The organism is Bacteroides sp. 1001302B_160321_D4, assembly GCF_015667765.1.
GTDB lineage: Bacteria > Bacteroidota > Bacteroidia > Bacteroidales > Bacteroidaceae > Bacteroides > Bacteroides xylanisolvens.
The window spans coordinates 1-115343 of sequence record NZ_JADPLO010000011.1 but is presented as its reverse complement, the minus strand read 5'-3'; the positions used below and the strand labels follow the sequence as shown (position 1 = coordinate 115343).

The window sequence follows — 115343 nt, the reverse complement described above, 5'->3', positions numbered from 1 at the left end:
TCCGATATGATAATTCATCTTCAGCGTCCCATTCCAGTTTCTATTTTTAGATTCACTGTTCTGGTAAGACTGTTCTCCCCGGCTACCTTTTTCATAAAAATCTCCACGCCAGTTGTAAGCCCGCGAAGCGGTATCGACATTGTTGGTGATATTATGATTGTAATTGGCAGTCAACAGCAGATCCAGGTTTTTCACCAATAAGTTCTTTTTGTAATATTCTAAAGAAGGGACCAACGAATGTCCTTTGCGGAATTTTTCACCGAACACGACATCTTGATAAACGCCTGTTTGTATCTCTTTATAGAAATGGGAATAATTGAAACTCAACGCCAAACGGTCTGCCCATTTCTTTCCTACCAGGCCGATTTTTCCAATCACGGCTTCATTATGATACTGGTCATTAAAACGTTTCAGATGATAAATCTTATTTTTATCAAGTGGCGGAAAACGTACGCTTCCATCTTCTTTAATCTCAAATTCGCGTACGTAAGTGTCTACATAATAATCATTATCCGAAAAGTTTTGAAAAGCATTGACCTCATACATAAAACCATTCTTGAACGTTTGTCCGAAGCGCACGTATGATTTATGAGTATTAAATGACCCGTAAGAATAGGAAGCGTCCATAAACCACTTTCCGGGTTGCTTGTTGGTGACAATATTAACCACTCCCCCAATAGCATCGGTTCCGAATCCTACAGGAACCACTCCTTTATAGACTTCTATACGGTCGGCAAAATTAATAGGAACATTGTTCAAATCGAATGCGGCACCGGCTCCCTCCTGTGGTATGCCGTCAATGAAGATTTTCACATGTTTCCCGCTAAAGCCATCGATATACAATTGCATATCCGATCCCACTCCACCTGATTCGCGGAGTTTTACACCGGGCACTTTAGTCAGTGCACCCGCCAAAGTCTGCGTACTGTTATGCAATTTCTTCGCATCAATGGCTACCGCATTAAAAGCAGATTGATTCACACGACCGACTCCGGATGTCGTGACCAGCACCTCTCCCAGTTCTTTTACCGCCGGTGCGATAGTGACGTTTACTTTTATTCTTTCTCCCTTGGCTAATTTAACTTTCTTTTCTACCGTTTGATAACCGATAGCCGAAACGACAAGTGTATATTCACCTGCTGTAGTTTTCAAATGATATATACCTTTTTCATCTGTATAGCATCCTTGGTTGGTTCCTTTCAGATAAACTGTCGCAAAATCCACCACTTCTTTCTCTGTAGACATCACTCTGCCCGAAATTAAACTACTACGGTGACGCCCATGTTGTGAATATACGGATACGGAAAACAAGAATGCCAGAAAAACCAAAAAATATTTATTGCTCATCTCCTTTTTACCTTTTTACTTTATACCTTTTCATTGCTCTAAAAGCGATGCAAAGGTAAGCAGAAAGAGGGATGCCAAACAATCCCTATCTATTGGTAAAAATAAGACAACAAAAATGAGGTATATAGATATGTACAATACCTATATATAAGTAAATACTGGATAATTTAAATAAAAAAAGAAAAGAAAACCTACTTCAGCCAACTCGCCAACGCACGTTCCGTTACCTCCCACAACTGCTCTTTTTGCACATGATTCGTGTATTTATCAGACAAGTTTTTCCGGTGGTTATTGACATACAGTTGTCCTGTCACACCGGCTTCCTTCTCGTCCAACAGTAAACCGATTGCCGTAGAAGCCCCTTTCTTGGGTTTACGGATAAAAGGACGGAAAAAAATATCCGTCAACGGATCGAACCACTTGTGCATAGTGATGATATCAGTAGAAACAATTCCCGGATCGGCAGCATTGACGGTAATCCCCTTCTCTCGAAGTTGTTCGGAAAGCTCGAAAGTAAACAATAATAAAGCCAGCTTCGTGTTACTGTAAACAGGAATCCTCCAAAACGTTCCCGTTTTCCCTCTATGAAAGAAATCTGGGAAGTCGAGCTTGCCGATTGCGTATGTACAGGAAACCATATTTACGATACGCGCTCCACGCACCATCAACGGAATTAATTTCCGGGTAAGCAGATAAGGTCCCATGTAGTTCACACTTACCGTTCGTTCGAATCCTTCGGAAGTAGTATGAAAACCTGTCTCCATCGTTCCGGCATTATTCATCAACAAAGAGATGGGAAGATTCCTTTCTAAGATCTGACTGGCAAAAGCAACTACGGATTGCATAGAAGATAAATCGATAGCTATTACTTCCAAATCCGGGTTTCCGGTTTCCTTGCTCAAACGTTCACGAACAACCTCCGCTTTCTGCGGATGATAACAAGCCATAATGATTCGATAACCGGCTTTGGCTACGGCACGTGTTATTTCTGTTCCCATTCCTCCGTCCGCACCGGTGATGATTGCCCATTTCATTTCACTCATTTTTTCTCCAGTTTATCAATCTCTTTTTGTAAAGAGGAAGGTAATTGTTCTTTCAAATGTTGATGACAAGCCATTTCTATCGTATACATACGTCCTATGCAATAATTACTGTGTCCACAGTTGCAGCGTGCTTGTTCCTCCTGTTTCATCCGGTTCACGAATCCCGGTTCGTTGAGTAATGCTCTCGCCATCTGCACGGCATCAAAACCGGAATCGAGCACTTCATCTATTTTCTGACGGGAAACAAGACCACCGACATAAATCAACGGCGCATCCGGAAGAGCCGCACGGAATTTCAGTGCATCTTCAAGGAAATAGGCCTCTTTGAAGGGTACAGAGGGTATCATCCATTTGCCAAACATACGGACTCCGTATTTCAGCCACCAACAATTCATATAGTAAGACATCGAACGAATCGGCATGGCACCTCTCATCACATACATCGGCGCTTTGCTGACAAAACCACCACTCAACACCAATCCATGAGCGCCAAGTTCCAACAGACGTTTGGCCACTTGTATGGATTCGTCAATCTCCATTCCTCCTTTGAAGCCGTCGCGCATATTCATTTTTACAAAAACTGCCATATCATTGCCCGCCGCTTTCATCACTTCTTCCATCACCATATCCATAAAACGCATCCGGTTTTCGAGCGAACCGCCATATTCATCTTTCCGATGATTGGTGTAGGGAGACAGGAATTGACTAATCAAATAGCCGTGCCCCGCATGTACTTCAACGGCGTCAAACCCGGCTTTCCTCGCCAGATTGACTGCATTTCCATACGCTTTCGCCATTTCCGGAAGCTCCTCTTTTTCCATTCCACGCACAAACGTAGGAGAATAGAGGTTGAAGCCTGAAGATGCGGATATAGGAGTGACACCACATATATTTTTATGGGACATATTTCCACAATGCCCGATTTGTATACCTACTGCGGCACCTTCATCGTGCACGGCTTTTGTCAGTTCGTGTAAACGGGGAATAATAGACGGACGCAACCACAACTGACGGTCGAAAGAAAGTCCGCTTTGTGTCACGGCAGCATAAGCCACTGTTGTCATACCTACTCCCCCCGCAGCTACCGACCGATGGTAATCCAGCAACATTTGCGTGGGAGTATTCTCCGGACACATGCTCTCAAAAGCTGCCGAACGGATCGTTCGATTCCGCAGCGTCAAAGGACCAAAGGTGACCGGGCTAAAAAGTTTAGATTCCATAGTAGTTGATATTTTATTTAAGTCATACGTAAGTCATGATAAAAAGCGCCCCTAATAAAGGAAAGGGAACACTCGTTTCCGTTCTCCCACTGCGTCTCCGAATTCTTCGCGGTAACGGCACCAAATAGCGTTGGCACGGGGAACAAGGTTAGCAATCGTCCACCAAAGGAAGACCAGGCCGGAAAGTGAACAAGTGAGTATCGCCCAACCTGCCCATTCTACTATCTCACCGAAATAGTTGGCGGAAGTGACATAACGGTACATTCCTTTTTGAGGCAGATAATGCCGGGTGTCTCCCGGTTTGCGCAAATGTCGGATGATATAATCCGACTGCCAGTTCAACAGCATACCTGCGAAAAAGAGCAGTGTGCCGATAATAAACCACGGTGAAGTAAACCAACCGGCTTGATACATCGTTTCGGGAGCAAGATAGAAAATCCATTTTCCTTGCATATAACCATTCAGCAGATTAAAAAGAACTCCCATCGACATGATTGCCAGCGGCATCTTACTTTTTCCTTTCAATAGCAAAGGGAAGATGAAAGCACGCTGAAAATAGTGAATTTGAAAGAAGAGGAAGAAAGTGAAAATCACCGGCTCGAACCGACGTTCGGAATAGATCCACATCACACACATCACCACAAAAACCGGAGCTTCCATCAATATCCAGGCTAGTTTATTGGAGATAGCTACTCCCCACGATGCTGTGCGGAAAATACCATATCCGGCTTTCACAAAGTAAAGGGCGATAAAAACAAACAAAGCAATCAGGCTCATCACCCCCAGAAACAGATTAAAAGTATCTATACTCATACCGATCTATTTTGTAACACGCAAAAATAACAAAAAGGAGATAAACGACGATACAAAAAATAGAAAGAATCTGAAGTACATTCTTTTACGAACATAAAAAAGGAGAAAATGTAAAATTTCCCGGATGCGCTTCTGAAATGATCGGGCACACATCCGGGATTACTTATCTATTTAATAAAAGGATTGGTTATTATCAGCGTTTCTTAATTGGGATATAAGCCAAATCATCAAGTACATTTTTATAAGCCGGGCGGATAATCCGTTTACCGTCGAAGGTCAATTCTTCATTGCGGTGTGCACACCAGCCTACGATACGTGCCATGGCAAACAGTGGAGTGAAGATTTCCTGCGGCAAACCGATCATTTCATACACGAAGCCCGAATAGAAGTCGATATTGCTGGACACTGTCTTTCCGTTGTTTTTAACCCGTCCGAAAGTAGCGATGGCACGTTCTTCCAACAGTTCGAGAAAAGCAAATTCGCTTTCTCTGCCTTTTTCACGGGCAAGGTCGCGAGCCAGTTCTTTCAATAGAAGAGCACGAGGGTCAGAGATGGTATAAACGGCATGTCCGATACCATAGATCAATCCGGTTTTGTTATACACTTCTTTGTTCAACATTCGGGTGTAGTAAGTGTCTATCTCATCTACACTTGTCCAGTCTTTGATATTTTCCTTCAGGTGCTGGAACATGTCAGCAACCTGAATATTGGCACCTCCGTGAAGCGGGCCTTTCAGCGAACCGATACCAGCGGCGATGGCCGAATAAGTATCTGTTCCGGTAGAAGAAGTTACGCGAACGGTGAAAGTGGAGTTATTACCACCACCGTGCTCTGCCTGAAGAATCAATAACAAATCGAGGGTGCGTGCATCCAGTTCAGTATAGTCTTTTTTCAGCATATACAGGAAATTCTCGGCAATAGAGAGCTTTTCCTGCGGATGGCGGATATGCAGAGAACGTCCGAAAGTAGCATGACGAAGCATATTATAAGCATAAGCGATGATAGTGGGGAACTTTGAAATCAGTTCAATACTCTGACGCATCAGGTTATCCCGGGAGGTATCATCCGCATTTGCGTCAAAACGATACATTTCCAATACACTGCGTGAAAGAATATTCATGATGTTGTTTCCTTCCAACTCGATGATGTTCATTTTCGTTTTCTGTTCCAACGGCATATTGTCGTTAATCAACTCACGGAAAGAAAGCAATTCTTCTTTATCCGGCAGACGTCCGGAAAGCAATAGGTAAGCCACTTCTTCGAAGCCAAAGCGTTTCTCTTTGATTATAGCGTGAGAAATATCTTCTACATCATAACCGCGATAGAACAGTTTTCCCGGTATGGGTTTCAACCCACCACCCGGAACACGTTCATATCCTACTACATTACCGATTCTGGTTAAACCTACCAATACACCTGTGCCGTCTTCATTACGCAATCCGCGCTTCACATCAAACTTGGAGAACAATTCTGTATCAATCCGGGTAGCTTCCTTCATTTCCTCGGAAAGCTTGTAAATCAAGTACTCTTTTTTCATCTTTCTTCGTTTTTTATTCGTTACTTTTATTTTTCAATTCTTTCCACGATCTCACGAGTGAAAGCGGAAGTAGAGAGGGAGGTTCCATTCGGCATAAAACGGGCTAAATCGTGTGTAGCGCGAGCGTCCAGGAAGCTTTGTTCCAAGGCTTTCTCTATCAGAGCAGCCGCTTCTTTCCAGTCAAAATATTCGAGCATCATTACTGCCGAAAGGATAATAGAACAAGGGTTCACCACATCTTTTCCCGCAATATTGGGAGCTGTTCCGTGAGTTGCTTCAAAGATGGCATGCCCTGTCTGGTAGTTGATATTTGCTCCCGGAGCGATGCCGATACCGCCTACCATAGCCGCCAGTTGGTCAGAAACGTAGTCTCCATTGAGGTTTAAGGTGGCTATTACGGAATATTCTTCGGGAATCAGGAGTGTATTTTGCAAGAAAGCATCTGCAATGCAATCTTTTATCACCAGTCTGCCATCTGCCAAAGCATCGCCAAATTCACGTTGCGCCAGTTCGTAGCCCCATTTTTTGAAACCACCTTCGGTAAACTTCATGATATTTCCTTTATGCACCAGTGTTACGGAAGGCAAATGATGGTCGATCGCATACTGGCAGGCAGCACGCACAAGACGCTCCGTGCCCTCACGTGATACAGGTTTCACACCGAAAGAAGAGGTTTCCGGGAAACGGACTTTTGTCACGCCCATTTCGTCTTTCAGGAATTGATAGAACTTTTCAGCCTCCGGAGTTCCGGCTTCCCATTCGATACCTGCATAAATATCTTCCGTATTTTCACGGAACACACACATATTCACTTTCTCCGGTGATTTGACAGGCGACTGTACTCCCTGATACCAACGAACCGGACGAAGACAGACGTATAAATCAAGTGTCTGACGCAGTGCTACGTTCAACGAACGGATTCCACCTCCGACAGGAGTTGTCAACGGACCTTTGATTCCTACCAGGTATTCCTGAAAGGTTTCCATTGTTTCATCCGGCAACCAGGAACCAGTCGCGTTGAAGGCACGTTCTCCCGCCAACACTTCTTTCCATTCGATCCGACGTTTGCCGCCGTATGCTTTCCGGATAGCTGCGTCCACTACGGCTTGCATGGCAGGAGTCACTTCGGCTCCTACTCCATCGCCGGTAATATAAGGTACGGTAGGCACATCGGGTACCAACAGCGTACCATCTGTTTGCATAGTTATTTTGCTCATTTTTTATCTTGCATTTAAGGCAGAACCGGCACGAAACCAGGCTATCTGCTGTTCATTATAGGTATGTTGCACTTCAAAACTTTCTTTCGTTCCGTCTTCGTGATGAAGAATAATCGTCAGATTGCGCCCCGGTGCGAAATGGACTAAGCCTGATACGGACAAAAGATCGTGTTCCCGAATCTTGTCATAGTCTGCTTTATCTACAAAAGTAAGAGCAAGCATCCCTTGTTTTTTCAGATTTGTTTCGTGGATACGGGCAAAACTCTTAGCCAAAATGACACGTACATTGAGGAAGCGTGGTTCCATGGCTGCATGTTCACGGCTGGAACCTTCTCCATAATTCTCCTCGGCAACAACAATAGACGGAATACCTTCGGATTTATACATCTTTGCCGTACCGGAAACTGTTCCATAAGTATTTGTCGAACGATTCCAAACACGGTTCGTTTCACCATTGAAAGCATTGACAGCTCCCATCAGCATATTGTCGGAAATATTCTCCAAATGTCCCCGGAAGCGGAGCCACGGACCTGCCATAGAGATATGGTCGGTAGTACATTTTCCCTGTGCTTTAATCAATAAAGGCATGTTCAGCAAGTCCTGTCCGTCCCATGCCGGGAAAGGAGTCAGAAGCTGGAGACGTTGGGAATCCGGTTTTACCCTGATTTCCGTTTTTGCTCCGTGCGGGGCAATATACCCTTCATTTCCCTGTTCAAAACCTTTCAAGGGAAGTTCATCTCCTACAGGCTCGGAGAGTTTCACTTTTTCTCCGTTATGATTCACCAGTCTGTCTTTCAACGGGTTGAAACAGAGATCGCCGGCTATTGTTAACGCCATCGTTAGTTCCGGAGAAGCTACAAACGCGTATGTGTTGGGATTACCATCAGCGCGTTTGGCAAAATTACGATTGAAAGAGGTGACGATTGAGTTCTTTCGTGTCGGATCGTCCGTCTCACGTTTCCACTGACCGATACAAGGTCCACAAGCATTTGCCATAATCGTGGCTCCCAGCCGTTCAAAAGCTTCAATCATACCGTCTCTTTCGGCAGTAGCCCGGATTTGCTCCGAACCCGGATTGACGATCAGCGGAGAAGCAACGCTCAAATTCTTTTCTGTCACCTGCTTTGCCAGAGAAGCTGCACGGCTCAAATCCTGATAAGAAGAATTGGTACATGAACCTATCAAGCCTACCTCCATTTTACGGGGGTAGCCGTTCAATAACACTTTTTCTGCAAATTCAGAGATGGGAGTAGCGGCATCCGGTGTAAACGGCCCGTTTATATAAGGTTCGAGTTCTGACAAGTCTATTTCAATTACACGGTCGTAATAGTTGGATGGTTCGTCGGTCACAATGTCGTCTGCACGAAGGTCTGCACCAACAGATTCAGCCCAATCGACTACACAATCTCTTCCGGTAGCTCTCAAATAAGTAGCCATGCGTCCGTCAAACGGGAATAAAGAGGTAGTAGCTCCAACTTCGGCACCCATATTGCAAATGGTAGCTTTCCCGGTAGCAGAAAGGGATTCGGTTCCGGGACCAAAATATTCGATAATAGCATTCGTTCCTCCTTTTACGGTAAGGATGCCGGCCAGCTTCAGAATCACGTCTTTCGGAGAGGTCCAACCGCTTAGTTTTCCGGTCAGACGGACACCGATAATCTTCGGCATTTTCAGCTCCCATTCCATTCCTGTCATCACATCCACGGCATCCGCGCCACCGACACCGATAGCCACCATGCCCAGTCCGCCTGCATTAGGCGTATGAGAGTCTGTTCCCACCATCATACCACCGGGGAAAGCATAGTTTTCGAGCACTACCTGATGGATAATTCCTGCTCCCGGTTTCCAGAAGCCGATGCCATAACGGGAAGATACATCACGGAGGAAATCGTATACTTCTTCATTAGTCAGTCTTGCCGTAGCAATATCCGCCTTTGCACCTTTATACGCCTGTATCAAGTGATCGCAATGCACTGTCGAAGGCACAGCCACCTGATCCTTACCTGCATTCATAAATTGGAGCAAAGCCATCTGCGCAGTTGCATCCTGCATAGCCACACGGTCGGGACGGAAATTCACATAATCCTCCCCCCGTTTGTAATCTTTCAAATCGGCTACATCATACAGATGAGCATACAAAATTTTCTCGGCCAACGTCAAAGGGCGTTTCAGTATAGCCCGTACGTGTTCTACCTTTCCTTTATAAGCAGCGTAGAAAGCTTCTAACATAGTCACATCATATACCATATTGCTTTTTGTTTTTTTAGTCTATCTATTAAAATAACGAACGGCGTTCGAGTAATGTTTAACAAAATGAAATATTTTTTCTACCCGGAACGAAGATTTGTTACCTTTGCGCCTATTATGAGTAATAATCCGAAAAGTCCCATTATAGACCTTCAGCAGCAGCAACTCCTCCTGCGGATGGAGTATGAATATGAGAAGGAAGAATTTAAGCGGCAGACCGAAACAATGGGCGTTGCCCGTAAAGTGAAGCGCGGTCTCTGCTGGTATCCTGTCTCTCTTGGCCGAAGTTACTACAATTCGCTGAATCAGCTTGTAATAGATATTACACGGACCGAAAATAAAGAAATAGAGCATTCCTTTGACTTCGGCCGCCCTGTTTGCTTTTTCCACCAGTCATTCGAAGGAAAAGTGAAGTATATGGATTTCATCGCTACCGTCAGCTTTGCCGACGAAGAACGAATGGTCGTTGTACTCCCCGGAGCGGGAGCTTTAGCGGAACTGCAAACTGACGGTATACTGGGGGTACAACTTTATTTTGACGAAACATCGTACCGGGCCATGTTCGAAGCACTGGAAGACACGATACGTGCCAAGGACAACCGCCTGGCGGAACTGCGTGACATTTTGTTGGGTACCCAAAAGCCGGGATTCCGCGAATTATATCCTGTCCGCTTCCCATGGCTGAACAGTACACAGGAAACAGCAGTCAACAAGGTGCTCTGTACGCGTGACGTATCTATTGTTCACGGTCCTCCGGGAACCGGAAAGACAACGACTCTTGTCGAAGCGATTTACGAAACATTGCATCGGGAACCACAAGTGCTTGTTTGTGCGCAAAGCAACACGGCTGTCGACTGGATTTGTGAGAAACTGGTAGATCGGGGAGTCCCCGTGCTCCGCATTGGAAATCCAACCCGGGTCAACGACAAAATGCTTTCATCCACCTACGAACGCCGGTTTGAAAGTCATCCTGCCTATCCGGAGCTTTGGGGAATCCGTAAATCTATCCGCGAAATGGGTAGCCGGATGCGCCGGGGTAGTTATTCTGAACGGGAAGGGATGCGTAATCGCATGAGTCGTCTCCGCGATCGTGCCACGGAGTTGGAAATACAAATCAATGCCGATCTTTTCGACAGTGCCCGCGTAATTGCTTCTACCCTAGTCAGCAGCAACCACCGCCTGCTCAACGGACGTCGTTTTCCGACTTTATTCATCGACGAAGCTGCACAAGCCCTCGAAGCTGCCTGCTGGATCGCTATCCGCAAAGCAGACCGGGTCATCCTTGCAGGAGATCATTGTCAGCTTCCGCCGACTATCAAATGTATAGAAGCTTCCCGTGGAGGATTGGATCATACATTAATGGAAAAAGTAGTTCAGCAAAAACCTTCCGCGGTCTCTCTATTAAAAGTACAGTACAGAATGCATGAAACCATCATGCAGTTTCCCTCCGACTGGTTTTATCATGGAGAACTGGAAGCTGCTCCGGAAGTACGCTATCGGGGGATTCTTGATTTCGACACTCCCATGAACTGGATCGATACTTCAGAGATGGACTTTCACGAAGATTTTGTAGGAGAAAGCTTCGGACGCATCAATAAGCAGGAAGCCAACCTACTACTGCAAGAACTGGAAACTTACATCGGACGTATCGGCAAAGAGCGAATACTGGATGAAAGAATTGATTTCGGTCTGATTTCGCCATACAAGGCACAAGTGCAATATTTGAGAGGAAAAATAAAAGGAAGCAGCTTTTTACGCCCTTTCCGCAGCCTCATCACCGTGAATACGGTAGACGGCTTTCAGGGACAGGAGCGAGACGTTATTTTCATCAGTCTCGTACGTGCCAACGAGGACGGACAAATCGGGTTTCTAAATGACTTGCGAAGAATGAATGTAGCGATTACGCGGGCACGAATGAAACTTGTTATATTAGGAGACGCTTCCACCCTTGCCAAGCATCCTTTCTATAAAAGGTTGATGTTATTCATTAAAAAGGAGGATTAAATACTTAATCCTCCTTTTAACAAAGCACACTTTCTCCCGAAACCACACTTTTTTTAACACAAACAAAACAAACAATATTTTACATCAGTACTATTCTTAATTTTTCACCCTCAAAGATAGTCGATTATTCTAATGCGCTCCAACTATTTCCACCATTTTATTTGCGGATCGCGCGTTTTTGCCCATTCTGCAAATTTAGGATATGTTTTGTCAATGCGCTGATTCTCCTTTTTAAGATCTAAATTCAAAATAGAAGCGTCCAAACGTGCATCTACATGAATAGCAAACGGAAAACCATCCTTGCAAATGAAATAGGTACCATCTACATCACCACGAGAAATATCAGCTCCGGAAGGGAAACGATTATTCGCACCAGTTGTCGGCTTATGATCTGTCAGATGGACTTCTGTGGCAGAGTTGAATACTTTTATAAAAGGATTATAAGGAGCTACCACCACTGATTTATCAAGAGTAGGATTATTAAATTGTATGGATACCGTATATGTCTTCTCTTGAATATTCTGATTAATCATATCCTCCGCATTCACATTGGATACTCCCAATTCAGCTTTAGCATCCTTGAATAATGTTATCACATTACCTGAATAGGAAGAAGCTTCACTACCATTAACCGTTACTTTAGAAGCTTTACTCAAATCGAAAGGAACTTCATAAGCAAACGAATTCTTATAATTAGCTCCCGTCCAAGCCAAGGTGAACTTATCAATAATATTAAGCACCTTATTATCTATATTATAATCAACGCTTGACTGATATTTCATGACCACATCATTCAAGTCATAATCTCCTTGTTCCGGCCAGTTATCTTCAAAACCAAGCACTCCAGAATACTTTTCTGTTCCTTGCCGATCACCCGGATTAGGAACATCCGGCACTTCAATAGCAGCAATAGGATTAGAAGAGATGACGAAAGCAACATCATTATAGTCATTTTCTCCATTTTTCCAGTCTTCCATTGTTATCACATTCACTCTTTCACCTGCTTTATTTTTTGCTGCAAAAATTGCAGTGTGAGAAATTTTGTCACTATTCAAAGATTTAGTCGAATAGAACATATTTCCATTGGCCTTAACACCTCTCCAACCGTCATTCCAAATTAGGAAACCAATCTTTGTACCTGCTGGGATACGTTCCGGTTCTTCTTCCGGAAAGCTGCCTGTCTCATTTATATATTTCAAATTTACCGCAACCCCACTATAATTACCCAGACTACTTTTATGTGCATTAGGGAAGATTACACATGCATGCTTTGCAGCTTGTCTTATTTCATCAATACTGGCATTTTCCGAATAACAATAGTAAGCAAACACACTTTGCGCACCTGTATCTCCTCCGAAATAGTTGACAACGACATTCGCATCTTCTTTTATCAGAATATCAGCATCATCAGAGACTAAATTAGTTCCTACATTATTCTTTCCTTCCGGAAAATATGTCGTTATATAACTCTTGAGAGTTGCGTCCACATTTATTTTTTGAGAAGCATCCAGATAGTTAGGTCTACCAGTATTTACATTCCAAGTTCCTAATACATTCGGAATTACATTTGTAATAAATTTCAAAGAGGATCTTGTTTGTGCACTTCTCGTTGATGAGTCCACAGGAGTAACATCAAGAGCATTCTCGAAGGTTATTTTTGCGCTGACATCCGAACCGACAACTTTAGTTTTATACAAAGTCGGCACACCAAAATCCGGAGAATAAATATAAACTTCTGAAACAGCTGTCGGGAAAGAAGCCGGTTTGATATAACGTCCTTGTATATCTGTAAATCCGGTTGCAATGTGTGACACCCCTGCTTTCTTTATAATCTGACCGCCTTCTGCCACATAAGAAAGCGGATTTTCAGCATAAACTTCAAAATAAGCTCTAGGACATTCCTTTCCATAATCAATATTCAATTGAATATTTTTAGTAGTAGCAAAGTTGAAATAGTTATCTAAAGTAACCTCCTCTTCTTTATCTCCTGAATTAGCAGGATCATATACATCTTTCTGCAAACAGCTGGAGAAAGCAACAGAAACAACACCAATAACACATACTAATTTAGTAATGTTAATCATTCTTTTGGGCAAGTTAAAATACATCATACTTCTCGTTTATTTTATTTGATGGTGCAAATATAAACATAAACTTGCATATTTTAGTCATATTATAGATATATTTTTCTAAAAAAAGCAATTTAAAGGATTCACTCCTCCTTTTATACAATGTATTTCCAATAAAAAAGGAGAGAACTATTTGCTCTCTCCCCTCTTAAAACTTGTATAATTTATCCAGTTTAATTATTCTCCGGACGAAGTTTACGAACAGTTACAGCAGTCTGCCACATTTCGCTTTCGCGTAATTGACGGAGTTCTTCGTTCAATTTTTCACGATAATCAGGTTGTGAATTACTGTCGATAGAAATCTGCGCTTCGTTACCAGTCTTCACACTGTTATACAACTTTTCAACTACCGGTTTGATAGCATCGTGGAATGGGCCCATCCAATCGAGAGCACCACGTTGAGCAGTAGTAGAGCAGTTAGCGTACATCCAGTCCATACCGTTCTTTGCGAACAACGGCATCAATGACTGTGTCAGTTCTTCCACTGTTTCATTGAATGCTTCAGAAGGACTATGACCGTTTTCACGCAATACTTCGTACTGTGCCAGCAACAAACCTTGGATAGCACCCATCAATGAACCACGTTCACCTGTCAAGTCAGAAGTAGCTTCACGTTGGAAAGTTGTTTCGAACAGATAACCGGAACCGATACCGATACCTAGTGCGATAGTTCTTTCGTAAGCCTTGCCTGTAGCATCCTGATAGATAGCATAAGAAGAGTTCAAGCCACGTCCTTCGAGGAACATAGTACGCAAAGATGTACCCGAACCTTTAGGAGCAACCATGATAACGTCGATATCAGCAGGAGGAACTACACCTGTACGGTTGTTCCAAGTGATAGCAAAACCGTGTGAGAAATAAAGAGCTTTTCCGGCAGTCAGGTAAGGCTTGATAGTAGGCCATACAGACATTACTGCTGCGTCAGACAACAGACACATTACAATAGTACCTTTCTCACAAGCTTCTTCGATACCGAACAAAGTTTCACCCGGAACCCATCCGTCCGCTACTGCCTTATCGTATGTTTTTCCTTCACGTTGACCAACGATTACATTGAAACCGTTATCACGCAAGTTCAGCGCCTGTCCAGGACCCTGTACGCCATAACCGATTACAGCGATTGTTTCATTTTTCAATACTTCACGAGCTTTTTCCAATGGAAATTCGTCACGGATTACTACAGTTTCAGTAGTACCTCCAAAATTCAACTGTGCCATTTTCTTTTTGTTTTTAGTTTTTGATGACTTACGCCATCTGTTATTAATTGATTTTATATTCTCACATTTATTCAAATATCACTTTCGAGCGGCAAACAACTTCGTTGCCATTCTTCTTCACTTCTACGTGAAACTCGTTTGCGTTCACTTCATCGCAGAAGAAAGAGAGTTCATCACCAAAATAGCTTTCCGCCACATACGCCATTTCAAAACGACGGATACGTTTGGTCTTATACAATTCAATCGGGAACAAATCAAGGATATGCTCGATGTAACGGATGCTGTTTACATGACCGTTGATATCTATATCACTGTATTTTGCCGTCAGGGTAGCTATCGGCTGATCGCTTGTCACTTTGATGCGTGAAGGCTTTTCAATCGGGCAAGGCTCATCACAGACATAGTCTACGATACTTCCCCCATGCAAAGTCAACAAGTCGGCAGGCTTGCGGGTATTAAGATTAATCATTGCCCATACGGAACGTGCGTAGCCAATCTTCTTCCCATCCTTATCAATAATAGCAAAATTACGGTCCGTAAACAAGCGGTAGACATTTTCCACCCACGTCTGAACCGAGAAATTCTCATACTGATAAGGCATTTCATCCAACTCAATAGCCAGACGTGAAAGCACCCATGTGTAATTGTCCTCATTCAGCGTTGCAATACCAAAACCACGGTCATTGGCGTGAAAACCTGCACAATTCAGCAGATGATTTCCCAGTACCCCCATAGTCAGACGTCCGTTGAAGTCAACATGGAACGGTTCTGCCACAAACTGATAAGTCCCTATTCTATTTTCTTCACTCATTATTCTTATTGGTTTTTACTTTGGTTATACATAGCTTCCCGTCCATCGAGAAACTCATTCACCCGTTCAAAGCAGCTGGTAGTAATCGCTACACGTCCCGAACGAACAAACTGCAAAACACAATTCAAAGCCTTCAGTTCACCATAGAGCGAAGTTATATCTTCGCTCATTCCATTTTTCTCGACAATAGAAAATACCGGATTGACTTCTACTATACGTGCATTGTATCTACGAATCAGCTTGGATGCTTCCGGATTCTCCTGAAAAGCAGGAGTAGACACCTTATATAATGCAATCTCGTGGAAATAAATCTCATCCTCTGTGAAATAATGTGCCTGAATCACGTCGATCTTCTTTTCGATCTGTTTCACTACCTTCTCAATGATGTCCTTATCAGTCCAGGCTGTTATTGTATACTTATGTACACCTTTAATAGAAGAAGCAGATACATTCAGACTCTCAATATTTATTTGCCGACGGGTAAATACAGCAGTTACCTGATTCAGCAACCCAGCTATATTCTCCGAATGAACAATGATTGTATATAACGTTTTATCACTCATAACTCTAATTTTTTAAATGCGAACTCTCAACTCTCCATTCTCAACTCTCAACTTCTCCTAGCACTCCAGCAACATCTGGTTTACCGAACCACCTGGAGGAGTCATCGGCAAAACATTGCCTTCTTCCACCACGCAAGCTTCGAGCAGGAACGGACCGTCCGTTGCCAGCATTTCAGCAATAGCTTCCTTCAGTTCTTCACGAGTGAAAGCACGTTTGGAAGGAATATCATAAGCCGAGGCCACTTTCATATAATCCGGATTCAACATCGGGGTAAACGAATAGCGACGGTTGAAAAACATAGCTTGCCACTGACGTACGTTTCCTAGGTAATTATTGTTCAGGCAGATAATCTTCACCGGAGCCTTCTGCTCCATAATCGTACCCAGTTCCTGAATATTCATTTGCAGTCCGCCATCTCCCATAAATACGCATACGGTGCGTTCCGGTGCTCCGAAAGTTGCCCCGATAGCTGCGGGAAGCCCGAAGCCCATTGTTCCAAGTCCTCCGGAAGTAATGATACTGCGTTCTTTCGTATATTTAAAGTAGCGTGCAGATATCATCTGATTTTGACCTACATCTGTTACCAAAACAGCTTCATGGTGAGTAGCATCACTTACCGCACGTACCACTTCCCCCATACTCAAAGAGTTTGTGGCAGGATGAAGTTCGGGACGGATTACTTTTTCCTCCTCTACTTTCTCATATTCTTTGAAGCTATCAATCCATTCGGTATGAGTGTTCTTTTTCAGAAGTTTCGTCACAGAAGCCAGTGTTTCCTTGCAATCTCCCAATACAGCTACATCTACCTTTACATTCTTATTAACTTCCGCAGGATCGATATCAAAATGAATCACTTTTGCCTGTTTGGCATAAGTAGCCAAATTACCGGTCACACGGTCGTCAAAACGCATACCAACAGCAATCAGCACATCACATTTATTGGTATTGATATTCGGTCCCAGATTGCCGTGCATACCCAACATACCTTTATTCAACGGATGTTCTGTTGGCAAAGCCGAAAGCCCGAGCAGCGTACAACCCGCAGGCATATCCGCTTTTTCGATAAACTCGCGCAATTCGCTCTGTGCATTTCCCTGTTCAACACCTTGTCCAACCAATACAAGCGGACGTTCAGCGTTATTAATCAGTTCGGCAGCAGCCTGTACAGACTCCTCGTCCGTATCGGGAACAGGAACATAGCTACGGATAAAATCGACTTTCGTCGGTTCGTATTTCGTTTTCTCTACTTGCGCATTTTTGGCAAAGTCCAGTACCACCGGCCCCGGACGACCACTACGAGCAATGTAAAACGCACGTGCTACCGCCCAGGCTACATCTTCCGCACGGCGAATCTGATAACTCCATTTAGTGATTGGCTGGGTGATACCTACCAAGTCAACTTCCTGAAAAGCATCCGTCCCAAGAAAGCCTGTTCCGACCTGTCCGGCAATCACTACGATAGGCGTACTATCGATCATCGCATCCGCAATGCCTGTTACCGTATTGGTTGCTCCGGGACCGCTCGTCACCAGGCAAACACCTACATCACCCGATACACGGGCATAACCCTGTGCGGCATGGGCAGCTCCCTGTTCGTGACGAACCAAGATATGATTCAATATATTTTGATGATCGTACAAGGCATCGAATACCGGCATAATAGAACCACCGGGGTAACCAAAGATGGTAGTCACTCCCTGATGTTCCAAGGAGCGCATCAAAGCCTCTGCACCTGTTATTAAATCTTTCATATTAGTTGATAGTTGATAAATGATAAATGATAGTTGAGAAATGACAGTTGAAAATGAATGGTTTACAATCATTGCGCTAAGTGCTGCGCAGCTAACTATTACCTATCAACTATCACCAACTATATTATATAATTCTCACTGCTCCCTTATCGGCAGAGCTTACCATGCTGGCATACGCCTTCAGGCTCTTCGGTACATAACGGTCACGAGTAACAGGAGTCATCGGACGGGCCGCCAGTTCTTCATCCGTCAGTCGCACGTTAATCTTCCGGGCCGGAATATCGATTTCGATAATGTCTCCGTCTACAATTTTTCCGATATTGCCTCCAGCTGCCGCTTCAGGAGAAATATGTCCGATACTCAATCCGGAAGTTCCACCGCTGAAACGTCCGTCGGTAATCAAAGCACATTCTTTTCCGAGATGACGGGATTTTATATAAGAGGTAGGATAAAGCATTTCCTGCATACCGGGACCACCCTTCGGACCTTCGTGCGTGATGACGACGACGTCGCCACTGACGACTCGACCTCCGAGGATGCCTTCACAGGCTGCTTCTTGCGAATCAAATACTTTGGCAGGTCCGGTAAACTTCCAGATACTTTCGTCTACACCTGCTGTTTTTACTACACAACCATCTTGAGCAATATTACCTTTCAATACGGCCAGTCCGCCGTCTTTGCTGTAAGCATGTTCCAAGTCACGAATACATCCGTTTGCACGGTCCTTATCCAGTTCCTTATAGTACATACCTTGTGAACCAAGTACGAGATTGAATTTATTTCCGGCTGCGCTCGAATATTTCTTAATTGCTTTTTCGCTCACATTCGGGCTGGTGATTGAATATTCATTAATGGCTTCTGCCAGTGACATTCCGTCTACCCGACGAACGGATGTATCTATCAAACCTCCCTTTGCCAGTTCGTCCATAATGGCAATGATACCACCGGCACGGTTTACATCCTGAATATGATATTTCTGTGTATTGGGAGCCACCTTGCAGAGACAAGGAGCCTTGCGGGAAAGCATGTCGATATCATCCATCTTGAAGTCTACCTCTGCTTCGTGAGCAACAGCCAACAAGTGAAGAACCGTATTGGTAGATCCCCCCATTGCTATATCCAGCGTCATGGCGTTCAGGAAAGCCTGACGGGTAGCGATGCTACGGGGAAGTACACTTTCGTCTCCTTCTTCATAATATAATTTTGCATTTTTCACGATCAGTTCCGCAGCGTCTTTGAAAAGTTGCGTACGGTTTTCGTGTGTCGCTACAATGGTTCCGTTGCCGGGAAGAGCCAGTCCGATTGCTTCATTCAGGCAGTTCATCGAGTTGGCGGTAAACATACCGGAGCAGCATCCGCAAGTAGGACAAGCATTTTGCTCGATATTCGCTACTTCCTGATCGCTAACACTCTCGTCGGCCGATTTAATCATCGCATCGATCAAATCCAGGTGCTGGCCATTCCATTCTCCCGCTTCCATCGGACCACCCGATACAAATACGGCAGGGATATTCAGACGCATAGCCGCCATTAACATTCCGGGAGTGATCTTATCGCAATTACTGATACATACCATTGCATCCGCCTTGTGCGCATTAACCATATATTCTACGCTATCTGCAATGATGTCACGTGAAGGAAGCGAATAAAGCATACCGTCATGTCCCATTGCTATACCATCGTCGATAGCTATTGTATTGAATTCCGCAGCGAAGCATCCCAGCTTCTCAATCTCTGCCTTCACCAGCTGACCGATTTCATGTAGGTGTACATGCCCCGGGACAAACTGTGTGAACGAATTGACGATAGCGATAATGGGTTTACCCATTTGATTCTTCTTCATGCCGTTGGCTGCCCACAATGCACGGGCTCCCGCCATCCGACGGCCTTGTGTACTAAACGAACTGCGTAATTGCTTTTTCATTTCAATCTATCTTTTAATTAAAGAGCCTTCCTCACACAAGTGAGAAAGGCTCTAAATTCTATCTTTTATGGTACGAACACATACAACACAAAAACCTTTCTCACGCTCTTGATGGGACCACCACGACGCGAATAATATGCAGGACTGCTAGGTTAATAGATGTATGTAACATATTCATATCTTCTTTTCTTTATTTTCGTGCTGCAAAGGTAAGGGCTTTTTTATTATATCCAAACAAATCGAAGAAAAAAATCACTTAAAAGCGAATAATTGTAAGAAAAGAGAGGTATTATTTCTCTATTTTATCACTTAAAGGTTGAATTTACAACTATTATCTAACTGCGCACCTCACTTCCTTTTTCTGACAAAAGCACTTAATAATCTGAAATTTACCCTCCCTATACCGGAGTACAAGCAAATAATTCGTATCTTTGTAGACCCGTATTTACGGGAATTATTAATCAGAAACAAAAAAGATCAGATGGAAACAGTAGAAAACAAGTACATTACCGTTGCATACAAACTATATACAATGGAAGATGGTGAAAAAGAGTTGTTCGAAGAAGCAAAAGCAGAACATCCCTTTCAATTCATTTCAGGATTAGGAACAACACTCGAAGATTTCGAAAATCAGATAACTGCTCTTTCTAAAGGTGATAAATTTGATTTTACCATTCCGGCAGATAAGGCTTACGGACAATATGACGAACAACACGTTATTGACCTCCCCAAAAATATTTTTGAAATAGATGGCAAGTTTGACAGCGAACGTATTAAAGAAGGTAACATCGTACCTTTGATGACTGGCGACGGTCAGCGCGTGAATGCCAGCGTAGTAGAAATTAAACCGGATGTTGTAGTAGTTGACCTCAATCACCCGTTGGCTGGTGCCGACCTGATTTTCGAAGGTGAAATACTGGAAAGCCGTCCTGCTACCAACGAAGAAATCCAGGAATTGGTGAAAATGATGAGTGGCGAAGGTGGTTGCGGTTGCGGATGCGACAGCTGCGGTGATGGCTGTGGCGACGACTGCGGTTGCGAAGGCGGACACTGTCATTAATTGAAGTATTAAGTATAAAGTATTAAGTATTAATTTCGTGCGAATATAGCCGGAGTTTTAATACTTAATACTTTTTTTATGCCGTCATTCCGGCTAATACTTAATGCCTAATACTTAATACTTGATACTTAATACTTAAAATCAGCATCCTTTGTGCGTCATGATGTCAAGCACCATTTTATCCGTTTCGTTCATGGCTTGCGAGCCGATTCTTGTCAGGTTACGGATACTTTGGTCTACATCTTCATCTATAATTCCTTCTACGGAAGTCACACAACGGTCTTCCATTGCCATCATGGCAGACAGTACGGCTGTCGAAACTCCGGTGGTTACCTTCAAGGCACAACTCGGTTTTGCACCGTCACAAATCATTCCTGTCAAATTGGCAATCATGTTTTGAACAGCGAAGGCAACCTGATTGTAGTTTCCTCCCATTAACCAGGTGATTCCACAACTGGAACCTGTGGCAGCTACCACACAACCACACAAAGCAGACAGACGCCCCAAACTTTGTTTGATATATATAACAGTGAGATGGCTAAGCATTAAAGCACGGATCAGTTCTTCTTCACTTTTTCCGTTTTCTTCTGCAAAGACAACGACAGGAAGTGTAGCGGATATCCCCTGATTACCACTGCCGGAATTACTCATTACAGGAATCATAGCGCCAGCCATACGGGCGTCGCAGGCAGCCGACGTATAAGAGAGGATATGAGAAAACACGCTATCCCCCATCACTTTATGCTCATAAGTTCCCCGAAGCATTTTCCCTAAAGAATGTCCGTAGTTACCTTTAAATGCTTGTTCGGCAGCAGCTTTGTTCAAACGGGCTGTGTCAAGGATGAAACGGATTTCATCCAGCGGAGCAGTCAGTGCAAAATCATAGACCTTGCGCAAATTTAGTTCGAGCGAAGCCTCTTCCTCTTCTTCGCTAGCTGTCTGTTGATTGTCGAGCAACATTTGTTCATCTTTGGCTATATATATAAAAGTAGTATGTCCACCGGCAATGATGGCTTTAGCCGTTTTATCTCCCGTTTTACAGTTCACTTCAATATAAAGCTTTTCCGTAATATCTTCTTTTAGAGAAATACAAATCCGTTTTTCTGCGATAAACAGTTTTCCCTGTTCCACCGCTTCCGATGTACAATCCCTCAACACCTCCAACTGATAATCTGATTTGCCAATCAACGCACCCAAAGCAACCGCTATGGGAAGCCCGACCATACCCGTTCCCGGAATTCCTACTCCCATAGCATTCTTTAATATATTAGCACTTAACAGGACTTCTATCTTTTCCGGTTTCGCTCCCAATGTTTCGGCAGCCTTAGCAACACAAAGCGCTACTGCGATAGGTTCCGTACATCCGATAGCCGGAATGACCTCCTTCTTAATCAATTCTATAATTTGCCTTCTTTCTGATTCAGTCATAGACTTATAAGTTTTGATTCCACAAAAATAGGAAATTCTTTCTTTTCCAACATTCTATAATGAACAAATAAAATCTCATATTGTTATAAAATCTCCCATATACCAAACTTTAACAGAAAGAATTGATAGAAAAATGAAAGCAAAACACGTAATTGTCTATTTGCTACTAGCTATTGTTTCCTCTTCATGCATCCGCGAAGAAGCTCTCAATGCAGAAGCAGACATATTAAGTTGTATACTACCGGGAGTAGCCATGACAACCAGCCCTATTATTAACAATAATTCCATAACTATCTTTGTCGGTCCGGGAACTGATATTTCAGAACTCAAACCTGAATTTACATTGACTCCAGGAGCTACGATCAGTCCACTTAGCGGCACAGAACGAAATTTCAATACCCCACAGGAATATACTGTCACAGCTGCCGACGGTATTTGGAAAAAAGCATATACAGTATCAGTGATCGACACGGAACTTGCCACGAACTATAATTTCGAAGATACACTGGGCGGAAAAAAGTACTACATATTTGTAGAACGCGAAAGAGATAAGGTCGTCATGGAATGGGCCAGCGGAAATGCGGGTTATGCCATGACCGGAGTAGCCAAAACAGCCGATGATTATCCCACTTTCCAAATAACGGACGGAAAAGCCGGCAAATGCCTCTCCTTAGTGACACGCAGTACCGGATTCTTCGGTCAGCTAGCAGGAATGCCTATTGCAGCAGGAAATCTGTTTATCGGTTCTTTCGATGTGAGTAACGCAATGAGCAATCCACTGAAAGCGACTAAATTCGGCCTTCCTTTCCGGCATGTACCCACTTATCTAGCTGGTTATTATAAATACAAAGCAGGAGATCAGTTTACAGAGGGAGGAAAACCTGTGAACGGGAAACGGGACATCTGTGACATATATGCCATCATGTACGAAACCAGTGAATCTGTTCCCACTCTCGACGGAACAAATACATTCACCAGTCCGAACCTGGTTTCAACAGCACGGATTAATAATGCCAAAGAAACGAACGAATGGACTTACTTTAAACTTCCTTTCATCACTCTCCCCGGAAAATTCATTGATAAGGAGAAGCTAAGGGATGGGAAATATAATATAGCCATTGTGTTTACCTCAAGTCTGGAAGGAGATCATTTTAACGGAGCAATCGGAAGTACATTACTGATCGACGAGGCCGAGTTAATCTATCACTCGGAAAATTAGCGGGATTTCGATGAAGGATTTTCCATAACAATACCTCATAATACACTCAAGCAATGTACCCACACAAAACGTGCACATTATCAAACGAACGGAATTAAATAACTTTATAACAACCATAATGATGAAAATCTATCCGTATATATTCAGTTTATTAGCCTGTATAGGAATAGCTCTCCCTGGCTATTCACAGGTAGACCGAAATGAAACGCTGATCCGTTCCGCCCTTCACGGACTGGAATATGAAATCAAAGCAGGTTTCAGCATTGGCGGCACAGCCCCGCTTCCCCTTCCGGTAGAAATCCGTTCGATTGACGGATATAACCCGACACTGGCCATCAGCATAGGGGGCGAAGTAACCAAATGGATTGCCGTTCAGAACAAACTCGGAATCATAGTCGGACTCCGGCTCGAAAACAAAGCAATGACCACCGAAGCCACCGTAAAAAATTACAATATGGAAATTCTCGGACAAGGAGGTGAAAGAATCAGCGGAGTATGGACGGGCGGAGTGAAAACCAAAGTACATACCGCCGGACTGACTATACCTCTAATGGCTACCTACAAACTAAGTAACCGATGGAACATCAAAGCCGGACCTTATTTCTCGTATCTGCTTTCAAGAGAATTTTCAGGTCATGTGTACGAAGGATATTTGCGGGAAGATGCTCCCACCGGTCCGAAAGTAGAATTTACCGACGGCAAAATTGCAACCTACGATTTCTCGGACGACTTGAGACATTTCCAGTGGGGATTACAGGTGGGAGCCGGATGGCGAGCTTTCAAGCACCTCAATGTGTATGCTGATCTCACCTGGGGATTGAACGATATATTTAAAAGCGATTTTAATACAATCACTTTTGCAATGTATCCTATCTATTTGAATATAGGTTTTGGGTACGCATTTTAAGTCTCACCACAGATTACACAGATTAACACAGATTGATTTATAAGTCATAGACTATCAATATAAATAATCTGTGTTAATCTGTGTAATCTGTGGTGAACAAGGAATTAATTTCCACCAGACTCCGCCACCTGTTTCACTCCAGAATAGGTCACTTTTACAGTCTGTTGCAATGTAGGCACTTTCACGTTAATGGCCATGTCTGCATTTCCATCTTCTACCGTTCCCGTAACAGTTACAGGACAGGTACCCAAAGCAGCGGCATTTCCCTCAAACGTAAGGTCTTGCTGTCCGGTAAATGTAGACACACCTTCCCCTTTCTTCACTTCACACTTATCAACAACAATATCTCCAAACTTCAGAATCTGTTGATTGATGAACAATTCAAACTCCTTCAGTTCAATCTTCACCTCCGTATTGCTGACCTGCGAGAGGGTGATAAACTTCTCTATTCCATCTCCTATGACAATTTCTTGGTCAGAACCATCCGGTATCATGGATATATCCAGATTTCCCCAATACGTTCCGACTACATCCGGAGCCGTTATCGCAGCTTCCTCTTCAGGAGGATTCCCATTATTCTTGTTATCACTGTCGTCATCGTCACTGCTACAAGCAGCAAAGAAAGTAAGAGAGCAGACCAATGCCAATAAATACAATAGATTCTTTTTCATACGTCTTTGGTTTAGTTATTATAATAAATTTCGTCCCTTATAAACTAAAAAGAAGAAAAAAGGTTCAATATGCTTCCTTTTTCGAAGATATTTCGAGTTCACAACTTTCTTATCGAAAACTTTGTTATATTTGCATATAGTAATTTTAAAAAAGCCACAACTATGTTTAATTCATTTGGCAATATCTTTCGGCTCACAAGTTTCGGTGAGTCTCATGGAAAAGGAGTTGGAGGAGTGATTGACGGATTTCCGGCAGGAATTGTCATCGACGAAGAATTCGTACAACAAGAACTTAATCGTCGCCGTCCGGGACAATCCATTCTTACCACTGCACGTAAAGAAGCTGATAAAGTTGAGTTTCTTTCAGGTATTTTTGAAGGGAAATCCACCGGATGCCCTATTGGTTTTATCGTTTGGAATGAAAACCAACACTCCAATGACTACAACAATCTGAAAAATGTATATCGTCCTTCACACGCTGATTACACGTACACAGTGAAGTACGGAATCCGTGACCACCGTGGCGGCGGACGTTCTTCCGCACGCGAAACGATTTCGCGCGTGGTAGCCGGCGCATTGGCTAAGTTAGCACTTCGTCAACTGGGTATCAATATCACTGCCTATACTTCGCAGGTAGGTCCTATCAAATTGGAGGGTACTTACTCGGATTACGATCTTGATTTGATAGAAACAAACGATGTACGTTGTCCGGACCCGGAAAAAGCAAAAGAAATGGCAGACCTTATATATAAGGTGAAAGGAGAAGGCGACACCATCGGTGGCACACTGACCTGCGTCATCAAGGGATGCCCCATCGGACTTGGACAACCTGTTTTCGGCAAACTCCATGCTGCCTTGGGTAACGCCATGTTAAGCATTAACGCTGCCAAAGCATTCGAATACGGCGAAGGATTCAAAGGACTAAAAATGAAAGGTTCCGAACAGAACGATGTTTTCTATAATAACAACGGACGCATCGAGACACATACCAACCACTCCGGAGGTATCCAGGGAGGATTGAGTAATGGTCAGGATATTTATTTCCGTGTAGTATTCAAACCGATTGCAACGTTGCTGATGGAACAGGAAACCGTCAACATTGATGGTATCGACACCACCCTGAAAGCACGCGGACGCCATGACGCTTGTGTACTGCCCCGTGCCGTGCCTATCGTAGAAGCAATGGCCGCCATGACTATACTTGATTATTACTTACTGGATAAAACGACGCAACTGTAATGAACGAAATTCAGAAATACATAATAGCGCACGAGCCAGAAATGATGAATGACCTGTTCAGCCTCATCCGCATCCCCAGTATCAGTGCTCTGCCGGAGCATCACGATGATATGCTGGCTTGTGCGGAACGCTGGGCGCAGTTGTTACTTGAAGCCGGAGCAGATGAAGCATTGGTGATGCCCTCAAAGGGTAATCCGATTGTTTTCGCTCAAAAGATGGTCGATCCGGACGCAAAGACTGTATTGGTTTATGCTCATTACGATGTAATGCCGGCCGAACCGCTGGAGCTTTGGAAAAGCCAGCCGTTCGAACCGGAAATACGGGACGGATATATTTGGGCACGTGGAGCAGATGACGACAAAGGACAATCATTCATCCAGGTAAAGGCGTTCGAGTATCTGCTTAAAAACGATTTGCTGAAGAATAATGTAAAATTCATCTTCGAAGGTGAAGAAGAAATAGGCTCACCCAGCCTGGAGGCTTTCTGCGAAGAACACAAAGAGTTACTGAAAGCAGATGTCATCCTTGTCTCGGATACGAGTATGCTGGGAGCTGAACTTCCGTCTTTAACAACCGGTCTTCGCGGACTGGCTTATTGGGAAATAGAAGTAACCGGACCGAACCGGGACTTACATTCCGGACATTTCGGCGGTGCGGTGGCTAATCCCATCAACACACTTTGCCAGATTATCAGTAAGGTGACGGATGCCGACGGACGGATTACCGTTCCCGGATTCTATGACGATGTGGAAGAAGTTCCGCAAGCCGAACGGGAAATGATTGCGCATATTCCTTTTGACGAAAAGAAATACAAAGAAGCAATCGGCGTAAAAAAGCTTTTCGGAGAAAAAGGATACAGCACATTGGAACGTAACAGCTGTCGTCCGTCTTTTGACGTATGTGGCATTTGGGGCGGATATACGGGAGAAGGTTCTAAAACCGTACTTCCTTCAAAGGCGTATGCCAAAGTTTCCTGCCGGTTGGTTCCGCATCAGGATCATCATAAGATTTCGCAGATGTTTGCAGAGTATATTTCAAGCATTGCTCCGGAAACTGTTCAGGTGAAAGTGACTCCAATGCATGGAGGACAAGGATACGTATGCCCGATTTCGCTTTCTGCTTATCAGGCTGCCGAAAAAGGCTTTGAAATTGCTTTCGGAAAGAAACCGCTGGCAGTACGCCGTGGTGGTAGTATTCCTATCATTTCTACTTTTGAACAAGTATTGGGAATCAAAACTGTATTGATGGGATTCGGTTTGGAATCAGACGCCATCCATTCACCAAACGAAAACTTTTCACTGGATATTTTCCGTAAAGGGATAGAGGCAGTCATTGAATTTCATCAGGAATACGCCAGACGATAAAGCGGACAGACAAAAAGTCTAATTATAAACGGTATATAAAAAAGAGCGATGGACAAGTGTTTGATTACAAACCCGTCCACCGCTCTTTTTATATATTTACAGATACCAACAAATTACATGACCGGAGTCTGGAAAAGGAAAGTGAATGATTGACTGTCTTTCAAATCTTTCACTGCATCACCTGCATAAATCTCTCCCTTTGTCAGAGACAATTTCTTAATCCCTGCTTTCGGACTAAAATCTATTTTCTTCAAGTCCAGCCAAAACATATTCGGTGTCAAAGTAGATTCGAAATAATACACTTTATTCTTCTGATCGGAAACGGAACGCCAACGGGTAGAAGAAATATAAGGCTTCTCCGGCGTGTTAATACCAAATGGTACAGAAACATTACGCATCACACTCAATACACTGGGAACTGCAATTTTTGCATCAGCAGTTTGCGGAATGGCATGAATGTAGAAAGAAGCCCTGACAAAGCGGTCACTCGCACGATTTGTTCCCGGTAGCATCTGTAAGCCACCAATTTCTTTCCAATAATCATTAATAGCCAATTGATAGTCATATCGGGGAGAATTTGTCATCACCCGGTATTCTTTCCCTTCGTGAATACTCAATTTTCCATCCAGATATTCCAGTACAGCCGTATTCCCAGTTTCATCGGTTATAGCCAGATGCAAGGTAGATTCCGGCCCTCCATTCGGCATACGGGGAGCATCAATTCGGAAAGTCTCTTTTTTCAGTTCATCCACGGCTTCGCGTACCGTAGCAAAGTTATCGAGTACGTACTGTGTCCAAATACTGATTCCCATTGCCGGACGGGTATCACCGGGAAGAGAGTAAATGGATTCCGGTAAGAAAAGCAGACTCGCCACCAATCCTTTCTCGTTCATTCCATCGCAAGTACCAATATCATATCCTGTGGCAATCACACTTCCGTATTTGGCAGTCCAGTTCACCGTTTTATCCTTGTTATGTCCCGCACGCTGAATACCACGTGGAAACACATAGATATTCGTCATGATATCTTCTTTCCAGTCCATGGTACGCCCCGTTATCACCATCTGATCAGGACCTATGTATACTGCACGCGTACATGCTTCCACAGGCTGTATACTCCCCAAAGAGACGGCAGCCAACACCAATGCAACTCCTACTAATCTTTTCTTCATATTCTTTCTATTTAAATAATTGATACTCTCATTTTATAAATAACAAATATGCCACGATTATTGCCTACAAGAAAGATGATTTTAATGAAAAAAAAGAATTTATTCAGTGAATGAGGAAGTTTTTGGTTTTCGACGCATGATAGTTATCATCGCAGAACTCATTTCTAGCGATAGATATTAAATAAATAAAAAGGATATGCATAAAGTATTACGCGGAGGCAGTTATTACACCTTCGAGAAATACTGTAAAGTCACCAGCCGTTATGGAGTGACCCCACAACGGTGGGATATTGATTACGGGTTGCGGTTAGTAGTGTCTCTCTAACTTATGTATAAATGTTAAGTCGGCTTATTAATCGGCCAATCTATAAAGCTCATATCCTCCCAATGCCAGTATGTAGGGCAGATTATAAATTACATCAGCATCCTTCTCTACCTCCTCGGGATACTTTTGTAGTAATTCGCTGAAAGGCATAATAAGAGGATGTTGCAAAAATACCTTATCCTTCACCTTAGCACGTCTCCAGCCGGCCACCGTACGCTCGGCATTCCATCGGTACTTCTCCATGCGTACTAACAGATACAAAACTTGAGCTGGCAGATCTTCATTGAACATAGATTCGGATATGTGTGCCGGTGAGTGGTCACTCCGTCTGATGCCGTAGCCCAGTGTGCGACAAAATACACTATAGGCATCCAGCTGATAGCGATTAGCCCAACGTAGTGGTTCGCTTAGTTTATTCCACAAATACTGCGCCTGGTGGTTCATCAAAATAAAGTCAGCAGAATGGTTACCATAGGATTCATACATCTTCTTCAATACCTCTTTTTGTTTGAGGCTTTCATCAGCATAACAACAATCGTATAAGTAGTTCACATACAAAGCCAGTTTATCTTGCAAGATGTTTTTCTTTATTCCCCTGTCTACCATACCAAACACCTTGACATAGCGATAGCGTCCCTTCTCGTCGTCCACCATCGACGACAAATCATTATTAAACTCCTGACGGATTAGCACACGACACTGATACTGATAAACTTCATGTGGTAAGTTGAGTCCTAATGAAAGACTCAAATCAGGATCATGCACACAAATGGCCACTGTAAGCATACAATGCTTATTTTGTGCCCACTGCTGCAGGCGGGTACGCATAGCAGTACTGCAAATATCGTCATGGCAATATTCCACCTCAATATCATCTATTTGGCTCTCTATATAGGGGAATTGAGCTTTGAAGTAGTCTTTCTGTGCCTCCATCTCGCGATCCACTAAAGTGATACGGGTACGTATACGTTCATCTGCAGGCAGACGGTCATCATAATTGGCATAATGGCAGATACGCAATGCTTCGAGTAGCAACGAACGTCCCACTCGGTTGAATCCCACGATAACCAGATGCACATAGTCTTGACTGGTAGCACTCCAACTTCCATCAGGTTGTTGTGTAATGCTTATGGGGCGATAATCCAGCGGATCATAACGCCTTTCACAATCAGCTCCATAAAGGCTCCATAGCTGCCGGGCCAAGTTTTCATGGAGATTAAAGGGCCGAAAGAAAATATTAGGCTTGCCTTCTATACAAAAGACTTCGGGCGGCAGATTCATTTTCTGTATGTTAGAATACGAAGGGATGCTATCAAACTGTACATACACAGGCATCATCTTACCATCATAACATTTACCACGCAGAGTACTTACCAAGTGCATAATAGCTATATTTTTAGCATCGCGCCCGTAACGTTCTTCATCACCCAGCACATATACTTCAATAGCACTCTCTATGTTCAACCGCTGAAGTTCTTCGATCGACTCAATGTTGCCAAAGTAAACAAGCACTTGTCGCTCAACTTCAACAGGCAGGGCCGACTGTATACGATGCCGCACCGTTGCCGACTCCATACCGCTCATCAGCAAAATACGTGCCGAAGGACATTCGTCATACAGTTCACGTATCATATTGATAGACAATTCGTTGAATCCGATCAGTACATAATGATTTTTTATATTACGGTAGGTCATTCGCCCCGCGTATACCACTCCCACACGCCGCTCTATAATATTAGAGATAGTAGAGATGAGCACACCGCCCAGTAAAACGGATCCCGAAATGCTGATAAGCCCCACTAATATCCTGTTAGGCCAGGCAGTCTCTTCTATTTGGTTACCGGGATCGACAAAGTTGTTGTACACTGCCCAGAGCCTTTCTCCCCATTCCTCGTGTCCATGCAATTGGATGGAAAAGAGCATCGCGATAATAAAAAAGATAGCCAGCGCCGTAGCAATGGTAACGAGTAGCAAGGTGAGCTGTGACTTGATACCGCCCGAAATGGTGCGATCTATATACTCTTGCGAGAATATCTTCTTGTAGTAGTTTGCAAAACGGTTCATAGTAGTCCATATAGATTTATGTACAAATATAGTGTATTTTTCTATAAATCAAGTAGTTTTCCACTAAACTATTTCAGCCATACACTTTACCTTGTTACTGTGCGGAAAATTAGAAATTCTTCCGGAAAGTACATCCATTTCTCCATTCCGAACACCCGTAAGCAGTCTTCCCTTTAATGATGGTTCCTTTACCACAAAGTGGACAGGGTTGACCTACAAACGCATCTACCTCACCTGCCGCAGAAGGAGTTGAAGCTGCCATGGCCACCGGAGCAGGAGAACCGGGCGAATCAGTCTTCACTTCATTCGTCGTTTTTTCCGCTTTTGGTTTCTTTTCTTTCGGTGTACTCGGTTTTCGTTCACGCTTTTTAGGTTCTTTCTTCTCTTTCTCTTCGGCTTTTGCAGCAACTGCGTCCTGAATAGTTATGCGTCGATTCGTATTATCAGAAAGTACACTCATTACGATCTCTGAAACCATCTGCTTTAGTTCTTCGAGGAACTGGCGGGCATCGTATGTTTTCTTTTCAATCTCACGCAACTTCTTTTCCCAAATACCTGTCAATTCTGCCGATTTCAATAATTCTTCGTGAATAAGCTGCACCAACTCCACTCCTGTCGGGGTGGCAATCAGGTTCTTTCTTTCCTTACGGATATAATTTCGCTTGAACAACGTCTCAATGATTGCAGCACGGGTAGACGGACGACCGATACCATTCTCTTTCAAAGCATCGCGAAGTTCATCATTGTCCACCAGTTTTCCGGCTGTTTCCATTGCACGAAGCAAGGTTGCTTCAGTATAAGGTCTGGGCGGCTGTGTCCATTTTTCATTCAGGTCCGGAATATGAGGACCACTTTCACCCTTCACAAAAGCAGGAAGTACATTTTCATCCTCTTCCTCTTTTTCTTCAGTAGGGTCTTTTACTTCCTTGGCAAACACGACACGCCATCCCGGTTCCAGAATTTGTTTTCCGGTTACCCGAAACTCTATCTTATCCACTTCTCCCATTACGGTGGTAGTAGAAATTTTACAGTCCGGATAGAACACGGCTATAAAACGACGGGCTATCAAGTCGTAGACACGACGTTCCATATCCGTCAAGTTTTGAGCATAGACTCCGGTTGGGATAATGGCATGGTGATCCGTCACTTTCGAGTTGTCAAATACCTTTTTTGATTTAAGAAGTGTAGTGCCAGCTAACGGAGCTGTCAAGACTTCGTAATCACGGAGTCCTTTCAGGATAGCAGGACATTTCGGATAAATATCATCGCTCAAGAAAGTGGTATCCACACGCGGATAGGTAGCCACTTTCTTCTCATAAAGAGACTGGATCAGTTTCAGTGTTTCATCGGCTGAATAAGCGAATTTCTTGTTACATTCTACCTGAAGGGAAGTCAAATCGAACAAACGTGGAGCGTATTCCTTCCCGTCTTTCTTGCCGACATTGGTGACTACAAAAGGTAGGTCTTTAATACGTTCTACCAATGCTTCGCCTTCTTCCCGGTTGGCAATAGGGTCGATGCCCGGGTTATCTATTTTCTTTTTTCCGCCGTTCTTTTCCTCTTCCGCGGCAATTTCTTCATCACTTTTGCGAATGAGTGCAGAGAAAGTGGTATTACGATAGTTTGTTTTCAGTTCCCAATATTGTTTAGGTTCAAAATTGGCTATCTCCAATTGACGGTTGACAATCAATGCCAGCGTCGGTGTCTGTACACGACCGATAGAGAGCACCTGTTTGTTTTGACCGTATTTAAGGGTATAAAGACGGGTAGCGTTCATTCCCAACAGCCAATCACCCATCGCACGGGAAAGACCGGCTTCGTAAAGTGATTGAAATTCAGCTTGGTCTTTCAGTTTCGAGAATCCTTCACGAATAGCTTCTTCCGTCAACGAAGAAATCCACAGGCGCTTCACCGGACAGCGTGCGCCAGCTTTTTGCATCACCCAGCGCTGAATCAATTCTCCCTCCTGCCCGGCATCACCGCAATTGATGATTTCATCCGCATTCTGCATCAGCCACTCTATCACATGAAACTGCTTCTCAATACCCGGATCATGCCCAATCAGCTTGATACCGAAACGTGGCGGAATCATCGGCAGACTGCTCAAGCTCCATGATTTCCAGTTAGGGGTGTATTCATGTGGCTCCTTCAGGGTACAAAGATGCCCGAATGTCCAGGTCACCTGGTATCCGTTTCCTTCTATATATCCTTCTTTTCTGGTATGAGCGCCGAGTACTTCGGCTATATCACGTGCTACAGACGGCTTTTCGGCTATGCAAACTATCATTTTTTCTCTTCTTGTTTTTAAACTATCAATTTGCAAAGTTACACGAATATTTGTCTAAAAGAACAATATCCCACAAAATATGTTACCTTTGCAAGAGTAGAATTCTTATAACAAAGAACAAGTATGATTGATTTAAACCGCAAATTGCCCATCGGAATACAAACTTTCGAGAAAATCCGCAAAGGAAATTATCTGTATGTAGATAAAACCGCCCTTGTCGGAAAAATGGTGTCCACAAGCATCCCCTATTTCCTTAGCCGTCCCCGACGTTTCGGAAAAAGCCTGCTGATTTCCACTTTCGAGGCTTACTTTCTGGGACGCAAGGACTTATTCGAAGGACTAGCCATCTCACAAATGGAAGTTGACTGGCAAGTCTATCCGGTTTTTCATATTGACTTGAATGCACGCAAGTATGATTCTCCGGCAGATCTGATAGCGATGCTCAACCAACATCTGGAAAAATGGGAAGCAATCTACGGAACCGAAAAGCAAGATCGACAACCGGAAGAACGATTCGCCTATATTATAGAACGCGCATGTGTGCAAACCGGAAAGCAAGTAGTCGTATTAGTAGACGAATATGACAAACCTCTTTTGCAAGCTCTGGATAATCTGCCCTTGTTTGAAGAATACCGCAAAATGCTAAAAGCATTCTATGGAGTATTGAAAAGTGCTGACCGCTATCTGCGTTTCGTATTTCTGACAGGTGTTACCAAATTCTCACAAGTCAGTGTATTCAGTGATTTGAATCAACTGAATGATATCAGCATGAAACCGCCTTATGCCACCATTTGCGGCATCACCAAGCAGGAACTGATAGATACATTCACTCCGGAATTGGATAAGCTGGCCTCATACAACCGGATGACACCAGAAGATACAATCCATAAGATGACCTCACTTTACGACGGGTATCATTTCTGTGAATATGCAGAAGGCATGTTCAATCCGTTCAGTGTATTAAATGTGTTCGATGGATATAAATTTGAGAATTACTGGTTTCAGACAGGCACTCCTACTTTCCTTGTCAAGATGCTGATGGATAGCAACTATGACCTGCGAACGCTCATTGACGGAGTGGAAGCAAACGCAGCGTCATTCAACGAGTACCGGGCAGAAAGCAGGAATCCTATTCCGCTGATTTATCAAAGCGGGTATCTGACGATTAAAGAATACGATCCTCGTTTCAAGACTTATCAACTTGCTTTTCCCAATGATGAAGTGAGATATGGCTTTATGAATTTCCTTCTGCCATTCTACTCTAATATTCCCGATAATGAGCAAGATTTCTATATTGGCAAATTTGTCCATGAGTTGGAAAGTGGCAATATCAATGCTTTTCTAACCCGCCTTCAAGCCTTCTTTGCCGATATACCTTACGAACTGAATGACCAGACAGAGCGGCATTACCAGACTGTTTTCTATCTGATATTCAAACTCATGGGACAGTTCACACAAGCAGAAGTACGCAGTGCAAAAGGACGGGCTGATGCAGTTGTCAAAACACCGAAGTATATTTATGTATTCGAATTCAAACTAAATGGCACAGCCGAGCAAGCATTACAGCAAATCGAAGATAAAGGATATCTTATCCCTTATCAGGCAGATGAACGGGAAGTCAAAAAGGTTGGAGTAGAATTCAGTACTGACACACGAAATGTCAGTCGATGGCTACCCGAGGAATAAGAGAGTATAATTACTTCTTCCTCATATTTATCTACAAATGATTCATATTAAACCTCCCAACACTTCCACCCTTTGTTGGCACAGATATACACAATGTACGAACGAACATGGTAATTGGGGAATTTTCTTTTTGTATCTGCGGCATAACCTTTCACTTGCTCTACGTGTTCTACCAGCGGTTCGGTGAGCGCAAGCATACGGTCGGCATCTTTGGAACGATAGTATTTAAATTCCACCACGCGATCGTCCGTGTAATAATCCGTGCCGGGGATGCCGATCATTTCAAAATCCGAACGACCGACGGAGTTATTTTGTTCGATGGCAAAAGTGTAACAATGGCTCAAATAGCGGGAGACAAGCTCGTAGAAAGAACAACGGATAAAGTTCTCGTTGATCTTATCGAAAACCTGTGCGGGGAATTGTCCCGGATATTGCTCGAAATAGTTCTGCACAAGGGGTTCAAAACTACGATTGGAATCATAAAGTTCATAAACCGGGACGTAACGACTGGCGTTACCTTCGATCTTGTTCAGTTGGTTGTAATAATCCATGTAGATGCTGAGCATGGTCATGTTGGGGAGCACCATGCGGTATGCACTCTTCAGGGTAGTCATACCTAAGTAGAACAGGCTGACGGGATAGAATTCTTTCTCAAAAAATTTCTTCTTGTTGAATTTGCCGGACAGATCTCTGACGTTGTATGACAATTCACCGCCTATCACCAGGGCATCGAGCATCTCTTTGGCGTTGTTCTGCGAAAGAGTCAGGCGGCGAATCCAGTTGATGTCCGTACGCAGGTTCTCATCGATCAGTTCGGAGGGAATACTTCCGGCATTAGCGGCAAATTTCTTAAAAAAATAAGTTAAGATAGTGGAGTTAAAAAGACGTTCACCGACAGGGCTAAAACGATAACCGTCGTAGTTGTTCACAATAAGCTGCCAGATTTCCTCGAAGCGTTCTTCGCTTGCACCGGGAGCATATTTATCAAGTACATAGCGCAAGTATGTTTTCGTTTCTTCATAGGTGAAGCCGAGCATATTCAAAAAAACGGGTTTGAATGTGAGGATTTCCGCAATGTTGTACCCGCTGGTCAGGTCGTCCATGATGACAGGCAATACGCCTGTGCAGAAACAAGTGCGAATCGTGCCTTCGCCGATACCCGCTTTGATAACTTTAAAAAAGGTGAGAAGAAAACTATCACTAGTGGTTACTTCCTCATAAAGTGAGTCATTATAGGAAGTAAGCAGTTGATTGGTGAAGTTATCGTATTCGTCAATCAATATATATGCTTTAGGCAATCCATGTGAGCTGATATAACCCAAAAGTTCCTCCAACATCTGCACAGCATTTCCTCGAGTTGTAAACTGAAAATCACCAAACAGGTCTCGGTTATGTTCTACCGTAACTTCCACGGGTCCACAATTCAGGTCATTGAAGTTCTGTACCACCCCTTCCATATCATCCGCCATCACCATAGCCGAGAAGTCATAACGAATCACCAAATATTGATTATGTTCTTCCGTAGGATGTTCGCCAATCCGTAGGATGTTCGCCAATCCAGGTGCCGCCAAAAAGTTCTTCAAAACGATTCGCTTTCGTACGGTCGTAGTAGTGGGCCAACATGGAGATGAGCAGACTTTTCCCGAAACGACGGGGACGGAGAAAGATGGGAGCATTATAGTCTTCAAGCCCCGGAATGTAATTTGTCTTATCAACATAATAAAAGCCACGTTCACGCATTTCTGCGAAGTCGGCCACTGCGTATGGAATCGTTATTCTTGCCATAATCGTTGATCTTTTCTTTCGGTAAAGACAAAAGTACTAATAAATTAGTACCATAAAAAAGATAATGCGAAAAAGATAAATAAATACCAAGCTCAATTATGGCTATATACATAAGTCTTTGATGAAAAAGAGGGCAAAACAGAGAAAAAGATCAAAGTTATGCATTTAGCATGTATAGCCCTATACACGAAGGCTGCACAACTCTATACATGATGCGTGTATAGAGCTATGCAGCCTCTCTGCATAAGGGGATGTGTCAAAACTCTCCTTTCTACGAAGTCACCCTCGCCACAGATAGTTGTAGCGAGGGTGACTTTTTGTTTATAAGAGTTTTGACACATCCTCCAAGAGAACATTTTATGCCGCAGGATCGGGAGCTTCTCCTCCTCCGCCGCCTTCGCTACCACCGGAACCGGAGCCGCCTCCTGCATCGGGTTTCGTGCCGACGTAGAAAGTAGCGATAGCGGTTCGGGGTGTCTTTAGGAGCGTGCTTCCTGCATACTGTGTAGTGACGGTGAGGGTATATTCGCCATCGGCCAGACCGGCAGGAACAATGAATGTGAGTTGTGACGGGTTGTTGACGGCCAGCATATTGAGGTCGACAGGTGTGGTTTGTTCTTTGCTGTCGGTGATAGTGATGCCGACGGAAGAATCCGTACCTGCAATTTTCAACATACGGCCATTGACTGTGAACGGACGGCCTGCAATGGCGGTGGCAGGTGAGAATCCGGCAACGTACATCACGCTTTGGCGTTCGCCCAAAATACTGATAGAGGTTTGGGCGATAGCTTCACGCAGTTCTTTGTCTTGGGTGAAGGAGACGTAGACGGAGTTCTTCTCGGGATTCCATTTTCCGCCATCGATAACACCGCGGAGTTGCGCTATGGCGTGGTAAAGACCGGTGTTGACACTATATCCGCTAAGGATGAGATCGCTCACAACACGGTTGTAGAGCTTCACGACGTGCTCGATGGTTTCGGGACGGAGCCCGGTGTCTTCCTTGTGCATCTCATCGAGTATATCCTGCAACGAAAGATTACCGGACGATTCGAGCTGACCGATCTTATCGTCTTTGTTGTCGACGGTTACAGTGTTGTCGACTAACCAGATTTTCAATACATTCTTCATTATGATGTTGTTTCTACTTGGTTTTATGAATATTATTAAACGAAAAAATAAAGAATATCAATAAAAAGTTTACCGGATTGAGGCAGTCCGAAAAAATATTGTTTGCTATCATTTAACTCTGTCATTCAGAGCTAAGCGAAGAATCTACTCTTTCGAATATACAAAGAAAAGATTCTTTACTACATTCTGAATGACAGAATGATATACTTATCAGACTTACAGGGCAACCTCTTCCTTATTTTATTCCCTTACCAGTCTTTGCGGAAAGCATAAAATTGCGTCGCAACTCGAGCTTCTTGTACAGCTGCACTATATTTAGGATAATTCCCATCATTATTGTCATGGAAGCACATCAAAAGATTCTTAAATCCATCAACAACCATCGTTTCTAAATTATACTGCCTATAAGGAATGTTTTCTACAACCGCAACTTTTCCAAGTCCTTCGTCTATAGTGATTACTCTAGCTTTTGCCTGCAATTCTTCAAAAAATCCCATGTCTTCTGGGGTCCGTTCTTTAATATAAAGCGCAATTCCACCATAACGTTCTTTCGTCATCCCTGCAATGGGTTTGCGTTCCGAACCATCCGCCCAAGGATTTACCGGAGAATCCCAGATTACATTCCAAGCCAAGTCAATATAATCGCCCACTACAATGCCCTCTTGTTCTTTATTCATTGTGGCTGTAGTACCGCCATCATCTGCAAGAGTGAGCATTATATCCGGCATTGCTTCACGCAGAGCCTTGATTAATTTCGGATACGAAGTTTCATTGACAGTCGGTGCTTCGGCCTTGTCATATCCGGCTCCCTCATCACGCAAATGAATACCATCCAACTGAAACAGTTCTACAGCTACCTTAACTTGAGCCACAAAATCAATTATTTGAGGATCTGTCAAATTAGCGAAGCCTATTCCCGTTCCACCTCCTTCGATAGAAAGACACACTTTCAGACCATTCCGCCTCAACGGTTGAATGTACTGAACATTGTGCTTCAGCACATATTCCATATCTGGTGTATACTTCAAAATTACTCTCCGAGAGGAAGCATCATATCCCAAAAGGGCTTTGCGCACATTTACAATATCAACAACAGGTACATTTTCATAAATCGTTTCTCTGTCTCTACGAGATCTCAGATACTCTAGTTTAGCTGTAGTTTTGTCAGCTATCAAAGGATTCATCACTTCCGTATCAATATACGCTACTACTTTATAATCTTTTTTAGTTCTATCCTGATATTCCTCATCTCGTTCCGTGATAGAATAGAAAAGCTTATATTGATTGCCATCCTCGTCCATCGCTACCAATGGTAACAGATATTGAGACCCAGCCATTGAAGCATCAACAGTCATTCTTGATAAGGCAAAGCTTACCCGCGTCGATTTCCGTTCGCCTTTAGCTATCGTTACTTTTCCCTCGTTGGTAATAGTTAACTTATCTCCCGGTTCTTCTATCACGTTTTCTATAAATATATTATAATACTTTGCTGGCAAAGCTTTCAACTCCTCGTTACTTAAAGGAATATTCAAACCTATGGTAAAAGTCATGTCGTGCTCCGCCGGTTTCGCCAATTCCACATATAGTTCATCACCTGTCTGTACCACAAAGTCACGGAAGATAAGTCCACTTCCCGGTGCTGAAGCACTTTGCAAGGAAGCGGCTTCAACAACTTCTTCCGGTGACTGTGTAGATTTGTCATGCGCAACGCTTGGGTTCACCAATGCAGCCTCTTCCTCGCAGGCTCCCATTGCCACTGCTAGCAACGCACACAAAGATATATTTCGTATTATTCGTTTCATATATAGATTATTTAAAAAGTTCTACACACTTATTCCTGATTCACTTTCGGTACTTCGATTCCGCTCGGCCACAATTCCGCATCGGTTTTACTGTACATTTCGAGATGGTCACTACCTTTCCAGTAAGGTACTACCTTCGCATCGTTCCCATGCCCGGTTCGGTCTGCCACGACAGTGCCTGTCCCTTCGTCGAACTTCCAATAAGCACACAAAGCCGGTTCGGTTGTCGGGTTAGAGATTTCATACATATTCTGATAAATCTGTTCTTGTGTACGGGCTACATTCCAAATGCGAGCTTCACATATCTCACCATCAAACTGGCGGCTTATATCGTGCGACTCTCCATAAGAACGCCCAAAATAGAAGTTAAAATCACCCCCATTCCCAAATTCATCATCAGGTAACTTATCTCCCAAACTGATACTAGTCAAGTCACTTTTACCATGACTGGTACTTATACTTTGTAATTGTCCGTTTACATAGAAAGCAATAGTCGCAGTAGCTATATCCCATGTCAATGCCACATGATACCACTCACCTGCCAACAGTAATTTCTGGTTATTGATTTCGGGGAATTTACCAAACGTAGTCTGTGTTTGTAACTGTCGGTTCGGAAATTCTTTATCCCCAATACGCATCAGAAAATACTGTTCAATGCCCATTATAGAGGATATTTCTTGCTGGAAACTGTTCACTCGTATAATAGCTTCCATTGTTACCGCACTCAAGTTATTCACCACATCTGACGTCGAACTTCCTTTATCGAACCCAGGCACAGCAACATAAATATTCTTTAAGTTCATTGCCGTAGTAATGGCACTGGAACGGCGTACCAAATAATACATCGTGCGCGAACCGTCCATTACTCCCACTCCATCGGCTCCTCCAATGGAAAGCGGGCAGAGGTAAGTTACGTCAATCTCCAACTCATCGAGTTTGGAGAATTTAATGCCTACTTCTTCGGAAGTAGTCTTTCCGGCAGGAATCACCACTTCTGTTTTCAACAGCTGATAATATGTTTCAGGCAGCACTTCATAATGCGTGTCGTTCTTTGCATTATATTCACTAGTCAACGAAGCGTCTACCTTCAAGCTGACCTTCACATCATCCCCCGCCGGATAAGACAATTTCACCGCAAAAGTCTTCGTTTGGCTTGTCACCTTACGGTTAAAAGTGAAAGCCTCCGTATTTTTACTGGCAGCCACATTCAAGTATGCCGAATTATCGAACGGTGACTTTTCGCTGTAATCCGTATTATCACAGGCAACCGGCAGAAATAACAAAACTGCAGCTGCAAAGCACTGATAAAGTTTATGTATTCTCATAGCTTACATCGTTTAGTGAGCCGAAGCAGGATTCAGGAATTGAATACCTCCACGGGTCTGTTTATAAATAATATCAGTATCGTAGTAATCGGCAGAGATATTGTAAATAGCAATACCTCCCAATGGTGTTTCCATATTGAGAGCACCGTAAGCAGCTCCGGCGATGGCATTGCGCGTCACTCCGTTATAGTCGGTCAATGTACCGTCAGGAGTGACAGCCAACAACAGACGGTCCGGAGCGGCCTTGCCATATCCGGTGGCATAAAATACGGAGGTTTCTATATCATATTCATCGGATGCACCGGAAATATCGAGTACGAAATAGTTGAAAAGGCTGCGCTGCGCTTCCGGCAACAAGGAAGGAGTACCCTCAAAAACTAACAGACACGGTGTCTGTCCCAAAGCATCCAGCAGCGGTTTTAACACCGAAACGTCTACCGCAGAGCCTTCCGAACCGAGGGCAATCCCGTCAAATGTCCCTGTACGCACTGCCTCAACAGCAGAGGTTATAGAGGTATTCAGTTTATCTTTAGCCGTGCAATCTATATAGTAAAGCACTTTCGTCCCATAATCCTCACGCACCAACTTCATATCTTCCCGGTCATATTCGGACAGACGGTCGGCATTACGCATCGTCACTATATCGATACTGTCCGGCAACGCACGGAGAAAGTCCTTCTCACCGGTAGATACTTCCGGAGCATTATCCAACCGGGCATAAACGACAGCATGTTTCGTTGCTTTATATGCGCGAAGATTCTGCGTATATGCCGCATATTCTTGCGGATTCTGTTCCTTAAACCCATTCACCTGACTATCGTGTATTTCCATTTCCGTCCAGTCGTCGCAACTGATGGTGGCAACCGACAGGAAAGTAGTCAGTAGGCATAACTTAAAAATTGATTTATATTTCATAATCTCATTGATTTAAAGGTTCGTTCTAGTTTGAAGATTGACTATTCTCAATGGAATGGTCTTTCTTATCCCACCAAAGTTTAGTTCCTGCGGCATCGGGACCATTCAGCATTTCTACAGCTTGATCGATGTATTTCGGATTTCCCGTATATTCATCTGCAGGGAAAGGCAGACGACGGGGACCGATTGTTACATTCACACTATTATTGGGGTCTTTATTCTCCACGGCAGGCAACAACTTCGGGTAGCCCGTACGACGATGTTCCGCCCATGCTTCCAGCCCCAGCGGGAATATTGCAATCCATTTTTGAGTAATGATACGCTCCAGGTTCCGTTCGAAATACTCCGCTCCAGGTTCCCAGGCAATCGTAATGGTACTTACCGCCGGATGGCTATACTTAATATCAGCCCCGTCCATCGGGTTCACATAGTCTATAGGCTTTTTCGTCGCATCCTTCACATATTGGTCCGCTCCGGTGGCTCCGCCACGCTCTTCGAATGAAAGGGCAATAGCCTTTTCATACAATGCCTGCGCATCGCCTCCCATATTCCAACCACGCAACGCGCCCTCGGCACGAAGGAAAGTCACCTCCGCCGCATTCATCCAGAGATAAGGATCGGTGCTGGAAATCACCTGCTTTGAGTAAAGGTTAATCATGTCGTCTTTCTTCTGGGTAAATATGCCGATACGTACACCGTAATAATCGTATACATCGACTTTCTCGCCATCCTGATCGACTGTCTGCACACCTTTGACAAACATCTTATCCAAACGCGGATCTTCATAACCTTTCATAATAGAAACTAAATCGGCACTGATACGGTAGTCATTCCAGTTATTAAATAGCAACTCCGAACGGTTCTCCGCCACATGAAGCATGGCGTTGTCCTCATTCGATTCAATCACTCCCGCTTCCACAGCCTTCTGCGCAATACGTTGCGCCTCGGTAGGATTGACATAGCTCATACGCATGGCAATGCGAAGTTGCATGGAATGTACAAACTTACGCCATTTGGAAATATTTCCGTAATACAAGTCTTCCAGTTTGCGGAAAGCCTCGGACGACAGGTCTTTGTTTTCCTCCAACACTTTATCCGCTTCTTCCAGTTCTTTCAGCATCTGTGTATATACCTGCTCCTGCGAATCGTAAGGGACAGCCAGGTCTTCACCCGAATTATCATTATCCATCATCTTCGAATAAGGAATCGGACCATAAATGTCCGTCACACGATGCATGATACACACCCGGAGAATTTTACCAAAAGCTAAAGCCACAGGGTCATCCGTCTTGTTCATCATATCGCGGTACTGCGGGTACATGTCTTTAATCGGATCGGCAAACGGGGATTTGAGCCATCCCTGTTCGGGATTGAAAGTAGAGAATTTCATCACCCAAGTGTCTACAATTCCTTCCAGATAACCACCGTATGCTCCTCCTGCCATGGCATCCATAAACTGGTAAAGGTGTTCACGTGTAGGAATCACCAATCCCTGCATTCCTTTGAGCGTAGCACCTACAATATGATTCTCACGCTGCATTTCTTCTCCGTCCGCTTCGTACATACTCCGGTTGATGTCGCTGTCGAAACAACCGCCCAACGGAAGCAGAAATAATGAAAGGATCATTATCAGAAGAATGTTATATATTCGTTTCATGTCCATCATAGTATTTAGAAGTTAATCTTTATGTTAAATCCTATATTCCGGGTACTCGGCATCATGAAGTAGTCGATTCCCTGATAATAGTTGTTCGTAGTAGCTACTGCTTCAGGATCGAAAGGAGCTTTACAGTAGATCATCCAGAGATTTCTCCCCACAAGGGATACATTGATATCACAAACATTGCCCAGCCAGCGGCGCGGAACGGTGTAACCGATATGTGCCTCCTGCAGACGCAGGTTGGTAGCACTATAAGTATAGTAGGTAGGCAATCCGCTCTGCGATGCTACCACTTCATAGAAGCTTTGCGGATTCACGCGGCTACGGCCATTTATCCATACTCCTCCGGCATCACGCGCGGCAGCAGATGTTTCAGATACTCCATAAAGATCAAGATAAGCCTGTGTTGCCGAATAAACGATTCCGCCCAAACGGGCTGTCAACAAGAAACCGGCATTGATACCTTTATAAGAGAAGCTATTATTCCAGGCTAAATTTGCCTTAGGAAGTACGCTTCCCAACTTTATGTCACCGGCATTGTCGATGGCTGTCACATTGCCGCTATCGTCAATCAGGATATTACCGTTAATATCACGCTTCAAATCGGCATGGGTATAAAGATCGCCCAGCGTACCACCTTCCTTCAGGATAAATTTCGCCTTTCCGAATCCGCGACCTTCATCGGTTTTGAGTTCCAGTTTATCGACGTTGTAAGTTTTGCCCGTTTCCGGGTGAACATAATCCTTCACTAGTTCGACGATTTCATTCTTGTTGGCCGAGAAAGTAAAGCTGCTGTCCCAGCCGAAATCTCCCCAACGATGCCCATAAGACAACATAGCCTCGAAACCATAGTTGCGTACATATCCGGTCTGTACATACAATTTGTCATATCCTGACGAAACAGGAAGCCGAGGATCAAATGTCTGATTATAAGTATTGGCGTAATAGAAAGATCCGCTCAATTTGAAATCTTTAAACAGGGTTGCATCCAGACCTACTTCCCATGAGTCAGTACGCTCGGGGTATAGTTTACCAATGGGATAATTCGTCTGCGATTTCCAGTCCTGCTTATTGGCATCATACGAGTAAGTAGGATAGGTAAGAAAACGAGGATAAGGATTACCTACGGAACTGAACGATCCACGTACTTTAAGATAATCCACCCAATCAAGCAGTTTCAATATTTCAGTGATGACAGCCGAAAGCCCTACGGAAGGATAGAAGAATGAAGCCTGCGGAGAATGTGTCAGCTGCGAAGCCCAGTCGTTACGTCCTGTAACGGTGAGATAAAGCATACTTTTCCACCCTACTTCGGCACTGGCAAAAATAGATTCGGTCGCTTCGCGCCAACCCACCTGCGTAGCACGTTTTTTTGCGTTGTCAAGGTCGTAAACATTGAACAGATTAGGAATACCAGTTTCTCGTATAGGCCCCGCATAGCCCAATTCCTTACTAGTCACTCCACTATAACTGGCACCGATATTGGCTACAATCGTAAAATCCTGAATACGTTTATTAATATTCACCAACACATCGGCATAAGTCTGCGAATATTGTCCGTTGTTTACTGTATAATGGCCTTGTGAACTACCGTCAGTCAGCGTGTTGCTACTGCTTGCATAAAGCTTGCCTTCATATTCGCTATGAGTATTGTCGATGCGGACACGCCCTGCCACATTCAGCCAGTCAAGAATCTGGTAACTCAAACCTGCTGAAGCCATATAGCGTTTCTTATTGTTGAGACGGAGATTACGGTAGGCAATCCAGTAAGGATTCTGCATACGAAGGTCACCTTCGCCCTGCGGCCAAAACTGTACGCTAATTTTCCGGGCTTCATCCCAACGCTCGAAATTCTTCACTATAGAGAAATCATCCCCGCGAGGAAAAAGATAAGCAGAAACCAACGGATTGGAGTACTGCCCCTGATTGGTCATATTACGGTCGTTCTGAAGAATATAGCTTGCACTTACATCCAGTTTCATCTTATCATTCAAGAAACTGGTCGTATTGCGGAAAGTGAAATTATATCTGTTATACCTATTGTTGGGAACCATCCCTGCCGAATTGACGGCAGCCGCAGAAAAGAAAGTCTGATTTTTATCCGTTCCGGTAGACAACGTAACGGAATTTGTATATACCGCACCCGTATCAAAAAAATCATCCGGCTCATATCCTGTTTGAGCAGCCGAGTTTAACTTCGGTCCCCAGCTATAAATATTGGAATTTCCTGTTTTACCATTACTACCTGTACCATAACGGTCCTGGAACTCGGGCATCTTAAAAGCATTCAACCATTCGATGCCACTTGATACACCTACTTGCAGCTTACCTACCTGTCCTTTTTTTGTAGTAATCACAATCGCACCGTTTGCCGCATTACTACCATAAAGGGCGGCAGCTGCCGCTCCAGTCAGTACGGAAATGCTTTCTATATCTTCCGGATTAATATCAGCAATGGCCTCGGTAGCTCCCTTTGAACCAAATTCCGTATCTCCTCCGCCACCGAAATTATACATCGGAATACCGTCAATCACATACAAGGCGTTACTACTCTGTTCAATAGACTTTGTTCCACGCATCACCACTCTACTTGCCCCACCGACACCGGAAGAGCTCGTATTGATAGTAACACCCGCAACTTTACCATTCAGGCTGTTTACAAAATTAGCATCCTTAATTTGGGTCAGTTCGTCGGACTTTACTTGCTGTACGTTGTAGCTCAATGCTTTCTGCTCGCGTTTGATGCCAAGTGCTGTTACAACGACTTCACTCAACAGTTTTGTATCCGAAGCCAGTTGCACGCTATATGTATTCTGTCCGGTTACTTTTACCGTCTGTGGAGTGTAACCTACATAACTGATACTCAACACACTTCCTGCAGGAGCTTCGAGCGAAAAGTTACCGTCTATGTTTGTGATAGTTCCAATGCTTGTACCTTCCACACGTACATTGACACCAATCAACGGTTCTCCGCTATCATCCAGTACGCGTCCGGTGATACGTTTGGTGGAAGCAGTTTCGGTTGCTTTCTGTTCTTGTGGAACGATGATGACATATTTTCCTTTGAGCTGATACGTATATCCTGTACCTTTTAGGATTTCCGTGAGAGAGTTCTCCAACGTGGCTTTTTCCAACGCCAAATCGATGGAGGGTTTGTTTTTCAACTGCGACTCGTTGTAACCAACGGACAGTTTCGTTTGTTTTTCCACTTCTTTCAATGCCTCGATGACCGATATGTTTTTCTTATGGATCGTAATCCGGGCATTACTACTTTGAGCAAAAGTAGGGGTAGAAAGGAGCAGACAGCACAAAAAAAGCATAAATACTCGACTGATTGCCTGCTTATTGGCTATAAATTCATAAATTTGCTGCATCTTCTTAGTATTAGTTTATACAGATAAAGTTAGATTCTCGAATTTAGTAGCGTCTGGTTAACGCTAATAGTAAGAATTTCGATTTCACATCCGGGGGAAGGTTGCAGCTTCTCCCGGATATTTTTTCCGCATAGGCTCAATGTATTTTAAGGTTAATATTCAGTGTTTACAAGTTCTATTTTGTTCCCCGGTGCCGAAGCATGTCTTCCCCGGTACCGGAGCCTATCTTCATCGGTGCCGGAGACGCCCTTCCCCGGTGCCTGAAATATAGCACTTGTCTCCCACTATTTTATAGTCCAGATTTCCCGTCACACGAGCGATAATATCCATCACTTCTTCCATAGAAGCATTTTGCCCGAAAGTAAGATTGAACCGGTCTTCTTTCAGACTACGGAAACTATAAACAAAGGTGTAAGGGTATTTGCGTTCGAGACGGGTGAAGATTTCTTCCAATGTCATACTGCGGAAAACGATTTCGCCACGTTGCCAAGCAGTGACATCCTGCATATCAGGATGAAGTACGTTTCCGGAGCGGGTACGTTTGTTATAAGCCAGTTGCTCGTTCGGCTTCAAGATCTCCTGCCCCTGCTGATTATTGTACTCTACCAACACTTTTCCGGAAATCAGGGTAGCTGTCACTTCCTCTTCGTCGGGGTAGGCTGTCACGTTGAATTCCGTTCCGAGTGCCGTCACCTGAAAGTCCGAGGACTTCACGATAAAAGGATGCTCTTCGTCACGTTTCACCTTGAAGCCGGCTTCTCCCACAAGATACACACAACGGGTATCACCCTTAAATTGCTGTGGATAAAGTAAAGTGCTTTGGGAATTAATCAATACCTGCGTACCATCCGGCAAAGTGATGTTCCGCATCTCGGCGGTAGGAATATATGCTTGCAACAAATCTGGTGCCTGCCGGTTCTGCAAAGCCAGATAGATAGAAACGGAAGAAAATGCAATCAACAAAGCTGCCGCTACGCGCCACACTACCAGATGAGTACGTAAAGAATGTATCCTGCGCCTCGTTCCGATGCCTGTCAGTTCACGCATCCGTTCCAAAGAATGACGGTAGCCGGAAGTCGTTGCCGATTCGGTAGCTTCCCAAAGTTGATTGAGTTCATGATCTTTTTCATCGGCACGTTCTTCGTCGGTCAGCCATGTACGGAAATCCTGATCGACTTCTTTCGGATAGTCGTGATTGATATAACGGTCGATTACATCGCGAATATAATTCTTCATAAGGTGATATTTATTGTTCTGTTTAGAAACGCTTACGTAAATATCACTACTCAGCAAGGACAACTACGGGAAAAGACGGAATAGAATAACAAACATTAACACTTTGCGGAGTTCCGTCAATGTTTTATAGATGTGATCTTCTACGGTACGCAAGGGGATTTGCAGTTTATCTGCTATTTCTTTATGAGAAAGTCCTTCAAAACGGCTCATCTCAAAAATCCGTCTACGGCGATCAGGCAACTGACTGAGTGTCATCCTAATAAGCATTAATACTTCTTTATAGTATAGATTTTCTAACAGGGAGGAATCTTCGTCACAAAGTTCACCCAACAACTGGGCTTTCAAAACTTTGTCTTCATATTCCTGCTCTACCTTCTGATGCTTGAACAGGTTGAATATTTCATTCCGAGTCACAGTATAGAGATAACCAGTCATGGTTTCCTGATCTTGCCAAAGTTCAGGACGTGTCCATAACTTAAGAAATATATTCTGGGCAATGTCTTCCGCATCCTCCTCCGACTTGGTCAACAACTTCGCAAAGTTCTTCACACGAGGGAAGTTAGCGGCATAAAACTGCTCAAAACGGATATCCAATTCTGCTATCGTTTCGTTCATCTGTCGAGTCTTTTACTATGAAACCCGGGGCAAATATAGGCAAAATTAATTTCAGGCAATGGATGCAAACAAAAAAAACATCCCACCTTTTAAACCAAAACAAGTCTAAAAGGTGGGAATATTATAAGATTCTAAAGAATCTCAGAAGTTATTCTTCATCCATCAGAATTTCCAAAATCTGACAAGCAGCCTTCGCCACCGGAGTACCCGGACCAAAGATAGCAGCTACACCTGCCTTATACAGGAAGTCATAATCCTGTGCAGGAATAACACCACCGGCAATCACCACAATGTCTTCACGTCCCAGTTTCTTCAGTTCTTCAATAATCTGCGGAACCAATGTCTTATGACCGGCAGCCAGTGAAGAAACACCTACTACATGAACGTCGTTTTCTACCGCTTCACGAGCAGCTTCAGCCGGAGTCTGGAACAACGGTCCCATATCCACGTCAAAACCACAGTCCGCATAACCCGTTGCTACTACTTTGGCACCACGGTCATGACCGTCCTGTCCCATCTTTGCAACCATGATACGAGGTTGACGTCCCTCTTTTTTCGCAAACTTCTCTGCCAGTTCACAAGCACGCTTGAAGTCGCTATCGTTTTTACTTTCTGATGAATACACGCCTGATATAGTTCTAATTATTGCTTTATAACGTCCTACAACCTGTTCGCACGCATAAGAAATTTCGCCTAAAGTAGCACGAACACGAGCTGCTTCAACTGCCAGTTCAAGCAAGTTACCCTTGCCGGTCTTCACACATTCAGTGATAGCTGCTAATGCCTTGTCCACTTCAGCCTGATTACGTCCTTCTTTCAAACGTTTCAGATTTTCAATCTGTTCAAGACGAACTGCCGTATTATCAATTTCAAGGATATCAATCGGAGCTTCTTTTTCCAAACGATACTTGTTCACACCCACAATGGTCTGCTGACCGCTGTCGATACGAGCCTGTGTACGTGCAGCCGCTTCTTCGATACGCATTTTAGGAATACCTGTTTCGATAGCTTTCGCCATACCACCCAGTTTTTCAATTTCCTGAATATGTTCCCAAGCCTTGTGTGCCAGTTCGTTCGTCAGAGATTCTACATAGTAAGAGCCGCCCCATGGGTCAACGTTCTTGCAGATGTAAGTTTCTTCCTGAATATAAATCTGTGTGTTACGTGCAATACGTGCAGAGAAATCTGTCGGAAGAGCAATAGCCTCATCCAATGCATTGGTATGCAAAGATTGGGTATGTCCCAAAGCTGCAGCCATAGCCTCAATACAGGTACGTCCTACGTTGTTGAACGGATCTTGCTCTGTCAATGACCATCCGGAAGTCTGTGAGTGAGTACGCAAGGCCAGTGATTTCGGGTTCTTCGGATTAAACTGTTTCACAATCTTCGCCCACAGCATACGTGCGGCACGCATCTTGGCAATTTCCATGAAGTGATTGGTTCCGATTGCCCAGAAGAAAGAAAGACGCGGAGCAAATGCATCAATATCAATACCTGCTGCTGTTCCGGCACGGAGATATTCCAAACCGTCAGCCAATGTATAAGCCAACTCAATATCTGCGGTAGCACCTGCTTCCTGCATGTGATAACCGGAGATAGAAATAGAGTTGAACTTCGGCATCTTCTGTGAAGTGTATTCGAAAATATCAGAAATAATCTTCATAGAGAATGCAGGCGGATAAATATAGGTATTACGCACCATGAATTCTTTCAAAATATCGTTCTGGATAGTACCTGCCATTTCTTCGAGTTTAGCACCTTGTTCCAAACCGGCATTGATATAGAATGCCATAATCGGAAGTACAGCACCATTCATCGTCATGGATACAGACATCTTATTCAAAGGAATACCATCGAACAAAACCTTCATGTTTTCCAATGAACAGATAGATACACCTGCTTTACCTACGTCACCCACTACACGTTCGTGGTCGGGGTCATAACCGCGGTGAGTAGCCAAGTCAAATGCTACTGACAAACCTTTCTGACCGGAAGCCAGATTACGGCGATAGAAAGCATTGGATTCTTCGGCAGTAGAGAATCCGGCATACTGACGGATGGTCCAGGGACGAAGGGTGTACATTACTGAATACGGACCACGCAAATAAGGAGGAAGTCCGGCAGCATAGCCGAGATGTTCCATTCCTTCGAGGTCTTCTTTTGTATAAACAGGCTTCACTTCAATGTGTTCCGGTGTTTTCCAGTCAGCGGAGATACCGTTAGCCTTTTGCCATTCAGCACCATTAGCAGGCTGAAATGCGGCATATATATCGATATTTTTAAAATCTTTTCTCATCTTACTTCAATAGTTTAGCGTTAAACTCTTTCAAGGTATCCAATACGTTGACACGAACATGGATGAAGTTTTCGATACCTGCGGCTTTCAAGTCATCCATACAAGCCGGAGCACCGGCAACGATAAACATAGCGCGACCATTCAAGGCCTTGAAAGCAGGAACTGCATATTCAGCATATTCATCATCGCTAGAACAGATGACAACAATATCAGCTTTCGCAGCCATCGCTGCCTCTACTCCTGCCTCTACTGTTTCAAATCCAAGATTATCGACTACTTCATAACCGGCACAAGCCAGGAAGTTGCAAGAATATTGCGCACGTGCCTGACGCATCGCCAGATTACCAATTGTCAACATGAACGCCTTCGGACGTTTGCCCGATGCTTCCGTTTCAAGACGTAACGCTTCAAACTCACTGGCTGCACGGTCGAATACCAATGTATCCACATCTTTCTCACAAGTATGAGAGTCACCTCCACAGCAGCATTTTCCTTCCACAGGTTTCTTGTCACCGGCTTTTTCGTTGAAATTCGGGAATTGGTTAGTACCCAACAGAATTTCACGACGCTGTGCCACTGCTTTATGACGGGCTTTATTGCTTTCGTTTACTGCTGCCTGAACTGTACCAGCCTTTAATGCGGCATAGAAACCACCTGCTTCTTCGGTAGCAAGGAAAAGTTCCCACGCTTGTTTAGCAATAGATACAGTCAGGTTCTCAATATAATAAGAACCGGCAGCCGGATCAATTACTTTATCGAAATGAGATTCTTCTTTCAGCAATAGTTGTTGATTGCGAGCCAGACGTTCTGATAATTCATCCGGAGTCTCATAAGTCTTATCAAACGGAACGACTGTCATCGAATCGACCCCACCCAAAGCGGCACTCATTGCTTCAGTCTGTGTACGAAGCAAATTCACGTGTGCGTCAAACAAAGTAAGATTAAAAGTAGAAGTTTCGGCATGAACCGCCATTTTTGCTGCACAACGACATTCACCGTTAGCTCCCTTATTATCGCAATCACGCAGACATTCAGGTTTATAAGAAGCTACGATATTTGCCCACAACAGACGTGCGGCACGGAACTTCGCAATTTCAAGGAAGTAATTGGAACTGATACCGAAATTGAATTTTATCTTTTTAGCTACTACGGCAACAGGAATACCGGCATCAGTCAACTGATTCATGTATTCATTACCCCAAGCCAATGCATAACCCAACTCTTGAGAGATATAAGCACCGGCATTGTTTAATGAGATTGCATTTACATTCAATACACGATAAAAAGGAAGCGGCTGGATAGCTTCGATCAACGCTTTCGCTGTCTGCACCATATCCCCTTTTTCCTTACCGCGAGTCAGCATCTTATTGAAGAAATCATAATTGATAGAGCCTTTCAGCTTCTTCACATCATAGTCTTTCTTCTGGAAATAAGCCACCAACAAATTAGCCAACTCCACAACATGCCCCTGGCAAGTTGAGAAATTTAATTCAACGCACTCTGCCTGAATATCATTCAACAGCGTCTCGATATATTCCGCATTGAGTTCTTTTGCTTTTACATGGAAAGATAGTGAATCAACACCCTTATTTAAGATGCCCAGTGCTTTTACATTGGCCTCTTTGGGGCATTCTACCCTGATTTCCTGGCGAACCAACCACTCATTGTTGTCTTTTTTAGTTCCTCTCAGATAAGGGAACTCTCCGGGAAGCGCATCAGTAGTTTTTAAACCCTCCAGATCTTCCATCCGGTAGAAAGGTTTCACTTTAAACCCTTCGTTTGTTTTCCAAACGAGCTTCTTCTCAAAATCAGCACCTTTCAAGTCGGCTGTAACCTTCTCCATCCATTGTTCGGTAGAGACAGGAGAAAAGTCTGAGAAGAGTTTTTCTTTTTTGTCTGCCATAGTTTATCTAAAATTAAAACAAGATTAATATTGTCTTTATTTTTATCTATCTCTTTCTAATTGTCTGTTGTTCGACATGCAAATATAACCAATAAGTTAAAACAAAACTTCTTTTTATAGAAAATTCGCACACCTCTCACTCTCGCATAGAATCTGTATAGAAATTCTTCATTCTTTATTTTTTTAGTTCTCCATTTATTTGATTTGCTCCAATGTTATGAGTAATTTTGCACCCGTTTTTAGAAAAACATTATAAAAACTGCTATATTATGGATTGGTTACAAAGTTTATTGTGGGACCCCAGCTCCGTAGCTCACATCGTGCTTCTCTACGCATTTGTAGTGGCAGCCGGAGTGTATTTGGGCAAGATAAAGATATTCGGAGTATCTTTGGGCGTCACATTTGTTTTGTTTGCCGGCATCCTAATGGGACATTTCGGCTTCACAGCCGATACACACATCCTACATTTCATCCGTGAATTCGGATTGATCTTGTTCGTATTCTGTATCGGTCTTCAGGTGGGGCCATCTTTCTTCTCTTCTTTCAAAAAAGGAGGAATGACATTGAACCTGTTGGCTGTAGGCATCGTAGTGTTAAATATTGCCGTTGCACTGGGGCTTTACTACCTCTGGAACGGCCGGGTAGAACTGCCAATGATGGTAGGTATCCTCTATGGAGCTGTCACAAACACTCCAGGACTTGGTGCCGCCAATGAAGCATTGAACCAGCTTAATTACACTGGTCCACAAATCGCACTGGGATATGCGTGTGCTTATCCGCTGGGGGTGGTAGGTATTATCGGTTCAATCATTGCTATCCGCTACATCTTCCGTGTCAATATGGCTAAAGAGGAAGAAAGTCTGAAAATCCAAAGTGGAGATGCACATCACAAACCTCACATGATGAGTCTGGAAGTACGCAATGAATCAATCAGCGGAAAAACTTTGATTGAAATCAAGGAATTTTTAGGCCGCCAGTTCGTTTGTTCCCGTATTCGTCATGAAGGTCATGTAAGTATCCCCAACCATGAAACCATATTCAATATGGGGGATCAATTATTCATTGTCTGTTCAGAAGAAGATGCTCCTGCAATTACCGTATTTATCGGTAAAGAAGTGGAACTCGACTGGGAGAAACAAGACCTCCCCATGGTTTCACGCCGTATTCTGGTGACTAAACCGGAAATCAACGGAAAGACTTTAGGATCTATGCATTTTCGCAGTATGTACGGAGTGAACGTTACCCGCATCAACCGTTCCGGTATGGACTTGTTTGCCGATCCAAATCTGGTACTTCAGGTAGGTGACCGTGTAATGGTGGTAGGTCAGCAAGATGCAGTTGAACGTGTGGCAGGTGTTTTGGGTAATCAGTTAAAACGTTTGGACACACCGAACATTGTGACTATTTTCGTTGGTATCTTCTTAGGAATTCTCCTAGGTAGCCTTCCTATAGCATTCCCCGGTATGCCGACTCCTTTGAAATTAGGTTTGGCAGGCGGACCGCTGGTAGTAGCTATTCTTATCGGACGTTTCGGTCATAAGCTCCATTTAGTGACTTATACCACCATGAGTGCTAACCTGATGCTTCGCGAAATCGGTATCGTGCTCTTCCTTGCTAGTGTCGGTATAGATGCCGGAGCCAACTTTGTGCAAACGGTAGTCGAAGGTGACGGATTACTATACGTAGGTTGTGGTTTCCTTATCACCGTTATCCCATTGCTTATAATCGGTGCTATCGCAAGATTATATTATAAGGTAAACTACTTTACCCTGATGGGATTGATAGCCGGTAGTAATACCGACCCGCCCGCATTGGCTTATGCCAATCAAACAACATCCGGAGATGCTCCGGCAGTAGGGTATTCTACAGTTTACCCATTATCCATGTTCCTCCGTATTCTGACGGGACAGATGATATTATTAACGATGATGTAAATCATGTTTTATTTATAAATAATAAAGCCGGTCATATCCTTCAATGGAATATACCGGCTTTATTTCTTTTTCTTATAGACTTCTTCTACGCCTATTATATAAGCTGTAGTTTCTTCACTACAAATTCTTCTATAAACCGAACTGTCTCTTCAACTCCCAAAGAAGAAGAATCGACACATAAGTGATAAGTAGCAGCTGCTCCCCACGTTTTATAACTATAATAATTATAATACTCCGAACGTCTCTTATCCGCTTTTTCTATCATTTCTTCTGCAGCTTCCGCATCAATATGATGCATGGCGCATAATCGCGCAATACGATCTTCCTTAGAGGCCGAAATAAAAACATTCGCACAACGGGGATGTTCACGCAGAATATAGTCCGCACAGCGTCCGACAAAGACACAAGATTTTTCTGCCGCCAGATGACGAATCACATCACTTTGCACTTTAAACAGGGCATCATTACTCAAACAGTTATTACATGGCATAGCTCCTTCACTGATAAAAGGAAAACGCATGCCGAACAATCCGCCAATAATACCTTGCGAAGCTTTCTCATCCGCTTTTTCAAAAAATTCTTTGCACAACCCGCTTTCTTCAGAAGCCAGATTAATCAACTCTTTATCGTAGAAGTCAATCCCCAAACGGGCTGCCAACTTCTCTCCTATTTCTTTTCCGCCGCTACCTAGTTGCCGACCGATGTTGATAACATAATTACCGCTCATAGTACATTTTGTTTTATGGTTCTGTAGCAAACATACGACTTTTTTCTAAAAATCACATCATCAAACGAAAGTTATATTTGAAAGTAACGATGAAATACCCTTTTATTTCCTGCGTACGATACTCATAAAAGCCGTCAGAAGTCGCCATACGGTTATAACTTTTCCTCTTTCCTAAAATGTCTACCCAATGAGCAGACAGTTCTGCTTCTTTCTTTTTCAAGAACCTCCAGGTAGCACTCGCATTCCATAATATCTCATCATCTTCTCCTTTGCGGATATTTGTACCATTACGGAAAGTATAAGCCCCATCCGTCCGTAATTGTATGCCCAAAGGAAGATCAACATATCCTTCCAAACGGAAATTATAATAACGTGTATACGTATTGTTATCATTCACAGAGTTGAGCGAATACTGATAATTCCAGGAAGTAGAGAAGTCAATACCTCCCCAGGCAGGCTGATAAGAAACATTCGCTTCACAATTCAAGCCGGTGTCACGCGTTGTACTTTTCACCGGCTCAAGACTTCTATCTTCATTAATCATGCTGACACTATTACTATGATTACCGTTCATATCCAACCGTAAAGAGAAATGTCCTAAACGTTTCCACCAGTTAGCACTTCCATACACATTCCAGTTACCGTTTATATTGACAGGATATGTCTCACGTCCGCCAGTCTGTGCATCATATATCATTACTTGTGTAACGCTATTCTGTTCCAACTGTCCTCCAAGATTCGCAGATATGCCTTTTTTAGAATGTTGAAAGCTTATACGCATACTATGAGCAAACATTTGCTTCAAATCCGGATTCCCTCGAGTAATATATAATGGATTACTATTATCTGTAAGTGGCATTAAGTCCGATAAAGAAGGTTGCCGGGTTCTACCGTCATAATTGAAAGTAATTCGTGCCTCTTTCTTTTTCCAGGCCAGCCATATCATAGGCTGAAAGTCGATAGTATGCACAGTGGTATCCGCATACAGTTTCCCCATTTTCCGTTCAATGGTTCGCCTTTGCGGAGTAATCCCTAATGATGCATTCACCATCCATGTATCATCAGAGTAATTGAAGCCTACATTCAGATCATGTCCATTAGTACGACTATGACTTCGATTACTCAAACTATCTACATACCCAGTTTCATAGTCAGGAGGCAACTCACCAAAAACATCCGACTTCGCCAAAGAAGACAATTCATAAGTGTCGCGATTATCGCGTTCATAATGAGTGTTCCAGTTATACGCTGCACGAATATGCATTTTCTTACCGATAGGTTGGGTGAAGTTAATCCCTACCCGCCACGAATTATTTTTCTGGGGTGACTTCAAATACTGGTTACGATAAAGTAAAGAATCGTTGCCCTGCTTATCTTTAAGACGGAAATAAGTAGTTTTTGAAAGCGAAAAACTTTCATTATCCCCCCAAGAATCCGAACTTTGAATGTTCAATCCTAAAGTTGTACCTTTTTCATTCAGCCGCCTCATAATCCCCATCATCCAATTATAACGGTTCGATTGTCCTTCCGAACGCGACCGGTTTTCACTACGATTTACTTTGATATCTTGGGAAATCGATTCAAAATCATCGAACAAGCTTTCATGATTGACGTTAGGAGGAGCGTCAAAAGAAGCATTCTGGCTATTACTTTCATTCCGGTTAGGAGAAAAGCTGAAACCACCGTTAAAATGTATGCGTGTACGTTTATCCACTTCCCAACTACCCATGATATTAGAATTGAACGACCGGCTTTTAGAGTTACCTTCATTAGTGGACGCAGAATATTGGTTACCAGCAGTTAAATATTGCTCCTGATACATGGAAGAAATATTTCCGTTCCGATTGAGATTATAGTTCATGCTTCCGGTCAAAGAAAACTTCTTTCCGAATTTATGAGTCATATTCATTCCCACCGAATTATTAATATTATCCTTGTAAGTGCTATTCTGATATCGGTTGGTGGAACGTCCTATGAAAGAAAGATTTTCCCCGTCTTTACTAAAATAATTCACCTGCCCTTCCAAATCCTTCTTTTGATTGTTTCCATATCCCACAGTGGCATTTGTCAGCCAGGTTTTATTCAATTCATCCTTAGTCTGCAAGTCAAGTACATATTTCTTTTCTCCTGAACTAATTCCGGTAAATTCTTCTTCTTTTGATTTTTTATCGTACACTTTCAACTTACTAATCAAATCTGCCGGCAGATTTTCGAGTGCCGTCTTTTTATCTCCGGAGAAAAAGGCTTCGCCATTTACATTGATTTCACTGATGGGCTGTCCGTTGTATGTCAACGAATTATCTTTCTTATTATATACCAATCCGGGAACACGCTTCACCAAATCCTCCAGATAAGCTCCTTCACGAGTTTTAAAAGCGGCAGCATTGATAACCGTAGTATCTCCCTCCATCACTACTTCCTGCAATTTTCCCGTTATCGTCACTTCACTAATCTGAATATCATCATCTTTCAATACCACTGTACCGATATTCACCAATACAGAGTCTTCCAGTGCCCGGTATACAGATTGCATTCCCATAAAAGAGACCTTTAACAGGTATTTCTTTTTCTTCTGCGGTTGATAATTAAGAACGAAACGCCCATTCTTATCACTTGTTATTCCCTTGATAAAAGCAGAATCGCTTTTCGCCAAAATAACAATGCTGGCAGATGGTAATGCCCGCTTCTCATTACTGCCGGCTTCCACTGTCTGCACTCTTCCTCGCACAGTTCTCACTTGTTGAGCATACAAAGTAGTATGTCCCCAAAGTAGCAGCAAAAGCAATCCCACTAACTTACAAGCGTTCATATCCAATAGTAGTTAAGTCTGATATTTATGTTGATCTAAAACAAATCGGGACAAAGTTAATAACTTTTACGTAAAACGTTTAATCCCAGAGTTATTTTTTATACCTTTGTCCATCCATTATTCAATCAGCAACTTAATGAAAAGGATTATATTAATCACAGGAGGACAACGATCCGGTAAAAGTTCGTTCGCGGAAAAAAAAGCGCATGAACTTACTACGTCACCGGTTTACTTGGCCACTGCCAGGATATGGGACGAAGAATTCAGAAAAAGGGTGGAACGCCATCAAAAGAACCGCGGTCCTGAATGGACAAATATAGAAGAAGAAAAAGAATTGAGCCGTCACAATGTAGCGGGCAGAGTCGTAGTGATAGATTGTGTAACTCTTTGGTGCACTAACTTCTTTATGGAGTTTGATTCTAATGTTGCCTCCTCATTGGAAGCCGTCAAAAAAGAATTCGACAAATTTACCCAGCAGGACGCCACTTTCATATTTGTAACTAATGAGATTGGTTGGGGGGGAGTTTCCGAGAACAAACTGCAACGTAAATTCACAGACTTGCAAGGTTGGACCAATCAATACATCGCATCGCATGCCGACGATGTATATCTCATGGCAAGTGGTATTCCCGTAAAAATAAAATAAACATGAAAACGTTTCATATTCAAAAGCCGGATGAAGCTATCAAAGAAGCTCTGATTGACAAAATCAATAATCTGACCAAGCCTAAAGGATCGCTTGGAAGACTGGAAGAAATCGCTTTGCAAATCGGACTGATCCAACAATCCCTTTCTCCACGATTAACTCATCCTCAAAATATAATCTTTGCCGCAGATCATGGCATCGTAGAAGAAAAAGTCAGCCCATCTCCTAAAGAAGTAACCTGGCAACAAATCAGCAACTTTCTTCATGGAGGAGCAGGGATTAACTTCCTGTGCCGACAGCACGGTTTCACTCTTAAAATTGTAGACGCAGGAGTCGATTATGATTTGCCTTATGAAAAAGGCATCATTAACATGAAAGTCGGAAGAGGAACACGCAATTTCCTTCATGAAGCAGCCATGACACCTGAAGAGATGGAACTCTGCCTGGAGCATGGTGCCCAATGTGTGGACACTTCTCACCAGGAAGGCTGCAATATCATTAGCTTCGGTGAAATGGGAATCGGAAATACTTCGCCCTCTTCCTTATGGATGACTTGCTTCACCGGAATCCCATTAGATCAATGTGTAGGTGCAGGAAGCGGACTCAATCATCAGGGAATAAATCACAAATACGAAGTTCTGAAAAGATCTCTCGAACAATATCCGGGAGAGCATTCCACAGAAGAAATCCTCTGCCGTTTCGGAGGTTACGAAATGGTAATGGCCGTAGGAGCAATGCTCAAAGCTGCCGAACTGGGAATGGTTATTCTAATTGATGGATTTATTATGACCAATTGTATTCTTGCCGCTTCACGCCTTTATCCGGAAGTGATGAGCTATGCCATATTCGGTCATCAGGGAGACGAGAGCGGACATAAGCTATTATTGGACTATCTCGGAGCACGTCCCCTACTCAATCTCGGACTAAGACTTGGAGAAGGAAGCGGTTCCGTTTGTGCCTATCCCATTGTAGATTCTGCTGTAAAAATGCTGAATGAGATGGATTCATTTGCTCATGCTTCTATCACTAAATATTTCTAAGATGAACCAGATACTTGCCGCCCTCATATTCTTTACACGATTGCCTTTCTGGAAAATAAAAGAAGTTCCGCAGGAGTGTTTCAAACACGTTGTCAGTTATTGGAGTTTCAGTGGCTGGCTGACCGGGGGAATGATGGCATTGATTTTCTGGGGAGCCAGTACTATTTTACCTCACGGAGTAGCCGTAATCCTGGCACTGACTTCACGTTTACTTATCACAGGAGCATTGCATGAGGATGGATTGGCCGATTTCTTCGATGGATTCGGAGGTGGAACGAACAGGGAAAGCACGTTACGCATCATGAAAGATTCCCATATCGGAAGCTACGGAGTTTTGGGATTAATCATCTATTATCTGCTTGCTTACAATCTACTGGTCGCACTTCCCTTAACAGTTACTCCTTTCTTATTACTAAGCGGAGATACCTGGAGCAAATTCATTTCTTCCAATATCATCAATTACCTGCCCTACGCACGGAAAGAAGAAGATAGCAAATCCGGAACAGTATATACAAGAATGAATTTGGGGGAGATCGTTATGTCTGCGATGGGGGGAATACTGCCTCTCCTATTACTTCCTCCAAGCTACTGGCCCGTGTGTATATTTCCTATTCTGGTATTCTCCTTTATCTGCCGGATGATGAAACGACGTTTGAACGGATATACCGGAGATTGTTGTGGTGCATTATTTCTCTTAAGCGAAATAAGTTTCTGGCTGGGAGCAGTGATGTCTATCTATATAAAATAAGTAATCCTATGAATATTTATCTAATCAGACATACCTCTGTCGACGTTCCTAAAGGTCTTTGTTACGGTCAGTCAGACGTTCCTTTACGTCCTACATTTGAGATAGAAGCAGCCGTAACCAAAGCTAAAATCGAATCCATTCACTTTGATATGGCTTACACCAGTCCTCTATCCAGATGCACCCGTCTGGCACAATATTGCGGATTCGGAGATGCCATCCGTGACCCAAGAATACTGGAACTTAATTTCGGAGATTGGGAAATGCAGTATTTTGATAAAATCAAAGACCCGAATCTACAGTGCTGGTACGACGATTACTTGAATGTAAAAGCAACCAATGGAGAATCGTTTGCCGATCAGTATAAACGGGTAGCCGCGTTTTTAGACGAAGTCAGACAAAAGGAGGCTGAAAATATAGTAGTATTTGCTCATGGCGGCGTATTGATTTGCGCACAGATTTATGCAAAGTTGATTCAACCGGAAGAAGCATTTCAGGCAGTACCTGCCTATGGAGGAATTTTTCTATATCAAGAGCGCCCGTAAACAAACAGTCAGGACAATCATCATCTCTTCTGCACGACGGTTGACAGCAACTCCCATCCGCATATCGGATGTGTCCAGCAAACGTTCATTCACTCCGATATAAGGCTTTGTAAAGAGTTGACCAAAATAGTGATGAGGACCGCCGAAACGACAATTCAGGATACCTGCAAGAGCGGCTTCCGGATAGCCGGAATTGGGACTTGCATGTTCCCTGCCATATCTCTTCACAAATGACAGGAGTTTCAGCCGACCACTTGCCAAGACCATCAGAAAAGCAGTAAGACGGGCAGGAATATAATTAGCGACATCATCAACACGAGCTGCCACACGCCCAAAAAGGAGATAACGATCACTATGATAACCAATCATGGAATCAAGCGTATTCACCATTTTGTAGGCCATCATTCCCGGAACGCCCAACAACAAATACCAGAAAAGAGGAGCAATCACTCCGTCACTCAAATTTTCCGCCAAAGTTTCAAGAGCAGCAGTCCTGACTTCCTGTGCAGAAAGTTCGGAGGTATCACGCCCTACAATACGGGCAACCTGAATACGTCCCTCTTCCAAAGAACGATCAACCGCCTCAAATACCATTCTGACCTCTTTAATCAATGTAGTTCCGGCCAGACAAAAGAAAATGCAGATTATATCAAAACCGATCACCGCAGGAGTTCCTAAAAAAGAAAGGGCATATTCGATTCCTATGGTGACCGAATAAACGAACAGGATCAACAGAACAGACATGATTCCTCCTTTCCATAACTTATAAGATCCTTTATTCAGTCTCTTTTCCCCGAAAGCAATCATCTTGCCGAACCAGATGACAGGATGAGGCAAAGACACCGGATCACCGAATAGACGATCCATCAACCAGGCCGGCAATAAAACACGCAGCACTACTCCTATAACGATAAAGTAACTCATCATAAACAAAAATATATCTTAACTCATTATCTGCTCCATCCATTCACTGATTGCTTTCACCAGCTTATCATTTTCTTCGGGAGTTTGCGTAGCAATCCGAAAGAAACGCTCGTCCAATCCCTCAAAGTTGGATGCATCCCGAATGAGTATTCCATGATTCACGGCTAGAAAATCCTTAAGGGCCGCCGCTTTCCCCATACGTAGTTTTATCAACATATAGTGCGTATCAGTTGGCCATATTTCTAACATCCCCGTGGCAAGCAGGAGGTTTGTCAGTCGCTCACGTTCTGCCAGAAGTTGCGGAATATCCGCTGAAATGCCGTCTCCCTCTTCCAGAAGATATTTTGCGGCTTCAATAGCCAGGCTATTCACAGACCAAGGCATCCGACGGCAACGAACATCATCGGTCAATCCCTCGGAGGCAGTAAAATAACCTACCCGCAGTCCCGGAATCGCGTATTGCTTGGTCATTGAATGGAGCAGGATCACATTTGGAAAGGAAGCGGCTTCTTTAATCCCAAGAAGTGACTTTAATGTGAAATACTCGTAAGACTGATCGAATATAAACAATTTATCAGGATGAGAATCGACCAATGCTTTCAGGTCTTCCTTATTTCGCACTTCACCTGTCGGGTTATTCGGATTGCAGATCCACACCAATTCCGCATCTTCCGGTAAAGCGTCCAACGAATAAAAAGGCTTCACTTTGTGCCGATGTACCCGGCATGCGTCCGCATACTCGCTAAAGGTTGGTCCCAACACAGCTGAAATACGTCCTTGAAAGACTTGTGCTATCAAGTAAATAGCTTCCGTCGCTCCATTAGTCACACAAACTTGGCGGGGAGTGAGCGAATACCTCCGGGCTATTTCACTTTCCAAAGAATAAGGCATCGGCTCGGGATAACTGCAAATGGTAGAGAGCCGCTCATTCAGTCGTTGGTAAAGTCCCGAATGATCGATCCGGTTATACACATTCGAACTGAAATTGCTAACTATTTTCTTTCCGTATTTATAAAGATCGTCTCCGTGTCCCTCAATCATTTCTTTCTAATATTTTATAAAGTAACGGCATATTGATGTGTTTTCTCACATGTTCCGCCAACTTATCATATTGTTCTTCCTTGAATGTTGCATAGTCAAAGGTCTGCTGTTCCAGTTTGTCGGCATAAGGCTTGAGCAGGAAATCTATAAATGACTGGTTGTCAAGTATGCCATGAATATATGTTCCCATACACTTCCGGCCATTCCGGTAACCATCCTCTCTTCCATCCTCCAGTTTATTTAAAGGAGAAGGGGAGAATCCTCCGGCAGGTACGCTTCTGCCCATGTGTATCTCATATCCCTTACAAACCGTATCCGACTCATCAAAAGTGAAATTCACCTGCCGGGTCACTTTATCTCCCTGCATGGTAGTGATGACAGGAAGTAACCCCAAGCCGGGAAGTAATTTAAAACTTCCCTCTACTCCGTCAGGATCGCGTACTTCCAGCCCCATCATCTGATAACCGCCACAGATGCCCATGATGGTCGCCCCTTCCCGATGAGCTTTCAGAATAGCTTGTACTACTCCGTTACAGCGCAATTCATAAAGATCATCCAGCGTATTCTTGCTTCCGGGCAACAATACAATATCTGCTTTCGCTATTTCATTCACATTATTGGTATAATACAAATGCACCCGTTCATCCCGTTCCAACACATTAAAATCGGTAAAGTTAGACAGATGACGCAGCAAGATCACAGCTATATTGATTTTTCCGGCTATAGCCTCCCGGTTTTTAGACTCAAGCATCACAGAGTCCTCTTCTTCTATATAAATTCCCTTATAGTAGGGCACTACTCCAAGCACAGGAACCTTGCAGAGGTCTTCGATCATCTTTATTCCGGACTCAAACAGGCGGATATCCCCTCTAAACTTATTGATAATAATACCCTTAATCAATGAACGTTCTTCCGGAGTCTGCAACAGAATAGAACCATACACACTGGCAAATACACCACCACGATCAATGTCCGCTACCAGAAAAACATCTGCCCCAGCGTGTTTTGCCATAGGCATATTGACCAGGTCGACGTCCCGCAGATTAATTTCCGAGATACTGCCGGCCCCCTCCATCACTATCGGATTATATCTGGTAGCGAGGCGATTATACGACTCATTGACTACTTTTCGTAATTCTTCCCTTCCCTCCTTGCGGAAATACTCATACGCATTCCGGTCACCGATTGGTTTCCCCAATAACACAACCTGCGAAGTATGTTCGGAACTTGGCTTCAACAACAACGGATTCATATCCGTATGACAGGGAACACCGGCAGCTTCCGCCTGAACGGCTTGCGCCCTGCCGATCTCCAATCCCTCGGGAGTGGCATACGAATTCAAAGCCATATTCTGGGCCTTGAACGGTGCAGGATGATATCCGTCCTGCTTCAATATGCGACAGAATGCCGCAGCCAGAATACTTTTCCCGACATCGCTACCTGTTCCGGCAAGCATAAAGGAATTTAGTTTTTTCTTCTCCATCTTTCTATTTACTTTGGTCAGGGGTTGAAGCTTTGCGCTTATAACCGAAAGCTTTCCATTTCTCTTCAGTCCAGTGCTGCCGATACATTTCATAGCGTGCCATGACAAAGAACAAGTCGGATAATCGGTTGATGAATTCAAGCAGAGATTGCGGCACCGGGTCCTGCCGATGTAATGTGCAAAGCCTCCGTTCGGCACGCCTTGCTATAACACGCGCATGATGCAATTGTGCAGAAATTTGTGTACCACCCGGTAGTATAAAATAGCCATTATCTTCCATAGCGGTATTCATTGTATCCATTCTTTTTTCCAGAAGACCGGTCAGATCCGTACGCAAGGTATTCGGGTTTTCGCCCCTTTTAACGAATGGAGTAGCCACATGACTCATGCATGACATCAGTTCCATCTGTATTTCATACAGCCATTCGTGCCATTCATCCTGTTCAGGAAGAAGTGAGCGGACTATTCCTATCACCGTATTCAGTTCGTCAATCGTACCGTTAGCCTCAATCCTGATATCATCTTTTTCGACACGCTCACCACCAAAGATTCCGGTAGTTCCATTGTCACCCGTACGGGTATATATTCTTCTCATCATTCCCAAAGTTTCATTAAGTTCATTTCACCCCAATAGAGGTGTGTATAGCCTGCAATCAGATTCTTATATCGATAAAGCGGAGTGGAAACAGGATTTCCTTTTGCATCTGTCACCTCCGCAATGGATGGAAGTTCTTTTTCAATGGAAGAGTAATGAAACTCATGTCCTTTCCATACCTGCTCTCCTATCCGGAGGGTTCGATAACCAAGCCTTAATTTCATATTTTCCATAGTAGCCCTCTGATGCAGTAATCCGACCATGGCATATTGTTTTCCATCCATTCCCCGGATACTGTCACAAAGATACATCATCCCACCACATTCGGCAAGCAAACGACCTCCGCTTTCCACATACATTTTTAATTGTTGCTTGACGGCTATGTTACTTTCCAGCTCTTTCAGGAAAAATTCGGGATAACCACCCGGCAAATAAACTAAATCACAATCGGGCAGATGTTCATCGCTCATGGGACTGAAAAAGGTAACTGTCCCTAATTCTTTCAGACGAGCCAAGTTCTCCCGGTACATGAAATTAAATGCTGCATCCTGCGCTACTGCTATCTTCCATTTTCTTTCTAAAAGAATGTCTTTGGAGATTTCTGTCGATGGAATCGAGGTATGTGCATTATAATCAACCAATGGTACACTACATACTTCAAGAATCCGGTCAACCGCCACATGCTCTTCAATCGCCTGCGCCACCACAGAAGCGAATTTATCAAACTGATAGGAAGCATCCAACGTCAATCCCAAATGACGGGAGGGTACTTCCAGTTCTTTCAATCGAGGAAGAAAGCCGAAACATTCTACACCTACATCTTCACAGGCTTTCTGTAAAAAAGAGTAATGGCGTTCGGAAGCTACCTGATTGAATACCACACCGGCAAGTCGCACCGACGGATTGAAATATTTAAAGCCATATAGAATCGGAGCTACTGTATAAGACGTTGATTTGGCATTGATTACAAGAACAACAGGGATATTCAATAAGGCGGCAATAGCCGCACTGCTTCCCTCCATTCCTTCGAAGCCGTCGAAAAGTCCCATCACTCCCTCGGTCACACATACATCCATTGCAGCCGCGTATTTTGCATACGTCTCCTTTACATGTTTTTGAGAAGAGAGCCAGAGATCGAGATTGACGGAAGCATTACCTGCTGCCATCTCATGATACTTCGTATCAATATAATCAGGACCACATTTATAAGGCTGCACATTCAGTCCTCTATCACGAAACAGTCTTAACAACCCTGTTGTAAAGGTTGTTTTTCCACCTCCCGAAGAAGCGGCTCCAATTAAAAAATGACTGGTCTGTTTCATCGTTTTATAGCTTTCAGTGTATCAATGGGATTATGCTCGTCTACTGTCAGTCGGATCACTTGTTCAAGTTTCAATCCATTATCGTCTATTGCTTTCTCAAATTGATTCCTACTGTCTTCGGATACAGAATTAAACACCAGCGTCCCACCAACAAGCAATAAAGGAGCTATTTTCTTTATCATTTCTCCCAACTTGCCACCATGACCTCCAATAAAGACAGCATCAGGCATGGGAAATTTCTCTAACGGTATATCCAAAAAATCTCCAATCACCGTCGTTATTCCCGGACAGCCAAACCGATGACTATTCGTTTCCATCAATTGCCGCCCCGCCTCTCTTTTCTCAAAAGCAACAATATCGAGATGAGGAAATTGCAACTTCGCCTCAATGGAAACAGAACCAGTACAAAAACCCACGTCCCACATCACCGATCTGTTTCTCAAATCGAGCAGACTCAATGACAGCAGACGAACAGGCATTTTGGTTATCATATTCGCCCGCCCGTCCAACAATTCAAACTGCTCTTCCGGAATTCCGAACGACCGTTCACGAACGGTAATACGCTTTAAAATCACACAATTCGGCATCCTGAAATGCCTTTCCATCGCTTCCTCCACACTATATTCTGCCACTGTTTCCTCTTCATTCCCCAACTGCTCACCCACAATCATCCGGTAGTTGGCATATCCGTACGCTTGCATCCGGGCAGCTATGGATGCAGGTGTTTTTTCTCTGTCAGTGAGCGAACCAATCAATGTCTCTCCGGAAATAAGAGCCTCATCCAAGGCTTTCCACGGTCTGCCAGTCAGAGAAATCGTCCGCATATCATGATAAGGTAACAAGGCTTTGTGCGCTAAAAGCTGCAAGGAACTAAAAGACGGATAGACTTTGACAACAGCCTCGGGCAGTTTACGCATCACCGTATTGGCAAAACCAAAAAACAAAGGATCACCGGAAGCAAAAACTACTATTTCCTGATAACCGGCATAACACTCGAACACAGCGTCAAGAGGCACAGTTATATCTATCCAAACCGATGATTCCGGTAACATGGCCGCCACAATTTCATGATGTCTCTTTCCACCCGAAAAGACATGAGAACGGGCAATCAAAGCCTGAACCTCCTTACTGAAAGAGAGTTCGCGACTATCTGTTATTCCTATGATATGAAATTCCTGCATTCTGTCATATAAAATGTCTATACTCTTCTATACATCTCTGCCGGGGCGCAGTGTCCGGGCATCATCAAAACATAAAATCGCGTTCACCAATGTAGCGGCAAGATTACTTCCTCCCCGTCTGCCCTGAACAATAATCTTCGGTACTTCCGTGAATGTCTTTATCATGTATTTCGACTCTTTCACATGCACGAATCCTACGGGAGCGGCAATAACCCCGGACGGGTGTGCTTTTCCTTTTCGAATCAGATCGCACAGTTCTATTAATGCCGTAGGTGCATTACCAAATACAAAAAGAGCATCCGGATGTTTTTCTACAGCCAGGCGAATAGCTTCCTGTGAGCGGGTAGTTCCCCGTTTCTTCGACTGTTCCACTGCACGTTCGTCGGAGAGATAACATTTCACTTCCACCCCTAAACGCTGTAAAGCACCTTTCCGTATGCCGGCAGCTACCATCGTGACATCTGTGATAATCGTCTTAATCCGTCCGGAAGCAATCTGTTCATACAAGTTCTTTACAACCTCCTTATCCGTATATACCAGCTTCTCCATTTCAAAATCCGCTGTGGTATGTATGGCATGAAATAAAGCCCACTTACGGTCAAGGTCGATCTCTTTATTCTGCATCTCTTCCTCTATCTTCCGGAAAGAGTTCATCATAATTTCCTGTCCTTTTCCGACTTCCCCCTTTTCCTGTTCGCGATAATATCCGCGAGGAGTTACCATCCGGTTCTGAAATTGATAAGTTTGTGAATTGCCAATCAGTATTACTGTAAACATATCCACTTCTTCCGGATCGAAATCCTGTAAGGTGGTCACTACCACCGTTTCTTCTTCCCGACCTGCCTGACGGACATAACCTACGGGCGTTTCCGGTGAACGGGATTCCTGAAAGATTTCTTTCAGACGATAAAGCTGCCAGTAACGTCCCTCACTCTTAGGGTTGTAAATGGCTGTTACAAAGTCGGCAGTAGCAGCGGCAGTGATTCTTTTTTCTATGATTTCCCAGGAAGTCATCAAGTCGGACAGAGAGATAATGCAAAAATCATGACCGATGGGAGCACCCAGCAATGACGCAGCTTTCTGGAAAGCACTGATACCGGGCAGCACGAGGATCTCGACCTCACTCCCCCGTTCCCGTTTCATTTCATAAATCAACGGAGCCATCCCATAGATTCCCGCATCACCGGAACTGATGACACAAACAGTTTTTCCCTGTTCAGCATATTCAAAAGCCAATTCTGCACGGGCTTTCTCCCGCTTCATTCCGGTATCTATGCATTCTGTCTGTTCCGACAGCCAGGAGGTAATAAACTGAAAATAATACTTATATCCAATCACTACATCTGACTCTTTCAAGGCATTAACGACAGCTGGAGTAATATCTTCCGGGCTACCGGGACCGATACCTGCTACTATGATCTTATTTTCTTTCATACATCTTCAGGATTATACCTGAAACAAAGGTAAAGATAAAAACTTAAACAAGATAAAATGTAATCAGATAGTTCTGAATAAAAAATCACAGAATATCCTGACTATATAAAAAGCCAACTAAAATGATCCCGTTTTATTTATAGCAAATACGGCCATTTTGGTTGGCTTTATTTTGTTTATTAGCAGTATGATTATTTCACACTCAACTAATCAACCAATTATTCTTCTTCCGCATCCGGATCATACATTGCATCATTATCAGCGACCTTCTTCTCAATATGGCTAACCCATACGCTTACAATCTTGGAATAATCACCTAATCCTTTGATATCACAGTTAGCCAACGGGCAAGTATATCCGGCTTTTGCCAATTCATAGCGCCAACTTCCTTCTTCAGCCGTGGCACCAACACCACCCTTCATATCATTATTAGCATGATCGCCTGCAATAGACATCAACGGATGACAGATCACATTACCTGATTTCTTGTTAGCTGCCTGCATACGGGAAATCATATCGTCTATATAATTATCTTCCATATCTACAGTAGCCACAAAATAATTAGAATTAAGTTTCTGCAACTCTGCTTCCATCATCGTGTAGCGAGAGTTACCATTCCCGTAGTTATAATTTTCGGGATTTCCATGTCCCATGAAAGTCACAATATTATTCGACTCCACTTTACTTTTATAAGTTTCATGCAGAATCTTTGCTACATTGGTTACATCTTCCTCTGTTTCCAACAACGGACCACCCAAATATACTTTCACGTTGGCAAATTCCGGGTGCTCACCATCATTATGGAAATCTTTCACGACATTCTGTACCCGAAGGAATTCTTCGCCGGGAATAACATGAAGAGATTGCACGCAAACCGTCTTATATCCTGCCAGACCAATAGCTTCCAAATAGAAAGAAGGTGCATAATAATTCCAACCTTTTGCCGCGCAACGGGTCATACAAATCTCCGAAGTGAAAGAAAAATAAATATCCATGTTAGGGAACTTACTAGCAAACTGCGCTTTCATATTATTGAAAGTCGTTTGAGGCGCATCCCACGTACTACCAAAAGTCACTAGCAGCAAGGCTGTATCATGCTTTTTGTTGGCTTGTACTTCGGCAGTTACTGCTTCCATCTTCTTATCGTGGTTGGATTTTGCCACATCATCATCGTCGTCGGAGCAAGATACTGCCGAAAGGGACATTACAGCTACTAAAGCTGTCATCATCATAAATCTAAACTGTTTCATGTCTTTAAAATTTTAAAGGGTTAAACATCATGTATTTTTTGTCTTTTTTTGTCCGAATTGTATCATCAACGAACCATAGAAAGTTCGTCCCGCTGTAGTTGTACCATAATTCAGGCTGTGATACGTTGTCTCATAATAATTGAAGATATTATCGATTCCCGCATTCACCTCGGCATTCCATCGTTTGCCCAATTTGAATTGGTGACGGGTATTCAGCCTCCAAAGATTATAAGCCTTGCCATTTCCATCATCCTGATAATAACGTTTACTCTGAATACGTCCATAAACTCCAATGCCAAGACGATAGTTACTCCGTCTCCACGCATGCGTCCAGATGGCACTCACAGTAGCACGATGATGAGCCATACCATCAATAATGACATGTTTCATTACTTGATCTTCTTCATCATATTGGTTCGCTTCAGTATCCAGATAGCTATAACCTCCTGTCAGAGTCAGTGATTGGACCGGTGTCCATTTGGCATTCACATCCACCCCATAAGTACGGGCATCATCCATGTTCTGATACTGGCGTACACGGGCAGGATCATAGGTAACAACCAGATCACCCGGAGCCTGCGAAAGAGGAATAGTGACTAGAGTTATCATATTATCTACCCAGTTACAATATCCCGTGACATTGATACTGAAACGAGTTCCATTATATTCCAGTCCACCGGAAACATAACGGCTGGTCTGTGGATCCAACTCCGTATTTCCCAGATTCAATGAGATTATTGACATCTGACGGATATAACGGTAATGCAATTCTTTCAGTGTCGGTGTCTTGAATCCTTCCGAATAGGTAGCACGCAGATTAAAAGCTCCTAACTTATAAAGTGCCGATACTTTCGGAGTGATGCGCACACCAAAGTTCTGATTCACTGTCAGTCTCCCTCCCGCTGTGATATTCAACCGTTCAATAGGCGTCCATTCATCCTGCGCATAGAAAGAGGTCGTATAATCGGATACCTGATCTTTTTCATCCAGTCGACGGGGAGCATCCAGCCAATTGATTTCCGTATCAGTACCCACACTCAAACGATTGAAGTATGGCAGATTGAATATACCTTTCAACTGCAATAACAAGCGGCTTTGATCGCTTTGCAATCCTTTATCACCAGGGAAATATGGAAAACTGATCTCCTTGCCACTATCATCATACTCCTTATCCCAAGTCTCGCGAGTGTACATATAATAATAAGCATGACTATCATAGTTGACGTCCAGCATAATGCTATTGCTATTTTTCAGCTTCAACTTACCTCCTGTCGCAACAGAAGAGTTACGATAAAGGAAATCATAAGTCTTATAGTCAGGCACTCCGCAAGGACGATATATCCGTTTGCGATAAAAGCTACCGTCAGCGTAAAGGCTCAAATCCTTTGTAGCCTGATAATCGAAACGCTGTGCCACTTGCCAGTCCGTATAGCGATTTACAGTCTTATTGATGGAATTGGTTATAGGATATTCATAACGGTTCGGATCTTCATAAGTTGTATTCTGCCATCCGTCTGAATGCTTCAGTTGGAAATTAGTGGAAGAAGTAAATTTACCAACCTTGAACTGTACGGTATTCGACTGCCGGAATTCTCCATACGATCCGCCGCGACTTGTATTTTCTATCAAAATATTTTCGCGGTGTTTCTTTAATATAATATTCACCACTCCTGCAATAGCATCACTTCCGTAAAGTGCCGAAGCAGCTCCTTTCACGATTTCAATACGTTCAATACGAGCCGGATCGATCAAGCCCAGATTATTCTGTCCGCCTACATCACCATGCATCTTCTTGCCATCAACAAGGATTAATATATAACCATTGCCGAGTCCTCCCAATTGCATATTGGCTCCCATATCACCAGCACTAAAATCAAAAGAAGCACACAGTCCGCTCAAAATATCTTCCAAGGTAGCCCCTGCATAACTATCCAGCATTTTGCGGCTAATCACTTCCGTCTGCACAGGTGCATCTTTCAGATAGTGTTCCGTTCCCGTACCTGTCACCACTATTTCAGGAATCGAATCCTGCATGGCGACATTGCTCTGTGCACTTACCTCTGCGGATAAAGACAACAAAACAAGTCCTGTTAACCATATTTGTCTCATTCGTTTCATCTACCTTTTATTATCATTAAAGAGAAATAAGGAAATTCCCTTGCCAATATATCTTTCTTATCACACGTATAAAATTCCCCGTCCGCTCCCACATTCTCGAAATAATGACAGACAAGTCCTTCCTCCAAACTTATAAAATGCTTCACTTCCTCCTCACACTGCGATAGTTTCATCACTACCGCCACTTCACTACCGGAAGCAATCCGGCTGAACAGTTCCCTGTCCACTTTTCCCGGACACACCGTCAACCGTTCTTCTTGTTCCACAATGGAAAGACCGATGGAAGCCGCCGCTGCAATAAACGCCGGAACACCGGCAATCTGCTTGATAGGTATCCCCGCTTTTTTGAGCCTTCCGACCAAATAACTGGTAGAAGAATAAAAACCTGCATCTCCTTCAGCCACTATCGCCACACATAAACCTTCCGAATACAGGCTGACTATTTCTTCAAAAACCTTATCGTAAGCCTCATAAGCCATCTCACGCTTCTTACTCATCGGCAATGTATAGCGTCTGATAGATTCTTTCTTTATCTTCAATTCTTTCAGAAGAACAGAAGACCGGGAACGCGCATTTGTTTTCGGGCAAAAAATAGCATTTGCCCGACATAGTGTAGCACCTCCTATCAAAGAGATAAGCCCCGCTTCACCCGGACCTAAAGAAACGATATATACCGGTTTCAAATCTTCCATCTCTCTTATCGATTATTTCTTATCCTTATTTTCTAAAACGAATCGTCAGGCTTGCATAGAAAGCTCTTCCCGGTGTAATGGTCGAATAAGGTTTCTTCGTATTCCAGGGACGGTCGTCTACCCAGTCGAACAGGTTCTCAACACCCAAACCGGCATTCAGAATGAAATATTTCAGATTGAATGTATGTCCTGTATTCAAATCCCAAAGCATAAAACCGGATGAATCATAGTCATACGTTTCGGAATATCTCTTTCCCTGTCCGCGACCAACCATATTGATGTTCAGTCCATACAATCCCCAGTTCTTAGACCATTGCGCATTTACGTTTCCTGCATACTTGACACTTTTGTCAATCGGTTTGTCCGTTATCAGATTTCTTGCATCCAACAGCGTATAGCCGGCTCCCAGATTGAATCCAAGTCCCAGGTAAGCATTTGCATTTACATTCACCCCTTTGATTCTCACTTTATCGATGTTGTCACGCTGGCGCACTTCATCATAATCACCGTACTGTGCAGCTTCTTCATCGCTCAAAGTACGGTAATTAATCATATCCGTCACATTATTTACAAAAGCCGTTGCTGATACAGAAAAACGGGAATGAGTATATTCCAGATTCAATGAGAAATTCTTGCTTTCTTCCGGTTTCAGTTCCAGATTTCCGATAGTATAGCGATTGGTAGTCTTTGCCAGATCCGTAGCGTAAATTTCAGAAAGAGTAGGCGTGCGGAAACCTGTTGCAAAAGACAATCGGCCACGGAAACCACCCTCCCTATACATAATAGAAGCTGTCGGAGTGAAATGATCTTCAAATGTTTCATTATAAATGTAACGCAATCCCACTACTGCTTGCAGAGATTCGGCAATCGTCCACTCATCCTGTGCATATAAAGCCATGGTGTAGAGCGTCTTATTAGAGATATTGTCCGATTCACTTTCCAGCTTTTCATCCAGATATTCCAATCCGGCAGACAGTTTGTTCTTGCTGTTCACCTTGATAATACTCTTCACATTTCCCCGGTAAAAATATTGTTTCTTACGAGTTTCCTTATCTCCAATCTTGAAGTCACCGCTTTCCTGAATATAGTCATAAGCCGACTTGTAATTGTCCGAATAGAAATCGGCATCGATATATGCTTTCTTATTCACAATATACTTCATACCGAAACCATACGTATAATTCTCATGATACATATTATATTTATATTCCGTTACCGGACGGTCATTCAGGAAATTATAGTACGAACCCTGTGCATACAGCGTTGTCTTATGATTCAGAGAATAAGAGAAACTCTGGTTGACCGTATTCGAATGATAACCGGTGAAAGCCTGTTTATCGGTAGGATCCAGTTTCACTTCCCCTTTTTTATTCACCGTTTCGGTCATCGGATGAAGTTTCCAGCCATCCGACTGTTGGCGTTGGTAAGAAGTATACGATGAAAGTTTGCCAACATTCAAATCCAGATTCACAGCTTCCGAAAAACGTCCGTGGTCACTCACCTTGGTAGTGCTCGATGCGTCAATCTTGTTTTTGCTGTCATCCGTGATGATATTAATAACTCCACCAATGGCATCACTACCATACAGCGCAGATGCCGAACCGTTCAGTATTTCAATTCGTTTCACGTTTGCCATGTTGATGCGCATCAACGCATCATCGCCAATCAGTTTCCGTCCGTTCACTAATACAAGGATATAATCGCTATTCAAGCCATTAAGCACCATTTCCGTTCCCATACCGCTGGTAGAGAAAGAAAAGTTAGAAGTGAGTTTGGTAAGAGCCTCCTCAAGATTCGTAACATTGGCCTCCTTGATATCTTTGGCAGTCAATACATTTACCGGGATGGGACTATCCACCATCCGGCGATGTGTTCCGGTTCCGGTCACTACCACCTGGTTTAAATTGTTATGACTTTCCGTCATGCGTATCACGACGTCATTTACACTCTTTGAAGTGGAATACCGTTGCGGTTCATAATTGAGATGTGATACTTGCAGGGTTTGTTTGCCATCAGGCAATCCCTTGATTATAAACTCTCCTTTTGCATTCGTAGTTCCCCCCTGCAGACTATGGTCCACCCGAATATTCGCTCCGACAACAGGCTCTCCGGTTTCAGAATTCAACACACGCCCCTTGATTGTAACCTGAGCGGACACAACACAACATACACCGACCAACATGGTGGTCAAAATAAGTTTTTTCAACATTTTGTGATTATGCTTAAATTTCTATAGTTTATGTTCTTAGCCCCGAGAACAAGTTAACTATTGTTTCTTCCTTAGGCAGGTTTCCTGACTTCATCCTGAAAGTTCGCCTTCCCGTGCATCCGGCACAGTGGCAGTAGTAAAACTTTCAATAGATGGATGTTACAGTAGCGGGCACTGCTCCGGATTCACACCGGATTCCCTTTTATGTTCAATCGGACGATTGAAAACATCACCTAAAGTGCTGCAAAATTACTACATTTAATTTGTATCTCATAACATATCTAAAAATATTTTTAGTAACACGAAATTTACACTACCTCTCAAGAAAAGAAACTGATTATTATTGTACTTTTGCAACATTACCTCAATTAATTATTTTCAGGATGGAAAAGAGCGTTCAGACAGCAATTATTTTAATCTCCGAGTCAAGTCTGCCCATAGCCAGGAATATAAGCAGAGAGTTAGCAAAATCCGCCATATACCTCAAAGGAGAAGCAGAGGGATGCGAAACAATCACCTCGTACAGCGGATTTATGAAAGAACATTTTTCCGATTTTAAAGCAATCGTTTTTATCGGTGCACTCGGCATCTGTGTGAGAAGTATTGCTTCCTGCATCCGGAACAAATATACCGATCCGGCAGTGATTAACGTTGACAGTACCGGACGTTTCGTTATCTCCGTACTGTCCGGACATATCGGAGGCGGCAATGAACTGACACGAATCGTTGCGGGAATCACCGGAGGGGAAGCCATCGTCACCACCCAAAGTGATAATCAACAGTTGTGGGCGCTGGACACGTTTACCTCCCGTTACGGATGGAGAACTTCGGCAACACCGGCTTCCATGAATCAGGCTATTTTTCAGTTTGTGAATAAACACAAGACAGCCCTGCTGCTTAGTGTCAAGGATAAAGGAACGGCCGAACTTGAACAGAGTTGTCCGGAACATACAGATATCTATTATAGATTGGAAGAAATACCGCTGGCGGAATACCAATTACTCATCACTGTTGGTCCGTGGGAATATGACGCTCCTATCCCGACACTGCAGTTCTATCCGCCCGTGCTTCATATCGGGGTAGGCTGCAAAAAAGAATGTTCTCCACAAGGAGTCTGCATTTATATGAAAGATGAATTATTGCGACACCATCTTTCTCCACTTGCAGTGAAAAGCATTTCAACGATTGAACTGAAAAAAGACGAACCGTTGATTGCAGAATTACATACGCAGTTCTCAAACAGTGAACTACATATTTATAAAGCCGAAGAACTGGCAGATATCAGCGTTCCGAATCCCTCCGAAAAAGTGAAAGAAGTGACAGGCGTTGATGGGGTGGCCGAAAGTTCTGCTATCCGTGCCTCCGATTACGGCAGATTGTTGATGGAAAAGCAAAAAAGAATACTATCCGAAGGAAATAATTTCACCTTTGCCGTAGCACTTTCTGCTGATAGTGACCGCAACAACGGGCATATCGAGATTGTGGGGGCCGGTCCGGGCGACCCGGAATTGATTTCTGTAAGAGGCAAGAGAATGCTGGAAAAGGCAGACCTCATTCTTTATGCCGGCAGTCTGGTGCCCCGCGAACTGACGTATTACGCCAAACCGGGCGCTACCGTTAGAAGTTCGGCAGACATGACATTGGAGGAACAATTCACCCTCATGAAGTCTTTCTATGACAAGGGATTGTTTGTGGTACGTCTCCACACAGGTGACCCGTGTATTTACGGAGCTATTGCCGAACAGATGGCATTCTTCGACCAATACGGAATGAGGTATCACATCACTCCCGGCATTTCTTCTTTTCAGGCCGCAGCAGCCGCCCTCAAATCACAGTTCACCATTCCTGAAGAAGTGCAAAGCATTATCCTCACACGTGGAGAGGGTCGGACACCGATGCCCGAGAAAGAAAAACTTCATTTGCTGGCGCGCTCGCAAAGCACGATGTGCATCTATCTAAGTGCTGCTATTGTGGAGCAGGTACAGGAAGAACTCTTGCAAGCCTACTCTCCCGAAACGCCCGTAGCTGCCTGCTACAAACTCACTTGGAAAGAAGAAAAGATATATCGCGGCAAGCTGAAAGATCTTGCTCAAATTGTCCGTGACAACCATCTGACTCTTACTACCCTGCTTGTAGTCGGTAATGCCATCGACCACCGGGAGGGATTATCCAGACTATATGCTGATGAATTCAAACATCTTTTCCGCCCATGATACTGATTTTCGGAGGAACGACGGAGGGACGCACTGCCGCTGAAACCCTCGATGAAGCAGGACAACCCTTTTATTATTCCACACGTGGCACCCTTCAGGAAGTCACGTGCAGAAATATGACGCGACTGACCGGCAACATGGATTCAGAAAAAATCATTTCTTTCTGCCGTGAACACGACATCCGATTAATAATAGATGCCGCCCATCCATTTGCGCAACAACTCCACCAGAATATCTTCCTCGCGGCAAAAGAATTAACGATCAAGGTAGTGCGCCTGGAGCGTATCTATCCGGAATTATCGGAGGAAATCATTTGGTGTGATGACTTCGAAGGCGCCGTCGCCCGTATGAAACAGGACGGTATAGAGAAACTACTGGCTCTTACCGGCACTCAAACTATTACCAAGCTACAAGGTTTCTGGAAAGAGCATGACTGTATCTTTCGGGTTCTGGAACGGTCGGAATCCGTAGATATTGCCATAAAGGCAGGATTCCCCAAAGAAAAACTGATTTTCTATCAACCCGAAGAAGATGAATCACTCCTTTTTAAGCAACTTTCCCCGCAAGCGATTATCACAAAAGAAAGCGGCAGTTCGGGAGGCTTCATCGAAAAAATAGAAGCTGCTCTGAAAAACGGAATCAAAATTTATGTGGTCCGCCGTCCTCCCCTGCCCGAGGGTTTTATTACAGTAAATGGGAAATACGGATTGAGACGGGCTGTTGAACTAAATGTACCGGGATTTTATGCCCTAAGAAGTGGATTCACTACTGGAACCTGCGCAACAGCCGCAGCCAAAGCCGCTTTACTTGCATTGACAGAAGAATGTTTTGAAGAAAAAACGGAAGTGACATTACCGGATGGAGAAAAGGTCGTCCTACCTATATATAAGGTAGAAAAAACGGATGAGAATACCGCTACTGCCAGTGTCATCAAAGATGCCGGAGATGACCCGGACGTTACCCACGGACATCAGATTGTAGCCACTGTATCTTTTTCCGATTCTCCCGGCATACATTTCCTGCAAGGAAAAGGGGTGGGAAAAGTCACACTTCTCGGATTGGGATTAACCGTCGGTGAACCTGCCATCAATTCGACTCCCCGGAAAATGATCGTCAATGAGCTATCCTTACTTTATGGAGGAGGGCTGGACGTAACTATCAGCGTTCCCGAAGGGGAAGCACTGGCACTGAAAACATTCAACCCGAAATTGGGAATTATTGGAGGGATCTCCATTATCGGAACTTCGGGTATTGTGAAACCTTTTTCTTCGGAAGCATTCGTCGATGCCATACGCAAGGAAGTGGAAGTGGCCTATGCAGTTAATGCGGAACGATTGGTTATCAATTCCGGAGCCAAAAGTGAGAAATTTGTCCGGAGCCTCTATCCGAATCTCCCTCCACAGGCTTTTGTGCATTACGGGAACTTTATCGGAGAGACATTAAAAATAGCAGCAGAGACTGGTTTTCAAAAGGTAAGCATGGGGATTATGATAGGAAAAGCGGTAAAACTGGCAGAAGGACACTTGGATACTCACAGCAAGAAAGTGGTAATGAACAAAGACTTTTTAAAAGAAATAGCTATTCAGTGCAGCTGTTCAGATGAGACTTTAGCATTGATCGAACAAATGACGCTTGCCCGCGAACTATGGGGAATACCAAACAAGAAAGATAAAGAAATTTTGTTCAACAAGTTGGTACAACTATGTCATATACACTGTACACCACTTTTTCCCAAAGGAGAGCTCGCCATTTTATTAATCAATGAGACTGGGGAGATTTCATATCAATTTCACTCTACCCTATTCTAAATCTATTATTGACAGGTTTATTTCTATACGGTTTTGAAATAAGTCAAGTCATAAAAAATAAGTTGAAATATAATCCCAACGAGCATCTACTAGAGAATTAAAAAGTGAAAATTTGCTGTCACCTGTCACATGTTTGTATTTAAACATCTGACAATGAATGAGTAGTGGTGTGACGGCAGCATGTGACAGCACAGTGACAGTACTTTTGCTGTCACATGTTCTCCCACGATTCTTTCTTCTCTTCCTTTTCTCTTTCCTGAAAATCACAACCTGTATAGCTTCATATTTTTTAGTCATAGGAAAACATTCGTTTCATACCTTCAAACCATTGGTTTCATGGGATGGAACTTTAGTTCCATAAGCTTGAAACTCTAGTTCCAATTGCTTGAAACCATCAGTTTCAAGGCTGGAAACTCTAGTTTCTCTTTGTTGAAACTTTAGTTTCAAACAAAGGAAACTTGCTTGGAACTTGCTTCTAAAAGAAGGAGAAGAGGTGACAGCAAAAGTACTGTCACTGTGCTGTCACATGCTGCCGTCACACCACTACTCATTCACTGTCAGATGTTTAAATACAAACATGTGACAGGTGACAGCAATTTTTTACTTTTTAATTCTGTAGTAGAGTGTTAAGAGATTATATTTCGGCTCATTTCCATACAGTTTTGAGGATTTTTTGAATCAACTATATCTGCTATTCACTAGATAACCGGACACCAACTTGAGCAATACCTCAATGTCTTCCGCTTTTCGAACTTCATTCTCCGGCAAATGCAGCAAAAATCCTTCCGTCTGAAGATTACCTGTTTCTATGTAAACATCAGATTCAATCTCACGCCCTGCCAGAATTCCATTTCGCAAAAGAGCTTTCCTGACCATCGCATATTTTTGACCATGCCCTTCAAGATGCATCTTTACAGAATATTCATTGTTGATTTTAAACAATCCCGTATTTTGGTCGAACATGATTCCTTTACGGGAAAAGAAGTTACTCAATGTACCATTCAGTGACAAGTCTTCAGGAGTTCCGATAGTCACACCGTTTTCTTTATCCATCATCCAGACTTTATCGGCAATCTGTAAAGCCAGTTCCAAATCATGGGTACTCATGAAAATAGTTTTCCCCGTATCGCGGGACAACCGATGCAACAGTTGCATCATCTCCACTTTACTTGGAAAATCAAGGAAAGCAGTCGGTTCATCCAGAAAAATCACAGGTGTTTCCTGCGCCAACGCTTTGGCAATCATCACCTTTTGTTTTTCTCCGTCACTCAACGTATGCATCATCCGACCGGTTAGCACCTCTATCCCTACACCGGCTATCGCACGGGAAACAATTTCTTTATCTCCTTTCTTCAACACTCCCCAAAAACCAGTATAAGGACTTCTTCCTAACGCTACCATCTCTTCCACCGTCATATTACGCAAGTCGCACTTTTCTGTCAGCACCACACTGATGACTTTCGACATATCCGCATCGGAATATTTCTCAACCTCTTTATTCATGATCCGGATCTCTCCCGACAATTTCGGTAGGAAACCGGACAGTGTATGCAACAAAGTGGACTTCCCCGCTCCATTGGCTCCAAGCAGACAAGTGAGTTCGCCAGCATAAATACTGGCATTTATATCACGGGCTACGATATGCGTTTTATGCTTTCCTTTATAGCCTGTGGCCAGGTTCCTGATAGTTATGGTTTCTTGCTCTTGCATGTTAAGTTTCTCCCTGTTCTGATTATCATTCATTTACCTCTCCCTTACGCTTACGGAACAACACCGACACTACCACCGGTGCACCGACCAAAGCTGTGACGGAGTTGACCGGCAAAGCACCTTCAAATCCCGGCATACGGGCTATCAGATTACACAATAACGCCATTGCCGCCCCTACCAGTAAAGAAGAAGGCATCAATATCCGATGGTCGGAAGTACGGAACAAAGCACGGCAAAGATGCGGAACAGCCAGTCCCAGAAAAACAATCGGGCCACAATAAGCCGTTACAATCGCCACCAAAGCTCCGGAACAGGAGATTACCAACAAACGGGCACGTTTGATATTCAAGCCCAGATTTCGCGCATAACTGTCTCCAAGCAACAACAGATTCAATGTCTTAATCAACAGAAAAGAGAGTGGAAGAAGTACAGCCATTGTACAAAGGAATGGGAATAACTGGTCACCGGAAATACGGGAAAAGCTTCCTAATCCCCAAATGACATACGCGCGAATATCTTCTTCGACGCTGAAAAACTTCAATACTCCAATCACGGCATTGGCTACATAACCAATCATCACACCGATAATCAACAGAGTCACGTTTCCTTTTACTTTCTGTGAGGCGAAAGCAATAAGCGCCATGATAGACAATGCTCCTGCAATAGCGGCAACCGTCAGCGCCAATTCACCAATCAGCCCCAGACTGCTCAACGCCACTCCCCCGAGACTGCCTGACAATAAAACGACAAAAGCCACTCCCATACTTGCTCCGGAACTAATCCCTAACACTGAAGGCCCTGCCAACGGGTTTCTGAAAACTGTCTGCATCTGCAATCCGCTGACGGACAACCCTGCTCCGGCAACCAACGCAGTGACTGCCTGGGGCATTCTCGATTTCCAGATAATATTCGTCCAGATGTGGTTCTCATGATCTCCCCACAGGCAAATATCCCATACAGCACGAAACGGTATAGATACAGAACCCAATACGAGATTCAGGAAGAAAAGAAAAAAAATCAATCCAACCAACAGAAGCATCAACAACCAGACAGGAGTTTTCATACCCTTCTCATTTTAAAAGCTCATAAAAAACAGGAGTATACTCCGGTAGCAGTTCCGGATGAAATACTTTAATCAAATCTTTCAGCAGCACTTCCGGATGAGTGGGAACATTCTCATAATAAGGTTTCTCCTTGAGATTACAATAAATCACTCCTTTATCTTTGAATGCCCGGAAATCAGCATACCGGGAATCCTGTGCTTTCAAGGCGTCGTAAGTGAACGTGCCGTTATGGCTGTTCAATATCCGCCAATAATCAGCACTTTCCGCGCGACTGTAAACAGTCTCAAAGTCTAAAGTCACTCCACCTGTATTCGGATCATCTTTTAGGAAATAATCTGCACCGGCATCCCGAAAAAGTTGTGCGAGGAAATTACGTCCTCCTACGGCGTACCAGTTGCCGCCACGCAGCTCACCACTAAAAACAACCGGCTTTTTCTCAATCTTTGCCGTCAGCTGCTTCAATGTATTATATTCAGCCTTAATCGAATCAAAGATTACATTTGCTTTCTCCTCTTCTCCAATCAGCAGACCGATAAACTTAATCCATTCTGCCTGCCCGAGGGGAGAATTCTCTTTATATCCCAAATGCGGAATCAAAGGAATACCTACCTCTTTCAATGCGTCATATCCTCCCCGTTTGAAAGGAGAAATCAGAATCAGATCGGGATTCATGGAGATAATGACTTCATTATCAAAGTTCCCCTCTATCCCTATCTTACGAATTTTCTTCTCTTTCAACCGGCGTTTTACTTCCTCATTAAACAAATGGCGGGTACTTGTGATACCTACCACATGATCCAACTCATCCAGTTTTATAAAATTGGATAGTTGCAACGAAGTCATACAAATGATATTCTTAATCGGAACGGACTGCACTACATAATCAGTGGATACTTTATTTTTCGCAAAGGCTTCCTTATCCCTGACAAACGCATACTGATAAATTTCCCCTTTACCCTTTTCTTTCTGCGGGTCCTGAATGGTCACCAGACACCCTCCCTCTACATATTGCACTTCGAAACCTTCAGCATATTCCGGAAGAATGATCCGGGAGGAATCAGAGGTGCTAACCGCCACTCCGACTGCCTGCGTATTGTTTTTACTTTTCTGTCCACAAGAAACGAGAAATAACAAAAGGCAAACAACCGGCCAGCATTTTCCTTTCAGCCGCATACTATTATATCTGCTCATATTTTATCTATAAGATTAATCTTCAGATTATTCAAGTATTTTTCGAACCTTACTCCCGGAAAGTATCGAAAACTTCATTCTGGCAGGTCTTCTGACTTACTCCATTTTCCTGACGCCCTTCCCGCCTCTTCATGATCGAGACAGTGGATTTGAGTATTGCAGGAAAACTTCAGCGGAGCTTACAGCAGCGGGTCTGTTCAGGATTTTCACCTGATTCCCTTTTCACCACTCTTTCCGTAGCATCGGAAAAGTGACACCAAAATTCACCTTGCAAAGATACATAAATAGGAATGATTTCGGAGAAAATGCAATAAAAAAAGAAAGAATATCTCCAAAGATACTTATCTTTGCCCCGCAATGTCAATCTTCAGACACCGAAAATTATTTATTCATTTAAAAGATACACGAATAAAGATGAAATCTCCTATTTCAATCCTCACATGGCTATGTCTTCTCTTCCTGGCTAGTTGTATATCCAACAAGAAGACTTCTCTCGAGGCTTTCAAACAGGATGTCTATACACCTGAATACGCAACCGGATTCAAGATTCTGGGTGCGGACAATACCGCCAGCACACTTATTCAGGTTTCCAACCCATGGCAGGGAGCCAAGGACGTGAAAATGTCTTATTTCATTTCCCGCAACGGTGAACAAGCGCCTGCCGGATTTACCGGTCCTACGATTCCTGCCGGAGCAAAACGTATCGTATGTATGGCTTCTTCCTACATCGCCATGTTCGACGCTCTAGGTCAAGTGGACAAAATTGTCGGAGTATCGGGCATCGACTATGTATCCAATCCATATATTCTCGCACATAAAAATTCTATCAAGGACATGGGCCCCGAAATGAATTATGAGTTATTATTGGGACTGAAACCGGATGTTGTCCTGTTATACGGTATCGGAGATGCGCAAACTGCCGTAACAGACAAACTGAAAGAACTGTATATACCTTATATGTATGTAGGAGAATATTTGGAGGAATCGCCGCTTGGTAAAGCCGAATGGCTGGTAGCTCTTGCCGAATTAACAGACAGCAGGGAAAAAGGCATCGAAATATTCCGTGAAATCCCTAAACGTTATCAAGTTTTGAAAGCGCTCACCGAATCGGTAGAACAACGTCCTACCGTTATGCTCAATACCCCGTGGAACGACAGTTGGGTGATGCCTTCCACACAAAGTTACATGGCACAATTGGTAACTGATGCGGGTGCGGATTACATCTACCAAGAAAACAAGTCTAACAGTTCCACTCCCATCGGACTGGAAACAGCTTACAAACTGATACAAAAGGCCGACTACTGGATTAATGTAGGCATGGCTTCTACGTTGGATGAACTAAAGACGGTCAATCCTAAATTTGTAGACGCCAAAGCTGTACGCGAAAAAACTGTTTACAACAATAATTTACGAACAACACCGACAGGAGGTAATGACTACTGGGAATCTGCAGTGGTACGTCCCGACGTCGTATTGCGTGACCTGATTCATATCTTTCACCCCGAACTCGTATCCGATTCACTTTACTATTACAGACATCTGGAATGAAACAGCCTGATAAACGCACTCCCTTTTTATTCATTACACTGGGTATAGTTGCCATACTGTTATTACTGATAGACATGGCAACGGGAGATACATATATTCCTATCACCAAGGTATGGGCTGTACTCACCGGAGGCGAATGTGACGAAATGACACGGAATATTCTCCTTTCTATCCGTTTCATACGGGTAGTGGTAGCGGCTTTAATAGGAATAGCACTCTCCGTTAGCGGTTTACAGATGCAAACAGTATTCCAGAATCCATTAGCAGACCCTTACCTGTTGGGAGTAAGTTCCGGTGCAGGACTGGGCGTAGCTCTGTTCATACTAGGTGCTCCATTACTTGGATGGGCGGAGTTTCCAATTCTTCAGTCGCTGGGTATCGTTGGCTCGGGCTGGGTAGGAACTGCCGTAATCTTATTGGGAGTAGCCATTATCAGCCGGAAAGTAAAAAACATTCTCGGTGTATTGATTATGGGAGTTATGATAGGCTACGTAGCAGGCGCTATCATTCAGATACTCCAATACCTAAGTTCTGCCGAACAACTGAAAATGTTCACACTCTGGTCAATGGGATCTCTTAGCCACATCACAGTCACCCAACTGGGAATTATGATACCGATGTTATGTATCGGTTTACTAATTTCCGTAGCCTGTATCAAATCGCTGAACCTGTTACTGCTCGGTGAAAATTATGCACGAACGATGGGAATGAACATTAAACGTTCACGCACGTTCATCTTCGTTTCTACCGCACTGCTGACAGGAACGGTCACCGCTTTCTGTGGTCCGGTAGGATTTATCGGCCTGGCAGTACCGCATGTCACACGACTGCTATTCAACAATGCCGACCACCGGATACTGGTCCCCGGCACCATGCTGACAGGGCTTATCAGCATGCTTCTCTGCGACATCATCGCCAAGAAGTTCCTACTTCCGGTTAACTGCATCACCGCCTTACTAGGTGTTCCGGTTATTTTATGGGTAATTGCTAAAAACTTGCGTAGATTCAAATGATAGAACTTAAAGAACTGACATTAGGATATGGACAGCGCACGCTGTTGGAAACGGTAAATGCCCGAATCACAGGCGGACAACTCGTTGCCCTGTTAGGACGTAACGGAACGGGAAAGAGCACCCTGCTCCGTGCTATGATGGGGCTGGAAAAGCCTCAATCAGGAGAGATTACTCTGCAAGGAAAAAACATAGCATCATTGAAACCGGAAAAATTAGCCCGGAATATAAGCTTTGTCACCACCGATAAAGTACGTATCGCTAATCTCCGCTGTAAAGATGTAGTAGCCTTAGGGCGTGCTCCCTATACCAACTGGATCGGCCAACTGCAACCGGAAGACCAAAAGCGGGTGGATGACGCTATGCAGCTAGTCGGTATGTCCGGTTATGCAGAAAAGACAATGGATAAAATGTCCGATGGCGAATGTCAGCGAATCATGATTGCCCGTGCTCTTGCACAGGATACTCCCGTCATCCTGCTTGATGAACCGACCGCCTTCCTGGACTTACCTAACCGCTACGAGCTCTGTTTGCTTTTAAAGAAACTGGCACAGGAAGAAAAAAAATGTGTCTTATTCTCCACTCATGACCTCGACATCGCCTTATCGCTTTGCGACTCCATCATGCTCATAGATAATCCGCAGATGTACACGCTGCCTACTCCGGAAATGGTGGCTAGCGGACATATAGAAAGACTTTTCCGAAATGAATCCGTCACGTTTGATGTGCAGGAGATGAGAGTACGCATCAAATAAACAAACAGATATCCGACAAGAATCAGACTGTGTATAAAATAAATAGGTAGCATTCATTTGGGTTCCTATATAAATTCGCTATCTTTGCCCCGAATTGGTTTCAGATAGCCATATCAACTATCTGAATTAAAAGGGAATCGGGTGTAAATCCCGGACAGTCCCGCTGCTGTGAAACTCCATTCAACTTCTTGATATTTACTTTTACCACTGACCAGGTATCGATAGTCAAGGTCGGGAAGGCATCAGGAAGGGAGTCAGTCAGAAGACCTGCCATTCATACCTTTATAGTTGTTTTTACTCGTGGGATAGGAAAACGGCAGACTGTAAAAAAAGAATCGAGTAGTCATGACATCGGAAATGATTGAAGGAGGATAAATTCTCTCTAGCTAAAATATCAAAAGGACGGCATTAGACCGTCATGCTCAATGTGTGCGTATCCCCGCAGAAGTGATTTCTCCGGGGTTACTTTTAGCTAAACTAAATATCATCATATAATAATCACAATGGAAGTTCTAAGAAATTTATTTGAAGGTTACCCCAATCTTTGGGGCGGCGGAGTGGCACACTCCGTACTGATTCTGTCACTAACCATAGCGTTTGGAATCATCCTTGCAAAAATCAAAGTGCGGGGAGTATCTCTGGGAGTTACCTGGATACTCTTTGTCGGAATCGTATTCGGCCATTTCAACATGAATCTGGACGAACACCTGCTCCACTTTCTAAAAGAATTCGGATTGATTCTGTTTGTTTACTCAATTGGTTTGCAGGTAGGACCCGGCTTTTTTTCAGCATTCAAAAAGGGGGGCTTTACCCTGAATATGCTAGCTATGCTCGTAGTAGTATTAGGAGTAACCATTACTATTATCCTGCACTTCACCACCGGAACTCCGATTACCACAATGGTAGGTATTTTGTCCGGAGCCGTCACCAATACTCCGGGACTGGGAGCCGCACAACAGGCCAACAGTGATTTGAATGGCATAGATGCTCCCGAAATTGCTTTAGGATATGCAGTCAGCTATCCGCTGGGTGTAGTAGGTATCATCCTTTCCCTGCTTGCTTTGAAATATCTCCTTCGCATCAATACTGCTCAAGAAGAAAAAGAAGCAGAAGTCGGTCTGGGACATCTCCAGGAACTTACCGTACGCCCTATCTCCATTGAAGTGAGAAACGAATCGGTAGACGGCATCAGGATTAAAGAACTCCTCCCGTTACTGAACCGTAAGTTTGTCATTTCCCGCATCAAACACCGCGAGGGTGGAGAAACCGAATTGGTCAATTCCGAAACAATTCTACATGTAGGGGATATCATATTAGTGATCTCTACCCCGATTGACGTGGAAGCAATCACTATATTCTTCGGAAAGGAAATCAAAATGGAATGGGAACAACTGAACAAAGAGCTCATTTCACGCCGTATCCTGATTACTAAACCGGAATTGAACGGGAAAACGCTTTCACAACTCAAAATCAGAAATAACTTCGGAGCAAACATCACCCGCGTCAATCGTTCGGGAGTAGACTTGGTAGCCTCTCCACAATTACAGTTACAAATGGGAGACCGTGTCACCATTGTAGGTTCCGAACTGGCTGTTGCCCATGCAGAGAAAGTACTTGGCAACTCCATGAAACGCTTAAATCATCCGAACCTGATTCCTATCTTTATAGGTATCGCTTTAGGATGTATTCTGGGAAGTCTTCCTTTCGCATTTCCCGGAATTCCGCAACCTGTGAAACTAGGATTGGCAGGCGGTCCGCTCATCGTTTCTATCCTGATTAGCCGTTTCGGTCCGAAATACAAGCTAATTACTTATACCACCATGAGTGCCAACCTGATGCTTCGTGAAATCGGTATTTCCATCTTCCTCGCTTGCGTAGGTTTAGGAGCAGGCGAAGGCTTTGTAGACACAGTCATTCATGGCGGAGGATATATATGGGTAGGCTACGGAGTAATCATAACCATCCTGCCACTTCTGATTACGGGATTGATAGGACGGTATTATTGCAAGCTGAATTATTTCACGCTTATCGGAGTTCTGGCTGGTTCTACCACCAATCCGCCGGCATTGGCTTACTCCAATGACCAGACCTCCTGTGATGCGCCTGCCGTCGGCTACGCTACGGTGTATCCGCTCACCATGTTTCTGCGAGTATTGACGGCACAAATATTGATTCTGTCGTTGGGATAACATATTAATATATCCTTTTCCATCCAATTGATTACTAACAAATGGAGAGAATAGGATCAGATGCCGGAATATTTGTTATTGGTCAATGGGATATTTTTTTAGAATAAAACAAACTAATTAATAAAAACTTTCTAACTTTGTGCCGTTAAGGTTTCCTTGAACAACTTTTGCGTTGTAAAGGAATGAAAAGGGAATGCCGTGTAAACCGGCAACAGTACCTGCTGCTGTAAATCTCCGCTCCTTGTAATCAAAGAGCAAAATTGCAACACAAAAGTCACTGGATAGTTTATCTGGGAAGGCGTTGCAAAATGGGATGAGTCAGAAGACCTGCCTTGATGCTCTGATTTACACCTGCGGGATTTCGGGTAGTAGTCAAATAGAAAATAAGCAATTATCTTTTATTTGGTATAATAGCTATATGTCCGTTTGTGTAGATTGAATTCAGATCTGAACAAACGGATTTTTTATACCTATAAAATAAAAGACATGCTTTCTATTCAAGTCCATTCATACAATAAGCATTATATCCATTTACGGTGGATATTATGTTTGATTCTATCTCTATTTACCACATTACCGGCCATTTCCCAGTCCAGGGTTCGGCATCAGACTTCTCTGTCTGATACACTTCTCAAACTCAAAGAAGTTACTATCTACAGCAACCGGATGCAAAAAAAGATGTCTCCTGTACAGATTCTGTCCGGCAAAGAACTTGAGAAGCTCAATGTTTACTCCGTTGCTGATGCTTTGCGCTACTTTTCCGGAGTACAGATAAAAGATTACGGAGGTATTGGAGGACTAAAAACCGTCAATATACGAAGTATGGGCAGTCATCATGTCGGAGTATTTTACGATGGTATTGAATTAGGAAATGCGCAAAATGGAGTCGTCGATCTAGGCCGTTTTTCATTAGATAATATGGAAGTCATTTCACTATATAATGGTCAAAAAAGTGCCATCTTCCAACCTGCCAAAGATTATAGTTCCGCAAGTGCCATATATATGCAGACACGAAAACCCCTATTCAAAGGGGAAAAGAAAAACAATCTGAACATCGGGGTGAAAGGCGGTTCATTCTCTACCATCAATCCGTCACTACTTTGGGAACATCGTTTCAACGAACGAATAAGCAGTTCCATCAGTACGGAGTATATGTATACATCAGGACGATATAAATTCACATACGCCAAGAAAGATGGTTACGACACAACAGCTGTTCGTCAAAATGGAGACGTAAGAATGTTACGTTTGGAGAATGCATTCTTCGGAAAAGTCCCCAAAGGAGAATGGAAAGCCAAAGCATACCTATACAATTCGGAACGGGGATACCCCGGAGCTGCGGTAAGAGAAGAACCGGGTAAGTTTCGCCATCAGGACCGGCAGTGGGATACCAATCTGTTTGTGCAAGGCTCTTTTCAAAACTATTTTAAGCCTTGGTACAGTCTGCTAGCCAACGGAAAATATGCTTATGACTATCTCCACTATTTATCCGATCCCAGACTGGATGTCACCACCATGTACGTAGACAATCACTACCGACAGCAAGAAATCTATGCTTCGGCCGCCCATTTATTCACCATCTATCCCTGGTGGAGTATGTCATTATCCAACGATTTTCAATGGAATGCATTACGGGCCGATCTCATAGATTTTGTCTATCCAACCCGTAATACAATCCTGACTTCTGCTGCCACGTCCTTTGACTTCAACCGCCTCATGTTGCAGGCGAGCCTGTTATATACTCATGTCGACGACAATACACGTACCAAAGGAGCCAATGCAGGCACCAAAAACAAATACACTCCGTCTGTCATAGCCACCTGGCAACCATTGACCAAGCTCCCTCTGAATGTACGGGCCTTTTATAAGAAAGTCTTTCGCATGCCGACTCTCAATGATTTGTATTATACTTTTATAGGCAATAAGGACTTAAAACCAGAATATACCACCCAATACGATGTGGGTATCACTTTCTCTCACACCTGGAATAACCATTGGCTGAAAAGCCTGGACTTACAAATAGATGGTTACTATAATGAAGTAGATGATAAAATCATTGCCATGCCTACCTCCAACCAGTTCCGTTGGACTATGATAAATCTCGGACATGTGGAAATTCGGGGATTAGACGCAGCCATACGAGGAGAATGGGGTTTCGGAAAGGTGGAACTTAGCACTCTATTCAATTACACCTATCAAAAGGCACAGGATTTTACCGATCCTACCAGTGAATGGTATGGAGGCCAGATTCCTTATATACCTTGGCATGGAGGTTCCATCATCCTCAATGGAAGTTATCAAACATGGTCTTGCAACTATAGTTTCATTTATACAGGTGAACGTTATGAAGCAGTCGCCAATATCCCGGAGAACTACGCACAGCCTTGGTATACCCATGATTTTTCCCTATCCAAAACTTTTCAATGGGGGAAAACGGGAATACGTGTAACGACAGAAATTAATAATATCTTCAATCAGCAATATGAAGTAGTGCAATGCTATCCTATGCCCGGTACAAGTTTTAAAATCAAATTAAACGTCATGTTATGAGAATATCTGTTCTATCCATCATTATCTGTTTTGTTCTTCTGTCGACTTCTTGTCGCGAAGATGAACGCATTATTCCGTCAACTCCCAACCAAGTTACTCCCGGAGTAAGCGGCACCTCTGTCAAAGGTTTCTTTCTACTCAATGAAGGAAATATGGGAAGCAACAAGGCTACCCTTGATTACTTTGATTACGAAACCGGTATCTATCATAAGAATATCTATGCGGAACGGAACCCGGGAGTCGTACAAGAATTGGGGGATGTGGGAAATGATATCCAAATCTATGGAAATAAGTTATATGCCATCATCAACTGTTCTCATTTCGTAGAAGTGATGAATGTAGAAACAGCAAAACACATCACGCAAATTTCCATACCTAATTGCCGTTATATCGTCTTTAAAGATAAATATGCATACGTCAGTTCGTATGCAGGCCCTGTCAAAATAGATCCCAACGCCAGACTGGGGTATGTAGCACGTGTTGACACTACCACACTGACTGTCAAGGACACCTGTGTGGTCGGCTACCAGCCGGAAGAAATGGTGATTGTGGGCAACAAACTCTATGTAGCCAACTCCGGCGGGTATCGCGTACCTAATTATGACCGTACGGTATCCGTCATCGACTTGAACACATTCAAAGTTATCAAAACCATTGATGTGGGAATCAATTTGCATAGAATGGAATTAGACCAATACGGAAATATTTATGTCTCATCCCGGGGAGATTATTATGACACTTACTCCGAAACATTTGTAATAGATTCCAATACCGATAAAGTAATCGAAGAACTACCGCTTCTTCCCAATACAGAAATGGCCATTTGCAGAGATTCACTGTATGTATACAGTACAGAATGGAGTTATTACACCAACAGTTGGACAGTCTCTTACGCCATCTATAATACAAAAACAAAGAAAACTGATACCCGCAATTTTATTACAGATGGTACGGAAAAATCTATCAAGATACCTTATGGAATAGCAATCAATCCGGAAACAGGTGAATTCTTCGTCACCGATGCCAAAGACTATGTGACTCCCGGCACATTATACTGTTTCTCCCGGGATGGAAAAAAGAAATGGTCAGTCATCACGGGGGACATTCCGGCACATATTGCCTTTACAGATAAGAAACTAAAAGAGATTCAATAATTCACAATTCTATTAATAATTAAAAACAAAAGCAATGAAGAAAATTCTATTTTTACTGCTCACTGTCGTTACAGTATGCAGTTGCTACAATGACGATGATCTCTGGGATAAAGTCAATGATCTCGACGGACGAGTAGAAACACTAGAAACAACAGTCAAGAAAATGAACTCTGAAATTACAACTTTACAGAGTTTGGTAGACGCATTAAATCAAGGGAAAGTAATCACCAACACGGAACAGACATCTGATGGCTACACATTAACTTTCAGTGATGGAAGCACCGTATCTATCAAAAATGGAAAGAATGGTACAGATGCTCCTGTGATTGGAGTGAAAGCTGACGAAGACGGAATATATTACTGGACCATTACTACCAACGGTACTACAGAATGGCTGCCGGATGCAACTAACAAGTTAAAAGTGACGGGTACAACTCCAGTTATGGGAGTTGACAGTGACGGATACTGGACCGTTGATACAGGCGAAGGAGCCAAACGCATTAACGGAACAGACGGAAAACCTGTGAAAGCGGAAGGACAAGACGGAGACTCTTTCTTCAAATCTGTTACAGTTAATGACAATCATGTACTAGTTACTCTTGCAGATGGAACGTCGTTCACATTGCCCAAAGGGGAAACATATACATTTGACATTGCCAATAGGGATTATACCTTGTTCTCGTCTAATGAAACAAGGACGTATCTTCTTACAACTGCCAATATAGACGACGCAACATTAATTGCTATTCCGCAAGGATGGACAGCGGTTCTTAATGATAAAGACTTAAGAATCACAGCTCCGGCAGTTTCAGGTGATGATGTCAAAGATGGTGAACTTAAAATACTTGTCACTCCGTCCAAAGCTTTCGGTAAAGTAATAAAAATGCAATTAAGAGCAGTGCGTGAAGCACACTTCTTGACATTCGAGGATGTTGATTATAAAGGTGATGCTAACATGGTAGGAGAAAGAAACTGGTCATCATTAATTGACAGCCAACAATATGGTGGCCCACTACTTTATCCTAAGAATAACCAACTCTATAACTGGAGTGATGCAAACAACACTTTTCTTGCTTCCGAACTTCCTAACGGATGGGGTGATTACCAATACTGGGGTGGCGGACACGCAATTTCCAATTATCTGGATATGGATCTTACTCATGGAGACTTCCAGCACCAACTAGCCGTTTATTATCAGGATGCAAAAACTCGTTTTGGAGGACATAATGGTTCCAAAAACTTCTGCGTACATTACGGCTATGCAGACAATTCCGGATATGCCAACGGTCCATTACCCTATATTTACTTTGGAGACGGAGTTGCTCGTGTAGTTGACCACATGTATGTGACTATGACGACCTACCTAGCCAACTGTGTGGCCAACGGTAACGGTTTGACCGCACCCGCAGGCAAAGATGATTGGGTGAAACTGGTTGCTATCGGTTATGATGAAGATGGAAAAGAAGTAGCTACACGTCCGGAATTTTATTTGGTTGGAGCCGAGGGTAATATACTTGAATGGACAAAATGGGATTTATCCGCATTAGGCAAAGTGGTCAAAATAGACTTTAATGTCACTGGAAGTAATGATAACGGATATGGTTTCAGCCAACCTGCCTATTTTGCTTATGATGATGTAGCAGTGAGATTCTAATGAAACATATTATACTTTTTTTATTTGTTCTGTTAGCATTAATATCATGCGTGAAAGAAGAGGAGGACTCTCCTCTTCTTTCCGCTCCTGTCATTACCTTGAAAGAAGAATCCCCCATCTATAAAACAAAAATTGGTCGGGAGATAACCATCGCTCCCATTTATGAAAATACCGATTCGGAAACGACCTTTAACTGGACAATAGATGGAAAGAGTATCTGTACCACTTCCACCCTGACATTTTCAGCCGATGAAGCAGGCAGGTATTTCATTCTGATTTCTGCCACCAATGCCGGAGGGACAACAGAAAAGGAGATACGTATCGATGTCTTTCAACTTGATGTACCTACTATCTCTATTGCGGATGCCGACAAAGGTTTCAAAGTGCTTCAAGGCTCTGAACTAACCATTACACCTATAGTAGATTCTTTTCTGGAAACCAGTTACTCCTGGCAAATAAACGGTGAAGATATTTCGAACGAATTAACCTGTACTCTCCCCACAATCGAGCTTGGCGAATATCAGGTTCGTTTTGCTACTCACAATGAAGATGGCGATGACGAAGTAACTTTCAAAGTAGAAGTTTGTTCACCGGATCAAGTAGATTTCAACTGGACATTCCTGCAAACGGAATATAACATGTCAGCCGGCAGAACTATCCGTATCAAACCGGTTGACGTGAATAATGCACTGGATGCAGTCTATACATGGACTGTGGACAATGAACAAGTGCAATCCGGAGAAAATGATACTTATCTGTTTACATCCGAGCAGCAGGGAGAACACACAGTAAAGGTAGAAATGAGGAACTCATATATACTCGCTACGCAAACATTAAAAATCAATGTTTGCCCTCCCGCAGGAACATACCAGCGGAAGATTAGCGCCACAAGTTCTGCGTCAATGAACAGAGTATATGAATATTTACCGGCTCCCGGTCAATTCATCAATGAGAATCATACCACAACAACTATGGCAGAAGCCTGCACCTATGCAGAAGAACGAATCAATCAGACGGCTTATGTTTCCCTAGGCGGATTCGGTGGATACATCATCGTTGGATTCGACCATAGTATCGTGAATGATGGAGATTACAACATTGCTATTACAGGAAACGCTTTTGATGGTTCGTCAGAACCGGGAATTGTATGGGTAATGCAGGACGAAAATGGTGATGGGTTACCTAATGACACTTGGTATGAATTGCGCGGATCCGAATATGGGAAAGCCGAAACCTGGCAGGACTATGCCGTCACCTATCATAAACCAACTGGTATTCAGCTTCCCACCCCATGGACAGACAATCATGGTCAAAGTGGGTCTATTGATTATCTGGGTGCTTTTCACCGGCAAGATTATTATTATCCCGCCTGGGTAAAGGAAAAACAATATACTTTGCGAGGTACTCGCCTGAAAGAGCGTAATTACGATCAATCCGGTAATGGTACTTATTGGGTAAATGATAGTTATGAATGGGGATATGCTGATAATTTCAGCGCCATTGATCGTCTGACAGATGATGACAACTATAATGCCGGACCGTCTGACAATCATTTCAAGATATCCCATGCTGTAACTTTCGACGGTAAGGATGCAAACCTGAAGTACGTTGATTTTATCAAAGTACAAGTGGGTGTTAATAGTAAAAGCGGTTGGTTGGGTGAAATATCCACTGAAGTTTTTGGAATAAAGGATTTCAACATGATCAAATAATTGATAGAATATACATAAGAGATTCTTTTCCCTATTAAATATAGAGATAAAAATTACCAAATGGTAATTTTTATCTCCTCTCATAACCCTACCTTTGTTGCCATTTTCAACGACAAAGGTAGAAAGTTATGAAAGATAGTATTGATTTCGGCAGCATGAACATCTCCACGTTGTTCCGTAAGTTACTAATTCCTACGGTACTTGGGATGGTATTCTCGGCACTGTTCGTTATTACGGACGGGATATTTGTAGGAAAAGGAATTGGCAGTGACGCACTGGCGGCAGTAAATATCACTGCACCGCTTTTTATGATCGCAGCGGGTATCGGACTGATGTTCGGAGTGGGAGCTTCGGTGGTGGCTTCCATTCATTTATCTCAGGGAAAACGCAAAGTAGCAAGTATTAATATCACTCAAGCAATTGCTTTTTCTGCATTGCTCATACTTATCCTGTCTGCTCTGTGCCTTTATTTTATAGAGCCATTAGCCAGATTATTAGGTAGTTCGGACCGATTGTTGCCGTTAGCTGTAGAATATATGGCATGGTACATTCCTTTTCTCGTATTCTACGAAGTCTTAAATATAGGTATGTTCTGCATCCGTCTGGACGGTTCACCCACCTATGCCATGATGTGTAATGCGGTTGCAGCCATACTCAATATCATACTGGATTATATATTCATCTTCGAATTTGGTTGGGGAATAATGGGAGCAGCTTTTGCCACCAGTCTGGGGACTGTTGTGGGAGGGTTGATGACACTGATTTACCTCCTCCATTTCTCTCGTACCCTCCATCTATGCCGGATAAAGTTAAGTATCAAAAGTCTGTTACTGACTCTTCGCAACATCGGTTATATGATTAAACAGGGAAGTTCTGCTTTTATCAGTGAAGCCTCCATTGCCTGTATGATGTTTCTGGGGAACTACGTTTTCATCCGCCATCTCGGTGAAGACGGAGTGGCAGCATTTAGTATTGCCTGTTACTTCTTCCCTATCATCTTCATGGTCTATAATGCCATTGCACAATCCGCACAGCCGATTATCAGCTATAACTTCGGAGCCGGACAACCCGAGCGTGTACGAAAGACACTGCATCTCGCCATTCGGACCGCTTTAATCTGCGGTATTAGCTTTTTCATTCTTACCGTACTATGCTGCCAAGACATCGTTTCGTTATTCATTGACCGCAGCTACGCTGCATTCGATATAGCAGTAAACGGGCTTCCTTATTTCGGAGTAGGATTCATTTTCTTTGCCGTCAACATGATTGGCATTGGTTATTATCAGAGTGTCGAAAGAGGTCAGCGGGCAACAATTATCACTCTTCTCCGGGGAGTAGTGTTTATGTTGATCGGATTCTTTGCGCTCCCTCCGGTATTGGGCATACCGGGTATCTGGCTAGCCGTACCATTGGCAGAGTTATTAACCACTTTCTATATTTTCGGAATTTATTTGAAAGATCGTTTCATTGTCTGCCGACGATAAGTATCTTTGCAATATGAGAACATGCATTGAAAAACTTTGCGATAGATACAAGGTATCAGAAACCGATGTACAGTCTCTACTGAACTGTATGGAAGAGGTACATTTCAAAAAGAGAGATTTAATAGTACGCGAGGGAACAAAGAACTGTAATCTTTATTTTATCAAGACAGGAATATGGCGAGCCTATTATCATAAAGACGGAGTGGATACTACCATCTGGTTTGCTTCAGACGGAGAAGCTGCTTTCTCCGTCTGGGGCTATGTAGATAATGCCTACTCATTAATAAATATTGAGGTCATGTGTGACAGTGTGGCCTATTGTATTTCCCGAACAGCTCTGAATCAGCTATTCGCCTCATCCATCGGACTCGCTAATTTGGGGCTCCGCCTCATGGATCACCAGTTTCTTCAACAGGAGAACTGGCTTATCAGCTCGGGAAGCCCACGGGCTAAAGAACGCTATCTCAACCTTATCAAAGAGACTCCGGAATTATTGCAGTATGTACCTTTAAAACATATAGCATCTTACTTGTGGATAACTCCGCAGTCGCTAAGTAGGATTCGGGCGAAGATAGCATCTTCTCCGCAATAATACTACGCTTTCGCGGTCTTCACCCCAAAAGCACAATAAGTCAAATAACACACACAAGCTAAAGTAACAAAAACGCCTCCAATAACACCTACTGTTCCTATTGCAAACCCAATCACCGGGGTAACTACTCCGCCACCGGCAACAGCAGTAATCATCAATCCTGAAATTTGGTTTGCTTTTTCCGGCCTTGCCTGTAAAGCCATCGAATAAATGATAGAAAATACGGATGAGGCAAAGAAGCCGACAGCACCGATACAAATCAGATTCACCATATCATTTTTTACAAAGGCCAGAATAAGCAAAAAGAAAATACAGGCAACAATATTCACACGGAAATATTTCATTTCAGCAATACGGGCTAACAAGAAAGCACCCAGCAAAGCACCTACCGTACGGCTTAAAAAATAAACCTGTGGAGCAAACTTCACTTGTTCTGCCGTCCAGTCAAATCGTTCCGCCATCAGTTTGGAGCTAATAAAGTTGGTAGCAACATCTACTCCCACAATAAAAAAGATACCCAGAAACAACAACAGAATCGTTTTATCCTTCAACAAAGAAAAAGTATCACTGATAGAAAGTTGTTGGGTTGCGGCACTGGAAGCTTCCCGTTTAACAGGTGTAGCCATCAGCCAAATGGCAGACAATAACGTGATAAAGCCTAATATAGGAAAACAATAATACCATTTGTCATCTCCAAAGTGTGCTACAGCCAGCAACACAATCTCCGGCCCAACGAGAGAAGACACAGCTTTAATCACTTGTCCTGCCGTCAAACTACTTGTCAGCAAACGTTGGCTGGTTACCACATTACTCAATAACGGATTCAGTGAAACCTGTAAAATGGCATTACCAATTCCCAAAAGAGCATAAGCTATCATACAAGTCGCACTGTTATAAACGACTAATGGCAGCAGCATACCCACTACCGTTATTCCCATACTAAGTAAAACCGTATTTTTACGTCCCCATTTGTTCATCTGATTTCCAACAGGAATACCTAAAAACAGGAACCAGATAAAAACCAATGAAGGAACAAATCCCGTCATCACGGGAGACCAGTCGAAAGTACGTTGAACATAATCGGACGAAATACCGACTATGTCACAGAAGCCCATTACAAAGAACCCGAAGAGAACGGGAAGGGCGGCATAAATAGAGTTTTGTGTTTTCATGTTTAACTCACTATATTATAAAATGTAGAATCCCCGGTGCCATTGTCAAGCGACATCGGCACCGAGGTAAATAAGCTGTTTATTCAGAACAATGAGGCGGATTTTCCACTCCCCATTTTTCATTCGGTTGATTACCCATTGTGAGTTTCAATGTTCCACCTTTATAGAGTTCATCCCGGTACATCCAACATTGTTCCAGCGGTTTACCGTTCAACGTAGCAGATTGTACATAATAGGCATCCGGTGTATTACCAGTCGTTTCAATCACAAACGTTTTTCCCGTCGCATTCATCGGACTAAGTTTGATTTCAATCTTATCAAACAACGGACTGCCAATCTGGAAAGTCGGTCGTTCACAAGAACCGCCCTGTACATCGAACAATCCCATTGCCGCCATCACATACCAGGCTCCCAACTGTCCCTGATCTTCATCCTGACCGTAGCCATAACCATGCTCTCCGTTTGTTCCGTAAAACTCATCACAAATCAAGCGCGTCCATTTCTGTGTCAGGTAAGGTTTACCGGAGAAATTGAACAACCAAGGAATATGAAGACTTGGCTGATTACCATGATTGTAAGGACTCTCCACACCTGCAAAAGCATAAGTTATCTTACCGCCACCAAAAATAGATTTACGCGCTTCGGTAAATATAGAATCCAACCGATTATTAACCTCCTCTTTACCCACTTTTTCAATCAAACGATATGGATGTTGAGGAACAAAAAATGTATATTGTACAGCATTTCCTTCCTGAAATCCTCTCCATGACTCCAGCGGATTAAAGTTATCAATAAACTCACCGTTAGGAACTCTGGGACGAACCAGTTTCAATGAATCATCAAATAGTTTTTCCCATCCTCTTGATAATTCCATCAAACGGTTGTAATCATCCGTATGCCCCAATGCTTTCGCCCACTGCGCCACAGCATAAGCACTAAAGCAATATTCCAATGTATGAGAAACAGAAAAGGTAGAGCCATCCGGATGTGTGCCATAGTGAACACTGTTCTCATAAGGTACATATCCTCTTTCTACAAACTGCTTCACATCCATCTTACCTGCCCCCTCAATGCGGCCTTCCCAGCCTAATTCATTCTTTAAAGCTGCCTGATAAGCCGTTTCAACATCAAAATCACGAATACCACTATTGTATGCACCTGCCAGGGTAATACTCACCATATTTGTCCCTACGCCCGAAACATATCTACTGGCAGCAATACCATCACCTAACCAGCCAGCATCTTTGTATACCAGCAACTGACTGTTAACTAATCCATTGTAGTATTCCGGATAAGCTAGTGCCCAAAGAGAAGTCAAGTTCCAGTAAGCCCCCCAAACTGCATCCGTATTATAATGATTATATATCGGCTTACCTTCTTGTCCCAAAGGTATCTGCCCTACTGTTCCATCATTTTTGGGATAAGCTCCATTAACATCGCTAGCAAGTCCTCTGCCCAACAAAGCGTGATACAATCCTGTATAAAATTTGATTTTGCTTTCATCCGTACCTCCTGAAACCAGAATACGTCCCAAGGATTCATTCCATTTATCCGTAGTTGACTGTAAAGCTTCATTAAAAGTCAAGTCTTTCGCTTCCGTTTCCAGATTCAGTTTAGCATTTTCAATGGAAGTATATGACAAACCGATCTTTACATTTACTACATCATCTTTTTTCGTTTTATAATTCAGGCACATAATAGCTCCTGCACCTTTGATTTCATTTCCCGCTTTCAGAATACTATCTTGATAAAAAACCTCTACCGATTCAGGAATACGATCTAGTTTTGCATAAAAATACATAGCTACTGATGAACCCGCTTGATATTTCTTCACATATTCCGGTTCCGTAATCACGTAACCTTCAATAGTATTTCCATCTATCTGTTTGATATATGCATCACGCACAGCTCCACTTTCTCCCTGACGATTTCCAATATTCAAAAGAATATGAGCAGCTTCCGTCTCCGGGAAAGTATATCGCTGGAATCCGACACGAGCAGTGGCAGTAAGTTCTGCCTTTACCTGGTAATCCTTTAATAATACAGAGTAATATCCCGGACGCGCCGTTTCATCTTTCTTATCAAAACGGGAACGGAAACCTTTATCGGGGTCTTCCAGTTTTCCGGGATTTGTTTTTACTTCTCCCGTTACAGGCATCAGTGAAATTCCTCCTATCTGAAACTCATGTAAGCAAGGAAAGCCATCAATCGAAGTATGATTATCTTCATAACCAATAGCTTCCCATCCTTGATTATTACCGTAAGTTCCATTGGTAGAAGCTCCCAGTTTAGCCATTCCAAAAGGCTCCGCAGCCGGAGTATAGAAAAACCAACGACTATGTACAGTTCCAATATTAGGATTCACATACTCTACCAGATTGGGACGATCAGGTGTTTTGCACCCTACAACACCTGCCAGAATCAACAGGCTACCTATCCATTTTAATTTCATCATTTATTTATTTTTCTGTTTGTAACTTCTCCTTTAATCATCGCCACACGTGCATAATACTCCGGCACACACGAAGCATCCAATAACCATTTCGGCTTACGTTTTTCATCAGTCCGCCCTGTCCAGTCATGATACATCAGTCCCGCCTGGTCACGTGCATGATCCCAAGCATAATCCAGTCCTTTTATCATCGTATCCACATATTTTGAATCCCCCGTAACATTGTACAGATCGTGATACCCTCTAAACAAAACCAAATTAAACCAAGGCAAATCTGCAATATAAGGAATACCGTCTTCCGTATACTTAAAAAACACTTTGTAGCTTCCTTCTGCCAGAAATTTAGCATTATCCAGATACGCCTGCTCACCCGTATAATTATATAAAGCTACAGCTGCTTGTAACAAAGTACCAGTATTGTAAGTATACAAATCCGGGCATACTGCCGAAGTCGTTGTTAACCATGAATTCCAAACGACTCCTCTTTCCGGATCTTTCAGATATTTATCAATCCAATGATAGAACTTCTTTCCCACCTCCAGATAATACTCATCTTTAGTTGCTTCATAAAGTTTTAAAGCCAACACCATCGCTTTTCCGTTAGAACAGGCAGGTTTCTGATCTTTCACTCCTTCCAGCCAGGAAACAGCTCCTTCAAAGTTCTCATCCCAGCCACTTAAAATAAAGGTCAATACCTGTTTCGCTTTCTCCAGATAATGAGGATTTTTAGTTACCAGGTAAGAATCAATATAATCAATACCCACTAAACCATTGTCATCATAATAGCGGTCTACCTTTCCAAACTGAACAGGGTAAGCCTGATAACCAAAAGGAACACGCGTTGTATCATAGTAACGCTCCATTGCCATCACCATCGAATCGACATAAACCGTATATTTCTCCGGTTCGATGGCAGCCATCAACACTGCCGAAGAAAAGACACCACTCATAGGCCACAGATAAGAAACTTCCTGCGCTTGCCGGGTGGAATCATTAAAATAAGTCAGATCAGGACGATGACTGCTTGGGTAATATTCAGAGAAGAGGCCGTATTTGGGAACCCGGTAGAGTTCCCAAACACGCTGAAACATTTCTTCTGCCTTATCTTTATTCGGAGTCGTTTTTGATTCTCCGACACAAGAGAGAAGCACGAATACCGTCGATACAAATAAAACTATATTTCTAATTTTACTATTCATATCCTATTCCTCTGTCACTGTTTCTCCTTTGTACAAAGCAATCATTCCCAAAGATTCGAGCGCAGCATCCTGCATCAACAACTGTTCAGCACGTTTTGGAGTTGCTCCTGTCCAGTCTTCATAGAACAGTCCGTTTGATAAACAGGCATTTTCGTATGCATAATCCAAGAAGTTAATGAATGTTTTGATATAATTACCTGCATTTTTGTAATAAGGTTCAATATCAATAAATGCACGGATCAGTTTTGTTGTGAACCAAGGATCATGATCAGGATAAGCCAACGCCACCCCATTAAGCGGACGTACAAAATAATTATACGCACCTTCGGAAGAAGCAATGGCACTGTCCAGATAAGTCTGCTCACCCGTTATTTTGTATAAACGGACCCCGTTAGAAATCATCACACCTGTATTGTAAGTCCATTTTGTTTTATTAATGGATCCGTCTGCTTGTTTATCATTCCAGTAACAGCCATCTTCCGGATCACGCAAGTTAGTCAACGTCCAAGCATATAAACGTTTTGCCAGAGCCAACACATCCGCTTTTTCCTCTTGAGGACATACAGAATAATATTCAAGCAAGAATAGCGTTGCATACCCATTAGCGCATGTCGGTTTATTCGAATCACCAACTCCCTGCTGTCCTTTCTGGTCTTCATTCCACCAAAGGCCTCCTCCAAACGTATCATCTTCACCAGCTTGCAGGAACTCAACGATTCTTTTAGCTTTCGTCACATAATCTTGATTATTTAGCAAATTAAAAGCCTCTACCAGTTCAATCCCCACAATAGAATTATCATCATAAAAACGTGTTCCACTACCGGTAGTACCATTGGTTTGAGAGCCATAACCACCCACAGTTCCACTAGGAGTACGATAATAAACTTCAAACCGGTCTACCATATCTGCATAATTCACATCATAACCTAAGGCATGTAAAGCTGCTGCCCCGGAAACCAGTCCGTCATACGGCCATAAGAAAGAAGCGGAATTATCCCCGTCTTTCTTAGGATAATTTTCATTATACAGTCCTTCTGTTGCCCCACTATTGATCCGGTAGCACTGATTAATCAAGTCAAACTGCTCTTTGGCACGTTTATGATAAACGACCTCCTCTCCGGGTTCTGACGGAGCAATCGGTGTAGGCGGGATATATTTTTCTACGTCATCTCCGGCACAGGAGAATAATAGTGCCGGAAGAATTGCTAAAATAGTCTTTATCTTTTTCATAACTTAGTTTTATTAATTAATCGGAGTCACATTAGTAAATGTATGTATCATCAATCCATCCGAATTCGTATCGATAGTGATAGTCGCATGCGTATAATCCAGACTACCTTTCATTTTCCAAAGATGATCCCACTGATTCCATTGGAATTCATACAAAGCATAGAAAGAAGCAGGTTCTCCACCTACCGGACGTTCGGCACTCACGTCATCACCTCTACCCCAACACATATCACCATTATTTACCGATGCAATAAAGTAATAACGTTCTTCTGTCCAACCTAACCAAGAAGGAGGGTTCGTGCTCGGACGACTTGGGTCTACAAATATAATATCACCCTCTCCCACAAATTTACCATCACCCGCATACTCTAATACAGCTATATCTCCAAATGTTGCTCCCCAAATACAACGAACAGAAGAACCTATTTTTTCCGTCGTCATTGCCATTGTATTAAAGTTCACAGTCAAGCGGGTTACTTCTTCGGAAGCAGCGACTGCCGTTTCGCCCTCCCCTTCTCTTAACTTCGAGCTATCATCAATATAATAGCTGAATGTTTCACCTGTAGTAGCAGACTTAAATGATATATTTCCTGCAGATAACTTCGTATAAATCTGGAAAACTCCCTCTTCTACACAACGGAACGGAATTCCCCCCTGTCCACTGTTCTCCGTAGCCGAACCATATAAATACAATTCAGCCGGAATATTATCAATTCCCTCTCCACGAGTTACTGTGATGGTAGCCACCTTGTCGGTTCTCTTCACCACTCCACCTTTCGAAGCATTTACCGTCCATTTTATATCTCCGGTTTCCAAAGGATAAATGCCTGCATTTCTGGCAATCGTATTAATAGCTGCATGAGTGATTGACAAACTGGTCGCAGCTCCCAAATCACTTTTCACCGTAGCCAGCGGCTTTGAAAAATCACCGTCTGCCTTATCAAACAGCACCTCGTACAATACAATTCCGCCATCTGCCGCACCACCTCCTGACCACGACAACACAACAGGCGTTGGAGATGACACATTCAACTGGATAGAAGCAGGGGAACTTAATTCTGTAGGGACTGCAAAATCCGTGTTCAATTCATAATCTTCCTGACATGAAACCATTGCCAGAAGTACTGAACATATCCATAATATCTTTTTCATAATCATTCCTTTTTGAGTCGTTTAACCAATTACCAATTCGGATTCTGCTCCAAATTACCATTCAAGTCACGTTCAGCCTGTGGTATAGGCCACAAATAATGTTTATTTGCATTAAAGGTTCTGTTTTCAACCCGAACGTATCCATCATCCGTACCTACCACATCATTTGTCTTTAGTCCGTGACACCATCCATTCAATACATTGTCCGCAATTCTCCAACGGATAATATCTTTATGGCGATGTCCTTCCAATGCCAATTCCGAACGACGTTCGTTTCGTACAATCTCAATCAGTTTATCTTTAGAAGCTCCTTCCGGGAATTCCAGTGCTGAAGCAAGTGTAAATCCGGCCCTATCACGAATTGGTTTAATAGTTGCATCCCAAGCCGTCTTATCCAGTTCTCCTAATTCTGCCAATGCTTCCGCATTCATCAATAAAATATCAGCATAACGAATCAGAATCGGATTCAAACCAGAATAAAGAGTAGCACGATAAGTGTTATCCCAATATTTCTTAATATAGTAACCGGTAGCCGAACAGTCTGAACCTACCCCATAACCATCTTTGCCTTCACCTTTCTCACAGTTGATAACAACTTCTGTTCCGTCGGCCAACGTATATGAGTTTCCAGTGTACATCACCGTTGCCTTCAAACGTGGGTCACGATTAGCATACGGATGACTTTCATCAAACGATGTTCCTGTTTCCTTAATTGTTTTTCCATCCAGCATAATATAACTGTCTACCAACTCCTGCAAAGGAGAAAGCTGGGAATATCCACCCAAAGTGGGCGGCAGGAAAACATACATCATCTGATGTTCACGACTGGTCGGACGATACTGTGCATCCAAAATTACTTCAGAGTTGTATTCATTAGCGATCTCAAACAATCCTGCATAACTTCCAAAGAGTTTAAAGCCTCCCTCTGTCATAATGGTAGAAGTGATATTTTTCACTTGCGTCCAATTACCTTCAAACAAATAGATTTTAGCTTTAATCGCCATTGCCGCCCAACGGGTAATCCGACCTTTATTATCCGCATCATAAGAAGTCGGCAAATAGTTACCATTAATCACTTCATCCAGATCGGCCAAAACATTTGCTATTACAGTGGCTTTGGCCGTACGTGCAATAGACATACTTTCTTTAATAGAAAGCACTTTGGTAGTATAAGGAACATCTCCGAATTTCGTATACAACTCATAATAATTATAAGCACGAAGCACTTTTGCCTCGCCAATATAACGTTTCTTCAATTCAGGATCCAAATCCGGTACGCGATCAATATTCTCCAATAGTTCATTACACATACGAATCCCCGTATAACGTCCGTCCCAAACCTTTTTCACGTAAGGGTCTGCTGTAGAATATGAACCATTACCGATATTCTGTGTAGCATCGTTCGGTTGCTTGGTATAAGCATTGTCCGTCATTGCTTCACAATAAAGCTGTTCGTCCATATTTCCCAAATAGGTATAGCAAGTATTCAACGCCTTGACAGCTGCTTCAGGATCCTCTTCCCAATAAGTCAAGTCCGTTTCTCTGTCATACGGTGCCGTATCCAAGTCAACACAAGAGGCACCGCCCACTACCAAGACAGCAGATAAAATCAAATTCTTTATAGTTGTTTTCATCACGGTACAGTTTAAAATTTAACATTAAGTCCAAATGAATATACTCTTGCCACAGGATAAGAACGACCACTGCCGTCTCCGGTATATTCCGGGTCCCATCCGCCTTTCATCTTTGTGAAAGTCAACGGATTCTGCACACTGGCAAAGATTCTTAAATTCTTGACATAGAGTTTTTTCATCCATTGTTGCGAGAAAGTATATCCAATCTGCGCATTTTTCAAACGCAAGTATTTAGCATCCTGAATCCAGAAATCTGATTTCGCTGCATTATTAGCAGATTCCGCACCCATTGTCAGACGGGGATAAGTAGCATCCGGATTATTCGGAGTCCAGCGATCTTGATGGAAATCCATTACAGGACCTTCATTGTTATTATGGAAAGCCTCTACAGATTCACCACGCATCCACTTGTTACGTTTTCCTACTCCTTGCCACATCATCGAGAAATCAAAACCTTTATATTCCAAACCATAGGTGAAGCCGAAAGTATATCTTGGGAAGTCATTACCAACAATAAAACGGTCATCGTCCGGTTTAATCACACCATCGCCGTTCTTATCCAAATAACGAATATCTCCCGGTTTCGGTGTAATACCTTCCAAGTGCGGTCCTTTCTGACATTCTTCCTCATTCTGGAAAAATCCATCCGAACGATATGCATAGTAAGAGTACAACGGATAACCTTCCTTGATAATTGTCTGTACATCCGAGCCACCGATAATTTCCGTACCGCGTGTATCTATTACTTCATTAAAGCTATCTGAAATATTTCCGGCGAAGTTATGCACTACCGGACCAGTCTTCAAACGATAACTTACTGATAATTCCCATCCTCTCGTCTCGACCTTACCAGCGTTTTGAATCGGGGCACCATTACCAAACAATCCGGGAACCGGTAAATTCACCAAAATATCTTTTGTACGATTATTGAAGCAATCAAAAGTAATATTCAAATCATTATTCAACAATCCCAATTCGAAGCCGATATTAGCCATACGGGTAGTTTCCCATTTGAGATCAGGGTTTGTAGAAGCGAATTCAGCCGTCTGCGCCAGCTTGTCGCCGAAACTGATACCATTCTTTACAGACACCGTCTGCATGTATTGATAAGCACCAATGCGGTTATTACCAACCAATCCCCATGAACCTCTGATTTTTAGAGAAGGAACATACGGTTTCAGTACAGACCAGAATTTTTCTTCCGAGATACGCCATCCTGCCGAGAAAGACGGGAAGACTCCCGAACGGTTTCCTTTCGCAAAATAAGAAGAATAGTCATTACGGATATTAAATTCCAGCAGATATTTCTCATCATAATTATAAGTGGCTCTTGCAAAACCGGAATAGATAACCCAGTCACTTGCCGAACCACCATTGCTAACTTTATCCCCACTCAAATCACCTACAAAAATATCATATTTAGAATCCTCCGTCAAACGACTGGTAGAGAACTGCTTTTCAGAGAAACCCTCATAAGCATATCCTAATAATCCACCGATAGAGTGTTTCCCTATTTTCGTATTATAAGTCACCATAAGATTGGTAGTGATATTCTTAGAACGATAGAATTGCTCGGTCAACTTATTTTCACTATCTCCCGTACCTTCGAAGGCCTTCCGGTTCTCATGCAAATTATTATTCCAAACACGTCCACCGGCACTTCCGATCAGTTTCAGTCCTTTATATACTTCCCATTCGGCTTGTATGGTTCCCAATAATTCATCATTCACATTCTGGCGATAACCGCCTTCTTCCAAACGCTGCAAACCGTTTGAGTTACTTCCGGCAGGATAATTATAACTGCCATCCTCATTCTTGATCGGGTAAATCGGCGGCATACGGTTTGCCTGCTCGATAATCCATTCCGTCCAGTAAGCATGTTCTTTAATGTCATTACGGGCAAATTGAGAAGTCAAATTCAATGTAAAGTTATTCGTCACCTTATGGCTTACATTCAGACGTGCATTGTAGCGTTTATAACCATAATCAGGTCCCTTGAACATACTACTCTGATCCAGATAACCCAGAGAAGCCATATAAGACAACTGATCGTTACCGCCTGTCATCGAAACATTGTGTGAACTTTGAGGAGAATTACGATTATAAAGTTCTTTCACCCAATTTACATTCGGACCACCATTTCTATATTGCGCAATCTGCTCGGGAGTGAATTTTGCAGCTCTTCCCGAATTAACAGCCGCTTCATTATACAGTTCAGCGTATACCCACGAGTCTGCTATCTTAGGCAATGAAGTAGGTTGCTGAACACCATACATAAAATCATAAGAGATTTCTACCTTACCGGCTTTTCCTTTCTTGGTAGTGACAAGTACCACACCATTGGAAGCACGTGAACCATAAATAGCAGTAGAAGAAGCATCTTTCAAAATAGAAATCTGCTCAATATCAGCCGGATTCAGATTGGCGAGCGATCCTTCAATTCCGTCAATAATCACCAACGGATCATTGTTGTTCATTGTATTCAAACCACGGATATTAATAGAAGGTACACTACCCGGAGTAGAACTTCCCTGCTGAATTACCAAACCGGGAGTCGTTCCCTGCATCGCTTCCAATACATTGGAAATCGGCTTTCCTTCCAATTCATCCGTAGAAACAGAAGACACAGCTCCTGTCAGGTTGACTTTCTTCTGCACACCGTAGCCTACCACTACCACATCTTTCAAAGCAACCACATCCGACTTCAACACCACATTGATAAACTGGCGGCCGTTCACCGGAACTTCCTGTGTTTCATATCCTATTGAGGAAACTACCAATACCGCTTTTGAAGCAACATTCAGTGAAAAATTTCCATCCATATCCGTAGCCGTACCCGTAGATACACCTTTCACCAGCACGGTAGCCCCAATCACGGGTTCCCCGTCTGCCATTACCTTACCTTTCACTGCGATTGTATTAGATTGCGCATACAGTTTGGAACCAACAGCCACATTCATACAAACAATCAACATAACAGCCAATAATTGCCAACTCGAAAATGCCGTTCTGAAAAGCCGGCGGGCAAATTGCGCGTTCAATAGATTAGATTGTTTCATAACATTTTATATTTGAATTAATAGAAGAGTTATCATATATTATAAGATATTAAGTTGGGACAAAGCAAAGGAATAAGCCCCTAAAGCAACGGCTCTGCTTGCTCCTAATGTAGAAACAGCAATGCCTATTTTCTTGTGACAGGCATAATGTACCTCTCTCTCCGAAAATGGTATTTTCACCATCTTGTCTTTTTCCTCCAGAAATTTATCAAATGCCTCTTTTTCGGACAGATTGAACACCTCCATCTGCAAACAAGGGAAAGAAGCTCCTGCAAACGTGCCAATCTGCCGATTCATCTCATTCATAATTCCCGGAAGTATGTATTTAGCTGCTCCAGCCACTCCTCCGCCAATCACCACCAAGCCATCAACAATATTCAATGCACGGATGATAGCATCACCGGCCATCTCTCCCAGTTCGTTAAAACTCCGGACAGCAGCCTGCTGATCTCCCTCAGCGGTCCCTTCGGCAATATCATATATATCTTTGGGAGTCAAAGAAGAAGCATCCTTTCCGGTCAATTCCTGATATACTCGCCTGACAGCCCTGATGCTGACACTTTCTTCCGCGATCATTTCGGGATATTTCTTATTCCGCATAATCCAGACGTCGCCGCCGCAACCGTTGTCTCCGGTCAGTAACCGGCTGTCAATCACCACTCCGGCACCAAACCCTGTACCCAGCGTAATTCCGAGCAGGTTCTTATATACCTTACTGCTGCCTGCTTCTTTCAGGCGTTTATTCACTTCGGGCAAAGTGCCTGCCAAGGCTTCGCCATAAGCAAACAAATTACCGTCATTATTAATAAAAACCGGAATACCAAACTGTTCCCTCAAATAAGGTCCAAGTGCCACTCCTCCCCTGAAGGCCGGGAAGTTAGGCAAGTCACCAATAATTCCATGCTCATAGTCAGCAGGCCCGGGGAAAGCAAAACTGATAGCTACCGGAAGTTTCGGCAATCGTTTCTCAACTTCCAGGAAACCTTCTACAAGAACAGACAAGCAACGCTCCAAGTCGTCGGACGCTGCCGGAAGGCAAATAGGTTCCACTATTTCGCGACAGCCTTGTATGGCTGAAAACACGAAATTAGTGCCTCCCGCATCGAGCGTCATTACGATTCGTTCATCATGTTCATACATAGTTCTCAAGATATTAGATGATTTATTTCATTATTAAAAGCGTACGTAAGCTTTGATTGTTACACATTCTTTTCCTGCAGATTTACCATACGGGGCAATGGTATATTCTTTCACCCCGGCAGGAATGATAAATGTTTCGGCATAATGCACCACGAAAGGTTCAAAAGCATGAGTAGGACTCTCAACTACGGCCTCTTCTCCCTCCAACAGATTCAGCACATTTACACTATCGTTTGTGTGATGCAACACCGGTGATGAGAAACGGTGGCGACGAGTTTCGATAAATTCGTTCGGATGCAATCCGGTACGTTCTTCTACCCAACCTTCTCCGGAAGCAACTTCCTTAAACTGATTGCGAAGGTGTTCATTCACATATTCCGTATCACGATTCCAGTTGATAACGCATTTACCACGTTCCACATTGATTGGACGCGGTTTTCCATCCAGTCCCAAGCGTTGCCAGTCCCATAGTTTGAAAGTAAAGAGGTTCGGAGTCGAACTGATTTCAAGCACCATACTGTTGGCACCGGAACAATGAACGGTTCCTCCCGGGATCAGGAAGTGGTCGTGTTTCTTCGTCGGAATCTTATTTACGTATTTTTCTGCGTCAAACACCAGTTCACCTTTTTGTGCTTTACGCAAATCGCCGATCATCGCCTCTTTGTCCACTCCTGTCTTCACTCCCAGATAAACGACGGCATCTTCTTCCGCGTCTACCATGTAGTAACTTTCATCCTGTGTGTAGTACATACCGAAGCTGTCGCGGATAAATTGAGTAGTAGGATGCACCTGCAAACTCAAATTACCTCCGCCCATCGTATCCAAAAAGTCGAAACGAATAGGGAAGTCTTTTCCAAAGCGTGCCTCCACCGGTTCACCAAGCAACTCTTTACTTTTCAGTAAAACCAAATCAACCGAAGGCAGCTCAAAGCGTACTCCGTTCACTTCAAAATAAAGGCTGTTCTCTTCAGGTACACAGTCAAAGCACCAGCCGAAATTTTCACGTTCACGATCCAGGTCGCAAACCTCTTTCATCCATTGACCACCCCAGGGAGCCGGATCGAAGAAAGGAACTACCCGGAACGGTGTGTTCACCGTTGCCTCTACCCCTTTAAAGAAAGTATCCTTATCAATCATCTTCGGTGTCCCGGCCACATGGGTGTCAATCCAGAATTCTACCCTGTCAAACAATCTTTCCTTATACCTATCACATACTCTCCAATCGTTGAAATACCCTCTCTTGTATTGCAAAGAAACAGCATCGTTCCGATTGTCTATACCTAAAGCTTTTACCTCATGCCGGCGGAAACGTTGTTGGATTTCCCAACGTGCCATATCCGCATAAACTACCATCGCATCCTGTGGAGCAACAACAGCAGCACCCGTACCTATGATTACAATGGTTTCTTTTGCTTCACTGATTTGCTTCCGTGCAGCAGCCACCTTATCCGCATCCAAATAATCTTCCAGCTTCAAATTGGTAACATAGCCGAATAACACATCTTCAGTCATGAAGCGTTCTGTCAACGTTTGAATTTCTTTTTCCGGTTTCATCAAATCACGTACATTCATCACTCTTCCGGAGAATTCTTTTGAAAAAGCATCCAGCACTTCTTCTTCATATACTCCTGTATATAAATCCACAGCCAGCACTTTTCTTGCATCCATTTTCTTTTTTAACATAGAAATGATACTATCCCAACCCTGAACAAGCATCCCCGTCAGCTTCGTAGAAGGAAATTTATCATAATTAGCTTTTCTCATGTTTATAGCGTTTTTAAATTTTATATGTTCATACATACTTTCAATTGTGCAAATATATAGATTTTATTTTTATTCCAAACAAAACTTGGATTATTTTTTGATAAATCTTATATTTGCTGAAAATAAACCAATCAGAATAGATATGAAATTAGATCATAATAGTGATAAACCGCTTCATATTCAGGCAGAAGAGATACTAAGAAGACTCATAGAATCTGAAGAGTACAAAAACGGAAAGCTATTTCCCAATGAGGTCGAATTGTCTGAACAATTACATATTTCAAGGAACACATTGAGACAAGCTATCAACAAACTCGTGTTTGAGGGGCTTCTGGTGCGAAAGAAGGGCTACGGAACGAAGGTAGTAAAGAAAGGTATCGTAGGGGGAGTAAAGAACTGGCTTAGTTTCTCACAGGAGATGAAGATGTTAGGTATCGAGATTCGCAATTTCGAGCTACATATCAGTTTAAAGCGTGCAACCGAAGAAATCGGTACGTTCTTTGATTTAGGTTCCAGTCCCGACACTCGCTGCGTAGTGATGGAGCGTGTCAGAGGAAAAAAAGAATATCCGTTTGTTTACTTCATCTCTTATTTCAACCCCAATATTCCACTGACAGGAGAGGAAGATTATACACGTCCATTATACGAAATGCTGGAAACCCAATATAATATAGTGGTAAAGACCAGCAAGGAGGAGATTTCAGCCAGACTTGCAGGGGAATTTATTGCAGAGAAACTGGAGATAAAATCCAATGACCCTATATTAATAAGGAGAAGATTTGTTTATGATGTGAACGGAGTACCTATTGAATACAACGTCGGATATTATCGGGCAGACAGCTTTACTTATACAATAGAGGCAGAGAGATAGACCGTATGTTCATACATATATAATATAAGGAGGCTATTTTAGAAGTTGAAATCTCTATCTTTCCTTTAAAATAACCTCTTTATATCATCTCTCTTTCCATAATCATGTCCTACCCGTCATTTATTATCGAACTACCATTAGAGCATCCGGCAAGAATCCGATCCAGACTTTCATCCACAACACCTATCATCTGAAGTTTGGATAATAAATGATAGTAAGAAGTTTTTCCTACTCCTTCTATTCTCAACAGACTTTTCCACCCTCTTCCCGATACGATTTCCAATAAGTCCTTTACCGTTCGAACATCTTGATTATACAAGATATTAGCCAACCGGGTATCAGCTATTTTACAAACAGGCAATTGAAGTATCCACTCCTCCTGCCCAACATTTATATTCTTATTATTGTCTGCCAAAGATAAAAAACGAGCATTGATAGCACGCTTTCGATAAGTAGCCAATATATCTTTCTTCAGTTTCAACCCTTTAAGTATAGAGTTATACATTTGCAATGTCTTCCCATAGGTAATTCGATGCCGATCAGCCACTTTCGCTACTGATTCTCCTGTAGAAATTGAATAGAAGATATCGCGGGTAACAGGGTGAAGAATCAATGCTGACAGTTCACGAATGATTATTTCATATAGCGGTTTACAAGTCGTCTGTGTTCTCAATACATATAGTAGATCATCGTATTTGGAAATGATAAAGTCCCGTTCCAGTTTCTTTTCTTCTACGATTTTAGAAAGGTAACCTGCTTCTAAACCAAGTCTTTTGTGAGCTTCCAGATAAGCATCCAAACTCTCATCATCCAAAAACAACTGATCGTTGATTCGGGAACTCGTAATGTATCCAAGATTTGCCCAATTTCTAAGAATCGTCTCCTGGATGCCGTGTCTTTCAGACATCTGTTTTGTTGTGAGCCAATTTGACATAAAAAAACGGAACTAGATTAATAATATTAACTAGTCCCGTACCTTGGCTCAGTTGTAATTCTTGGGGGATTAAGTTTAGTCAATTCCCTTCATGCATATACCTTTGCTAGCCTAAAAAGGAA

Annotated in this window: 79 protein-coding genes, 2 pseudogenes and 4 riboswitches (1 of these 85 running past the window's edge); of the genes and pseudogenes, 26 read left to right on the top strand and 55 right to left on the bottom strand. The window is 43.2% G+C overall.

The window, feature by feature from the left end; genetic code table 11:
* From KFO40_RS06775 to KFO40_RS06745, 7 genes are all read right to left on the bottom strand, one after another.
* Positions 1-1347, bottom strand: partial view of a TonB-dependent receptor gene (locus KFO40_RS06775; RefSeq protein ID WP_211146215.1) — the 5' portion only. 1068 nt of this gene lie to the left of the window's left edge; the window shows 1347 of its 2415 coding nt (coding positions 1-1347); the start codon lies at positions 1345-1347; its stop codon lies off the left edge, out of view.
* A gap of 191 nt (positions 1348-1538) precedes the next feature.
* Positions 1539-2390 (bottom strand): SDR family oxidoreductase, encoded by an 852-nt coding sequence (locus tag KFO40_RS06770; RefSeq protein WP_004321850.1) that lies wholly within the window; start codon positions 2388-2390, stop codon positions 1539-1541.
* The gene (locus KFO40_RS06765; RefSeq protein ID WP_004312420.1) at positions 2387-3610 is read right to left on the bottom strand and encodes an NADH:flavin oxidoreductase; all 1224 of its coding nucleotides are present in this window, start codon (positions 3608-3610) and stop codon (positions 2387-2389) included. Before KFO40_RS06765 ends, KFO40_RS06770 begins: the two co-directional genes overlap by 4 nt.
* A 51-nt stretch (positions 3611-3661) precedes the next feature.
* Complete coding sequence (locus KFO40_RS06760; protein WP_004299486.1) at positions 3662-4423, bottom strand: DUF1295 domain-containing protein; 762 nt, start codon at positions 4421-4423, stop codon at positions 3662-3664.
* 193 nt (positions 4424-4616) lie between these two features.
* A complete protein-coding gene (locus KFO40_RS06755) occupies positions 4617-5960 on the bottom strand; it encodes a citrate/2-methylcitrate synthase (RefSeq protein WP_004299485.1) in 1344 nt (447 codons plus the stop codon).
* 26 nt (positions 5961-5986) lie between these two features.
* Positions 5987-7177: an NADP-dependent isocitrate dehydrogenase gene (gene icd, locus KFO40_RS06750; protein ID WP_044918807.1), complete on the bottom strand. Its 1191-nt coding sequence runs from the start codon at positions 7175-7177 to the stop codon at positions 5987-5989.
* A gap of 3 nt (positions 7178-7180) precedes the next feature.
* Entirely contained in the window at positions 7181-9424 is a 2244-nt protein-coding gene (locus KFO40_RS06745) for an aconitate hydratase (protein WP_004321855.1), read from the bottom strand.
* Positions 9425-9490: 66 nt separating this feature from the next.
* Between KFO40_RS06745 and KFO40_RS06740 the strand changes: the two genes are divergently transcribed.
* Positions 9491-11428, top strand: coding sequence for an AAA domain-containing protein (locus tag KFO40_RS06740; protein ID WP_248005560.1), 1938 nt, complete (start codon positions 9491-9493; stop codon positions 11426-11428).
* Between the two features lie 143 nt (positions 11429-11571).
* On the opposite strand, the gene KFO40_RS06735 is transcribed toward KFO40_RS06740, so the two are convergent.
* The 6 genes from KFO40_RS06735 to ilvD form a co-directional block, all read right to left on the bottom strand.
* Positions 11572-13539, bottom strand: a complete 1968-nt coding sequence (locus tag KFO40_RS06735) for an LruC domain-containing protein (protein ID WP_211146213.1) — start codon at positions 13537-13539, stop codon at positions 11572-11574.
* 191 nt (positions 13540-13730) lie between these two features.
* Complete coding sequence (gene ilvC, locus KFO40_RS06730) at positions 13731-14774, bottom strand: ketol-acid reductoisomerase (RefSeq protein ID WP_008015592.1); 1044 nt, start codon at positions 14772-14774, stop codon at positions 13731-13733.
* Positions 14775-14841: 67 nt separating this feature from the next.
* Positions 14842-15585, bottom strand: a complete 744-nt coding sequence (locus KFO40_RS06725; protein WP_004306752.1) for an acyl-[acyl-carrier-protein] thioesterase — start codon at positions 15583-15585, stop codon at positions 14842-14844.
* Between the two features lie 5 nt (positions 15586-15590).
* The gene (gene ilvN / locus KFO40_RS06720; protein ID WP_004299476.1) at positions 15591-16148 is read right to left on the bottom strand and encodes an acetolactate synthase small subunit; all 558 of its coding nucleotides are present in this window, start codon (positions 16146-16148) and stop codon (positions 15591-15593) included.
* A 57-nt stretch (positions 16149-16205) separates the two neighbouring features.
* On the bottom strand, positions 16206-17900 hold the full coding sequence (ilvB, locus tag KFO40_RS06715) for a biosynthetic-type acetolactate synthase large subunit (RefSeq protein ID WP_009038759.1): 1695 nt from the start codon (positions 17898-17900) through the stop codon (positions 16206-16208).
* Positions 17901-18024: 124 nt separating this feature from the next.
* On the bottom strand, positions 18025-19824 hold the full coding sequence (gene ilvD / locus KFO40_RS06710) for a dihydroxy-acid dehydratase (RefSeq protein WP_004312414.1): 1800 nt from the start codon (positions 19822-19824) through the stop codon (positions 18025-18027).
* A 481-nt stretch (positions 19825-20305) separates the two neighbouring features.
* On the opposite strand from ilvD, the gene KFO40_RS06705 reads away from it, so the two are divergent.
* A complete protein-coding gene (locus KFO40_RS06705) occupies positions 20306-20884 on the top strand; it encodes a peptidylprolyl isomerase (protein ID WP_004313581.1) in 579 nt (192 codons plus the stop codon).
* A 141-nt stretch (positions 20885-21025) separates the two neighbouring features.
* On the opposite strand, the gene KFO40_RS06700 is transcribed toward KFO40_RS06705, so the two are convergent.
* Complete coding sequence (locus KFO40_RS06700) at positions 21026-22312, bottom strand: serine dehydratase subunit alpha family protein (RefSeq protein ID WP_009038761.1); 1287 nt, start codon at positions 22310-22312, stop codon at positions 21026-21028.
* A 133-nt stretch (positions 22313-22445) separates the two neighbouring features.
* Here KFO40_RS06700 and KFO40_RS06695 point away from each other — a divergent pair, with 133 nt between their 5' ends.
* Together KFO40_RS06695 and KFO40_RS06690 are read left to right on the top strand one after the other, a co-directional pair.
* The gene (locus KFO40_RS06695; RefSeq protein WP_008641135.1) at positions 22446-23531 is read left to right on the top strand and encodes a PCMD domain-containing protein; all 1086 of its coding nucleotides are present in this window, start codon (positions 22446-22448) and stop codon (positions 23529-23531) included.
* Positions 23532-23652: 121 nt separating this feature from the next.
* Positions 23653-24438 (top strand): porin family protein, encoded by a 786-nt coding sequence (locus tag KFO40_RS06690; RefSeq protein WP_008641133.1) that lies wholly within the window; start codon positions 23653-23655, stop codon positions 24436-24438.
* Between the two features lie 104 nt (positions 24439-24542).
* Here KFO40_RS06690 and KFO40_RS06685 read toward each other — a convergent pair whose 3' ends face one another.
* Complete coding sequence (locus tag KFO40_RS06685) at positions 24543-25109, bottom strand: calycin-like domain-containing protein (protein WP_008641131.1); 567 nt, start codon at positions 25107-25109, stop codon at positions 24543-24545.
* A gap of 162 nt (positions 25110-25271) precedes the next feature.
* On the opposite strand from KFO40_RS06685, the gene aroC reads away from it, so the two are divergent.
* Complete coding sequence (gene aroC, locus KFO40_RS06680; RefSeq protein ID WP_008024813.1) at positions 25272-26348, top strand: chorismate synthase; 1077 nt, start codon at positions 25272-25274, stop codon at positions 26346-26348.
* Complete coding sequence (locus KFO40_RS06675) at positions 26348-27712, top strand: dipeptidase (protein WP_151923567.1); 1365 nt, start codon at positions 26348-26350, stop codon at positions 27710-27712. Before aroC ends, KFO40_RS06675 begins: the two co-directional genes overlap by 1 nt.
* Before the next feature lie 113 nt (positions 27713-27825).
* Here KFO40_RS06675 and KFO40_RS06670 read toward each other — a convergent pair whose 3' ends face one another.
* Positions 27826-28884 (bottom strand): linear amide C-N hydrolase, encoded by a 1059-nt coding sequence (locus KFO40_RS06670; RefSeq protein ID WP_008024815.1) that lies wholly within the window; start codon positions 28882-28884, stop codon positions 27826-27828.
* A 181-nt stretch (positions 28885-29065) separates the two neighbouring features.
* On the opposite strand from KFO40_RS06670, the pseudogene KFO40_RS25820 reads away from it, so the two are divergent.
* A pseudogene (locus KFO40_RS25820) lies at positions 29066-29209 on the top strand (formylglycine-generating enzyme family protein); the annotation flags it as partial.
* 27 nt (positions 29210-29236) lie between these two features.
* On the opposite strand, the gene KFO40_RS06660 reads toward KFO40_RS25820, so the two are convergent.
* A complete protein-coding gene (locus KFO40_RS06660; protein WP_211146212.1) occupies positions 29237-31273 on the bottom strand; it encodes a hypothetical protein in 2037 nt (678 codons plus the stop codon).
* A 109-nt stretch (positions 31274-31382) separates the two neighbouring features.
* Positions 31383-33560, bottom strand: a complete 2178-nt coding sequence (locus KFO40_RS06655) for a DNA topoisomerase 3 (RefSeq protein ID WP_008024816.1) — start codon at positions 33558-33560, stop codon at positions 31383-31385.
* 123 nt (positions 33561-33683) lie between these two features.
* Here KFO40_RS06655 and KFO40_RS06650 point away from each other — a divergent pair, with 123 nt between their 5' ends.
* On the top strand, positions 33684-35246 hold the full coding sequence (locus KFO40_RS06650) for an ATP-binding protein (protein WP_004313570.1): 1563 nt from the start codon (positions 33684-33686) through the stop codon (positions 35244-35246).
* 47 nt (positions 35247-35293) lie between these two features.
* Here the strand turns inward: KFO40_RS06650 and KFO40_RS06645 are convergent.
* The 11 genes and pseudogenes from KFO40_RS06645 to mutA form a co-directional block, all read right to left on the bottom strand.
* Positions 35294-37031 (bottom strand): annotated as a pseudogene (locus KFO40_RS06645) (ATP-binding protein).
* A 357-nt stretch (positions 37032-37388) separates the two neighbouring features.
* Positions 37389-38159: a DNA-binding domain-containing protein gene (locus tag KFO40_RS06640; protein ID WP_211146211.1), complete on the bottom strand. Its 771-nt coding sequence runs from the start codon at positions 38157-38159 to the stop codon at positions 37389-37391.
* 248 nt (positions 38160-38407) lie between these two features.
* Positions 38408-39961: a glycosyl hydrolase family 18 protein gene (locus tag KFO40_RS06635; RefSeq protein WP_008024822.1), complete on the bottom strand. Its 1554-nt coding sequence runs from the start codon at positions 39959-39961 to the stop codon at positions 38408-38410.
* A 29-nt stretch (positions 39962-39990) separates the two neighbouring features.
* Positions 39991-41286: a DUF1735 and LamG domain-containing protein gene (locus tag KFO40_RS06630; RefSeq protein WP_008024824.1), complete on the bottom strand. Its 1296-nt coding sequence runs from the start codon at positions 41284-41286 to the stop codon at positions 39991-39993.
* Positions 41287-41298: 12 nt separating this feature from the next.
* Positions 41299-42201 (bottom strand): glycoside hydrolase family 18, encoded by a 903-nt coding sequence (locus KFO40_RS06625; protein WP_211146210.1) that lies wholly within the window; start codon positions 42199-42201, stop codon positions 41299-41301.
* A gap of 25 nt (positions 42202-42226) precedes the next feature.
* Positions 42227-43867: a SusD/RagB family nutrient-binding outer membrane lipoprotein gene (locus tag KFO40_RS06620; protein WP_008024828.1), complete on the bottom strand. Its 1641-nt coding sequence runs from the start codon at positions 43865-43867 to the stop codon at positions 42227-42229.
* Positions 43868-43872: 5 nt separating this feature from the next.
* Positions 43873-47235 carry a TonB-dependent receptor gene (locus tag KFO40_RS06615; RefSeq protein WP_211146209.1) on the bottom strand — a complete coding sequence of 1121 codons (3363 nt, stop codon included), beginning with the start codon at positions 47233-47235 and terminating at the stop codon, positions 43873-43875.
* A 228-nt stretch (positions 47236-47463) separates the two neighbouring features.
* A complete protein-coding gene (locus tag KFO40_RS06610; protein ID WP_004313561.1) occupies positions 47464-48471 on the bottom strand; it encodes a FecR family protein in 1008 nt (335 codons plus the stop codon).
* A 63-nt stretch (positions 48472-48534) separates the two neighbouring features.
* On the bottom strand, positions 48535-49086 hold the full coding sequence (locus tag KFO40_RS06605) for an RNA polymerase sigma-70 factor (protein ID WP_151923564.1): 552 nt from the start codon (positions 49084-49086) through the stop codon (positions 48535-48537).
* A gap of 148 nt (positions 49087-49234) precedes the next feature.
* Complete coding sequence (gene scpA, locus KFO40_RS06600; RefSeq protein WP_008641116.1) at positions 49235-51382, bottom strand: methylmalonyl-CoA mutase; 2148 nt, start codon at positions 51380-51382, stop codon at positions 49235-49237.
* A 1-nt stretch (position 51383) separates the two neighbouring features.
* Complete coding sequence (gene mutA, locus KFO40_RS06595) at positions 51384-53285, bottom strand: methylmalonyl-CoA mutase small subunit (RefSeq protein WP_211146208.1); 1902 nt, start codon at positions 53283-53285, stop codon at positions 51384-51386.
* A gap of 269 nt (positions 53286-53554) precedes the next feature.
* On the opposite strand from mutA, the gene KFO40_RS06590 reads away from it, so the two are divergent.
* Positions 53555-55219, top strand: coding sequence for a putative transporter (locus tag KFO40_RS06590; RefSeq protein WP_008641106.1), 1665 nt, complete (start codon positions 53555-53557; stop codon positions 55217-55219).
* 94 nt (positions 55220-55313) lie between these two features.
* Here the strand turns inward: KFO40_RS06590 and KFO40_RS06585 are convergent, their stop codons facing one another.
* Together KFO40_RS06585 and KFO40_RS06580 are read right to left on the bottom strand one after the other, a co-directional pair.
* On the bottom strand, positions 55314-55946 hold the full coding sequence (locus KFO40_RS06585) for an AAA family ATPase (RefSeq protein ID WP_004313556.1): 633 nt from the start codon (positions 55944-55946) through the stop codon (positions 55314-55316).
* A gap of 52 nt (positions 55947-55998) precedes the next feature.
* Positions 55999-58755 carry an outer membrane beta-barrel protein gene (locus tag KFO40_RS06580; RefSeq protein WP_008024845.1) on the bottom strand — a complete coding sequence of 919 codons (2757 nt, stop codon included), beginning with the start codon at positions 58753-58755 and terminating at the stop codon, positions 55999-56001.
* 136 nt (positions 58756-58891) lie between these two features.
* Between KFO40_RS06580 and cobU the strand changes: the two genes are divergently transcribed.
* From cobU to cobC, 4 genes are read left to right on the top strand one after another with little or no spacing between them, the layout of a single operon-like run.
* Positions 58892-59401: a bifunctional adenosylcobinamide kinase/adenosylcobinamide-phosphate guanylyltransferase gene (gene cobU, locus KFO40_RS06575; RefSeq protein WP_008024847.1), complete on the top strand. Its 510-nt coding sequence runs from the start codon at positions 58892-58894 to the stop codon at positions 59399-59401.
* Between the two features lie 2 nt (positions 59402-59403).
* Positions 59404-60441 (top strand): nicotinate-nucleotide--dimethylbenzimidazole phosphoribosyltransferase, encoded by a 1038-nt coding sequence (cobT, locus tag KFO40_RS06570; RefSeq protein WP_008024849.1) that lies wholly within the window; start codon positions 59404-59406, stop codon positions 60439-60441.
* Between the two features lies 1 nt (position 60442).
* Positions 60443-61189: an adenosylcobinamide-GDP ribazoletransferase gene (locus KFO40_RS06565; RefSeq protein WP_008024850.1), complete on the top strand. Its 747-nt coding sequence runs from the start codon at positions 60443-60445 to the stop codon at positions 61187-61189.
* A gap of 8 nt (positions 61190-61197) precedes the next feature.
* Entirely contained in the window at positions 61198-61731 is a 534-nt protein-coding gene (gene cobC / locus KFO40_RS06560; RefSeq protein ID WP_008024852.1) for an alpha-ribazole phosphatase, read from the top strand.
* Here cobC and cbiB read toward each other — a convergent pair.
* The 11 genes from cbiB to KFO40_RS06505 all read right to left on the bottom strand — a co-directional run bounded on the left by cbiB (position 61711) and on the right by KFO40_RS06505 (position 75980).
* Complete coding sequence (gene cbiB / locus KFO40_RS06555; protein ID WP_008024853.1) at positions 61711-62658, bottom strand: adenosylcobinamide-phosphate synthase CbiB; 948 nt, start codon at positions 62656-62658, stop codon at positions 61711-61713. The genes cobC and cbiB overlap by 21 nt on opposite strands.
* A 15-nt stretch (positions 62659-62673) precedes the next feature.
* A complete protein-coding gene (locus tag KFO40_RS06550; RefSeq protein ID WP_008024855.1) occupies positions 62674-63696 on the bottom strand; it encodes a threonine-phosphate decarboxylase in 1023 nt (340 codons plus the stop codon).
* A complete protein-coding gene (locus KFO40_RS06545; RefSeq protein WP_032812047.1) occupies positions 63689-65179 on the bottom strand; it encodes a cobyric acid synthase in 1491 nt (496 codons plus the stop codon). Before KFO40_RS06545 ends, KFO40_RS06550 begins: the two co-directional genes overlap by 8 nt.
* Positions 65180-65183: 4 nt before the next feature.
* Positions 65184-65774, bottom strand: coding sequence for a cob(I)yrinic acid a,c-diamide adenosyltransferase (locus KFO40_RS06540; RefSeq protein WP_187344009.1), 591 nt, complete (start codon positions 65772-65774; stop codon positions 65184-65186).
* Complete coding sequence (locus tag KFO40_RS06535; RefSeq protein WP_008024862.1) at positions 65774-67096, bottom strand: cobyrinate a,c-diamide synthase; 1323 nt, start codon at positions 67094-67096, stop codon at positions 65774-65776. Before KFO40_RS06535 ends, KFO40_RS06540 begins: the two co-directional genes overlap by 1 nt.
* Entirely contained in the window at positions 67093-68277 is a 1185-nt protein-coding gene (locus tag KFO40_RS06530) for a bifunctional cobalt-precorrin-7 (C(5))-methyltransferase/cobalt-precorrin-6B (C(15))-methyltransferase (protein WP_008024863.1), read from the bottom strand. The genes KFO40_RS06535 and KFO40_RS06530 overlap by 4 nt, the downstream gene beginning before the upstream one ends.
* A 27-nt stretch (positions 68278-68304) precedes the next feature.
* On the bottom strand, positions 68305-69711 hold the full coding sequence (gene cobJ / locus KFO40_RS06525; protein ID WP_008024866.1) for a precorrin-3B C(17)-methyltransferase: 1407 nt from the start codon (positions 69709-69711) through the stop codon (positions 68305-68307).
* Between the two features lie 218 nt (positions 69712-69929).
* Positions 69930-70961, bottom strand: coding sequence for a sirohydrochlorin cobaltochelatase (locus KFO40_RS06520; RefSeq protein WP_008024868.1), 1032 nt, complete (start codon positions 70959-70961; stop codon positions 69930-69932).
* A gap of 27 nt (positions 70962-70988) precedes the next feature.
* Positions 70989-73079, bottom strand: coding sequence for a TonB-dependent receptor plug domain-containing protein (locus KFO40_RS06515; protein ID WP_233530305.1), 2091 nt, complete (start codon positions 73077-73079; stop codon positions 70989-70991).
* On the bottom strand, positions 73076-73771 hold the full coding sequence (locus KFO40_RS06510) for a precorrin-2 C(20)-methyltransferase (protein WP_049702095.1): 696 nt from the start codon (positions 73769-73771) through the stop codon (positions 73076-73078). Before KFO40_RS06510 ends, KFO40_RS06515 begins: the two co-directional genes overlap by 4 nt.
* Before the next feature lie 25 nt (positions 73772-73796).
* Positions 73797-75980, bottom strand: coding sequence for a TonB-dependent receptor (locus KFO40_RS06505; protein ID WP_008024874.1), 2184 nt, complete (start codon positions 75978-75980; stop codon positions 73797-73799).
* A 56-nt stretch (positions 75981-76036) separates the two neighbouring features.
* Positions 76037-76232, bottom strand: a riboswitch (cobalamin riboswitch).
* 131 nt (positions 76233-76363) lie between these two features.
* Between KFO40_RS06505 and cobM the strand changes: the two genes are divergently transcribed.
* Positions 76364-78193, top strand: a complete 1830-nt coding sequence (gene cobM, locus KFO40_RS06500; RefSeq protein ID WP_211146207.1) for a precorrin-4 C(11)-methyltransferase — start codon at positions 76364-76366, stop codon at positions 78191-78193.
* Positions 78190-80001, top strand: coding sequence for a cobalt-precorrin-5B (C(1))-methyltransferase CbiD (cbiD, locus tag KFO40_RS06495; protein ID WP_211146206.1), 1812 nt, complete (start codon positions 78190-78192; stop codon positions 79999-80001). Before cobM ends, cbiD begins: the two co-directional genes overlap by 4 nt.
* 678 nt (positions 80002-80679) lie before the next feature.
* Here cbiD and KFO40_RS06490 read toward each other — a convergent pair.
* The 3 genes from KFO40_RS06490 to KFO40_RS06480 are packed head-to-tail and all read right to left on the bottom strand — an operon-like array spanning position 80680 to position 83966.
* Positions 80680-81711 carry an ABC transporter ATP-binding protein gene (locus KFO40_RS06490; protein ID WP_032812070.1) on the bottom strand — a complete coding sequence of 344 codons (1032 nt, stop codon included), beginning with the start codon at positions 81709-81711 and terminating at the stop codon, positions 80680-80682.
* Between the two features lie 25 nt (positions 81712-81736).
* Entirely contained in the window at positions 81737-82774 is a 1038-nt protein-coding gene (locus KFO40_RS06485; RefSeq protein WP_008024880.1) for a FecCD family ABC transporter permease, read from the bottom strand.
* Positions 82775-82781: 7 nt separating this feature from the next.
* Positions 82782-83966: an ABC transporter substrate-binding protein gene (locus KFO40_RS06480; RefSeq protein WP_008024883.1), complete on the bottom strand. Its 1185-nt coding sequence runs from the start codon at positions 83964-83966 to the stop codon at positions 82782-82784.
* A gap of 63 nt (positions 83967-84029) precedes the next feature.
* Positions 84030-84242, bottom strand: a riboswitch (cobalamin riboswitch).
* 138 nt (positions 84243-84380) lie between these two features.
* Between KFO40_RS06480 and KFO40_RS06475 the strand changes: the two genes are divergently transcribed.
* The 10 genes from KFO40_RS06475 (at position 84381) to KFO40_RS06430 (ending at position 98614) form a co-directional block, all read left to right on the top strand.
* Positions 84381-85514: an ABC transporter substrate-binding protein gene (locus KFO40_RS06475; protein ID WP_004312392.1), complete on the top strand. Its 1134-nt coding sequence runs from the start codon at positions 84381-84383 to the stop codon at positions 85512-85514.
* Positions 85511-86527, top strand: coding sequence for a FecCD family ABC transporter permease (locus tag KFO40_RS06470; protein ID WP_004306690.1), 1017 nt, complete (start codon positions 85511-85513; stop codon positions 86525-86527). The genes KFO40_RS06475 and KFO40_RS06470 overlap by 4 nt, the downstream gene beginning before the upstream one ends.
* Positions 86524-87279: an ABC transporter ATP-binding protein gene (locus tag KFO40_RS06465; RefSeq protein WP_004299412.1), complete on the top strand. Its 756-nt coding sequence runs from the start codon at positions 86524-86526 to the stop codon at positions 87277-87279. The genes KFO40_RS06470 and KFO40_RS06465 overlap by 4 nt, the downstream gene beginning before the upstream one ends.
* 78 nt (positions 87280-87357) lie before the next feature.
* A riboswitch (cobalamin riboswitch) is annotated at positions 87358-87569 on the top strand.
* Positions 87570-87782: 213 nt separating this feature from the next.
* Positions 87783-89468, top strand: coding sequence for a putative transporter (locus KFO40_RS06460; protein WP_211146205.1), 1686 nt, complete (start codon positions 87783-87785; stop codon positions 89466-89468).
* A gap of 131 nt (positions 89469-89599) precedes the next feature.
* Positions 89600-89818, top strand: a riboswitch (cobalamin riboswitch).
* A 136-nt stretch (positions 89819-89954) separates the two neighbouring features.
* Positions 89955-92018: a TonB-dependent receptor gene (locus KFO40_RS06455; protein WP_211146204.1), complete on the top strand. Its 2064-nt coding sequence runs from the start codon at positions 89955-89957 to the stop codon at positions 92016-92018.
* Positions 92015-93172 carry a DUF5074 domain-containing protein gene (locus KFO40_RS06450; RefSeq protein WP_004312388.1) on the top strand — a complete coding sequence of 386 codons (1158 nt, stop codon included), beginning with the start codon at positions 92015-92017 and terminating at the stop codon, positions 93170-93172. Before KFO40_RS06455 ends, KFO40_RS06450 begins: the two co-directional genes overlap by 4 nt.
* 34 nt (positions 93173-93206) lie before the next feature.
* A complete protein-coding gene (locus KFO40_RS06445) occupies positions 93207-94826 on the top strand; it encodes a PL29 family lyase N-terminal domain-containing protein (protein WP_211146203.1) in 1620 nt (539 codons plus the stop codon).
* Positions 94826-96538 carry a PKD-like domain-containing protein gene (locus tag KFO40_RS06440; protein ID WP_008024899.1) on the top strand — a complete coding sequence of 571 codons (1713 nt, stop codon included), beginning with the start codon at positions 94826-94828 and terminating at the stop codon, positions 96536-96538. The genes KFO40_RS06445 and KFO40_RS06440 overlap by 1 nt, the downstream gene beginning before the upstream one ends.
* A gap of 128 nt (positions 96539-96666) precedes the next feature.
* Positions 96667-98022, top strand: coding sequence for an MATE family efflux transporter (locus tag KFO40_RS06435; protein WP_211146202.1), 1356 nt, complete (start codon positions 96667-96669; stop codon positions 98020-98022).
* Between the two features lie 13 nt (positions 98023-98035).
* A complete protein-coding gene (locus KFO40_RS06430; RefSeq protein ID WP_211146201.1) occupies positions 98036-98614 on the top strand; it encodes a Crp/Fnr family transcriptional regulator in 579 nt (192 codons plus the stop codon).
* 2 nt (positions 98615-98616) lie between these two features.
* Here KFO40_RS06430 and KFO40_RS06425 read toward each other — a convergent pair whose 3' ends face one another.
* The 9 genes from KFO40_RS06425 to KFO40_RS06385 form a co-directional block, all read right to left on the bottom strand.
* Entirely contained in the window at positions 98617-99786 is a 1170-nt protein-coding gene (locus tag KFO40_RS06425; protein ID WP_211146200.1) for an MFS transporter, read from the bottom strand.
* Between the two features lie 79 nt (positions 99787-99865).
* A complete protein-coding gene (locus KFO40_RS06420) occupies positions 99866-102241 on the bottom strand; it encodes a GH92 family glycosyl hydrolase (RefSeq protein WP_211146199.1) in 2376 nt (791 codons plus the stop codon).
* The gene (locus tag KFO40_RS06415; RefSeq protein ID WP_117683253.1) at positions 102238-103437 is read right to left on the bottom strand and encodes a glycoside hydrolase family 76 protein; all 1200 of its coding nucleotides are present in this window, start codon (positions 103435-103437) and stop codon (positions 102238-102240) included. The genes KFO40_RS06420 and KFO40_RS06415 overlap by 4 nt, the downstream gene beginning before the upstream one ends.
* A gap of 3 nt (positions 103438-103440) precedes the next feature.
* Positions 103441-104667 (bottom strand): glycoside hydrolase family 76 protein, encoded by a 1227-nt coding sequence (locus KFO40_RS06410; RefSeq protein ID WP_211146198.1) that lies wholly within the window; start codon positions 104665-104667, stop codon positions 103441-103443.
* 12 nt (positions 104668-104679) lie between these two features.
* On the bottom strand, positions 104680-105819 hold the full coding sequence (locus KFO40_RS06405) for a SusE domain-containing protein (protein ID WP_117683285.1): 1140 nt from the start codon (positions 105817-105819) through the stop codon (positions 104680-104682).
* A 29-nt stretch (positions 105820-105848) separates the two neighbouring features.
* Positions 105849-107453, bottom strand: coding sequence for a RagB/SusD family nutrient uptake outer membrane protein (locus tag KFO40_RS06400; RefSeq protein WP_004313538.1), 1605 nt, complete (start codon positions 107451-107453; stop codon positions 105849-105851).
* 11 nt (positions 107454-107464) lie between these two features.
* On the bottom strand, positions 107465-110512 hold the full coding sequence (locus KFO40_RS06395; RefSeq protein WP_211146197.1) for a SusC/RagA family TonB-linked outer membrane protein: 3048 nt from the start codon (positions 110510-110512) through the stop codon (positions 107465-107467).
* Between the two features lie 39 nt (positions 110513-110551).
* Entirely contained in the window at positions 110552-111652 is a 1101-nt protein-coding gene (locus tag KFO40_RS06390) for an ROK family protein (protein WP_004326178.1), read from the bottom strand.
* Between the two features lie 33 nt (positions 111653-111685).
* A complete protein-coding gene (locus KFO40_RS06385) occupies positions 111686-113416 on the bottom strand; it encodes a class I mannose-6-phosphate isomerase (RefSeq protein ID WP_118023740.1) in 1731 nt (576 codons plus the stop codon).
* Between the two features lie 142 nt (positions 113417-113558).
* Here KFO40_RS06385 and KFO40_RS06380 point away from each other — a divergent pair, with 142 nt between their 5' ends.
* A complete protein-coding gene (locus KFO40_RS06380; protein WP_032852854.1) occupies positions 113559-114287 on the top strand; it encodes a GntR family transcriptional regulator in 729 nt (242 codons plus the stop codon).
* Between the two features lie 109 nt (positions 114288-114396).
* Here the strand turns inward: KFO40_RS06380 and KFO40_RS06375 are convergent, their stop codons facing one another.
* Positions 114397-115194, bottom strand: a complete 798-nt coding sequence (locus tag KFO40_RS06375) for a hypothetical protein (RefSeq protein WP_211146196.1) — start codon at positions 115192-115194, stop codon at positions 114397-114399.
* Positions 115195-115343: the final 149 nt, after the last annotated feature.

Excerpts from the sequence above, each read along its gene's own strand:
- KFO40_RS06605 (WP_151923564.1), bottom strand. The coding sequence starts at position 49,086 with ATGAACGAAACGATAGCAGAATTGGATATCCGTTTTGAGCAGTTTTAT.
- KFO40_RS06620 (WP_008024828.1), bottom strand. The coding sequence starts at position 43,867 with ATGATGGACATGAAACGAATATATAACATTCTTCTGATAATGATCCTT.
- KFO40_RS06485 (WP_008024880.1), bottom strand. The coding sequence starts at position 82,774 with ATGAAAACTCCTGTCTGGTTGTTGATGCTTCTGTTGGTTGGATTGATT.
- KFO40_RS06455 (WP_211146204.1), top strand. The coding sequence starts at position 89,955 with ATGCTTTCTATTCAAGTCCATTCATACAATAAGCATTATATCCATTTA.
- KFO40_RS06445 (WP_211146203.1), top strand. The coding sequence starts at position 93,207 with ATGAAGAAAATTCTATTTTTACTGCTCACTGTCGTTACAGTATGCAGT.
- cobC (WP_008024852.1), top strand. The coding sequence starts at position 61,198 with ATGAATATTTATCTAATCAGACATACCTCTGTCGACGTTCCTAAAGGT.
- KFO40_RS06650 (WP_004313570.1), top strand. The coding sequence starts at position 33,684 with ATGATTGATTTAAACCGCAAATTGCCCATCGGAATACAAACTTTCGAG.
- KFO40_RS06435 (WP_211146202.1), top strand. The coding sequence starts at position 96,667 with ATGAAAGATAGTATTGATTTCGGCAGCATGAACATCTCCACGTTGTTC.
- KFO40_RS06690 (WP_008641133.1), top strand. The coding sequence starts at position 23,653 with ATGAAAATCTATCCGTATATATTCAGTTTATTAGCCTGTATAGGAATA.
- KFO40_RS06420 (WP_211146199.1), bottom strand. The coding sequence starts at position 102,241 with ATGATGAAATTAAAATGGATAGGTAGCCTGTTGATTCTGGCAGGTGTT.
- KFO40_RS06430 (WP_211146201.1), top strand. The coding sequence starts at position 98,036 with ATGAGAACATGCATTGAAAAACTTTGCGATAGATACAAGGTATCAGAA.
- scpA (WP_008641116.1), bottom strand. The coding sequence starts at position 51,382 with ATGAGAAAAGATTTTAAAAATATCGATATATATGCCGCATTTCAGCCT.
- KFO40_RS06685 (WP_008641131.1), bottom strand. The coding sequence starts at position 25,109 with ATGAAAAAGAATCTATTGTATTTATTGGCATTGGTCTGCTCTCTTACT.
- KFO40_RS06745 (WP_004321855.1), bottom strand. The coding sequence starts at position 9,424 with ATGGTATATGATGTGACTATGTTAGAAGCTTTCTACGCTGCTTATAAA.
- KFO40_RS06760 (WP_004299486.1), bottom strand. The coding sequence starts at position 4,423 with ATGAGTATAGATACTTTTAATCTGTTTCTGGGGGTGATGAGCCTGATT.
- KFO40_RS06615 (WP_211146209.1), bottom strand. The coding sequence starts at position 47,235 with ATGCAGCAAATTTATGAATTTATAGCCAATAAGCAGGCAATCAGTCGA.
- KFO40_RS06375 (WP_211146196.1), bottom strand. The coding sequence starts at position 115,194 with ATGTCTGAAAGACACGGCATCCAGGAGACGATTCTTAGAAATTGGGCA.
- KFO40_RS06425 (WP_211146200.1), bottom strand. The coding sequence starts at position 99,786 with ATGAAAACACAAAACTCTATTTATGCCGCCCTTCCCGTTCTCTTCGGG.
- KFO40_RS06655 (WP_008024816.1), bottom strand. The coding sequence starts at position 33,560 with ATGATAGTTTGCATAGCCGAAAAGCCGTCTGTAGCACGTGATATAGCC.
- KFO40_RS06535 (WP_008024862.1), bottom strand. The coding sequence starts at position 67,096 with ATGAAACAGACCAGTCATTTTTTAATTGGAGCCGCTTCTTCGGGAGGT.
- mutA (WP_211146208.1), bottom strand. The coding sequence starts at position 53,285 with ATGGCAGACAAAAAAGAAAAACTCTTCTCAGACTTTTCTCCTGTCTCT.
- KFO40_RS06490 (WP_032812070.1), bottom strand. The coding sequence starts at position 81,711 with ATGCAAGAGCAAGAAACCATAACTATCAGGAACCTGGCCACAGGCTAT.
- KFO40_RS06415 (WP_117683253.1), bottom strand. The coding sequence starts at position 103,437 with ATGAATAGTAAAATTAGAAATATAGTTTTATTTGTATCGACGGTATTC.
- KFO40_RS06405 (WP_117683285.1), bottom strand. The coding sequence starts at position 105,819 with ATGAAAAAGATATTATGGATATGTTCAGTACTTCTGGCAATGGTTTCA.
- cbiB (WP_008024853.1), bottom strand. The coding sequence starts at position 62,658 with ATGATGAGTTACTTTATCGTTATAGGAGTAGTGCTGCGTGTTTTATTG.
- KFO40_RS06465 (WP_004299412.1), top strand. The coding sequence starts at position 86,524 with ATGATAGAACTTAAAGAACTGACATTAGGATATGGACAGCGCACGCTG.
- KFO40_RS06660 (WP_211146212.1), bottom strand. The coding sequence starts at position 31,273 with ATGAACCGTTTTGCAAACTACTACAAGAAGATATTCTCGCAAGAGTAT.
- KFO40_RS06450 (WP_004312388.1), top strand. The coding sequence starts at position 92,015 with ATGAGAATATCTGTTCTATCCATCATTATCTGTTTTGTTCTTCTGTCG.
- icd (WP_044918807.1), bottom strand. The coding sequence starts at position 7,177 with ATGAGCAAAATAACTATGCAAACAGATGGTACGCTGTTGGTACCCGAT.
- KFO40_RS06630 (WP_008024824.1), bottom strand. The coding sequence starts at position 41,286 with ATGAGAATACATAAACTTTATCAGTGCTTTGCAGCTGCAGTTTTGTTA.
- ilvD (WP_004312414.1), bottom strand. The coding sequence starts at position 19,824 with ATGAAAAAGCAATTACGCAGTTCGTTTAGTACACAAGGCCGTCGGATG.
- KFO40_RS06725 (WP_004306752.1), bottom strand. The coding sequence starts at position 15,585 with ATGAGTGAAGAAAATAGAATAGGGACTTATCAGTTTGTGGCAGAACCG.
- cbiD (WP_211146206.1), top strand. The coding sequence starts at position 78,190 with ATGATACTGATTTTCGGAGGAACGACGGAGGGACGCACTGCCGCTGAA.
- cobU (WP_008024847.1), top strand. The coding sequence starts at position 58,892 with ATGAAAAGGATTATATTAATCACAGGAGGACAACGATCCGGTAAAAGT.
- KFO40_RS06540 (WP_187344009.1), bottom strand. The coding sequence starts at position 65,774 with ATGAGAAGAATATATACCCGTACGGGTGACAATGGAACTACCGGAATC.
- KFO40_RS06380 (WP_032852854.1), top strand. The coding sequence starts at position 113,559 with ATGAAATTAGATCATAATAGTGATAAACCGCTTCATATTCAGGCAGAA.
- KFO40_RS06440 (WP_008024899.1), top strand. The coding sequence starts at position 94,826 with ATGAAACATATTATACTTTTTTTATTTGTTCTGTTAGCATTAATATCA.
- KFO40_RS06410 (WP_211146198.1), bottom strand. The coding sequence starts at position 104,667 with ATGAAAAAGATAAAGACTATTTTAGCAATTCTTCCGGCACTATTATTC.
- aroC (WP_008024813.1), top strand. The coding sequence starts at position 25,272 with ATGTTTAATTCATTTGGCAATATCTTTCGGCTCACAAGTTTCGGTGAG.
- KFO40_RS06480 (WP_008024883.1), bottom strand. The coding sequence starts at position 83,966 with ATGAGCAGATATAATAGTATGCGGCTGAAAGGAAAATGCTGGCCGGTT.
- KFO40_RS06530 (WP_008024863.1), bottom strand. The coding sequence starts at position 68,277 with ATGCAGGAATTTCATATCATAGGAATAACAGATAGTCGCGAACTCTCT.
- KFO40_RS06765 (WP_004312420.1), bottom strand. The coding sequence starts at position 3,610 with ATGGAATCTAAACTTTTTAGCCCGGTCACCTTTGGTCCTTTGACGCTG.
- ilvB (WP_009038759.1), bottom strand. The coding sequence starts at position 17,900 with ATGAAAGATTTAATAACAGGTGCAGAGGCTTTGATGCGCTCCTTGGAA.
- KFO40_RS06475 (WP_004312392.1), top strand. The coding sequence starts at position 84,381 with ATGAAATCTCCTATTTCAATCCTCACATGGCTATGTCTTCTCTTCCTG.
- KFO40_RS06550 (WP_008024855.1), bottom strand. The coding sequence starts at position 63,696 with ATGATTGAGGGACACGGAGACGATCTTTATAAATACGGAAAGAAAATA.
- KFO40_RS06640 (WP_211146211.1), bottom strand. The coding sequence starts at position 38,159 with ATGAAGAATGTATTGAAAATCTGGTTAGTCGACAACACTGTAACCGTC.
- KFO40_RS06585 (WP_004313556.1), bottom strand. The coding sequence starts at position 55,946 with ATGAGCGGTAATTATGTTATCAACATCGGTCGGCAACTAGGTAGCGGC.
- KFO40_RS06470 (WP_004306690.1), top strand. The coding sequence starts at position 85,511 with ATGAAACAGCCTGATAAACGCACTCCCTTTTTATTCATTACACTGGGT.
- KFO40_RS06695 (WP_008641135.1), top strand. The coding sequence starts at position 22,446 with ATGAAAGCAAAACACGTAATTGTCTATTTGCTACTAGCTATTGTTTCC.
- KFO40_RS06610 (WP_004313561.1), bottom strand. The coding sequence starts at position 48,471 with ATGAAGAATTATATTCGCGATGTAATCGACCGTTATATCAATCACGAC.
- ilvC (WP_008015592.1), bottom strand. The coding sequence starts at position 14,774 with ATGGCACAGTTGAATTTTGGAGGTACTACTGAAACTGTAGTAATCCGT.
- KFO40_RS06385 (WP_118023740.1), bottom strand. The coding sequence starts at position 113,416 with ATGAGAAAAGCTAATTATGATAAATTTCCTTCTACGAAGCTGACGGGG.
- KFO40_RS06625 (WP_211146210.1), bottom strand. The coding sequence starts at position 42,201 with ATGAAATATAAATCAATTTTTAAGTTATGCCTACTGACTACTTTCCTG.
- KFO40_RS06590 (WP_008641106.1), top strand. The coding sequence starts at position 53,555 with ATGGATTGGTTACAAAGTTTATTGTGGGACCCCAGCTCCGTAGCTCAC.
- KFO40_RS06700 (WP_009038761.1), bottom strand. The coding sequence starts at position 22,312 with ATGACTGAATCAGAAAGAAGGCAAATTATAGAATTGATTAAGAAGGAG.
- KFO40_RS06520 (WP_008024868.1), bottom strand. The coding sequence starts at position 70,961 with ATGAAACAGTTTAGATTTATGATGATGACAGCTTTAGTAGCTGTAATG.
- cobT (WP_008024849.1), top strand. The coding sequence starts at position 59,404 with ATGAAAACGTTTCATATTCAAAAGCCGGATGAAGCTATCAAAGAAGCT.
- KFO40_RS06390 (WP_004326178.1), bottom strand. The coding sequence starts at position 111,652 with ATGTATGAACATGATGAACGAATCGTAATGACGCTCGATGCGGGAGGC.
- KFO40_RS06395 (WP_211146197.1), bottom strand. The coding sequence starts at position 110,512 with ATGAAACAATCTAATCTATTGAACGCGCAATTTGCCCGCCGGCTTTTC.
- KFO40_RS06675 (WP_151923567.1), top strand. The coding sequence starts at position 26,348 with ATGAACGAAATTCAGAAATACATAATAGCGCACGAGCCAGAAATGATG.
- KFO40_RS06635 (WP_008024822.1), bottom strand. The coding sequence starts at position 39,961 with ATGAAACGAATAATACGAAATATATCTTTGTGTGCGTTGCTAGCAGTG.
- ilvN (WP_004299476.1), bottom strand. The coding sequence starts at position 16,148 with ATGAGTGATAAAACGTTATATACAATCATTGTTCATTCGGAGAATATA.
- cobM (WP_211146207.1), top strand. The coding sequence starts at position 76,364 with ATGGAAAAGAGCGTTCAGACAGCAATTATTTTAATCTCCGAGTCAAGT.
- KFO40_RS06735 (WP_211146213.1), bottom strand. The coding sequence starts at position 13,539 with ATGATGTATTTTAACTTGCCCAAAAGAATGATTAACATTACTAAATTA.
- cobJ (WP_008024866.1), bottom strand. The coding sequence starts at position 69,711 with ATGAAAGAAAATAAGATCATAGTAGCAGGTATCGGTCCCGGTAGCCCG.
- KFO40_RS06505 (WP_008024874.1), bottom strand. The coding sequence starts at position 75,980 with ATGTTGAAAAAACTTATTTTGACCACCATGTTGGTCGGTGTATGTTGT.
- KFO40_RS06515 (WP_233530305.1), bottom strand. The coding sequence starts at position 73,079 with ATGAAACGAATGAGACAAATATGGTTAACAGGACTTGTTTTGTTGTCT.
- KFO40_RS06740 (WP_248005560.1), top strand. The coding sequence starts at position 9,491 with ATGAAATATTTTTTCTACCCGGAACGAAGATTTGTTACCTTTGCGCCT.
- KFO40_RS06460 (WP_211146205.1), top strand. The coding sequence starts at position 87,783 with ATGGAAGTTCTAAGAAATTTATTTGAAGGTTACCCCAATCTTTGGGGC.
- KFO40_RS06510 (WP_049702095.1), bottom strand. The coding sequence starts at position 73,771 with ATGGAAGATTTGAAACCGGTATATATCGTTTCTTTAGGTCCGGGTGAA.
- KFO40_RS06565 (WP_008024850.1), top strand. The coding sequence starts at position 60,443 with ATGAACCAGATACTTGCCGCCCTCATATTCTTTACACGATTGCCTTTC.
- KFO40_RS06705 (WP_004313581.1), top strand. The coding sequence starts at position 20,306 with ATGGAAACAGTAGAAAACAAGTACATTACCGTTGCATACAAACTATAT.
- KFO40_RS06545 (WP_032812047.1), bottom strand. The coding sequence starts at position 65,179 with ATGGAGAAGAAAAAACTAAATTCCTTTATGCTTGCCGGAACAGGTAGC.
- KFO40_RS06770 (WP_004321850.1), bottom strand. The coding sequence starts at position 2,390 with ATGAGTGAAATGAAATGGGCAATCATCACCGGTGCGGACGGAGGAATG.
- KFO40_RS06670 (WP_008024815.1), bottom strand. The coding sequence starts at position 28,884 with ATGAAGAAAAGATTAGTAGGAGTTGCATTGGTGTTGGCTGCCGTCTCT.
- KFO40_RS06580 (WP_008024845.1), bottom strand. The coding sequence starts at position 58,755 with ATGAACGCTTGTAAGTTAGTGGGATTGCTTTTGCTGCTACTTTGGGGA.
- KFO40_RS06400 (WP_004313538.1), bottom strand. The coding sequence starts at position 107,453 with ATGAAAACAACTATAAAGAATTTGATTTTATCTGCTGTCTTGGTAGTG.
- KFO40_RS06755 (WP_004299485.1), bottom strand. The coding sequence starts at position 5,960 with ATGAAAAAAGAGTACTTGATTTACAAGCTTTCCGAGGAAATGAAGGAA.